We start from the raw sequence: 112,527 nt of genomic DNA, 5'->3' as shown, positions 1-112,527 counted from the left end.
AGCGGACCGGGCGGCCTGGCGCACCGCCCGGCCGCCCGCCTCAGCCGCGCCGGGCGATCTCCGACTTCATCCCGTCCAGACCGACCAGGACGGGCAGCCCGCTGACCGTGACGGCGTTGCCGTGGCCGAGCTGGTGGATGTCGAAGACCGCCTGCACGGCGGTCGTGAAGCCCTGGACGTCGAGGGTCTGGTTGACCGCGCGCTTGGCCATCCGCAGCGCGAAGGCGTCCTTGGCCGCGATGCCCAGGGCCAGCTCCCGGACCTCCGCGTCCAGGTCGCCGACCGGGACGACCCGGTTCACCATGCCGATCCGCAGCGCCTCGTCGGCCTTGATCGAACGTCCGGTGAAGAGGATCTCCTTGGCCAGCCGGGGGCCGAGCTCCCAGGTGTGGCCGTGGTACTCCACTCCCCCGATCCCCATGGCCACGACCGGATCGGAGAACTTCGCGTCGTCCGCGGCCACGATCAGGTCGCACGGCCAGGCCAGCAGCAGCCCGCCCGCGATGCAGGCGCCCTGCACCGCCGCGATCGACGGCTTCGGCACGTTCCGCCAGCGCAGCGAGTACCCCAGGTACTGCTCGGCCTCGGTCGCGTAGATCTCGTTCACCGTGAACGTGCGGGGCGCCAGCGGATCCCCGGTCCTGAGGTCGTGGCCCGAGGAGAAGTGCTTGCCGTTGCCGCGCAGCACGATCACCTTGACCCCGGGATCGGCCGCCGCCCGCTGCCACAGGCCGTCCAGGGCGTGCAGCAGATCGGGGTTCTGGGCGTTGGCGACCTCCGGGCGGTTCAGGCTGATCGTGGCGATGCCGTCCGCGACGTCGTACAGCACCAGATCCTTGTCGGTGTTGCTCACAGCTCCTCCTGTCACAGGCCGAGCAGGTCGGCGAGATGGGTTCGGTGCCGCCCGCAGTCCCCGAACAGCAGCTCGGAGGTCTTGGCGCGCTTGAGGTAGTAGTGCGTGGGGTGCTCCCAGGTGAAGCCGATCCCGCCGTGCACCTGGAGGCTGCACTCGACGGCCTCGGTGCACATCCGCGAGCACCAGCCCTTGGCGATGCTGGCGAGGATCTCCAGCTCGGGATCGTCCTCGTCGAGGGCCTCGGCCGCGCCACGGGCGGCGGCACGGCCGGACTCGACGTCGAGGAGGACCTCGGCGAGCTGGTGCTTGACGCTCTGGAAGGAGCCGATCGGCCGGCCGAACTGCGTGCGGACCTTCGCGTAGGCGACGGCGGCCTCGAGCGCGGCCTCGGCCGCTCCGACCTGTTCGCAGGCGAGCAGGGCCGCGGCCGCGCAGCGGAGCCGACGGGCGCCGCCGGTCCCGGTCAGCGGCAGGGCCTCCGCCCCGTCGAAGGACACGTCGGCGAGCCTGCGGGTCGGATCGAGCACCGGCCCCGGGACGACCGTGACGCCCGCCGCCCCGGTCTCCAGGAAGTACAGCTCGCCGGAGTCCGCCTCCACGACCAGGACGTCGGCGCCCGCGGCACCGACGACATGCCGGACCTCGCCGGTCAGGGCGCCGTCCGACCAGCGGACCCCGAGGTCCGCCCGGCCGCGCACCGGGGGAAGGCCGGGGGCGACCGCGCCCAGGCGTGCGCCCGAGGCCAGGTCCCCGGCGAGCTTCTCGTCGACGGTCTCGGCGTGCGTCACCGCGTCGAGGGCGAGCACGGTCTGCAGGAGCGGCCCCGCGTACAGGGCGCGGCCGCACTCCTCGAAGACGACGGCCAGCTCGCGGAAGCCCGCACCGGATCCGCCGAATCGTTCCGGAGCGCCGAGCCCGGCGAGCCCCAGCCCACCGGAGAGCAGCGTCCACAGCCCGGGATCGAAGCCCTCGGGACGGTCCTCGGCGTCGGCGGGACCGCCGCCCCGCTCGGTGAGCACGGCCCGGACGGACTCGCGCAGCGTCTTCAGGTCGTCGTCGGTGCTGTCGGCCATCTCAGGGCTCCTTCGGCAGGCCGAGGACCCGCTCGGCCAGGATGTTCTTGATCACCTCGGTGGTCCCCCCGGCGATCGTGCTGCACCGGGCCCGCAGATAGGCCTGGGCCGGGCTCGTCGGCTCGGGATCCAGTCCGTCGAGCCCGGCCAGCCCGAGCGCGGTCGCGGGCAGGGACTGGCTGAGCCTGCTCCAGGCGAGCTTGATCAGCGACTGCTCCGGTCCCGGCGCCCCGCCCGCCTCGGCCAGCGCCAGGCTGTTCTCGCCCATCATCGCCAGGACCCTCGCCTGCGTGTAGCGGGTGGCGACCTCGTCCCTGCCGCGGTGGTCGAGCGCGGCGGGCCCGCCCCTGCGGTGCCGGGCGACCAGCCCCGCGGCCTCGCTCTCCAGCAGGGAGGCGACCGTGATCACCCCGGCGCGTTCGTGGGCGAGGGTCGTCATGGTGACGGTCCAGCCCGCGTTCTCCGGCCCGATCAGGCAGGACACCGGCACCCGGACGTCGTGGAAGAACATCTCCGCGAAGTCGGCCTCGCCGGTGATCTGCACGACCGGGCGCCGTTCGATCCCGGGCAGGTCGAGCGGGACGGCCAGCGCGGAGATGCCCTTGTGCCGGGGAACCGTGCCGTCGGTGCGGACCAGGAGCTGGCAGTGGCTGGCCTCCATCCCCTGGGACGTCCACACCTTCTGGCCGTTCAGCACGTAGAAGTCGCCGTCCCGGACGGCCGCCATGCGCAGGCCGGCCAGGTCGGAGCCCGCCTCGGGCTCGCTGAACCCCTGGCACCACAGCTCGGAGCCGTCGAGGATGCGCGGCAGCGACGCCTTCTGACCGGGCGTCCCCCACGCCATGAGCGTCGGCCCGACGTTGCTCACCCCGAGCACTCCGGCGATGCCGGGCGCTCCGCGTTCGGCGAGCAGGAGGTCGCAGGCCACCCGGTCGGCGACGCCCAGGCCGCGGCCCCCGTACTCGGCGGGCCAGTGGGGCGCGGCCCAGCCGGCGGCCGCGAGCCGGTGCTGCCAGTCGAGCCGGGCGGCGTGCGACCTGTCGCTCCCCCGGTCCCGCTCGAACTGCGCGAGGGCCTGGTCGAGGAAGCGCGACAGTTCCTGGGCGGGCGGTGAGGCGGCGATCCGCCGTGCGGCCGAGGTCTTCGTCATGTCGACGGCGCCTCGATGACCAGGGCGGCGCCCATGCCGCCGCCGGCGCACAGGGAGGCGACTCCCCTCCCTCCGCCGCGCCGTCGCAGCTCGTGGACCAGGCTCACGACCATCCTCGCGCCGGTGGCGGCGATGGGGTGGCCGAGGCTGCAGCCGCTGCCGACCGGGTTGACGTCGGCGGGGTCGAGCTTGAGCAGCTTGGCCGCCGCCGCGGCGACGGACGCGAACGCCTCGTTGATCTCGAACACGTCGACGTCCGCGACCGACAGGCCCAGGCGGTCGAGCGCCTCGGGGATCGCCCGGACGGGCGCCAGCCCCGTCACCCGGGGATCGACGGCCACGGTCGACCAGCCGCGCACGAACGCCAGCGGCGCCAGCCCCTGTGCCTCCGCCCGTTCGGCGGACATGAGGACGACCGCCGCGGCGCCGTCGTTGACGCCGGCGGAGTTGCCCGGGGTGATGGCGAACCCGTCGATCTCGGGGTGCAGGGGACGCAGCGAGGCCAGCTTCTCCAGGCTGGTGGAGCGGCGCGGATGCTCGTCGACGTCGAAGACCGCGTGGCTGCCGTCCCCGCGGACCACGTTCAGCGGGACGATCTCGTCGCGGAACCAGCCGAGGTCTCCGGCGTTCACCGCCCGCACATGGGAGGTGTAGGCCCAGCCGTCCAGCTCCTCCCGGGACAGGCCGGCCTCGACGGCGGCGTTCCAGCCGACCGTGATGCTCATGTCGTCGTTCGGGGCACCGTGGCGGCTCTCGTGGGACGGCGGGATCCAGCCGTCGGACCACTCGCCCGTCCCCGGGGTGCGGAACGCCGAGCGCGGCGCGGTCGAGGTCGAGTGCGCCCCTCCCGCGACGATCACCTCCTGTGCTCCGGAGGCGATGCTCGCGGCGGCGACCGCGACGGCGCTGAGCCCCGACGCGCAGTGCCGGTTGACGGCCAGGCCTGGGACCTGATCGAGCCCGGCGGCCAGGGCGGCGTGACGGGCGATGTCGCCGCCGCCGTACATCGACTCGCCGAGGACGACGTCGTCGACGCCGCCGGGGCCGAGCCCGGTCCGGTTCAGCGACTCGACGATGATCGCGCGGGCGAGGTCGAAGGCGGTGGTCTCGGTCAGGCTCCCCTTGAACGAGGTGCCGATCGCAGTGCGGCAGGCGGACACCAGGACGGCGTCGGACATGCGTGCTCCCATGGACGTGGGGGGTCAGGTGGGTCGGGGCAGCCCGAGGGCGTGCTGGGCGATGATGTCCCGCTGGATCTCGCTGGTTCCGGCGTAGATCGTGGTTCCCTTGGCGTGCCGGACGGCGTACTCGAACCCGCCGTCGCGCAAAGCGGTCGGCTCGTCTCTCGACCGGAGGGCGTCGGGCCCGGTCAGCTCGAGCACCGCGGCGGCCTGGCGTTCCAGGCGCTCGGTGCTGAACAGCTTCGCCATCGAGCCCTTGCCGCGCACCTCGAGCCCCTCGGAGCCGAGCCACGCGCCGCGCCGCTGGAGGAGGAGCGAGACCTCGATCTCGGTGCGGATTCTGCCGATCCGCTCGGTCACCGCGGGATCCTCGATCCGGTGGCGGCCGTCCGGGCCGGTGGTCTCCTGAGCCCAGGCGAGGAGGTCTGTGAGCAGCCGCTGCTGTTCGCCGACGAACCCGCCGGAGTGCTCGCGGGCCAGGGCGGCGCCCATCACCTTCCAGCCGCCGTCGACCTCGCCGATGCGCAGGTCGTCGCCGACGCGCACGTCGTTGTAGAAGGTGATGTTGGTGCGTTCCCCCGACAGGGTCCGGACCGCCTGGATCTCCACGCCCGGCTGGTTCATCGGCACGAGGAAGGTCGTCAGGCCGCGGTGCTTGGGTGCCTCGGGGTCGGTGCGGGCCAGCAGGAAGACGTAGTCGGCGATGTGGGCGTTGGTGGTGAACATCTTCGAGCCGGTGATCGTCCAGCCGTCGCCGTCCCGGACGGCCCTGGTGGCCGCGGCGGCCGCGTCGGAGCCGTTCTCCGGCTCGGTGAAACCGAGCGCGATCACGATCTCGGCGGCCAGGGCGCGCGGGATGATCAGTTCCTTCAGCCCGGGCTCGCCCAGCAGGGCGATGACCTGGGCCACCATCATCGTCGTGCCGATGCCGTAGGTCGGGGCGTTACGGCGCTGGAGTTCCTCGTTGTGGGCGAGGAGCTCCAGCGGGGATCGCCCCTGGCCGCCCAGCTCGATCGGCCAGCCGAGGGCGAGCCAGCCGCGCTCGCTGACGGCCTTGGAGAAACGGGGATGGTGGTTGACGCCGCTGCGGTGGCACTCCTGGAGGAGCTCCTCGGTCAGCACCTCGTCGAGGAAGGCGCGGGTCTCCGCCCGCAGGCGTTCGCTGCGCTCGCCCAGGCCGAAGTCCATCAGGGCGCCCCGTCCGCGCGGCCGGTGACGGCGCGGAAGCTCGCCGCGGGTTCCTCCAGCACGGCCGCCCAGCCGCGGGCGCGGCGGAAGTACAGCTGGATCGGGTACTCGAGCATGAAGCCGTAACCTCCGTGGAAGTGCAGCGCGTCGTAGGTGACGTCGCGTGCGGTGTCGGCGGCGAAGCCGAGCGCCATCGCGGCGAGCTCGGCGAACCTGCCGGGGTCGGCGTCGGCGGCCCAGGCCGCCTCGCGGGCGAGCAGCTCCAGGCCGTCGACCTCGCAGGCCCGGTCGGCCAGGCGGTGGGCGACCGACTGGAACGCCCCGACCGGCTGGCCGAACGCCCTGCGCTCCTTCACGTAGGCGACGCCGATCTCCAGCGCGGCAGAGGCCAGGCCGGACAGCGCGGCGGCGGTGAGCACCCGCCACTCGTCGAGCGCGTGCCGGAACAGCCCGACGGCCTCCGGCCCCTCGAGGACGACCGGGTCGCCGTCGCTGAGGGCCACGTCGGCCAGCGGCAGCGACGCAAGGTTCCTGACCAGCTCCGCCCGGCCCGCGAGCGGGACCAGCAGGAGGCGGTCGCCGTCCAGCACGAGCGCCTGGTCGGCGACCGCGCCCGCCGGGACGAGCCCGGCCGTTCCCCCCGACGGGGGCCGGACGGCGATCGTGACCAGGCTCTCTCCGGCGAGCACGGCCTCCAGCGCCGCCTCCGGGCACGCTCCGGGAAGCCGCGCGAGCAGCCGGGCCGCGACCTGCGCCTCGACGAGCGGCGCCGGGGCCAGGCACCGGCCGTGCCGCTCGGCGACCAGCGCCAGGTCCAGCAGGGAGGCCGCACCGCCCTCGTCCTCGGCGGACACCGCCATGTCGACCGCGCCGGTCTCCACCAGCCGGTTCCAGAGCGAGGGCTGGTGTCCGATCGGCTCGGCCGCACGCACCGTCTCCGGTGTCACCAGATCGCCGTACAGGTCGGAGAAAGCCTCCGTCAGCTGCTGCTGATCTCCACTCGGTCTCAGGTCCACGGGACAGATCCTGACAGAGGATCCATTGACTGACAATAGCCTTACCCGACTAGGGTAAGGCAATTACCAATCGAGTGTGGAGGCATGCGGTGCGGATCGACGGCAACAGTGTGATCGTGACCGGCGGAGCGGGCGGTCTGGGCGAGGCGACGGTGCGGCGGCTGCACTCCGGGGGCGCCCACGTGGTGGTCGCCGACGTGGCCGACGAGCGCTCGGCCGCGCTCGTCAAGGAACTCGGCGAGCGGGCCCGCCATGTCCACACCGACGCGTCGTCGTCCGAGGACGTGCTCGCGGCGATCGCCGCCGCCCAGGACATGGGGCCGCTGCGGGCCGTGGTGACCGCCCACGCCGGCCCCGCGATCGGCGGGCGCCTCGTCGGCAAGGACGGATCACCCCTGGAGCTCGACGGCTTCCGGACGACCCTGGAGTCCTACCTGACCAGCACCTACAACGTGATGCGCCTGGCGGCCGCGGCCATGGCGGCCTCCGAGCCGGAGGGCGACAGCGGCCGGGGCGTCATCATCACCACCGCGAGCATCGCCGCGTTCGAGGGCCAGATCGGCCAGCTCCCCTACGCCGCGGCCAAGGGCGGCGTCACCGCCATGACCCTGGTCGCCGCCCGCGACCTGGCCGTGCGCGCCATCCGGGTCCTGACCATCGCGCCGGGCACCTTCTTCACCCCCGCCTTCGGCATGACCGAGGAGGAGGCGACCACCAGGTTCGGCGCCGCGATCCCCCACCCCCCGCGCATGGGACGCCCCGCGGAGTACGCCCGCCTCGTCGAGTCGATGATCGACAACGACTACCTCAACGGCGAGACCGTCCGCCTCGACGCCGCCCTCCGCTTCCCGCCGAAGTAGGCGCCGGCCCCGGCCGGGAACCTACCGGCCGGGGTCCGCGGGCGCGCCGACGAGGCCGCCCACGCAGAACTCCAGGAGATGGTCGCTGACCAGGACTCCGCCGGCGAACTCGGCGCCCAGGGCGTGCATGCTGGCGGCGCCCATGACCGTCTGCAGCGTGACGATCGTCAGGATCTCGGGATCGAGGTCGCCGCGGTACACGCCGTTGGCGACGCCGCGCAGCACCAGGTCACGGATCAGCTGCTGCAACGGGGTCAGGACCCGTGCGAAGTCGGCCGGACGGGTCTCGGCGAGCTGGAGGTTGTAGATGACCAGCGCCCTGTTCAGCCCGGTGCCGATGTCCTCTCCCGGCTTGCCGTAGAGCTTCTCCAGCAGGACGCGGAGCCGGGTGCGGTCGTCATCGATCAGCTCGATCTCGGCCCGCCAGGCCTCGGTGCTCTCCATGATGATCTCTTCGAACAGGGCGAGGAGCAGATCGTCCTTGCTGCCGAAGTGCTGGTAGAGGGCGCGAAGCGAGGTCTTGGCGCGTTCGACCAGCTCCTGGGCGGTGAAGTCGGCGCGGCCGGTCTCACTCAGCAGTTCCGTGGCCGACTTCAGCAGCAGCCGTGACCGCGTCTCGGCCTTCGCCCTGGCCGCACGCAGCGACCGTTCGACCGAGCGCTCCCGCCAGGTCCCCGTCTCCGCCGTCACGTCGTCGCCGTCCACCGAACCGCCGTTCACGTCGTGCCTCCGTTGCCCGCGGCCCGTGGAAACGCGTCCACGGCCATTGCGGAATGGGTTTCCGCACCGTCGGGAAGTGTACTCCGAAACTGCGATAAGGACGTTACCGCTGGATTGCGCCGTCGCGTGTCCGCACCATCTCCGACCTGTTGACCTTGGTGGCGGCCGTCCGGGGGATCCGGTCGATCAGTTCGACGGTCTTGGGGACCTTGTAGGCGGCCAGCCGCTCCCTGGCGAAGGCGACGACCTCGGCCTCGGTGATCGCGGCCGGGCCCGGCGCCGGTTCGACGACCGCGTGGACGCGTCTGCCCCACCGCTCGTCGGCCAGCCCGATGACGACCACGTCGGCGATGCCGGGATGCTCGATGAGGGCGCTCTCGACCTCGGCGGGGAACACGTTGGCCCCACCCGTGATGATCATGTCGACCCGACGGTCGGCGATGTAGAGGAAGCCGTCCTCGTCGAGGTGGCCGATGTCGCCGCCCGAGCCGTAACCGTCCTCGGTGACGGGCAGCATCGCGGCGCCGCCCCGGTAGCTGTAGCTGCCGGTCATCGGCGACCGCAGGTAGACGTCCCCCAGTTCTCCGGTGGGCACGTCCTCAAGGCCGGCGTCGAGGATCCTGATCTCGGTGCCGCGGAACCCGCGGCCGACGCTGCCGGGATGCTCCAGCCACTCATCGCCGCGCAGGGCGGTCAGCCCCAGGTTCTCCGTCATGCCGTAGGCCATGACGATCCGCTCGGGCGAGAGCAGCCCGAACCAGGTGCGCAGCAGCGCTGGCGGCATGACCGCCGCGCCCTGGAGGATCCACCGGACACCCGACAGGTCCCGCTTCTCCGCGCCCTCGACGGCCGCGACGCGCTGGAGCATCGCGGGCGTCGCGGTGAAGGTCGTGATCCCGTGCCGTTCGATCACGTCGAGGACCAGCACCGCGTCGAACCGCGCCAGCACCACCAGCCGGTCCCCGCCGAGGAGGGAGTTCAGGGTCGCGAACCCGTTGGTGTGGTACATCGGCCCCGGAACCAGGACGACCTGCGGACGGGCGACCGGCTCCCAGTGTTCGAGGAACGGCCTGGACAGCTCGGGCGACCACACCGCGGGACGCTCGTTGATGATCACTTTCGGGGTGCCGGTGGCTCCGCTGCTGCAGATGCCGCTGTGCTGCGGCGGCACCCGGTCCTCGACCGGGCCGCTCTCCTGGGCGCCGGCGAGCGCCCGGAACTCCGCCAGCCGGCCCGCGTCGATGACGACGGCGGCGTCGATCGCGGCGAGGACCCGTTCCCGCTCCCAGCCGGGCAGGTCCCACCGGACCGGGACGGGCACCGCCCCCGCCTTCCAGGCGCCGAGCGCGGCGAGGACGAGGTCCACCGAGTTGGGCACCGCCAGCGCGATCCGGTCGCCGACGCACGTTCCACTGGCATCGAACGCCCGGCACCACCGGTTGGCCGCCTCGTCCAGCTCCCGCCAGGTCAGGCTCTGGAAGCCGCCGCCGTGGTCCACGACGACCAGGGAGCAGGCGTCCGGGTCCTCCTCGGCGAGCCGCCGCAGGCGTGCGCCGAACGACGGCTCCGCCGCCGCGCTCATGCCCGCGCCTTCGGCGGGATGACGGTCCGGGCGGCCAGCGGGCCCTCGGCGGCCGCGCGCATCGAGATCCGGGGGACGACCACCCGCGGATCGAGCGCGTCGAGGAACCCCACGACGCCCGCGACGTCCTCGGGCTGGATGGCGTGCATCTCGAACGCGACGTCCTGGAGCATCGGCGTCTCGACGGGCGCGGGGATCAGCACGTTGACGTTGATCCCGTCGCGCTCCAGCTCGGCGGCGAGCGACTCGGCGAAGGCGTTCATCCCGGCCTTGGACGCCGAGTAGGCCGACCGGCCCTTCATCCCGCTCTCGCTGGACGAGGAGGAGATCAGCACGATCCGCCCGCCCGCCCGCATCTTCGGCAGCACCCCCTGGACGGTCACGAGGGTCGAGCGCAGGTTCGCCCGGATCACGGCGTCGAAGTCCTCGAGCCGCTCCTTGCGCACGAAGGTCCCGGCCAGTGTCCCGGCGGCGTGCACCAGCAGGTCCACCCGTTCGACGGCCTCGACGACCCGGGCGAATCCGCCGGGATCGGCCGCGTCGGCGGCGACCCACCGGGCCCCGATCCTTTTCGCGGCGGCGCGCAGCGGACCCTCGGTCCTCGCGGTCAGGACCACGTCGTAGCCGCAGGCCACGAGCACCTCGGCGCAGGCGAGGCCGATGCCGCCGCTCCCCCCGGTGACGACGGCCGTCCGGGAAGGTTCTTCCAGCTCAGCAGGGTTCACGTTCTTCTCGTTTCGGTGGGACGGGCAGCAGGGAGGGCAGGCCGGTGCGGACGACCTTGCCCATGGCGTTGCGCGGCAGCGCGGCGACGGTCGCCCATCGCTCGGGCACCTTGTAGCGGGCGAGCTGGGTGGAGCAGACGCCGCGCAGCTCCTCCAGGGAGGTGGCCGCCGGGTCCAGTTCGACCAGGCAGCCGACGCGCTCGCCGAGCCGGTCGTCGGGGACGCCGAACACGACGGCGCCGGTGACCCCCGGCTGGGCGAGCAGGATCCGTTCGATCTCGGCCGGGTAGACGTTGGCGCCGCCCCGGACGATGACGAGCTTGCGGCGGTCGACGACCCGGAGCCAGCCGTCGTCGTCGACGGAGCCCAGATCACCGGTCCGCAGCGGGCCCGGCGGCCAGGGTTCGACGGCGCCGCCGCTCCAGACGCCCAGCGGCGGCCGCCAGCGCCCGGCCCAGGGACCGTCCGGCCGCGCGGAGACGCACAGTTCCCCCACCCGGCCGGGCGGCAGGGCCTCCCCCGCGTCGTCGAGGGCCCGGACGAGCAGATGACCGAGGACGAGGCCGCTGGCCGGGGCGGCGTGCCGGTCGCCGACCGGATCGATCGCCACGACCGTCGGGGCCTCGGTCAGCCCGTAGGTGGTCCGCGGGACGAGCCCGTAAGCGTCGGCGAAGGCCGTACGGACCTCCTCGGGGCAGTCGGCGCCGCCGCTCCACACCTCGCGCAGGCAGGCGAGCCCGGGAAGCCTCCTGCGGGCCAGATCCCTGAGCTGGGCGGCGACCCCGTTCCAGTGGGTCACGCCGTGGTCGCCGATCCACTCCGCGACGCCTTCGGCGTCCCTGCGGTCCATGAGCACGCACACGCCGCCGGCGCGGGCCGTCAGCAGGGTGGTGAGGACCATCATGTTGAGGATCGTCAGCGGCAGGCAGTCGCCCTTGCGCAGCTCCGGACCCCAGCCTCGGGTGGTGACCAGGACCTCGCCGGGCAGCAGGAGGTTGTGCTGGCTGTGCACGATACCGCGGGGCAGCCCGGTCGTCCCGCTGGTGTAGGCGATGGCGGCGGGGGCGTGCACGTCGACGTCCACGGCGGGGGGCCGCCCGGCGGCCGCTACCAGGGAGCGCCACAGCGGCAGGGCGACGGCCCGCCACCGGTCGCCGAGCTCGGCCGCGACGCCGGGAAGGGCGATGACGATCGAGGGGGCGCCGTCCTCCAGCAGCCGCCGCTTCTCCGGGACGGCCAGCGCCTCGCCGACGCCCGTCCAGATCGCGCCGAGCCGCATCGCCCCGTGGAAGGCGATGACGATGTCCAGATCGTTCGGCAGGCACACCGCGACCCGGTCTCCCGGGCCGACGCCCAGTTCGGAGAACGCGGCCGCGGCCCGGTCGGCGGCGGCGTCCAGCTCGGCGTAGGTGAGCTCACCCGACCTGCCGACGACCGCGACGGCACCCGGCCGCTCGGACAGGGCGCGGTCCAGGACACCGGCGATACCGGGCCGTCCGGTGCCTGTGACGGTGGCGTCAGCCTCGGAGCCGGTCAGGGACACGGCGCCTCCTCTTCTCTCGTCGGGGATGAGATCTTGGCCATATGGAGCCCGACGCCCATGTCAGGCACCGCTATCCTTGGTGCATGTCAGTGGAGAAGACCGACGGCACCGTCCAGCACCGGCCGTCGATGTCGGGCGGCGCCCCCGCGCGCGAACGCGCCCTGCGCAAGCAGGGGCGCGACACGATGCGCCGGCTTCTCGACGCGGGCCGGACGGCCTTCAGCGAGATGAGCTACCACCAGGTCCGGGTCGCCGACGTCGTCAAGATCGCTAAAACGTCGCACGGCACCTTCTACCTCTACTTCTCCAACAAGGAAGACCTGTTCAAGGCCCTGGCCAGGGACGCCATGCACGACGTGGAGGAGCTGGCCGAGCGCTTCCCGATGGTGCTGCCCTCCCCCGCCGGGCACGCGGCGCTGCGCTCCTGGATCCAGGAGTACGGCGACCTGTACGCGACCCACTCCGCCGTGATCCGGCTCCTGACCCAGCCCGACACCGTCGGCGAGGATCTGTGGACCGACGGCATCGACATCCTGGGAAAGCTCAGCAAGGCCATGACCACGGCGATGGCGGACGCGGGACGCGACGCGCACTCCGCGGAGCTGACCGCGCTGTCGTGCCTGATGATGATCGAGCGCATGAACTTCGTGCAGTCCCTGCGTCATCTCATCACCCTCGAACGGGACGAGGTGACGGACAAGCTGACCGACATCACCTTCGCCGCCTTCCTGTCCACCCCGATGCGCTGACGGCCGTCAGGCGGGCATGATCTGCCCGCCGTCGACGCACCACCAGCCGCAGACCCAGCTCGGCGACCTTCCGATCCCGATAACCTCATCGAAATTGTGACCGGTGTCCACATGCATCACCGGAAACGGAACCGGCGCCGGAGCGAACGCCTTCTCCGCCAGGCGCAGCATCACGATGCAGTCCTTACCACCAGAGAACAGCTCGCAGCACACGCCCGGGGCCTTTACGAAGTAAGGTTGATTCTGTGAGAACAGAACGCTTGACCCTCCGACCCCTGCGGCGCGAAGACCTCGACGCGCTGCGCGCCCACTGGTCCCGTGCCGAGGTCAAGGCCTACCTCTTCGACGGCCTGGCCCCCACCGAAGAACAGCTCGAAGCCGCTCTCACGGCCAGCGACGCCTCCTTCGCCGCCCACGGACACGGCCTGTGGACCCTCCGCGAATCAGCGACCGGTCCCCTCATCGGCACAGCAGGCATCCGCCTCCACGACGAGATCGACGCGTGGGAACTCATCTACAGCCTCGACCCCACCGCCTGGGGCAAGGGCTACGCCACCGAGGCTGCACGCGCCGTCCTGGCCACGACCCCGATCCGCGTCATCGCCGAGATCGACGAGGCCAACCACGCGTCGATCTCCGTCATCACCCGCCTGGGCATGGAGCCCTTCGAAACCGTCCAGGGCGAACTCGGCCCCATGATCCGCTTCGCGACCCCCTGAGAACCACGAAAGCCACACCCCTGGCCTTGGAGATCCGGTCCGCGGTCAAGGATGATGGCGGTTGTGGAGCGGGCGACTCAGATGGCCGGGCTCTCTTCGGGGCCGATGGAGTACCGGTTGGAGAGCCGCGGTCCGCGTGCGGTGCTGATGTTGCACGGCGGCCATATGCGGGCCGGACTCCCGCTGGGCGAGGAGGCGTTCGCCGAAGCGGGCTACACGATCTTGGCACCGTCGCGGCCGGGTTACGGACGAACCCCCGCGCTTCTGGGAGGCTGTCCTCCCGAGCGCTGCGCCGACATGGTCGCAGAGCTGTGCGATGTGCTCGGGCTCAGACGGCTCGCCGCCGTGGTGGGGCAGTCGGCGGGAGGTCCCCCGGCGGTGTCGTTGGCCGCCCGTCATCCGATCCTGGTGCAGCGGCTCATCCTGCAGAGCGCGGTCGGGCCTGTGCCCTGGCCCGACCGCCGCACCCGGTGGGGTGGCGGCGTGGTCTTTCATCCCCGGATCGAGGCGGTCACCTGGTCGCTCCTGCACGCGATGACCCGCCAGGCGCCCCGCCTCGCCCTGCGACTGCTGCTGCCCGAACTCACCTGCAGGCCCGTGACCGAGCTGTTGGCCGACCTCGACACCTCCGGACGCGCGTCCCTGCTCGACCTGTTCTCGCGGATGCGGTCGAGCGCCGGCTTCCTCAACGATCTCCGTGTTCTCGCGGCCCCGGACCGCTGCGCACGCACGGCCGCCGACGCTTCCCTGGCCGTCCAGCCCGCCCTGGTGATCGCCGCACCCAGCGACGGGTCGGTCTCCTACGCCCACGCCGAAGCCCTCACCGCGAGCCTTCCCAACGCGAGGTCGATCGACAGCCGCGCCCTCAGCCACATGATCTGGCTGGGAGCGGACTATCCCGACATAGCCGCCGCCATGCTCCGATTCCTGGCGCTGAGGCCAGGGCCGGATGTGGAGCTGGGCGGGGCGGGTGGCCGGGCGTAGCTTGGGGTGGGCGTCGAGGTGAGGGCGGATGTGGGCTCGGCGGGACGGGCGGGGGGCCCATCCGGATGATGTGCTTCCTGTTCCCGCCGGCGTTGCTGCCGTTGGGCGGGAAGGGCATCCGCGAGCTGCTGGGGACGCCGATGGCCCCCACGCCCGGGGTGGGAGACCTGACGGCCCGGTTCCTGACGCAGCTCGCGGAGAACGTCGACCACTACAGCCCGGCGGAGGGGGCACGGCTGGCGACGGCCGCCCTCGAGGTTCTGGCGACGCGGATGGCACGCGAGCTGGACATCACCGGATGGGGGACGTCCGAGAAGCGCAGGCACGCGTTGCTCACCACCGTCCAGGGGTTCGTCCTTCAGCGGCTGGGAGATCCCCGGCTGGGTCCCGCGGAGGTCGCGGCCGCGCACCACATGTCGCTGCGGTCGCTGCACCAGCTCTTCCACGACCACGGGCTTCGGTGGCGGGGTGGATCAGGAGCCGCCGCATGGAGGCGTGCCGCCGCGACCTGGCGGATCCGGCGCTCGCCGATCGGCCGGTCGCCGCCATCGGGGCGAGGTGGGGCTTCACCAGCCCGGCCGACTTCAGCCGGGCCTTCCGCGCCGCGCACGCGATGACGCCCGCGGAGTGCCGCGAATCCGCACGCAATGCCAAGGGTCCTGCGCGGACGCGCAACGACGGCGCGGGCGTCCGTGACGACGCTGGGCTCCATGGAAGACAGACGCACAGACCGGCCGTCCTCCGCGCGGCGCGCGAGGACGGCTCCGATGATGAGACTCAGGCTTTCGGAGGTGACGTCCTCGCTGACCGCCGTCGTCCTCGTGGTGTCGGCGGCCGTCGGGGCGGCGCCGGCCGGAGCCGCGGCGTGTCCTGGCCCATCGGTGTTCAGAGTCCTCAACACCGACGACTCCGGGCCCGACAGCCTTCGCCGGGCGATCCTGGACGCGAACGCCAACTCCCTGGCCCCGGCCGTCTGCCCCGCGGACGCGATCGAGTTCGACCTTCCGACCACGGGTCCCCTGGGGCCCGGCCCGTTCTCGATCACGCTGGAGTCCGACCTGCCGGAGATCACCGATCCGGTGAACGTCCGCGGATACACGCAACCGGGAGCCGCCGCCGCGACCGCGACCTCGCCCGCGTGGATCCAGATCTGGATCCACGCGTCCGACGCCACGAACGGACTCGTCGTCAACACGTACGGCTCGTCGATCAGCGGCCTTCTGATCGGCAAGGCCGGCGACGACGGGATCAAGGTAATCGGTGACGGCAACCGGGTGCGAGGCAACTACATCGGAACCCACCAGCCGATCACCTCCCCCACCAACCCGCTGCCCGCGCCGTCGTTCGTCCAGGGCACGTCGGGCGACGGGATCGATGTCACCGGTGATGGAAACGAGATCGGCAGCGAGATCGCCCAGGACCGCAACGTCATCGCGGGGAGCGGCCTGCTCAGCGGCGACAAGGCCTACGGCGTCAAGATCGCCGGCAGTGACAACCAGGTCCAGGGCGACATCATCGGAACCGACCCGACCGGCTCGGAGAAGTCCAGCGGGCACCGCGGCGGCGGCGTGAACGTCGTGAGCGGCGAAAAGAACAGGATCGGCGGGTCCCTCGAAGGCGCCGGCAACCTCATCTCCTCCAACGGAGGTCCGGCGATCCTCCTCCAGGGCTCGGCGACCAGGACGGTGGTCCTGGGCAACAAGATCGGTGCCGGCAGCACCGGCTCGGACGACTTCGGCAACACCAAGGGCGTGGTGATCGAGGCGGGCTCGACCGGGAACGCCATCGGCAGCACGGCGGACCTCGGCGGCAACCAGATCGCCAACACCGTCACCGGCCCCGGCGTCGACCTGGCCGGCGACGGGAACCTCGTCACGCACAACACGATCGGCACCGACGCCGGGCAGACGATCCCGTTGGAGAACTTCGGCGGCGTCCATGTCACCGGCAGCCTGAACATCGTCGGCGGAGACGCGGAACACGCCGGCAACGTGATCTCCGGCAACAGGTTCTACGGGATCTCGATCGACGATGAGTCCGACCCCAGGAAGGGGGTCGGGAACGTCGTGTGGGGCAACCACATCGGTACCGACGCGACGGGCACGGTCGATCTCGGCAACGCCGCGAACCTCGGCGTCGGCGGTGACGGCGTTCAGATCCTCGGCGGGGACGCCACACAGGTCGGCGGCGCCGGCAGGGCCGGTTTCAGGCCCAACGTGATCGCCGACAACGACGGCGCCGGTGTCGCCGTCGACAGCGGCGTGCTCAACGCCGTCGTGCGGAACAGCATCCATGACAACGGCGGTCTCGGCATTGACCTGAGCCGCGACGGCGCGGTGCTGCCCAACGACGACCACGACTCCGACGCCGGTCCCAACGGCCTTCAGAACTATCCGCTGGTCACCGGAATCACGAACTCGCTGGGCGTCTCGAGCGTCGGCTGGGACACCGCGAGCTTCCGCGAGGACCCCTCCGCGTCGGAGACGACCGAGATCGACTTCTTCGCGAGCGACACCTGCGATCCCTCGGGCAACGGCGAGGGCCAAACCCTCATCGGCACGGCCCTCCTCGGCGCCGGCACCCTCCCCGGCACCGGCAGCACGATCATGACCCAACGCGTGAAACCCGGCCACTACGTCACGCTCACGGCCACCTCCGGCAACGGCGTCCCCCGAGTCGCCGGCCGCACCTCAGAGTTCTCCCCCTGCTTCAAATTCCAGCCCTAGCCCGCCCTCAGACGCGGGAGGCGTGCCCCCCGGGGAGTCGGGGGCACGCCTGGGTGGGTGGGGTCAGGGGCGGGTGATGGTGAAGGTGGAGCCGGGCTGGGTGATGATGTCGCCGTCCGCTGAGTTCGTGATGGTGACGTTGGTGAGGGTCGCGCTGCCGCGGGCTCCGCTCATCGCGAGGATGCCGGCGCCGTTGTTGGACTTGTCGATCCTCACGTTGGTGACCTTGACGTTCGGCATGCTGCCGCCGCCGGTCTTGAACTGGATGCCGTCGTAAGTCGAGTCGTAGATGTCGGTGTCGCGGATGGTGACGCCCACGATGTCGACCGTCGAGGCGAACAGGGTGATCGCGCCGAACTCCTGGTCCTCGCCCCAGAACACGCCGCCGCCGCGGTAGATCGCGTTGTTGGCGATCAGCGTCGTGCCCGAGAAGGGCAGCGGGTCGTGGTCGGTCGCGAGCATGATGCCCGGGTAGTTCATGGTGTCGTAGATCAGGTTGTTCTCGATCGTGTTGCCGTAGCCCCCGTAGACGGCGATGCCGTTGGCCCGCCACGGGAGCTGGACGGTGTTGTTCACGAAGTGGTTGTCGTGGGCGATGTCGACGGACGGGTCCTTGACGTACCGGTTGGCCCAGACCGCCAGGGCGTCGTCCCCCGTGGTGCGGAAGGAGGAGTTGAACACCTTGGAGTTGCGGGTGCCGTTGCTGAAGTTGATGCCGTCGGCGTAGGTGTCGCGGATGCGCATCCCGCTGAACTCCAGGCCGTCGGCCGGACCCCACAGCGCGGGGATGTTGTCGTAGTCGCGGCCGACCCAGACGCCCACGTTGGCGTGCTCGATCCACACGTTGCTGATCTTCGTGTTCTTGCCGAACCTGCCGTTGAGGCCGACGCCGCCCTCGGCGTTGCCGTCACCGCCGCGGATGCGGCCCGAGCCGAAGATGGCGATGTCGGAGATCTGGGTGTTGTCGTCGATGTCGAAGCCGAAGTTGCCCTCGTGCGGGTGGTTGATGCCGCCCACGGCGTCCTGCGGCTGGGTGAGCGTGGAGAGCTGGGAGTACCACATTCCCGCGCCCTTGATCGTGACGTTGCTGATGCCCACCTGGTTGAACTGGCCGCGGTTCAGCGGGTCGTCGGTGAGGATCTTCTTCTCCTGGCGCCACTGGCCCGCCGGGATCCACACGCAGGAGATGGTGCCGTTCTGGTCGGCGGTCACCGCGGCCTGGATGGCGGCGGTGTCGTCGTTGCCGTCGTCGGGGACCGCGCCGTAGGCCGTGATCGAGGTGCATTCGGCGGGCTTGGCGGCCGCGGGCGCGACCTGCTCGAGGTCGATGGTGTCGACGATGTAGAAGGAGGCGGTGTCGGAGGCGTCTCGCTGGAGGCGGAACCTGGTGCCCGCCGGGTAGCTCTGCGCGAGCAGGGCGTGGGCCTCGTCGAACAGGCGCCGGGCGTCGGGCTGGGGGCTGTTGGTCAGGGCCTCGGGGCCGTCGGTGTCGCCGTAGAGCCAGCTGTGCTTCGAGGAGAGGTTCAGCTTCTGGGCGAAGGTGCCGTTGATGTAGAGGCTGAGGGTGGCATCGATGCCGCCGCCGTTGGGGGCGTCGGGGATGGAGTTGCGGACCACGATCGAGTTGGTCGGGTTCGCGGAGGTGAACTCGACGAACTGGCCGGTCGAGCCGAGCCGCACGGACTGCCGGCCCGAGGACTCGGTCGCGAAGTTGGTGTGGCCGAAGGTGCGCAGCGGGTCGGCGGTCAGCAGGGTGCCCTGGTAGGTGCCCGCCTCGGCCTCGTAGGACGTCCACGGGACCGCGGCGCCGCGGCCGACCACGATCGACTGGGTGAAGGTGTTGTTGGACTCGTTGGTCTCGGTCAGCACGCCGGTGGCGTCGGCCGTCGCGGTGACGTTCGCGCCTCCGCTCGTGGCCGTCCAGGTTCCGCTGATGGGGACCGTGACCGTCGCGCCCGCGGCGATCGCCGGGGTGGCGCCGTTGAGGGTGGTGCCGCCCACCGTGACGCGGGTGACCGAGGCCGAGCCGGTCGCGGTGATGCCGCGGTTCTTGACCGTGACCGTGAAGGAGACGGCCGCGCCGACCGCCGGGTTCGACGGGCCGGCGGTGATGCCGAGGACCTGGAGGTCGGGGCCCGGGGCCTCGGTGACGACCAGCGGAGCGCCGTCGAAGGCGTTGTTCAGCTCGTTCAGCTCGATGATCTGGTCGGTCTCGTCGACCCTGGCCGAGAGCGGGTAGGTGCCCGCGCTCCTGGCGGGGACGGCGAGCGTGACGGTCGAGGACGCTCCCGCGGCGAGAGCTCCGACGGCGGCGGTGCCGACCTTGGTGCCGCCCAGGGTGAAGGCGACGCCGGAGGCCGGTGACGCCGCGGTGCCGCTGTTCTGGACGGTCGCCCGGAGTGTGACGGCGTCGGTCTCGATCGGCGCGGCCGGGGTGAAGGAGGCGGCGGTGACCGTGAGGTCGGGGGTCGGGGCGGGGACGCCGATGACCTGGAACTCGGCGACCTGGCCGGCTCCCGCACCGGAGTTACTGGTGATCTTGAGCTGGACCTCGGAGGAGCGGCCGGTCAGCGGGATCTCCACCGCGTTGCCGCCGCTGGACGGGCTGAAGCTCCTGAGCGCGGGAGCGGCCAGGCTGGTGAAGGAGCCGGAGCCGTTGCGGCCGAGGACCTCGATGGTCTGGGTGCGCGGCCCCCACGCGGCGTCGGGGTTGAGCTTCACCACGACCTTGCTGAGATCGGCCTGGAGGCGCAGGTTCACCGTGAGGGTGTTGGGGTATCCGCCGCCGCCCTCCCAGTAGGTGGCCGTGCTGTCGTCGTTGGCGTTGGTCGCGACGAAGTTCTGGGTGACGCCCGACGCGGTGATCGGCTTGCCCGAGGCGAGGTTCGATCCGCCCGTCACGGTGCCGTTGCGGGTGACGGTGTTGCTCCCGTCGGAGGTGTTGCCGGCGGCGTCGCGCGCCTTGACCTGGTAGGAGAGGGTGACCGTCTCGGGCTGGACGTCGGTGTAGGTCAGGACGTTGCCCGCCGTGCTCCCCCGCAGGGTGCCGTTGGCGTAGACGTCGTAGGCCGTCACGCCGACGGCGTCGGCGGAGGCCTTCCAGGTGAGCCTGATCTGACCGGCGGCGGGCTGGGTGTAGGCGAGGTCGCCGGGGACCGTGGGCGGGGTGTGGTCGGTGGTGTCGCCCGCGCGGGTGACGGCGTTGCTCCCGTCGGAGGTGTTGCCCGCGGCGTCACGCGCCTTGACCTGGTAGGAGACGGAGGCGCTGGTCGGCTGGGTGTCGGTGTAGGTGAGGACGTACCCGGCGACGGACGCGCGCAGGGTGCCGTTGGCGTAGACGTCGTAGGCCGTCACGCCGACGGTGTCGGCGGAGGCCGTCCAGGTGAGCCTGACCTGACCGGGGGTCGTCTCGGTGTAGGCCAGACTTCCGGGCGCGGTCGGCGGGGTGCCGTCGACGGGGCCGCCGGGACCGTAGACCTCGAGCTCGGAGAGCTGACCCGCGGGCCAGCCGTTGTTGGCGCTGATGGCGACGCGGAGGTAGCGCGTCGTGGTCGCCGTGAAGTCGACCGTCACGGTGTTGGCGGTCGCCGGGTTGAAGCTGTAGCCGGCCGACGGCAGCAGGTCGGAGAAGCCCGAACCGCTCGTGCTCCCCTGGACGGTCAGCGTCTGCGTCCTGGTCTCCCATCCCGGCGGCAGCTTCAGCACGGCGCGGTTCACCGCGACCACGCCGCCGAGGTCGACCTGGATCCACTGCGGCAGGGCGTTGTTCGCGCTCTCCCAGTAGGTCGCCTGGTTCCCGTCACCGGCGTTGGAGGCCGGCAGCCCGCCCGAGGTGCTGCCCGCGGAGAAGGTCCTGCCCTGGGCCAGGTTGGTCCCGTCGGGCGTCGTTCCCGCCCCGTGGATCTCCAGTTCCGACAGCTGGGCGGCGGCCCATCCGGTGTTCGCCGTCACGTTCACCCGCACGTACCGCACGTTCGCGGCGGTGAAGTCGATGGTCACGACGTTGTTCGAGGCGGGGTTGAAGGAGTAGCCCGCCGATCCGGCGAGGGTGCTGAACGCGGTGCCGTTGGTGCTCCCCTGCACCGAGAGCGTCTGCGTCCTGGCCTCCCATCCGGCGGGAAGCCTCAGCACCACCTGGTCGACGCTCGCCGACGAACCGAGGTCGACCTGGACCCACTGCGGCAGGGTCGTCCCGGAGCTCTCCCAGTAGGTGCCCTGGTTGCCGTCGTCGACGTTGCCCGGGCCGTAGGGATTGTTCGAGCTGCTGGCGGTGGCCGTCTTCCCCAGCGCGAGATCGGGTCCTCCGGCCGCACCGGCCGGGGCCGCCGGGACGACCGAGGCGAGTGCCCCGGCCAGTCCCATCATCGCCGTCACGGCGAGAAGTCTCATTCGCCTGCGCTTGCTACGCATCGCGTTCCGCTGCCTCTCTGGTTCGGCGACCACGGAACCCGCGGCCGCCCCACGGGGGGTGGATGGCATGTGTCCCTGGGAGGCAGGACGCAGCCCGAACCCTAATGAACCGGACAACGCGACGCAAGAGCCAGACAGATCAAAGCAAGAAACATGTACATAGATCGCAAAAATCGAGAATCAGGCTTCGAGTGCCGCCAGTTCCTCCGCGGCGCGGGAGAGGTCCTCGGCGGCGATCGTGCACGCCGTCAGATGGGCGCTCACGGCTTCGGCGAACCAGGCGGGGAACGCGGCGTCGGCCGCCGACGCCAGGGCGCGAAGGCGCCGCGCGCATCCGGAGACGGCGGCCGCGTCGGCGGACAGGGTCGCGGCGTGCGCCGTCAGCGGGTCGGTCGGCACAGGCGGCTCCTCAGGAGTGCGGCAGCGGGACGGCGGCGTCACGGCGCAGGCGCTGGCCCGCACCGGTCCAGCACAGCAGCGGACGGGCCCCGTGGAGCCCGAGGTCGCGCAGGTGGCGGGCCATCGGATGGTCGCCGGGTCCCGCGGCCAGCCGAGCCCTCGGCGCGGGATGCGCCGTGACCCGGCCGTCGGCGTGCAGGCAGGACCGCAGCGTCGTGCCGCCGGAACCGGAGTAGAGGACGGTGCCGGCGGCCCTGCCCGGCACTCCGGGACCGAGCGCGCCGGTCAGCCCGAGAACGCCCTCCACCGAGAGCCTGACCGAGGCCCCGCCGAGTCCGAGGCTGGCCTCCGCGGTGAAGGTGGGCTCCTCCCACAGGTGCCGGTGGGCGTCCCCGGCACAGACGGTGCTCACCACGACGTCCAGGGGCAGCAGCCCGGTGCGCCGCAGCCCCGGCGGGCGCAGCAGGTCGCGCCAGACTCCGACCGGCCGATTCCGCCAGGGGTCGTGCACGAGGAGGGCGAGCGTCACCTCCTGGTGGTCGCCGAGGGTGCCGCCGCGATGGTCGACGGCGCGCAGCACCGCCAGAACGCGGTGACCGGCCCGCACCGCCTCGCCCCGTCCCTCGGCCGCGAGCAGATCCTCCGCGGCGGCGGGATCGGCGGCGAACCAGGCCGTGAACGTCGTGGCGTCGGGCGTGCCCGCGGGCAGGTCGACGTTCCCTCCGGGTGTCGCGTGCGCGTAGGTCGGGACGGTCAGGAAGGGGAAGCCCGCCGGTGCGGCCGCGTGGTCGCGCAGCGCGTAGACCTGACGCCGGACGACGGGTCCCGCGTAGGAGGCGAGCCGCTCCTCGATGTGGGCGCGGGCCTCGGGCAGGTCGTGGGTCAGGTTGGCGGTGTACTGCTCGAGGCTGTGGCAGGCGGGGAAGACGTGGGTGGGATCGGTGTAGTCCACGACGTACCAGCCGGGATGCAGGTCGAAGCAGTTCCCGGCGCCCTGGCCGTCCAGGCTGGGGATGATGTCGTGCTGGTTGGTGACGCTCGCGACCCAGGTCTCCGGCGAGGCGGGCTTCTTGAAGTCGACGGGCGAGCCGATGGCGATCACATGGGTGAGGCGGTGGCGGGCGGCGAAGGCGGCGTCCTGGGCGAGGCTCATGACGGCGGCGCCGCCCGCGCTGTGCCCGACGAGCGCGAGCTCGGCGCCCTCGGGAAGTCCGTAGTCCGCGACGGCCTTGGCCAGCGACCGGCTGTAGGGGCCGCCGTCCAGGACCGTGCTGCTGAACGCTCCGAGCAGGTCGCCGGGCGAATCGGTCTGCGGATCGCCCATCCGCATGCCGGGCGCGAGCAGAACGTGCCGCTCCACCCCGTCGGGCCCGAGGACGGTCTCCAGGACCGCGCGCCCGGTCGGCCGGATCACCAGCAGATCGCCGAGGAACCCCAGCAGCGAGGCCCGGGTGCTGAGCCCGGCCTCCTCCCCCGGTTCGGGCTCGGTGCGCACCGCCGCTCCCCGGCCGGAGTCGAGCCTGGCGATGGCCCGGTTGCTGAGCCCGGTGAGGGGATCGGCGGTGGCGGTGCCCATGCCGCTCGCGATCAGCCAGGCCGTGTGGTCGTTAAGCGGGTTCTGGTCGAGGAGGGCGCGCAGCGCGAGGATCTCTCCGAAGATCGGCGCCATGGCGCTGAGCGTGCGGGCCATGCCCCGGTCCCTGACGAGTTCGCGCAGCGCCCGGGCGGAGCCGAGGGCGCTGTCGGCGGCCACCGCGTCCTGGAGGGCGCTGAGCAGCGGATCCGCGGCCAGTTCCGGGTTGCGCAGGGTCACCGCGGCGATCCTCAGGCGCAGGGAGGTCGTCATGACGGCGATCGGGAGGGAGCCGGCGTTGACGAGTCCGCCGAGCTTGGCGCCGACGGCCCCGAGCGCTCCTCCGGTCAGTGCCCAGCCGAGCCCCGCCCGGTCGGTGAGCGCGCCGAGCAGCGCCCGGTGGGCGCGGAGCCCGGGGCCGGGCGTGCGGCGCAGCGAGGCGGTGAGCGCCGGATCGGTGAGGGCGGCCGTAGCGTGAGCGGAGGCGGTGCGCAGCACATGGGCGATCTCGGCGAGTTCGCGGGCGGCCGCCAGCAGGGCGGCCGGATCGTCGCGCTGTTCGGTCACGGGCGCAGCGCCCCCCGCCAGGTCATGCTGACGAACCGGGGCCGCGGGTCCTCGGGGGTGTTGCGCGCCACGACGTCGGCGAGGGTCCTGGTCGAGGCGATGGTGCGCAGGCCCAGCCCGGTGAAGGTGGCCTCGTTGAGCACCCGCGGCGCCAGCAGCGGGTTGGTGAGGGCCTGGGAGAAGGCGTCGATGGCGATGATCTTCGTGAGGAGCGGCGGGAGGACCGCCTTCGGCGACCCCGGTTCCTCCGCGAACAACCCCACGTACAGCTCCAGGTCGTCGACGTCACCGTAGAGACCGGCGATCGCCTCGCGGACGCGGGGACGCCCCGACACCTGGCCGAAGCTCCCCGCCCGGGGAAATCCGCAGTGTGCCCGGTAGTCGTTGTAGGAGGCGAGCCCGAGCGCGCGGCCGTCGGCGATGGAGGAGACCTCGACCGGGCGCAGTGCCGGATCGGTGTTGAACAGGCCGATCCGGCCCGCGCGCTGCTCGGAGGCGTCCTCGAAGAGCCGGCCCAGGCCCGGCTCGGGGATGAGGTCACCGCCGAAGAGGGTCTGGGCCAGCGGCAGCTCGCGGTCGCCGACGCTCAGCGCCGACGGGACGAGGCCGTGCCACCGGTAGACCAGGTTGAACTCGACCGAAGCCCAGTTCTGCCGGTGCCAGGGAGCCGCGGCCAGCGCCCGGCTGATGCGGGGATCGAGCAGGAACCTGAAGTGGTAGGGCGTGATGTGGTTGATGTACTCCTCGACGACGAGCCGGATCACCTCGACGATCACGATGTTCCTGGCCGTCTGGAACAGCCGCTCGTCGTCCCAGGAGGGGTTCTGCCCGGCCAGCAGCCGGGCGAGGCGGTTGTGCTCGCGCAGGAACAGCACGGTCATCATGGTGAAGCCGACCTGGACGTTGCCGCGGTCGCCCCCGATGGCGAACAGGGTGTCGCGGCGTCCGGGCGGGAGCGTCTCCATCCGGACGGCGCTCAGCGCGGCGAACTCCGCCTTGGTCTCGCCCTTCTCGCACAGGTAGGGAGGGAACTCACCGCCGTTGATGATCTGGCTCTTGAGCAGGCCTCCCTCGTGGGCCCGGATCGCGGAGGAGGCGGCGGCGTCGAGGCCGTAGAGCGGGTTGAGGTCGATCTCGTGGTTGGAGGTGCTGCGGCGGGGGTCGCGGGGCTCACGGGACTCACCGCGCAGGAAGCCGTCGGTGAACCACTGGGCGAAGTAGGCGAACAGGACCGTCGAGCGGGGGCAGGGGTCCATCGGCCCCTCCCGGGTGAACAGGTCGGCGGCGCGCTCGACGGTGGGCCTGCCGCTGTCCTGGTCGGGCACGGGCGGCAGATGGCGCCCCGCGTAGGTGCGGTCGGTCAGCGACGTCCAGGACGTGTAGGGGGCGAGGGTGCTGAGCGGTTCGGGGCGGGCCGGCATCTCGCGGACCGCCTGGTCGATCAGGAGGGCGTTGAGCCGCCTGCGGACCGGCGGCGAGGTCTCGACCAGCCGCCACAGCGGCCTGGCGCGGGTGAGGGCGAGGAAGCGCAGCCTGTTGACGGCACCGTCGGAGGCGATGTTCCGCGCGCTGCGGGGCTGCTCGGAGACCGGGAAGCGCACGTCAGGCCCCTTTCCTGGGGTCGGAGTCCAGCCGGAGGACGAGCCGGTCGGGGAAGATCCCACGATCCCGTAGCACCTCGCCCTCGGCGCGGAGTCCCGGCCGGAGCAGGAGGCGGCGGGCGGTCTCGGCGATGACGACGCGGCCCGCGTCGACGCCGAGACAGGTGTGCGGGCCGTGGCCGAAGTGCAGGCGGGTGTGGTCGGGGCGGTCGAGACGGAACTCCGCGGGATCGGCGACCACCGTCTCGTCGAACATCGCCGAGGCGACCGCCGCCAGGACCAGCCGGCCGCCGGGGATCGTCCCGCCGCTCGCCAGGACGTGGTCGTGCGCCGCGTACCGGACGATCATCTTGAGGAAGGGGTCGAAGCGCAGGGCCTCCCAGACGTAGGGGTCGAACCTGTCCGGGTCGGCGGCGGCGAGGGCGGCCTCGGCGTGGAGCTCCGGGCGTTCGAGGAGACGGCACACGAGATGGGTCAGCGAGCCCGCGGCGTTCTCGACGAAGCCGAGCAGCAGCCCGGCGACGTTGATCGCCAGACGCTCGTCGTCGAAGCCGAGCTCCTCCGGCAGGCGGGTGCGCACGAGCCTGCCGAGCACGTCGGAGCCGTCAGGGCCGGCCCGCCGTGCGGCCACGAGCTCCCGCAGGTAGGCCATCATCTCGGCGCCGGCCTCGACCGAGGCGGCGTGGACCTCCGGATCGCCCGCGAAGTTCGCGGTCACGTCGGTCATGACGGCCCGCGACCAGCGCGACAGGGTCGTCTCGTCGGGGCCGGGGAAGCCGAAGTACCGGGCGCAGACCTTCAGGGGGACGCCGCGGAACAGCGCCCCGACGGCCTCCAGGTCGCCGTCCGCGGCGTCGAGCGCCTCGTCGGCGAGCTCCCCGGTCAGGGCGCGCAGCGCGGGCACGTCCTCGGGTGCGAGCATCACCTGCATGAGGCCCTTCTCCCGGCGGGCCATCGGAGTGCCGTCGCGGGTCAGCATGTTCGGTCCGCCGAGCGCGGCCTCCATGGCGGGGACGTAGGCGCTGACCGGGAACGAACCGGGCCGCGACAGGACCTCGGTGACGTCGTCATAGCAGGTGACCAGCGTGAAGGCGGGGGTGACGAGCACGGGACGGTCCCTGCGCAGCTCGGCGAACAGGGCCCGCCAGTCGGTGCGCAGCCATCCGGTCAGCCGGGCGAGGGCCGCGGCGGGATCGGGGAGGGCGTCGTATTCGGCGAGGTAGGTGGCTGTCTGCATGCGGCGAACCTCCCGGAGCGGTGACCGGACAGATCCAGAACGTAGTCAGACCGCCGGGCGACCGACAAGAGGATGGCGACGATGAGTAGCCGAATCAGTTCTTTCGGTGAGAATTTCGTCTCTGTGGCGCCACTGCCGCCCGTCCCGTCCCTTGCGTTCAATGGAGACTCGACCTCTCCTCTGGAGGTGTCTTGCCCGACGCCGACGGCAAGGGGACCGTGCCGGTCTCCGCCACCCGCCGCCACGCCTATCTGCTCGTCCTCGTCGTCGCGCCGCCGATCGTCCTGGCCGCCGGGGCCGTGGTCGCCTGGGGGCGCGGGGTGGGGCCGCTGGACGTGACGCTCGCGCTGGTCATGTACACCATCAGCATCTTCGGCATCAGCGTCGGCTACCACCGGATGCTGACCCACCGCTCGTTCCGGTGCGTCCGGCCGGTGCGGATCGCCCTGGCGCTCTGCGGCGGCCTGGCGTTGCAGGGTCCGGCGTCGCTGTGGGTCGCCGAGCACCGCCGCCATCACAAGTACGCCGACCGTCCCGGTGACCCGCATTCGCCGTGGGCCTTCGGCGACGGGCGGCGGGCCCTGCTGAGGGGGCTGCTGCACGCGCAGATCGGCTGGTTCTACACCGCCCGGCGCCGCTCCAGCCGCGCCCACTGGGTACCCGACCTGCTCGCCGACCGCGACATCCGCCGGCTCGACGCCGCCTATCCGCTGGTCGTGGCGGCGTCGTTCCTGCTTCCCGCCGCCGCGGGCGGCCTCCTGTCATGGTCGTGGCACGGGTTCTGGTCGGCGCTGTTCTGGGCGGGCCTGGTCAGGTACGCCCTCGTCCACCACGCCACCTGGTCGGTGAACTCGATCGCCCACAGCTTCGGCGACCGCGCCTACGCCACCCGCGACCGCTCCACCGACGTCCGCTGGGTGGCGATGCTGACCTTCGGCGAAGGCTGGCACAACTGGCACCACGCCGAGCCGACCTGCGCCCGTCACGGGGCCCTCACCGGCCAGATCGACGCGAGCGCCGCCCTGATCCGCGCCCTGGAGCGCCTCGGCTGGGCCCACGACGTCCGCTGGCCCGACCCCGCCCGCCTCGCCGCCCGCAGGCTCCCTCCGCCCGCGAGCTGATCACGGCCTAGGCTCTCCCGGCGGACTCGTCGTGGAAGCCGATCTCGCGGTGGGTGCCGTCGCACAGCGGCTTCGCGGCGGAGTGGCCGCAACGGCACAGGGTCGTCCGGTTGCGGGTCTCCAACGGTCTTCCGTCGGACCTGCGCACCGGTACTCCTCCGGTCACCCACAGCGCGCTGGCCAGGCCGTTCTCCTCCTCGAGGATCGAGACGGCCCGCGGGAGGTCGGCCTCGACGCTCTCCCCGCCGCGCTCCAGGGCGTAGCTGTAGGAGCCCGAGGGGCAGTGATCGATGCGTCCCATGATGTTCGAGCGCACGTCGGGATCGGCGGTGTCGTCGAGCATCTCGGCGATCGGTCGCCTCCTGCCCACGCAGAAGGCGGCGTGGATGCACAGCTCGCCGACCCGCTGGGCCGAGATGCCCGTCCCGTCGTGGACGTGCCGGGCCTCCCGGTACGGGGTGACGATGGCGTTCTCGGTTCCGTCGAATCCGGCGAAGGCGTGCGTCCCGTCGCAGAACGGCTTCGATCCCGAACGGCCGCAGCGGCACAGCGCGTAGGTCTCCTCGACCGGCAGGTCCTCACTGGTCCGCCAGGTCAGGGCGTCGTCGAACTCCGAGACAATCTTGATCTTGCGGCGGAGCGGCAGGCCCCCGCGCACGAGGTAGGGACCGTCGGGGAGCACGTCGATCCGCTGGCCCTCTCCCCCGCCCCAGCCGCGGTCCTCGGGGGCGACGTAGTCGAAGGTGGGGCCCGCCGTCATGCCCTCGCCGTCGGGCATCTCCATCAGGGTGATGGCCTGGGCCTTCAGCGTGTACATCGTGGCCGTCGCGACGGCAAGCAGCCGGGGGCTCCCGTCGAACGCCCGGTCCAGCAGGTACAGGACGGTGCAGTAGGTGCGGTTGAACTCCTCCCTGGCGGCCCGGATCGGTTCACCGGGCGGATGGTCCGACAGACGGGCGCCACGCCGCATCGGGCGCACACCGCCGAGGTCGACGTGGACCGGTTCGCCGGTCGGCCCCGACATCGGGGTGTCTCCGCGCCGGAAACGGCGGCCCGCCTTGAGCTCCATGAAGCGGTAGTAGTGCGCGACCTCCTCCCGATCGGGGTGGTGCACGTCGCGGTCTCCGTCCCAGACCTCGGCTCCGAGCAGGCCTTCGCCCTGTTCGACGATCTCCTCCAGCGCCGTCAGCGCCGACGCCAGGTCCGTGACCGCCACCAGCCGGCCCGCGGTGTTCCGGAAGTGCCCGCCGTGCACCTGACGCGCCGGATCTCCGGAGAACACCTCCTTCTCGCCGAGCCGGGCGCACAGCGCGCGCAGCCCGTCCTCGATGGCGGCGTAGAACTGGCCGATCGTCGTGTACCGGTCGGCCTGCGGCGGCGCGTCGTGCGGAGCGGGCCGCTCGAGCCGCAGGAACAGGCCGAGGGCCTCGGGTCCGAACGGGAGCAGCGACAGTTCGAGGGAGGGGTCGCCGTGCGGCAGCCCGCGGGGATGTGGCGGCAGCATCCGGGGACTGTCGAGCCTCGGCCGCCCGCCGACCGCGTTGAGCAGGTTCGCGACGAGCGCCATGTGCAGCATCTCCTCGACGAAGACCCCGGCCACCACCTCGGCCGCCTCGGGATTGCGTCCGGGATCCAGCGAGTACAGCGCGCAGAGGTAGGGCGGCAGGGTCGCGTGCTCCAGCTCGATCGCCCACTGCAGGTGCTCGCGGAGGTCGTCGAGCGTGGTGATCCCCGCCATGACGGAGCGGTTCACTCCTCTCCCTCCGTTGGGCGGTGTCCGCCGTTCACTTCCTCGACGGCCCCGAGGAGGCCGCGGAGCCCGATCTCGTAGGCCTGCTCCTCGACCGGGTCGAAGAGCCACTCCGAGACGGGGCGGCCGATGAGCTCCTCCGCCCGGCTCGCCTCGGCCGTCCTCAGTTCCATCACGACCTCCGTCTCGAGGTCGAACCCGTTGCCGTCATCACCTATCGGCATGGCGTGCCTCCTTCATCGCTCGGTTCTCATGACCGGGCACCCGGCCCGGTTGTGACGGATCGGCGGAAAGTCGTCCCCACCGTCACGGCGCGGGAAGCCGGCCTGTCTTCGTCGACGAGGGACCAGCGATCGAAAGGAGTGAAGTGATGCGACCGACCGAAGCCGGATCCGTCCCGGACGGACGCGCGGCGGAGATCGCCGCGAGGATCCGGCGGCTGGGCGAAGGGCGTGGAGGCATCCTGATCATCGAGGGGATGCCGGAGACGGGGAAGAGCCGTCTGGCCGGTGAGGCGAGGGCTCTCGCGGAGTCCGCCGGGATCCGCGTCCTCAGCGGGGCGGGCGAACGGGTGCGGCGGACCGTCCCGTTCGGCGCGCTGCGGCGGGCTCTGGAGTCGGGGACGGGATCCGTCGCGGACGCGGGGATCGTCCGGACGCTGTCCGAGTCCGCCGACCAGCGATTCTGGCTGTTCCCCGCGCTGGGCGACCAGCTGCGGCGGGCGTCGCTCGAAGCACCGCTGCTCGTCATCGTCGACGAGCTCCAGTGGTGCGACACCGGCACGCTGCTCGCGCTCCGCGCCCTCGCTCCCCGGCTGTCCTCGGACGCGATCCTCTGGCTGATCGTCGTCCGTGCCGGGGTCCCCGGCCCCGCGGTGAGGGCCACGGTCGGCCATCTGGCCCGCTCATCCATGTTCTCCGCCAACCACCACGGAAAAGGAAGACCAACATGAAGTTCACGCACAGCACCTCCCGCCGCCTGCGTCTCGGCGGACTCGTCACCGGCCTCACGCTGGTCACGGCGTCCCTGTCCATGTCCGCGACGGCCGCCGACGCCGGGAGCAAGCCCGGTGTGAAGCCCACCATCGTGCTCGTGCACGGAGCCTGGGCCGACACCTCCGGCTGGAACGACGTCATCGAGGGCCTGCGCCGGGACGGCTACCCGGCCGTCGCGTTCGCCAACCCGCTGCGCGGCCTCGAGGGAGACGCCGCCTACCTCGACGCGACCATCGCCGGAATCGAGGGTCCGATCGTGCTCGTCGGGCACTCCTACGGCGGTTCCGTCATCACCGAGACCTCGCCCGACCCCGACGTGAAGGCGCTCGTCTACGTCTCGGCGTTCCTCCCCGAGCAGGGCGAGAGCGCCTTCGGAATCTCCGGCCGCTTCCCCGGAAGCCTGATCACCCCCGAGGCGATCAGGGTCGTCCCGCTGCCCTCCGGCGACGCCGACATCTACCTCCAGCCCGCTTCGCTCGGCCCGATCTTCGGCCTGCCCGCGTCCACCGCCCGGCTCCTCAGCGCGACCCAGCGGCCCGTGACCCAGGGCGCGCTGGGCGGCGCCCTCACGGGCACCCCGGCGTGGAAGCGCCTGCCCACCTGGACCCTGATCTCCAAGACCGACAAGGCGATCCCGCTCGAGGCCCAGCGCTTCATGACGGCACGCGCCCACTCCCGCACCGTCGAACTGAACGCCGGGCACGCCGCGTTCCTCACCCACCCGGGCGCCGTCACCGCCGTCATCGAGAGGGCCGCCGCCACCCGCTGAACCGCCTGAAAAAGCCGCAGCCCGCGCATCCCGGAAGGGACGCGCGGGCTCTGCTTTCGGCCGTGCTCAGCCGGTCTCCTCGCGGACGGCCACCGGACGGCACCGACCGAACCTGGCGTTGTGCGCCGCCTCCCGGGTCCGGCCACGCGGGCGTACCCGCGACGGCGCCATCGGAGACGGCGCGTCCGGAGTGATGAGCATCAGGCCGGGAACCTCCGCCCAGCCGACCAGGACCATGAGCTCCACCAGGTGCGGAGCCATCGACACCAGCTCCAGCCTGCGATCCTGGAGCATCAGCCGGCAGGCGACGGCCAGGAGGGCGCGCAGCCCGGCGAGGTCGATGAACTCCAGCTTCCCCAGATCGACCCGGACGTCCCCGGAACAGCCCTCGGCCATGGAGTTCAGCGCGGTGGCGAACAGATCCCCCGTGACGGGCTCCACCCGTCCCGCCACCCGCAGCGACCCGTACGCGAACTCCCCGTCGAGCCGGAGGTAGGCGGTGCGCACCCGCACGGAGGCCGTCCCCGCCCTAGTGGTCACGGCAGGACCACGGAGCAGGGAGCGGACCCCGTCACCCTGGTCCTGCCGCCGGACCTCGCGCCCGGTCCGGAAACGGCCCGCGCCAGAGCCGGTGTGCGCGGCCCGCGCACGGAGGTGCGGGAGGTCCGCTCCGAGCCCTCCTCGGCGGAGCGGGCCATGTCCGCGGCGAGGATCTCCTCCAACCGGGCCAGGTCGCCGGAGCGCGCGGCGGCGACGAACGCCTCCAGCAGCCGGCGCCGCTCGGCCGACGGCACCCGGGTGCGGCGCCCGGAGAGCAGGTGCTTGCGCGCCCTGCTGACGAGCTGGCGGGCCGCAGCCTCGCTGAGCCGGATGATCTCGGCGATCCGGGCGTAGGGGTAGTCGAAGGCCTCACGGAGGATGTAGGCGGCGCGTTCGCCCGGTGACAGCCGCTCCAGCATGAGGAGCATCGCGGACTCCAGGTCCTCGCCGCGCTCGGCGCCGAGATGCGGGTCGGGGCTGGTGCCGACCGTCTCGAGCAGCCACGGGCTGGTCGAGGTCTCGCGGCGGACGCGCGCCGACTGGACGGTGTTGAGGGCCAGCCGCGTGACGGCCGTGGCGAGGTAGGCGGCCGGGTTCTCCACCGCGGCACGGTCGCAAGCCTGCCAGCGCAGCCAGACGTCCTGCACCAGGTCCTCGGCCTCGGACGCGCTCCGCACCCTGCGGTAGGCGATGCCGAACAGGCGCGACTGCACCTCGCCGAAGATCATCGCGGCGCCGTCCAGGTCTTGGGATCCACCGTCTCTGCTGGTCACTGTGCCACTTCCTGTCTCGATCGGAGCGTCGGAGCCGGAGGAACGGTTCAACGAACGCGACATCTCCGGCAAGACCCGACTCTCCCTGGAAGGGCACCCCGGTCGAATCAGGGAGGGCCCTGGTACCGGTCCCTAGGCGGACCCCGGGGACACACCGGCCGACCCGGGCCGGCCCGGGCCCGCGCCCCGGGTCCGCACGCGGTGTGAAGGGGTGTGCGCGGTCGCGCAGCGACACGCGGCGGCCGTTCACCGACCTTGCCGCACAGACGCACCACACCGCGAGGAGGTACCACTTATGTCGACCCATCGCCGAGCGTTCCGGCGCCGGCATCGACCTCACGGCGGGCACCTGCTGAGAACGATCTTCAGGCGCTAGGGTTTCGGATGCCACGAAAAGGAGGAGAAAGCATGACATTCGCAACCCGGACCGCCGCCGTCGCCGGAACCGCCCTGGCCGCATCGGCGCTCGTCCTGTCGGTCCCCGGATCCGCCAGTGCGGGCGGCTACGGCTGCTCGGGCGGCCTGGTGAAGACCTACGCCGTCAAGTCGAAATGGAACACCCTGAGCCACGTCAGGGTCTACTACAACGCGAAGTCGGGCTGGAACTGCGCCGTCAACGTCAAGACGAGGTATTACGCGCAGTTCAAGCACAAGACGTCCATCCGGCTCAACAACGAGCTGTTCTACGACGAGAAGCCCCACAAGGGCAGCGTCGACTCCGACAGCGGCAAGTTCAAGCTCTACGCCGGCCCTGTGAGGGTCAAGGGACGCCACCTCTGCATCACCGTCGTCGCCGACACCTGGTACTACGACGAGCACGCCCATCTCTACAAGGGCCACATCCTCTGCGGCTGACGCCCCTCAGGGCGCGGGGGTGCGCGCGGTGTCCTCCCAGAGGAAGCCGTCGGGGTCGGTGAACGGACCGGCGGCGGAACCGACCGTGATCCGGTGGGAGCCGGACCCCTCGGCGGGGACGCCCGCGTCCTTGGCGAGGGCCTTGCGCTTGTAGAGGCCCAGGGTGACGGCGCCCTGGCCTCCGGCGAACTGGACGTACTTGCTGCCGAAGCTCTTGTCCACGGTGAGCCCGCAGTCGACGTAGTACCGCTTGGTGGCGGCGACGTCGTCGACGCCGAGCAGGAGGACCACGGAGTCGAACTCCTTCGCGGCCGGGGCGGAGTCCTTCCTGCCGGACGTCGCGATCTTCCAGATCGTCCCGTCCGGGGCCCGGAGGGTGCCGCCCACACCCCACAGCGACTTGGCGACCGGCTTGATCACCGTGCCGCCGGCCGCGATCCCGGCATCGAACAGGGCGCGGACGTTCCCCGGCTGGGAGGCGGTGAGCGAGAGCGTGAAGCCGCGGAATCCGCTGGTCGGCTCCTCGGAGGCCCGCAGCCTGACCCGCTCGCCCAGGCCCAGGGCGTCATGGAAACGGGCAGCGGCCTCGACGTCGGCGGCTTCGATGGTGACATGCTCGATGAAGGTCATACGAACACGCTAGAAGCCGCCCGGCCGCCGGCGCTTCTTCAATCCTGACCGGTCGGCGTGGCGCGCGGGGCCGAGTCCAGTTCGCGGGCGGCGGTCAGGACGGGCAACCAGGCGTGGAGGAACTCGGCCAGGGCGTGGGGAAGGCGGACGGCGGCGGTGAGGATCACCGGTGAGGGCGCCGATGGCGGCCAAGGTCGCGGTGGTCATGGCCTCAAGGCTGCCGGCTCCGGCGTCCGAACGCATTCGCCGGGCGGGCATCGGCAAGAGCACGCTCCACAAGGCGGTGTCAGGAGAGAGCTTTCCGCGGTGGGCACGGTCGAGGCGGTGCTGCGAGCCTGCGGCGTCCGGAAGGCCGAGTCGGCCGCCTGGCAGCAGGCGCACCGCCGGGCCTGGGCGGAGCGGACGGAATCCGCCGACGCCGCTCCCACCGGGGAGACCGGTTCCGGGACGGGCGACGCGTGGCTGACGGCGGCGGCCGCCCGCGGGCTCGTCCCGCTGCCCTGCGTCGGCGAGGACGAACCCGCACCGGTCGCGCAGATCCGGAGCGGAAGGCCCCGATCCCGGTCCTGCTCAGCCTCGCCTCCTACGGGGCGAGCCGCCGGCCGAGTGGCTCGTCCGCGCGGTCGCGGAGGCCTACGACCGGATCGACGGACGGCTCGTGCGGTCGTGGCCGACCGCTGACCTGGCTGAGGACCGGGGCGACGCCGGTGCCGCCCTCCGTTGAGGACGCCGAGCGGTGGAAGGCGACCTACCCGGTCGTCCGGGACGGCTTCATCGACCAGCTGTGACCCGGCCCCGAGGCCGAGGCGGGCCTACCGCGCCGTTCTGGTGGCCACCCTGGAGCGGCTCGTCAGGGCCTCGGCCGGGCGGTGACCCGGCCGGGGCCGTGGCCTGGGCCTCAGGGCAGGAGGGACAGGGCGTCGAGATCGAGGGCGTGGTGGGCGTGCCTAGTGATCATGGTGCAGAACATGTCGTCGCCCCGGGCGGTGCGCTCGACGAGGGTGGAGGCGCCGATGCCCATGATGACGCCGTGGAAGGCGTAGCGTCGGTAGGCGTCCCAGCAGTCGTCCCAGGACACGGAGACGCCGCGTGCGGTGAGGCCGGAGTGGTGACGCCGGACGAGCGCCTCCTCGTGGTCGCGCCTGGCCTGGACGGGCAGGCTGGAGCCGAGGAAGTAGGCGAGGTCGCCGCCGCCGGGGCCGAACGCGCAGGTCTGCCAGTCCAGGATGACCGGGCGTGCGCCGCCGAACAGCAGGTTGTCGGCGCGGAAGTCGCCGTGCGCGAGGGTGGAGGCCGCCGCCTCCTGGACGAGGTAGTTCCCGAGAGACGGCAGGAACCGCTCGATCAGCTCGATGACCTGCGGTTCCAGCCGTGACGCGTAGCGTGCCTTGAACTCGTCGTACAGGACGGTCACCATCGCGGCGGTGAAGGCGGAGGCCTCGGCGTCGTTCCGGTTCAGCCAGGGCAGGGCGGCGAGATCCGGGTCGTTCCAGCCGGTCGCGTGCAGGACGGCCATCTCGTCGACGGCCGCGGCGGCCTCCTCCGGGGTGATGCCGGCGATCTGGTCGCCGGGTTCGGCGGGGGCGAGATCGTCGAGCAGGACCACGTACCGGTCGTCTTCGGCGTCGTAGGCGGAGAAGTAGCAGGCGGGCACGCTGGCGTCGAGGGTGCCGGCGATCTGGGCGTAGAAGCTCGCCTCGACCTCGTAGGTGCGGACGGCCTTCGCGGCGGCGCGGCTGGCCTCGGCGGCCGCGGGGATCTTGGCGATGATCGTCGCGGCGAGGGGGGCCGGACGGTCGTAGGTCAGGTGCAGGCGCAGGCTGTCGGACACCTGGCCCGTGCCGACCGGCCGGGCCGTGACGGCGGTGATCTCGGCGCCGTCCAGGTGCGGGGCGAGAACGTCGGTGAGCCATTCGGCGGTGAGGTCCGCGGCCACGGTGATCGCTTTGCTCATCGGCCGGCCTCGGCCGCGAGGTGGGACCAGCCGTGCTCGCGCCAGCCGGGCGGCTGATGCCATTCGGTCCAGCCGTGCCCGACCCGGCCGTCTTCGGCCTCGAAGCGGCACAGGGCGCGCGGGAAGTGCGCGGGGCGTCCGTCCGGCGAGACGACGGCGACCGGCGCGAACGCCACCGGGACGGCCTTCATCGCAGCGCCGGGCACCCGCAGATCCGACGATTCGGGCAGGTCTTCGGCGGTGAAGCGGGTCTCGGCGGTGAAGCCGTCGCGGTGCTCGATCCGTCCGCCGGGCGGCACGGTGAACGACGGCCACGGGATCGCGAAACCGAGGTTGGCCTGCATCCCGTGGAACGACGTGCCGTCATCGAGCCGCCCGGACGACCACAGCCACGAGACCGACCACCAGTCGCGCTCGCCCCAGCTGTGATCGCGCTCCCCCGACGCCGTGACGGCGATGGTCTCCTCGCCGATCGTCACCGTCCCGGACACGGTGCACGGGATCTCGTAGCGGGAGATGTCCTTGTAGGGGTAGACGCCGTCGATGGTGTCCCACCGCAGGTCGAACCCTAGATGGATCTTCTCGGCGCCGGAGGTGTCGCCGTAGGCGGCGGTGGCGTCCTCCAGAACGACCGCCCGGCCGTCCAGGGCGACGGTCGCGGAACCGAACGGAAGGTCGATGCTCTGCGTCGCGTCATAGCCGTCGGCGTGGACACCGGTGCTCCCCGGCCCGGGCAGCGGCGCGTCGTTGTCGACCAGGATCACGAGCGGACGGCCGGTCCCGGTGACGCACGCCCAGTACCAGGCCCTCCCCCAACGGGGATAGAGCCCGAGCCGGACGTACCCGGCGAGCGAGCCGTCCGCCGTCGCGAAGTCGAAGTAGTAGGACTCGTTCCACAGCCGTTCGGGACCGGGCTCGTGCAGCCCTTCGTCCTCGGGCGTCAGCCGCCAGGTGCCGTGATCGATGATGTGGACCATGGGGTGCTCCTCCGGGGGTGGGAGAGGCCGTCGGGATGGCACCTGATCATGCTATGGACACCGGTGTCCGCGCCAGGCCGCCGCCCGGACGGCTTCAGGGGCGGTCCCGGCCGGAATCCGCGCGCTCGATCGCCAGTTCGTCGAGCCTGCGCAGAACACCGGTGACGATGCCGAAAGCGGTCGCGGGGCGGTTCTCGAGGATCTCTTCGGCCCTGGAGAGGGTCCGGCGGAGCTCGGCGACGGTGGCGATGGTCGTCGTGTTCCCCGGCTCGGAGAGCAGGTCCTCGAGCAGGAGCCCGGCCTCGTTGAGGAGGTCTCGTGCGGCTCCGGTCAAGGTCCCGGCCGTCGGTACGGGACGCCGGGAGGGCCGGGCCCGTTCCAGGATGAGCGCCTCGACCACCGCCAGGGTGCAGGACCAGGACGGTTCGGTGTCCTCGGAAGCGCCGCCGCTCCACAGGCCCCGGAGCGGTCCGTCCTCGTGACGCCGTCTCCCGAGGCGTTCCCAGTAGGCGTCGGTGGCGCCGTCCTCGGTGTCGAGTCCGAGGCCGGCGAGGGTGAGAGCGTTCTTCAGCAGAAGCGGGAGCGTGTCGGGCACCGGCATCTTCAGGAGCGGACCGGGACCCGCGGCTTCGGCTCCGTCCAGGCGAACGGTCTCCGGTCCTGAAGCCTCGCGGGTGTCCCTGTCGTCGATCTCCTTGAGAACTCGATGGAGGCGCCGTCCTTCGGCCCCTGCTCCGCTGATCTTCTGGTCCGCGATGAGAAGGGACATGACGAACAGGCTGCTGTGGTGGGAGTCCCTGCCGTCCGCCGATCTCCAGGGCACCTCTTCGACCGGCCACCGGGCCGTTCCCAGGGTGCCGACGGTCCGCCAGTACTGCGCGACGAGTTCCCAGCGAAGCCGGAAGGCCATGGCGAGACGCTGCTCCTCTTCGGTCAGCAGCCCGAGGAGGGTGACCTCCGTGTGGAACAGCTCGCTCAGGGCCTCCATCACGGTGACGGTGGCGGGCAGAAGCGGAGCCGGGGCCGCGAGTCCCATGGGCTGTGGCGCGGCCGGGTCGCCCATGTCGACCGGTGGGGCGTTCTCGCAGACCCCCCATGACCAGCCGGTCTCGAACAGATCGCCGGGGCCGGGCGGCTCGAACGAGATTCCGAAGGCCAGCTCTTCGAGTGCCGCACGCACCCGCTCCAGGGCGGTGTTGAGTTCGGCCACCGTCCGGCGCTGCGAGCGGCCGTCGTCCAGCTGCCGGAGCAGGTGCGTTCCCGCCTCCGAGTCGGCCTGATAGGTGCGGACCACGAAGCTTCGGAGCAGGCTCACCATCGCGGCGGTGAGGCGGTCGTGCGCCAGCCGCTCGAGGTGCTCGGACTTTCGAGCGAGCACGGCGCTTCGCGTGCCCGGGGTCCGGCGGAGGTGGGCGAGGGTTCGGAGGCAGAGCGAAAGGGCCGCGGCATGGTCTTCGACCGTCTCCAGAGCCCTCTGCTCCGGAGTCGGAGGCTCTCCGGGAGTGGAGCTGGCCAGCCGCGCCCCCGCCGGGAAGACGGGCCCGGAGGTGTCGAGCCATCGTTCGAAGTGCTCGACGAGGAGATCGGCGAGGAGGACTCCGACGTCGGTCCGTTCTCCCAGGGGCTCGAAGGCCTCGACGACGACCGGCGGGTAGACGTCCTGCCGGAACATGTCGGCGATGCTGAGCACGATGAGCAGGTGGCGCGCCTCTTCGCCCGAACCCATCCGGGTCGGCGGCAGCCAGCGCCCGTACCGTGTCGAGGCCCGGACGGTCGACCGCAGAATGTCGATCAGGGCCGGCTCCGGCCGCTCCCACCAGCGTTCCGGCGGCGTCTCTCCGGTCCTCGGCGCGGCGGGTCCCGGCTCGCGGGGATCGCGGGACGCGAGACCGAGTTCCTTGAGCACCGCGACGGGCACGGCCGCGAACGCGGGCGCCAGCCGACGGCTCTGAGCCCCTGCGGCGGGCGCGAAGGCCTCGACGTCTCCCGCCCCGCCCTGCCGCGCGGCGGTGAACGCGGAGACCTCCTCGATGACGGACAGAGCCCCGGACCTGCGGATGGTCCGCAGCAGAACCTCCCGGGTCCCCTCGACGAAGTCGTAGGCGGCGGGCCCCGTCCCCGCGGTGCGCAGCAGGCCGCTGATGAAGATCTCGCCCAGATGGGACGGCCGTGAGCCCGGCGCCGTCGACCGCTGGATCAGCCGCATCACCGGCAGGTCGAGGTTGACCGCGGCCAGATGCCCGGCCAGGGCGAAGGCCTCGGGCGAGGCTCCCGCCCGGAAGGCCCGGACCCGCTCCAGGGGGTCGTCCGGAGCGCTGGTCTCAGGGGCACGGCCGAGGGGCCGTCCCGGCGTCGCGTGAACGGCCATGACCTCGATTCCGTCCGCGGCCGTCCCCGCCACGAGCCGTCCCCAGTTCGCCAGCCAGAGCGGGGCGATCTCCAGGATCGGGACGGCGACGCCTCCTTCCGCCGCTCCGCCGAGCCTTCGCAGGCGGTGGTTCGGCAGCCCGGGCAGGCCCGCGCCGAGCCGGACCGGGACGGGCTTGACCGCGGTCCGCTCCCACATCCGTTCCGGAAACGGCTGGAGGACGGCGAGCGGGCCCCGGCTTCCCAGAAGGGCGAGGGCGTCGGCCATCGCCACGCCGCGCCAGCGCGGCCCGACGCAGTCGCTGAGCACGAGCACGGCCTGGCGTCCCGCCGGGTCCAGCAGCCCGCGGACGTCCTGGAGCCGTCCCTTCCTGGCCGTCCTGACGCCGACGCGCTCCTCCTCACTCCCCAGGTAGCGCACCCGGACGTCCCGGAAGGCCCCGGTGCGTTCGAGGAGCCGGGTCAGTTCGCCCGCGAGCTCGTTCCACAGCGCCATGGAGGCGCCGTCGTCGATCAGCAGGACCAGGCGCAGCCACCTTTCCGGGGCCGGCCGCAGCACCGGCACGAGGATCTTCTGTTCGGCGATCAGGGCGACGGTCGCCTGCTCGTCGACCGTGCTGTCGCGGGGCGAGTTCACCAGGCGGCGCAGCGAACTCAGCGACCGCATGAGGTCGAGGCTCCCCGGCAGGGCCCGTCCCACCGGAATCCGGACGGCCGCGCTCTCGGTCGACGGCCGCGGGGGGCGCCGCTGCGGCCGCGGCCGGGGCGGTTCGCGGAAGGCGGGCAGCGCGAGGTGCCCGTCCGGCGGCCGCACCGGCCGGACCCTCGCGAGCCCGGCCGACAGCAGACGGCGTGCGACGTTCCGCGCGGGCGGCGCGGGCGGATCCGCCGCGGGCCCTGGGGCGGAGATCTGGATCGCGAGCCAGAGGGCGTCGGCCAGCTCCTCCGGGCCGGGGTTCAGCCCGGCCGTCTCCAGCGCCCGCAGCAGGGCCGCGTCGGCCCTCACAGCTCGGCGGTGTTCTGGAGCTGCTGGAAGAGCTGTTCGGCGAGCTTGGTCCTGGCGGGGCCTTCGGTCGCACCGATGTTGAGGGAGATGTAGAGGGCGTTGAGGAGCTGGTCGGTGGCCAGGTCGCGTTCCTTCTGGAGGTCGAGGAAGCGGCGGATGAGAGCCTGGCTGTCCCGTGCCCCGTCCGGGCCGAGACGGTGGGCGACGATCCTGGCGAGCCGCTCGGGACCCGGCGGCTCGAGGTGGAGCTGGATGCAGCGCCGCAGGAACGCCGGAGGGAACTCCCTCTCGTTGTTGCTGGTCAGGACGACCAGGGGGAACGCCGCGCACTGGACCCTGCCGGAACGGACCGACGCGGTCTCGCCCGGGTCCGCGGTGGCGACCGTCACCTCGGGCTGGATCCTGGCTATGCGCTGGAGCTCGGGGATCTCGTAGTAGCCCTCCTCGAAGACCGTGAGCAGGTCGTTGGGGAAGTCCATGTCGCTCTTGTCGAGTTCGTCGACGAGCAGGACGCGGGGCCGTTCCGACGGCAGGAGCGCGGTGCCGAGGGGTCCGAGCGTCAGATAGTCGCCGATGTCCGTCCGCGTCTCGGGAAGGTTGACGTCCTGCAGCCTGCTCAGGGCGTCGTACCGGTAGAGACCGTCGGAGAGCACCGACCTGCTGGTGATCGGCCAGCGCAGCACCGGGCCCAGTTCGAGCTCGTGGGCGACGGCGAGGGAGAGACTTGACTTCCCGACGCCCGGTTTGCCGGTGACCAGCAGCGGGCGCCGCAGGAACAGCGCCGCGTTGATGATCTCGAGGGTCTCGGGAGCGGTCTCGTAGCTGACGGCCCGTTCCAGGTCGGCGGCCTTCCAGGCGAGGGACGCCGCGGCCCTCGGCTCGACGGGACCGTCGAAGGCGCGCCAGGCCGGCGGCGGCGGGAGCCGGTCGATCCCGTTGTGCGGCTCCCGCGTGCCGCGGAAGACCAGCCACTCAGGCATGGACAAGGTCAGGCCTCCTGATCGGGACTACGTAGATCATGGACAGAGGTCATCGGCAGGCGATCGGGATCGTCCACGAGGAAGGCGATGCTCCGTCCGCAGTGCTCGCCGGGCGCGAGGTCGGCCTCGATCCGCAGCGACAGCACGAGACGGGGCAGCGCCCGCAGGTTCTCGCCCGTCAGCAGCGGCTCGACGGCCGACCGGAACCGGTGGCCGGGGCAGGTGTCCGCGGAGTGGTCGGTGCAGGCGGCGCGCCGCCAGATGACCACGGGGACCCCCGCGTTGAACGCGGCGTCGACCGCGTTCCTGCGGGTGGCGGACATGTCGCTGGCCAGGGCCAGGACGACGCGGTCCTTCCGGTTGAGGAACCACTGGTAGGTCGACTTGACGTTCGGCCGCTCCTCGCGGCAGTCGATCCAGCCCAGCTCCACGGCCCCGGTGGCGTTCTGCTGCTGGAGCCTGCTCCACCGTTCCCGCCACAGGGGGCGCACGCCCTTCGGCCGGTCCTGGCTGCGGACCACGACCGGGTACTGCGTGCCGAGGGGCGCGTAGGCGTGGCCCAGATGCCAGGACTCGACGGGCTCGGACAGCAGCGGTCTCGGCAGGACGAACGCGATGGTGATGTCGTGCGGGGCCGCCGTCTGCTCGTCCAGGTGCGGGCCCAGGAGGTCGCCGAGGCCGGACCTGATCTGGGAGAGGGTCCTGGGGACGTCACCGGCGTGTTTCATGACGGGGGTGCGGCCGTCGGAGTGGCACAGCCAGACGGCGACGCGGTACCGGCGCGGTCCGCCGGTGCTCGGGCTCAGCCAGACCTCCAGGGATGGGCGGTCGTCCGGCGGAGGTTCTTTTCTCCGCCACTTCGTCCAGGTCTCGGCCTTGCCGATCCGGGCGGCGACCGTGGAGGCCAGCGACTCCAGCCGCCGTGCCGGATGCGGCGGAGCTGAGTCGGCGAGCAGACCCAGCAGCGCCAGCAGCGCGGGCATGCCGTCCTGGCGGGACACCGTGTCGGAGACCGCGCCGACCAGATCGGCGAGGTCCCTCAGCCTGCCGTGGGGGCGGGGCCCGAGATCACCGACCGCCGCCCGGTAGAGGCCCTCGGCGTCGGCCGGGTCGGGGAGGATCCGGCACAGCGCCCGCAGCTCGTCCTCCTCTTCGGCGCGCAGGAGCGCGGCCAGCGGGAACGAGCGATGGATGTGGGAGGGGAGGGCCCGCCACGACGGATCGTCCGGGAGCCCGGGGAACAGGCGCGTGAACGCGTGGACGGGCACGACCAGGCCGCCGAGCACGCGCCTGTCGTTCCTGCTCGTCTTGGCCACTCCGCACACCCGGCCCGTCGCCAGGTCCAGGACGGGGCCGCCGGAGGTCCCCCGCGGGATCTCGTCGCCCTTCACGCGGTGGAATCCCTCGAGCGGACCGACGTACTCCAGCGCCACCGGCGCGAGGGCCGCCGGCGAGCTGTAGATGGTCTGGAAGCCCACGGCGTGCAGCGCCGCGCCCGCCGCGGGTTCCCGGTCGGCCAGCGGGGCGCAGTCGTGCCCGGCGGGCGGATCGTCGAGCCGGACGAGCGCCAGATCGGGATGCGGCCACACGTCACCGCCCGGCCGGTTCGGCGCCGAGGCGATCACGGTCGCAGGGTACTCGGCCCCGTTCCAGCGGATCCGCACCCGGCTCTGGACCTCGTCGGCGCCCGATCCGCGCCCGACCACGTGCGCGCACGTCAGCACGTGGCCCGGCGCGACGAAGAACCCGCTGCCACCGCGGACCCGGGCCTTCTCCTGCACGACCTCGACGGTGATCTCGGCGAGCTGCTCGGGACGGAACACGACCTCAGCCCTCGCGCTCCGGTGGACCGGCCACGCCGTCCACCTCGCCCTGCCCGTGCCGCTCGCCCGCCATGCTCACATGATGACCGACGGCGCCGATCTTTGGCCCTCCTTTCGCCGCAACCTCCTCAGGCGGGGCCCTCGGTGGTGGTGTCGATGTCGTGGTCCACCGCGATCGCGGCGCCCACCTCCATGGACTGGGGAACAGGCTGGAGATGACGCCGAACAGTCCGACGCTCCTGCGGGCCGGCGTCATTTCCTGACCGGTTCGGAGCCGGTCCGCTTGACGACCTTGTCGCCGGGGCGCAGGGAGTCCCAGAGGGAACCCTTGACACGGATCTTCCTTGCCTTGCCGTCCGGAAGGGCGATCTCGACGTAGTGGTAGAGATTCGACCCGTCGGGCATGTTGCGGGACTTGGCGGTGACGACGCCCTCCCATGCCTCGTTCTTGCGCACTCGACGTGACCAGAACATTTCCTTCACCTGCCTTGGATGTCGTTCGCTCACTACCTGTCACCAAGGCTAGGTCGCGGAGACCGGCCGGGCGTCGCCCGCACGTCGGGGCTTTCGGATGCGACTTCAGGCTGAGGGGCGGGGGTGAACGAGACCAAGGTCGTAGGCCATGACGACGGCCTGGACGCGGTCCCTGACGCCGAGCTTGCGCAGGACCGCGGACACATGGGCCTTCACGGTCGCCTCGGAGAGGTCGAGGTGGCCGGCGATCTCGGCGTTGGAGGCGGCCTTCGCGACCAGGGTGAGCACGGCCGGCTCGCGGGCTGTCAGGTCGGCGAGGCGCTCGGGGCGGGCCGGTTCGCTCGGCTGGACGGCCACGAAACGGTCGAGGAGCCTGCGGGTCACGCTCGGGGCCAGGAGGGCCTCGCCGCTGGCCACCACCCTGACGGCGTCGGCCAGCTCCGCCGGGCGCACGTCCTTGAGCAGGAAGCCGCTCGCGCCCGCCCGCAGCGCGGCGTACAGGGGTTCGTCGAGGTCGAAGGTGGTTCAGGATGACGACCTTCGGGGCGCCGGCCCCGTCGTCATGGACGTCGACGGTCAGTTCGGTACCGGTCGCGATGAGGGTGACCTCGACACTGCGGGCGCGGGCATGGCGCAGCGTGTTCGTGAGTGATTCCTGCACGATCCGGTAGGCGGCCGAACCGGTTCCCGGCGGCACAGCCTGCCGTCCAGGCCCTCGGTGCGCACCGTCACGCGCAGTCCCGCGGCGGTCAGCGGCGCGGTGAGGGCCCGTTCCTCCAGGACGACGCGGCGTGCCTCGGCCTGGCGGCGGGCCGAACGCGCCCTGCCCAGTGCTCCCCAGCTCCAGGCCGGCAGAGCGGCGGCCAGTCACAGCAGGCCGAGGGTCAGCCGCCCGTCCAACCAGGGCAGGACGCTCGCCGAGGCCACCGCGCCCGCCAGGCCCCACAGGGACTCGCGGGCCGGGCGGATCCAGGCGAAGGTGCTGACCACGACCAGCGCGATGCCCAGCCCCGCCTCCGGCTACAGCAGCTGGATCCCCGCTCCGGCCAGCAGGACGATCGCGCTCGCCGGGCCGGGGTCACAGGAGGCGGCAGTAGAGGGCGTCGGGGGTGCCGGGGCGTGACCAGGCGGTGGTGAAGGCGATGCCCGCGGCGTACTCGTTCGCGTCGCACTGGGCCTTGTAGTAACCGGAGGCGTAGTCGCCGCCCTCGCCGGTGCCCGGGCGGGTGTCGCCGCGGTCGTCCCAGAGCGTGCGGCCGGTGCCCGCCAGGGGGAGGCGGGCCGGTGCGCACAGGACGGCCGAGAGGCGGACGCCCCGGACGCTGTAGCCGATCATGAACTGGCCGGCGGGGCACTGGTACTTGGTGTAGCCGGAGGCCCAGTCGGTGGTGGAGTTCTGGCCGGTGATCCTCGTCGTGGCACCGGACTGCCAGAGGCCGGCGACCGTGGCGTCGGTGCACAGGGCGCCCTGGCCTCGCTGGCTGATGCCGATGAGGCGCTGGTCGTCGGGGCAGGTGAGCTTGCGGGCGCCGCTGTCCCAGTCTCCGGCGGCGCGCAGGGAGGCGTTGGCGTCGGTGTGCTGGGCGCGCAGCATCGACCAGGTGCGGGGGGCGGGGATCTGGCCGGTGCGGCCGGTCGCGGCGATCAGACGCCGCCAGTGCGGGCCGCGCCAGTCGTCGGCCTGGTCGACGGTGCGGGCCCCGCCCGCGGTGTCGTAGCGGACGAGGCCCCACTGGTTGCCCTGGTCGCCCGAGTGGAAGCCGACGATCGGCCAGTAGGCGAAGTCGAGGTCGTTGTCGATCAGGAAGTCGACGGTGTCGGCGAACCAGGTCCGGTCGGCGCCGGTCGCGTCCTTGCCGACGCCGAACTCGCTGATCCAGACGGGCGCGGTGTAGTGCCGGTCGGCTTCGGTGACGTAGCCGGCGGTGTCGCGCATGACGGTGAACAGGTCGGCGCGGCTGAGATCGCGGTAACGGGCGTCGGTCGTCTCCCCCACGCCCGTCGCTCCACTGTGCCGGGGTCCGGTGTAGCCGTAGAAGTGGGCGGCATAGACGACCTTGTGCGATCTGACCAGGGTGTGCGACAGCGTGCGGACGGGTTTGAGCGCCGGGCGGTCGTGCCAGAATCCGTCGACGGGGAGGCCCGCCCAGTTGATGCCCTCGATCATGATGAGCAGGTCGGGGTTGGCGTCCCTGAGGATGCGGTCCCCAGCGAGCTGGGCGGCCGCGGCCCAGTCGTGGGCGTCGCCCAGGCCCCAGTTCGGGTCGTCCCAGACGTCGCGCCGGACCTCGTTGCGCAGGTCCGCGCCGACGACACGGGTGTTGCCCCGGTAGCGGGCGGCCATGAAGGCCCAGTCGTCCAGCCACCGCTGCACGGTCTGGCCGCTGTTCCAGCGCTCGTTGCCGTCGACGCCGCAGCACCACCGGCTGGTCGTGCTGTGGTTGTTGAGGATGACGCCCAGCCCCGCGGCGCTGAGCGCGTTCACCGCCTCGTCGAACACGGCCAGCGGGCGCAGGCCGTTCAGCGCCGGGTTGGCGGTCAGGCCCGTGACGGGCCGCTCGTCGCGGATCATCTCGTCGGAGAACGGCAGCCGGACGCTGTTGAGCCCGAGCGCCTTGAAGTCGCTGATGATCCGCGCCATCGGCACCCGGTCGAGGCCGAGCGGCGCCCGGTGCGAGACCTCCCCCGCGTGGTTGTTCGCCGGATCCTCGTCCGAGCCGCTGCCCGTCCAGGTGCCGCTGGCGCCGTGCCAGTTGCCCGACCGGAGCCTGAGCCGGTCGCCGGCGGCGTCCACGATGTAGCGGCCGCGCGTGCTCAGCGGGCCGGTCCAGGTCGCGGCCTCCGCCGCGGCGGTTCGGACCTCGGGAGCCGCCCTCGCGGGAGTGACGGTCAGGATGGCCAGGAGGAGGACGGCAACGGTGGCGAGGCGCATGATCATGTCCTTTGTGACGGCTGTCACACACCATAGGCAGAATGATCCACAAAAGTGAATAATCTTCAGTGAGTGGGGATCACCGCCACCGGGCAGTGGGCGTGGTGCAGGACGCCGTGGCCGACGGAGCCGAGCAGGGCACCGGTGAGCGGGCCGCGTCCGTGGGAGCCCACGACGAGGAGGTCAGCGCCCGCCGAAACCTCGGTCAGCACGGCGACGGGCTGCCCGGTGGACAGTTCCTCGACGACCTTGACGTCGTCGTTCATCTCCCTCCACGGCGCCATCAGGTCGGCCAGGCGGTCGAGCGGGTCGATGAAGCCCTGCTCATCCCTGACCAGCGGCGCGATGGCGTCGGAGACCTCCCAGACATGGATCGCCCGTACCTGCGCGCCGCGCGCCCTGGCCGCGGCGAAGGCGAAGGTCAGGGCGGCCTTCGGGTTGTGGTCGAGGGCCACTCCGACGACGACCTCGCCCCGTGCCGGGGCGGTGCCGCCGCGGACCACGATGACGGGACGGGCAAGGTGCCCGGCCAGCCGCAGGCTGGTCGAGCCGAGCAGCAAATCGGCGAAGGCACCGTGGCCGCGCCTGCCCAGTACCAGCTCGGTTCCCTGCGGGGCGAGGTCGGCGAGGGTGCGGATCAGGTCGCCGCGGACGTTCTCGATGGTCACCTCCAGCCCCGGACGGCCCTCCGCCGCAAGACTCCTCGCCTCCTCGAGGGCCTGGCCGGACTGAGCGGCCCTGGCCTCGGTGAACTCCGCCGAAGGGACGTCGGGCAGGCCGAAGACCCACGGCTGCTCGACATGCACGATGCGCAGGGACCGTCCATGGCGGACGGCCTCGTCGGCGGCCCACACGACGGCGGCGCCCGCGGCCGCCGAGCCGTCGGTGCCGACGATCACTGTCTCTGTCCTGTTCATGCGCCGAGCCTGCTCCTCGCGGCGGCCGGGCGGCAGATCCGGAGGTCACGCCCGAAAAGGACCAAGGTCCCCCCGCCGGAGGCCGCACAGCCCCTGCCGGATCGCCGGCGGCCGGACGAGGCTGGCGGTGAACCAGGAGGCAGCTCATGCGACTCACCACCGACCCCCGCCGTGTCGTCGTCGGCGTCGACGGATCCCCCAACTCCTACGCCGCGCTCGCCCGCGCCGCCCGCGAGGCCGAGCGACGCCGGGCACGGCTGGAGGTCTACCTGGCCTCTCCCGCCGCGGCGAACCCGGTGGGCCGGTTCGCCGCCTGGCTGCGGCTCCGCGGGAGCGTGGCCGAACGGCTGCCGGCCGCGCAGCACGTCACGACCCGTCTGCACGTCGTGTCCGGCGATCCGGTGACCGTCCTGGTCGAGGCCGCCCGGAACGCCGAGCTTCTCGTGGTCGGCGCGGGCTCCTGCTCCGGGTCCGGCGGGCCGCTCAGCGGGGCCGTCGTGCCCCGGCTGGTCTCCGGCGCCCCCTGCGAGATCGTCATCTGCTCCGGGCGGGCCGTTTCCGGCGACCGCGGGTGATCGTCGATGCGTTCAGGAGCGGTGGAGGGGGACCCGCCACGTGAGGATGGTCCCGCCGCCCTCGCGGCCGGCGGTGGCGAAGGTCCCGCCCAGGGCCTCGGCCCGGTCGGCCATGTTGCGCAGGCCGCTGCGGCGGCCCCCCTCGGGGATGCCTCGGCCGTCGTCCTCGATGCGCAGGACGACGGCGTCGGTGACGTCCACGGCGACGTCGACGCGCCGGGCGCCCGAGTGCCGGACGATGTTCGACAGCGCCTCGGTGACGACGGCGAGCAGATGCTCGGTGATCCCCTTGCCGACCGCGGTGTCGAGGAGCCCGTCGAGCCGTACGGAGGGGGCGAAGCCGAGCACTCCGGCGGCGTTGTCGACGATGGTGTGGATCCTGCTGCGCAGGCTCTCCTCGTCGGGCACGGCCTGGAGGGCGAAGATCGTCGAGCGGATCTGGCGGATGGTGTCGTCCAGGTCGTCGACGCTGCGCTGGATCCGGCGGGCGACGTCGGGTTTGTCGGTGAGCTTGACCGCGCTCATGAGCTGCATGGCCGTCGCGAACAGCCGCTGGATGATCGTGTCGTGCAGGTCCTTGGCGATGCGGTCACGGTCCTCGAGCAGGAACAGCCGTTCGGCGTCGCGGCGGCGTTCGGCCAGCTCCAGGGCCAGTGAGGCCTGGGCGGCGAACGGACCCAGCAGCCGCACGGCCGTCTCGTTGAACCGGGGCCGTCCGGGGAGGTTCATGACGGCCAGGACGCCCCGCACGGCGTGCTCGGTACCCAGCGGGACGATCAGGGCGGGCCCGATCTCGGCCCTATCGGTGATCCCCGCCCCGACGCCCGCGGCCCCTGCGTCGGGGAGCAGCAGCGGTTCCCCGGTCCGGTAGACGGCGCCGCCGAGGGTCCGGTCCAGGGGCAGCCGCAGGCCGGTCAGGCCGTCGCCGCCGCTTCCGGAGACGACCTCGATCACGAACTCGCCGGTTCTCTCGTCGCAGATCGACACGGTGGCCAGGTCGGCGTCGCAGATGGCGCGGGCCCTGTCGGCGACCAGGCTCATCACATCGTCGGGCGGGCTGCCGGACAGCAGCGCGGTGGAGACCTCCGAGGTCGCCTGGCGTGAGCGCTCACGGCGGCGGCTCTCCTCATACAGCCGGGCGTTCTCGATCGCGACGCCCGCCGCGGTGGCCAGGGCGATGACGACGGCCTGGTCCTCCTCGTCGAACTCCCCTCCCCCGGCCTTCTCGGTGAGGTAGAGGTTGCCGAAGACCTCCTCGCGGACCCGGATCGGGACTCCGAGGAAGCGCTTCATCGGCGGATGGTCGGCCGGAAACCCGACCGACTCGGGATGCGCGGCGAGGTCGCCGAGGCGCAGGGGACGCGGCTCCTTGATCAGCAGTCCGAGGATGCCGTGCCCGTGCGGCCAGTGCCCGATCCGGGCGATCTGCTCGTCGGTGACGCCGGACGTCACGAACTGGACGAGGTGCTCGCCGTCGTCGCCGATCACTCCCAGAGCGCCGTAGCGGGCGTCGACCAGGGTGGTCGCGGCCTCGGTGATCCGGCGCAGGACGGTCTCGAGATCGAGATCGCTGCCGATCGAGACGACGGCCTCCAGCAGGGCGTGCGTGCGGTCCCTGGCCGACCGGACCAGCTGGGGCAGGATCAGCCGGTGGTGGTCGTCCTCGCTCATCCCCCATGTGTACCGCCCGGTGGCGGCGGCGTCCAACGGAGGGGACCTTGGTCCTGTTCCGGGCGGGCCCTTCGCACTTGGCGTCCCGCCACGGTGCCGGGATACGTTGTTGCCAGAGGCTTTTCGGAAGGGTGGAGCCGATGGGTGCCGGTCCGGTCCGTGTCTTCCTCGTCGATGATCACGAGGTCGTCCGCAAGGGCGTCGCGGCGCTCCTGGAGTCCGAGGGGGACATCGAGATCGTCGGGGAGGCCGGAACGGTCGCCCAGGCCCTCGCCCGGATCCCCGCCGCGCTCCCGGACGTCGCCGTGCTCGACGTGCGGCTGCCCGACGGCACGGGCGTCGAGGTCTGCCGGGAGATCCGTTCCCGTCTCCCCGAGGTCAGCTGCCTGATGCTCACTTCCTTCTCCGACGAGGAGGCCCTGTTCGAGGCCGTCATGGCCGGGGCTTCCGGCTATGTGCTCAAGCAGATCCACGGTTCCGATCTGGTCGGAGCGGTACGCACCGTCGCCGCCGGGCAGTCGCTGCTGGATCCGCGCTCCACGGCGCAGATGCTGCACCGCATCCGCGAGCGCGAGAACCGCAAGGATCCCCTGGCCGCGCTGACCGCCCAGGAGCGGACGATCCTCGAGTTGATCGGCGAGGGCCTGACCAACCGGCAGATCGGCGAGCGGATGTTCCTGGCCGAGAAGACGGTCAAGAACTACGTCTCCGGGCTGTTCGCCAAGCTCGCGATGAGCCGCCGGACCCAGGCCGCGGCCTTCGCCGCCCAGCTGAAGGCCGCCTCCGCCGGCCGCCGCGACGGAGACTGAGCCCGTTCTCACCCCTCCCCCGGCCACGTCCAGCCGGTGATCTCCGGAGCGTCCTCGCCGTGCTCGCGGGTGTGGGCGCGCAGCCGCAGGCGTTCGTCGGCCATCTTCTGGCGCAGGTGCGAGGCCCTGACCGCGAGGCCGGGGACGCGGTCGATGACGTCCATGACGAGGTGGAAGCGGTCGAGGTCGTTGAGCATGACCATGTCGAACGGGGTCGTGGTGGTGCCTTCCTCCTTGTAGCCGCGCACGTGCAGGTCGGCGTGGCCATTCCTGCGGTAGGTGAGGCGGTGGATGAGCCACGGGTAGCCGTGGAAGGCGAAGATCACCGGCTTGCCGGTGGTGAACAGGGCGTCGTAGTCACGGTCGGTGAGGCCGTGGGGGTGCTCGGTGTCGGGCATCAGCCGCATCAGGTCGACGACGTTGACCACCCGGACCTTCAGATCCGGGAGTTCGCGGCGGAGGAGGTCGACGGCGGCGAGGGTCTCCAGGGTGGGGACGTCTCCGGCGCAGGCCATGACGACGTCGGGTTCGGCGCCCTGGTCGCTGCTGGCGAAGTCCCAGATGCCGATGCCGCGGGTGCAGTGGGCGACGGCCTGGTCCATGGTCAGCCAGGCGGGGGCGGGCTGCTTGCCCGCGACGACCACGTTGACGTAGTCGCGCGAGCGCAGGCAGTGGTCCATGACCGACAGGAGGGTGTTGGCGTCCGGCGGCAGGTAGACCCGGACGACCTCGGCCTTCTTGTTGACCACGACGTCCAGGAAGCCGGGGTCCTGGTGGGTGAAGCCGTTGTGGTCCTGCCGCCACACGTGCGAGGACAGCAGATAGGTGAGCGAGGCGATCGGCCGCCGCCAGGGGATGCCGCGGGTGACCTTCAGCCACTTGGCGTGCTGGTTGAACATCGCGTCCACGATGTGGACGAACGCCTCGTAGGTGGTGAAGAGGCCGTGCCGTCCGGTGAGCAGGTAGCCCTCCAGCCAGCCCTGGCACAGATGCTCGCTCAGCACCTCCATGACGCGGCCGCGCGGCGCCAGGTGCTCGTCGCCGGGGAGGATCTCGCCCGCCCAGACACGGTCGGTGACCTCGAAGACGTCCGAAAGCCGGTTGGAGGCCACCTCGTCCGGGCCCATGACCCGGAACGTCCTGGGGTTTCCGGTGATGACGTCCCGCAGCATCCCGCCCAGGACGCGGGTGGCCTCGGCGGACGTCGCGCCGGGGGAGGCGACCTCGACGGCGTACCGCCTGAAGTCGGGCAGGTCGAGTTCCTTCAGCAGGAGGCCGCCGTTGGCGTGCGGGCTCGCGCTCATCCGCCGGTCCCCCGCGGGTACCTGCTCCCGGAGGGCCGCGACGGGGCGTCCCTGGTCGTCGAAGAGCTCTTCGGGACGGTAGGAGCGCAGCCACTCCTCCAACTGGGCGAGATGTTCGGGGTTGTCGCGGACTCCGGAGAGCGGCACCTGGTGGGCCCGCCACGTTCCCTCGACGGGCACCCCGTCGACCTCGCGCGGGCCCGTCCAGCCCTTCGGGGTCCGCAGGATGATCATCGGCCAGGCGGCGCGTCCGGTGGAGCCGCCCTCACGGGCCGCGGCCTGGATCCTGGCGATCTCCGAGACGGCCTCGTCCAGGGTGGCGGCCATCTTCTCGTGCATGGTCATCGGATCGTCGCCGCTGACGACGTAGGGCTTGTGACCGTAGCCCTCCAGCAGGCTGACCAGCTCGGCCTCGGGGATCCTGGCCAGAACCGTCGGGTTCGCGATCTTGTACCCGTTGAGGTGCAGGATCGGCAGCACCGCGCCGTCCCTGACCGGATCCACGAACTTGGTCGAGTGCCAGCTCGTCGCGAGCGGTCCGGTCTCCGCCTCGCCGTCGCCGACGATGCACGCGACGACCAGATCGGGATTGTCGAACGCCGCACCATAGGCATGGGCGAGGGAGTAGCCGAGCTCACCGCCCTCGTGGATCGAGCCGGGCGTCTCCGGCGCGACGTGCGAGGGGATGCCGCCGGGAGTGGAGAACTGTCGGAACAGCCGGGCCATCCCCCGCTCGTCCTGGGACACACCCGGATAGACCTCGCTGTAGGTGCCGTCCAGCCAGGCGCCCGCGACCGCGGCCGGGCCGCCATGCCCAGGGCCCATCACATAGATCAGGTTCAGGTCGCGCTCACGGATGATCCGGTTCAGATGGGCGTAGCAGAAGGTCAGGCCGGGCGAGGTTCCCCAGTGGCCCAGCAGGCGCGGCTTGATGTGGCCGGGGCGCAGCGGCTCGCGCAGCAGCGGATTGCCCGACAGGTAGATCTGGCCGGCGGACAAGTAGTTCGCCGCCCGCCACCAGGCGTCGACGAGCTTCAGGTCGGTCATGGTTCCTCACTTGTCGGAAGATCGGCGTCGCCCTGGTCGGGTCGTCCCCTCAGCACAGCAGCGGGCCGCGATCGGGCGGCAGGGCCCAAGGTCCGTCTCCCCCCGGCGAAAGACCGGAAGGAGGGGACTTTGGGCCCTGCCCCGTGCGGGCGGATCGAACCGAGGATGGGCTCATGCACATCGACGCCCAGGGTCTGGAGATCCTCGACCGCGAGGAATGCCTCCGGCTGCTGGCCACCGTCCCGCTCGGGCGGGTGGTCTTCACCGACAAGGCGCTGCCGGCGATCCAGCCCGTCATCTTCGGCCTGGACGACGACCGGATCGTCCTGCGCACCAGCCCCGGCGCCAAGCTCGCCCTGGCCACCCGGGGCTCCGTCGTGGCCTTCGAGGCCGACTCCTTCGATCCCGGCACCAGGGCCGGCTGGTCGGTCACCCTCATCGGTGAGGCCCGCCCGATCACCGACCCCGCCGCCCTGGCCCGCGCCGCGCGGCTGGCCATCGACACCTGGACGCCCGGCCCCCGCGACCACTATGTCGAGATCACCGGGCGCATCGTGTCCGGCCGCCGTATCGTCGGCGCCCTCTGTAGCTGAGAGACAAGCCCCGCACCGGAGTTCGCATCTGGCGGCCTATCTCCCCTGGCCGGCCGTCCCTAGGTTGATCGGGGACGAACACGCCCTCCCGACGGTGCCCACTCTTGGAGCCCCCTGTGAACAGAGCGCGGCGGAACGGTGCGGCCGGAATTCTCGCGGTGTCGGCGCTCGGACTCCTGTTCGCCGGTCCGGCACAGGCCCGGGAGCAGGTGCCCTGCGGCGACGTCCCCGCGCTCAGGGCCGCCATCCGGCAGGCGAACGCCACCGACGGCACGGTCGTCCTCGCGCCGGGATGCGCCTACCGGCTGACGACGCCCGACAGCGGCGAGGACGGGCTGCCGCCGATCACCGGGGACGTCCGGATCTCCTCGGCGAACGCCGTCCTGACCCGCATCTCCGGCCCGCCCTTCCGGATCCTGCACGTGACCGGGGGCGGAACGCTGACCCTGGAGCGCACGACGATCAGCGGCGGCCTGGCGAGCGGCGGCGGCGCCCTGCTCAGTGAGGGCGGCACGGTCACCCTGGTCGACGTCACCGTCGAGAAGAGCCGGGCGACGGGCCAGGGCGGCGGCATCGACAACGCGACCGGCACCCTGACCATGCGCGGAGGATTCCTGCGCGCCAACGTCTCGGCGAACAACGGCGGCGGCGTCGAGAACAGGGCCGCGGGCGCGACCACCCTCATCGGAGTGTCGATCACCGGCAACACCGGCGGCGGCTGGGGCGGCGGCGTCGGCAATGACGGGAACTCGGCGCTCAGCCTGGTCAGCAGCACGGTCAGCGGCAACCGGGCCGCGCGCGGCGGCGGCCTGAGCACGACCGGCAGCGCGGTCACCGTGCTCAGCAGCCGCATCACCGACAACGTGGCCGCCACCCAGCAGGGCGGGGGCGGCATCTACGGTCCCGGCGGCAGGATCGAGCTGTTCTGGGCCGGGATCACCGGCAACGCCCCCGACAACTGCGCGCCCGCGGGCGGCATCGCCGGATGCGCGAACTGATCATCGCGCCCGGGGCTCAGTTGACGACGTCCACCTGGCGGAGGCGCAGGGTGCTGAGGTAGGCCGCCAGGATGAGGAGGCCGACGTAGACGTCGTTCTCGAACCAGCCGAAGACGGTCTGCTGGTGCGGTTCGAAGGTCTGGGGATAGACGAACACGCTGATGAGGAGCATCACGGCGAGGAAGATCTGGACCGTCCAGCGCGCCCAGCGGCGGGCGTCCGGCGACAGGGCCGTCATCGCGAACGCCACCCCGTAGAAGAGCCAGGTGAGCGGCGACCGGACGGTGAAGTCCGGGCTCTCCAGGCCGGAGGCCCAGGCGTAGACGGTGTGCGTGACGGAGAGGGTGAAGGCGGAGGCGAGGACCAGGAAGATCTGGCGCGAGCCGGTGGCCTGGCGGCGGGCGGGGGCGGTGAGGGTCATGGCGGTTCCTGTTCTGGATCGTCGGTGCCGATGAGCCGAGTCTCGATCACCGCCGGCCTGGCGGACACCCACAGCGCACCCACACGGCCGCCACATCCGTTGTTCTACGATCTCGGGCATGACCTCCGCTGACCTGGGCGCGTTCGCCGCGCACCTCCGCCGCCTCCGCCAGGCGGCGGCGCTCAGCCAGGAGGAGCTCGCCGAGCGCGCGGGGCTGACCGCCAAGGCGATCGGCGCGCTGGAACGCGGCGAGCGGCGGCGTCCGTACCCCAACACCGTCCGGGCGCTCGCGGAGGCGCTGGGCCTGGACGAGCAGGACCGCGGGGTGCTGGCCTCGGCGGCACAGGGCAGGCCCGTCCCCGCTCCGCCGCCCGGACGCCTCTCGCTTCCGCTGCCCCCGACCCCGATCCTGGGCCGGGACAGGGAGCTCGCCGAGGTCGTCGCGCTCCTCCGGTCCGGGCCCGCACGCCTGGTCACGCTGACCGGACCCGGCGGAGTGGGCAAGACCCGGCTGGCGTGGGAGGTGGCCGCGGCGCTGCGCGGTGACGGAGGAGCCGAACCGGTGGCGGTGGAGCTGGCCTCGGTGCCCTCCGCCGACCTGGTGCCGCAGACCGTCGCCAGGGCGATCGGGCTCCGGGCCGTCACCGGCGACCTCGCGGACGCGGTCGCGGCGTTCCTCGGCGACCGCGAGCAAGTACTCGTCCTGGACAACCTCGAACATCTGCTGGAGATCGCCCCGGACGTCGCCGGTCTCCTCGGCCGCTGCCCGGGGCTGGTCATCCTGGCCACGAGCCGGGCCGCACTGCGCATCCGCGCCGAGCAGGAGTACCCCCTCGCCCCGCTGGGCCTGCCCCAGGGCGAGGAGGTGAACGCGATCACCTGGTCGGCCGCCGCGCAGCTGTTCGCCGACCGGGCCCGGGCGGTCGCACCCGATTTCGTGATCGACCAGCGCAACGCCCCGGCGGTCGCGGCGATCTGCAGGCAGCTGGACGGGCTGCCGCTCGCGCTGGAGCTGGCCGCCTCCCATGTCCGTTATCTTCCACCGGCCCAGCTCCTCACCCGGCTGGACGCGGCACTGGGCTCGGCCCGTCTGCGCGACCTCCCGGCCCGGCAGCGCACGATGGGCGCGACCCTGGACTGGAGCTACCAGCTCCTCACGGGCGCGGAGCAGACCCTGCTGCGGGCCCTGTCGGTCCTGCGGGGCGGCTTCGACCTCGACGCCGTCGAGGCGATCACGAGCGCTCCCGTGCTGTCCGCGCTCGACGGCCTGGTCGAACAGTCCCTGGTGTCGCCGGCCGATCCCGTCGGACTCGGCTCACCGGCCCGCTTCCGGCTCCTCGAGCCGGTCCGCCTCTATGCCGCAGCGCTGGTGGACGCCGACGAGGCCGCCGATCTGTCCGAGCGGCGCACCCGGCACTACGTCGCGATCTGCCGGGACGCCCGCGCCGGGCTGCGCGGCCCCGGCCAGGGCACATGGCTGGACCGGCTGGAGGGGGCGCACGCGAATCTCCGTGCGACGCTCCGCGCCCTGATCGGCTCGGGCGACCTCTCGGCCGCCGCGCGTCTCGGCGGGGACACCTGGCTGTACTGGGCGCTCCGCGGCCATGCCGGGGAGGGGCTGCTCTGGTGGGAGCAGGTTCTGGACCTGGCCGGCGCGGAGGGCCTCGACCGTCACGGCCGGGCCTCGGCCCGCGTCGCCCTGGCGGGCCTGCGGCTGGCGACCGGCGACATCGGCGCGGTCAGGGCCCTGGCGGAGACGGCCGTCGCGGAGGCGCGGGAGACCACCGACCGGGACCTCCTGGCCGATGCCCTGATCCTGTGGTGCATGGGATCGGTCTTCGCGGGCGACCTGCCCGAGGCGGCGGCCCGGATCGGGGAACTGCGGTCACTGGCCCACGCGACGGGCGACCCGTGGGCGGTGGCGCACGCCCGCATCGTCGAGGCGCAGCTCCTCCTGCTCCAGGGCGATCTCGGCGCGAGCGGCGCCGCGCTCGACGCCGCTCCCACCGCCACGGGCCCGTTCACCTTGGCCACGATCCTGAACATGCGGGCCACCCTGGCGCTCCAGCTCGACGACGCCCCCGCGGCCCTCCGCCATCTGACCGACGCCGTCCGCCTGGCCGCCGATGTCGGGACGACCTGGCCCCTGGTCTACTCACTGTCCGCGCTCGCCGGAGTCGCCGCCCGCCACGGAGACCCGGAACTCGCGGTCTCGCTGTTCGCCTCCGCCGCGGCGACCGCTGAGACGACCCTGTTGAAGGTGTCCTTCCGTCCCGACGCCGACGCAGCGGACGCCCAGCTGGACGCCCTGCGCCGACGTCTGCCGGAGGAGCGTTTCCACCGCGCCTGGCAGCGGGGCGCCGCCCTCCGCGTCGACGAGCTCCTCGAACTGATCCCCCGGATCAGCGCCCGTCCCTGACCCGGCCGACGTACCGCCGGTAGGCCCGGGCCCCCCAGGTCCGCAGCAGCACCCGCACCGGCACCGGCAGGGCTCCGAGCATCTCCTTGCGCTCCCCGGGCGTCGCGTCCTCCATGATCATGCCGAACATGATCGGCAGCTGGGCCTTGGTCATCTTGGCGACCCCGGCCTGTCCGAGCGCCTCCCACTCCTCCCGGCTGAGGCACCGCGCCGCCAGCGGCAGGATGACCCGTTCCTCCTCGTCGAGGTGCTCGACCAGAACGGCCGCCAGCCGATCGGTGAGGGCCGCCAGCTCCTCGCCCGCCGCCGGGCGGCTCTCTGCCTCCCACCGTCCGAGCGCCGTCTCGATCTGTGAGATCAGGGATCCGACCTCCCCGTGCTGGTCCTCCATCCGCGCGATCAGGGCGGCGGACGGCGCGGCCCGCTCGAGGAGCAGCGGCCACAGCATCTCGTCCTCCCCGCCGTGGTGCAGGTGCAGCCCGATGAGCACCAGCCGCAGGTGCTCCGTGACGACGGCGGCGCGGCGCAGCTCCCCCGCCGGGACGCCCCGCACGAGCTCCCCCGCCAGCCGAAGCTCGCGCCTGAAGGCCCGATGCACCACGACCATGTCGTGCACGTCGATGACCGATGACCTGTTCTCCGTGGTGATGTCCATGGCTCAAGCGTCGGCGTCCGAGCACGGCGCGAGAACCCACAGAGCCACCCCAGTAGGCCCACACTTCACCACCTGACGATCACCACTCGCCCCTTACCCGCCAGTTCTGAACTTTGACATAAATAGAAAAGTCGATCTATGCACGTTCTCTTACAATTCCCCCTTTCCGCCGATGCTGTCAATTTAGTATTGACCCGGCGGGCACAATTGCTTTACCTTTGCCGCGAACGCGTTCCTCTCGAGAGGCAGGAATGCCGCGCCAAGCCAGGAACGGCATTTCGCATCCCACCCCCGAAATCTCGTTTGCACGTGTCCAAGGAGGACCCGCATGAAGCCCCGCATCATGCTCACCAGCCTCGCCACCGCGGTCGCGACCGTCGGACTGGCCTCGGCCCCCGCCCACGCCGCCCCCGGAACGGTCGACGGCGCGCTCACCGCGCTCGGCTTCTCCTGCACCTTCACCGCCGCCACCAGCGACACCCCGCCCAGCTCGCTGACCGTCGACCGCACCACCGTCGTCCCGACCTGCGGCGGCGGCATCAGCCTGACCCTCGCCAACTCCCCGACCATCACCTTCGACGACACCGCCGGCACCGCCTCGTCCGCCCGGATCGACGTGATCGGCGGCGCGCTCGGCATCTCCTGCACCTACCGCGTCACCAACGCCACCGTCACCCGGGACGGAACGACCCGCACCTACACCGGCGGGCCGTTCTCCGCGTCCAAGGTCTCCGGCCTCTTCCTGTGCCCGGCCACCACGACGGTCGACACCGCCTCCTTCACCTTCCACTGACGATCGTGACACCGGGCGGGACCCCCTCGGGGCCCCGCCCGGCCCCGAGGCGTTGACGAGAACTCCAATAAAGCAGCATTCGACCGACCCGTTTTGTCTCGAATGTTCGAACCGGCGGGTAGGGCCGCGACTTCATGGGTCTCGCTTCCCATCGAAGCCCGGAGAGTGCAAGCTATGCGGGTGCACAGCAGCCCTCGGGCCGTGCCGTGCGTCAAGATCCACCCCGAACAATCGAGGAATCGCATGCCGGAGCCTTTCCAAGCTTTCGCGGATACGCCCACAGAACTGCCCCCCTCCTTTCTGGAAGGGTTCATCCGCCCCAAGCTGGAAGCTCTCGCGGTCGAGGTCGTCACGGCGATCCGCGAACAGGTTCCCGAGCTGAGCGGAATGCTCGACGACGAAGGCACCGCCTACGCCCTCAAGGGCTTCACCGATTTCTTCGACGAGTTCATCGACGGAAGGTTCGTCAGCCTGCCGCCCGTCCAGGGAACGGCCCGCCAGACCCACCGGGCGTTCGTGACGCGGGCCTTCCTGCAGGGACACACCCTCACCGGGCTGCTGGCCGCCTACCAGGTCGGCGCACGCATCGTCTGGGGCCGGTTGTCCCTCGCAGGGAGAGAGGCCGGAGTCGCGCCCGACGAGCTGTACGTCCTGGCCAGGATCCTGTTCGACCGCCTGGAGGACGTCTCGACCGCCTCCGTGAAGATCTTCGAGCAGCTGAGGAACGAGCCCGCCAACCTGTTCAAGGAGCGGCGCCTGCACCTCGCGAAGGTCCTCGTCAAGGAGGCGGCCCACGACGGGCACACCCTGCGGGACCTGGCGGCGGAGGCCTCGTGGCACCTTCCCGAGCAGGTGGCCTGCGTCGCGCTCGGCGACCGGTTCAGCCACGAGACGCACCGCCCCATCGGCCTGGACCAGGACGTCCTGTGCGACTTCGAACGCGCCGACCCGTTCATGCTCGTCCCGTCGCCGGATCTTCCGGGCAGGACCGCGATGCTGCGCCGCGCCTTCAACGGGATCGTCCACGCGCTCGGCCCCGTCGTCCCCCTCGCGGAGGCGACCCTCTCCCTGCGGCTGGCCCGGCGCGCCCTCACGCTGGTCGACGGCGGCCTGCTGACGGCCGAAGGGGGCGCCGTCCGGTGCGACGACCACCTCGCCACCCTGCACCTGTTCGGCGACGAGGCCTGCGCGACGCTGCTCATGGACAGATCCCTGGCCGCGTTCGACGGGATCTCGGCCAGCCGCCGCACCCCCCTGCTGGAAACCCTCCTGACCTGGCTGAACAGCGGCTCGTCGCTGCCGGAGATCGCCGAACGCCTCCAGATCCACCCGCAGACCGTCCGCTACCGCATGCGCCAGCTCGAGAGCCTCTTCGACACCGACCTCAACGACCCCCGCTGGCGCATCGACATGCAGCTCGCCCTGCGCACCTGGGCCCTCTACCGCGTCCGCGCCCAGCACCCGCAACCCGAGCCGTAGAAGCCCGGCCGGAACGTCCGCCCGCAAGGCGTTCCGTGGCCACGGGGCTTCCCGCATGATGGTCGAAACCATCGCATTCGGGGGGCATCGTGCTGGTAGAGGTCGTGACCCAGCTGGTCGTCGAGGTGATGGCTGCCGCCGGAGGCCGTCTCGCGATCGGACTGCGCTCCCGGCTGCGACGGAACCGGCCGGACCAGCCCGTCGAGGGGTTCCTGGTCGCCACCGCTATCGAAATCGGCGTTCCCGTTGCCCGTCGGCGAGCGGTTCTCCTCGGCCTTCCTGCGGTGGGCCGACGGAGAGATCTCCTTCGTCCGCGGCGACGGATCAGGGTGAGGGGGCCGGAGGGATGTTGAAGTTGACGCGGAACAGGTTGGTGGGGTCGTAGCGGGACTTCAGGTGGGTCAGGCGGGCGTGGTCGGAAGGGGTGAAAGCGGAGGCCACCTGGGTGGGCGTGGTGTTCTCGGGGCCCGCGAAGTTGAGGTTGACGGCTCCGGTGGACCAGGGGTGGAGGCGGGCCAGGAAGGTGTCGCGGGCGTGGAGCGTGCCGGGGTCGGGGACCGCGCCCGTGTAGAGGGAGTAGGCGGCGTCACGGCCGCCCACGCAGTTGGGGACGCGCGGCCGGCGGGCGTAGGCACCGCCGAAGTGGCGCAGTTCGGTGACGAAGGCCGAGCCCGGGCCCGCCCCGGAGATGATCTCTTCGACGGCGTCCGGGGTGAGCTCGCGCAGCAGGAGGTTCCGGTCGTGGGAGGCGTAGGGCTCCGCGACGGGCTCGTGGTGGATGGTGCCGACCTCGGCGTAGGGCATCGTCCGGACGGTGTCCAGCAGGGCCGGGGCCAGCGAGCGCAGGGGCCGGACCAGCCGTTCGCCCTCGGCCGGACCGCCGCTGTGAGCGACCCGGACGTGCACGACGAACCGGCCGCGCAACGGCTCCGGCACGCCGGGAAGGTCCGGGTTCTGGGCGAACAGCACGGAGGAGGCCATCTCCTCGGGCACCCCGCGGCTCCATTCCGCGTAGCCGTGCAGCACCTCGGTGATCGACTCGCCGGGGAAGTACAGGCCGCCGCCGTACAGCTCGGAGACCGGGAACAGGTCGATCAGCATGGACGTGACCAGGCCGAAGTTGTCCTTGCCTCCGCGCACCGCCCAGAACAGGTCGGGCTCTGACTCCGCCGTCACCGTGCGGAGCCGCCCGTCCGCGGTCACCAGCCGCAGCTCCCGCACATGATCGGCGGCGAAGCCGAACCTCCTGCCGAGCAGTCCCGCACCACCGCCGACCGTGTAACCGACCGCGCCGACGTTCGGGCTCGACCCGTTCAGCGGCGCCAGACCATGCCCGGCCGTCAGCTCCAGAACCCGCTCCCAGCGGGCCCCTGCCTCGACCCGCGCGGTCCCGGAGGCGGCGTCGACGGTCACGCCGTCCATCCGCCGAGTGTTGATCAGCACGGCGTCGTCGGCGGAGACCGAGGGCCCGTGCCCCGTGGCGAGGACGCCGATGGCCCGCCCCCGGTCCGCCGCCAGCCGCACCGCGTCCACCACATCCTGCTCGCCGGCCGCGCCGACGACGACCGCGGGCCGGGACTCCACGGCCCGGTTCAGCCCCAGCCGCTCCTCGTCGTAGCCGCTCTCCCCTGGCCGGACGACCGGCCCCCTGTTCGCTTTCACCCGACCAAGGTAGGCGCACCGCGCTCCACGGGTCTTGAACGAATCGGCCTTCCGCGGTCAGCCGAACCTGGCACTCAAGCGATATGACCCTCCGCACAGCCTCCATAGAGTCCGACACATGGCGAACAGTCCACGTGTGACGGGTCAAGGCTCGCGCCGCCCTCGGGAACGCCCGGCGATCCCGGGGCCGGATCACCAGCCCCGGCCCGGCGACCCGGTGAACGCGGCCCTGTTCGAGACGCTCCTGTCCCGGCTCCCCGAGGACATACCGGCCACGGACCGTGATCTGATCAGGCGAGCGTTCGCGTGCGCCGACCGCTGGCACAAGGGGCAGCGTCGCAAGCGCGGCGACCCCTACCTCACCCATCCCGTCACCGTCGCGGCGAGCGTCATCGACCCCCGCCTCGACCGCTCCCTCGTCTGCGCCGCGCTCCTGCACGACGTCATCGACGACATCGGCCGCGACGCCACCCTCGTCGAACGGCTCACCGAACTTGACCGCATGATCGGCCCGGACGTCGAAGGCGGCGCCGACGACCGCGCCTTCACCCTGAAGCTCCTCGACCGCCTGCACAACATGCGCACGTTGCAGCATCATGGACCTCGCGCCGGGAATGCTTAACCTGGCCCTCGTCCAAGGGCCCCGGAGACGGCGCCCGCGGGATCGTGCGGCCTCAGAAGATGAGGAACCCACTGTCGATTCCGCTACCCCGGCTGCGTTGGCGGCTTGCGCGCGGGAAGACTGTCGACGAGCTGGAACAGAAGCATGGCCTCCAGCTCCGCGGTGCGGTTACGGATTCCGGTTCGGGCTTTCTCGAAGTCGAAGGCGACCTGCAGCCTGGCGCTGATCTGCTCGTCGCCCTGGCCGAAGCCGATACGCGTCACGCTCACGCGATTGTGCGTGGCCACGAGATAGATCGAGCCGTCGATGAAGCCCTCGTTGAAGGCCGCAGGGAAGTCGAAGACCTGCTGGTTCAGGGCGGCGAGGCCCTCACCCGGCAACTTGACGAAGTCCAGGCTGATCTCGGTTTCGATGAGCGTCGGCCCGCCGGGACCGGGCCGGAAGGTCGCAGGGTCGTACTCGTCGTCCGCGGAGAAGGGCGCGAGCGGTATCTCGATGCTCCACGTTCCGGCGACAGGGTGCTCGAGATCCGCCCGGTAGTACCGGATCACGCCGGTGAGCGGCCGGAGGAAGGCGTCGGTCAGCTCGAACATGGGGGGAGTCTGCCAGGCGGGCTCCAAACCCGTCATCAACCGGGGAACGCCCGTGCGGGATCCTTCTTCCGGGAGACGGCGATGAGGCCCTCGCAGCAGCCTTCGGTCATCTCCAGGAGGCCGACGACGCGTTTGGTGCCGGGGACGAGGGCCCAGGAGGTCACCCAGCCCTCCTTCTGCCCGACGGTGCGCTGCCGCCAGACGCCCTTCGCGGAGCGGTGGAGGAGGTGGAGGTGGAAGTCCGGGCCGTACCAGGAGGTGACGTAGGCCATGGCCCAGATGCCGCCGGAGCCGTCCGGGATGAAACCGTGGATGCTCCGCCCCTGGGCCTGCTTCGGCTTCTCCGTGCGCCAGCGCCTGCCGTCCCAGATCAGTACATAGGTGGAGATCGCGGGATGCCCCTTGACCGTACGCTCGGACGTGAGCCCGACGACGATCTTGTTGCCGGCTCCGGAGCCTCCGGCGGTCAGCGCGGTTCCGCGTGTGCCCTTGGGGAGCGGGATCGTCCGGGAGCGCCACCGTCCCCCCTGCCACTGCCGCAGCTTGGGCACGGCACCGGAAACGACGGACCACAGCCCGCCGCGCGCCCGGAACGCACCACCTGACGGCCCCTTGCGGCCGACCCGGCGAGCCCAGGAACGACCGTCATAGTGCCAGGAGACATAAGCCGCCGGACGCCCGGAGGCATCGTGCTCCCGGCCCCACGCCCAGACATCAGAGCGACCGCGCGTCAGCAGCCCCTCGATCCGGGTGCGGTCGAAGACCCGGGCCCTCCGCCAAGCCCGGCCGTCCCAGCGGATCACCTGTGACGACGAGCCCTCGACGACGCCGGAGCTCGCGTCCGACAGTCCGACGCTGGTGGCCGCCCACACATTGGCCGGACCCGAGGCGTCCTCCACCAGCTCGAGGTTCACCCCCGCCAGCCCCGACGGCAGCTTCGACGAACGCCAGGCCCTGCCGTCCCACCGGTAGGCGAGCGGCTCCCGTCCCTCTCCCAGAGTTCTCGTCCAGAAGGAGAAACCCGAGCGGGCACCGGTCATCACCAGCCCCGCCGGTGTCGCCCGCACCCCCTTGACGGTCCTGAAGAACGAACCGGCGGCCGCATCCGCCGGAACGGGAACCAGCGCACCGACGAGCACGACCGCAGCGAACAGCTTCACGAGACCCCACAGGACACCTACGGATGATCCGCCCATCATGCCTCAGATGAAGAGGCCCCCCGGCCGGGCGTCGAAAGCCGGCCGAAGGGGTGGGTGCGGGACCGTCCTGGGTCAGGCCGCGGGGGTGAGGGAGGCTTGGAGGCGGGGCATCAGGTCGAGGAGGTCCTCGTACCAGCAGCCGATCTCGTGGCCGCCGCCGACGCAGTACGTGCCCCAGTCGGCACCGTTGCCGTAGTTCTCGTAGTGGACGGGGATGCCGAGGGAGTCGAGCTTGGCCTTCATGTGGACCGAGGCGCTCTCGATCAGCCACTCGCGGACGTCGTGGACGCCGCCGTCGCCGTTGCCGATGTAGATGTGGATGCCCATCCCGCTCAGCTTGGCGGCGTTGGCGACGGGGTCGGCCTTGTTCCAGCGCCAGTCGGCGTTGAGCACCGGGTAGGGCGAGCCGAAGAGGGCGTCGCTGTCGACGCCGGGGGCGTAGGCGTTGCCGTCGCAGGCGACGGTCCCGGAGCTGGAGGCGCAGATGGCGCCGGTGACGTTGGTGAGGGACGCGACGACGACCAGGCGCAGTGACATCTGGTTCGCGCCCAGTTCCAGGTCACCCGACAGGGAGCCGACCTGGCTGAACAGGTCGGGGTGCCGCTGGGCGTAGTGGAAGGCGCCGAAGCCGCCCATCGAGATGCCGGCGATCGCGCGGGCCTGCTTGGTGGCGATCGTCCGGAGGTTGGCGTCGATGAAGGGGATCACCTGGTTGATGTGGAAGTTCTCCCAGTTCGCGGCGCCCGCGGCGGTGTTCTGGTTGACCCAGTTGGCGTACCAGCCGCGGTTGCCGCCGTCCGGCACGACCTTGATGATGCCCTCGGCGTCGGCGAGTGCCGCGTTGCCGTAGAACGCGGAGGACGGGTCGTCGGGCGAGCCGTGCAGGAAGTACAGCACCGGATAGCGCTTGGTGGGATGGGCCGCGTAGTCGGACGGCAGCATGATCCGGATGTTCTGCTCGCCGGCGACCTGCGGCGTCGTCACCGTGATCACGAAGTTGGTGTCGGTGTTGGTGGACGCCGTGCTGGCCGCGCTGCTGACCTGGGTGAGACCGAACTGGTCGGTCAGCGCCGGCCGCTGCGCGGCATGGGCGGGCGCGACCGGCATCAGCAGAGCGGCCGCGGCCAGCACCCCGAGAAGTCGCTTGAAGGGACGGGACACGCGTGGGGAGGCGGACGAACGCGTCCTCATGAGAGCTCCTCTCATAGACAAGCTGGTATTTCCACCGGGTGGGCAGGGTCCTCCGCAGCCCTGCGCGGCTGCGGAGGACCGGTCGGTGTCACGGCATGGACGGGCCGGGGCCGTTGACGTGGTTCCAGGTCGACCATTCGGTCGGGCTGGTCTGCCAGCGGTGGTAGACGCCGGCGCTGCTGGTGCCGAAGATCTCCATGCGGCCGTCGAGGTTGTTGGACGCGGTGACGCTCGTGCCGCCGCCGCCGAAGTTCTCCCAGGCCGAGTAGGGCGCGTTCTGGCCGGTCTGCCAGATGTGCTCGGCGGTCTGGCCGTTCATCGCGAACACCTCGACCCGCCCGTTGGTCGTGCGGGTGCTGGAGAGCTTGGCATCGGCCGGTCCGCCGCCGGTTCCGGTCCAGGCCGACCACTCGGTCAGGCTGGTCTGCCAGCGGTGGAACACGCCGTTGGAGTTCGACGCGAAGACCTCGAGCCGTCCATCGGAGTTGTGGTTGACGGTGACCTCCTTGCCTCCGTCACCGAAGTCCTCCCAGGCCGACCAGCCGCCGTTGACGGCCGTCTGGAACAGGTGCTTGAACGTCGAGTCCGACAGCGCGAAGACCTCGAGACGGCCGTCGGTCGCGGCCTCCATCGCCAGCCGCGAGTTGCCGGGACCACCGGTGCCCTCCCAGCCCGACCACGTCGCCTGGCCGTTCTGCCATCTGTGGAAGACGCCGTTGGGGTTGGAGGCGAAGACCTCGATCCGGCCGTCGGCGTTGTTGCCCGCCGCGACCCGGTAGCCGCCAGTCCCGAAGTTCGCCCAGGACGACCAGCCCGCGTTCGGCGCGGTCTGCCAGATGTGGTCGAACGTCGTGGCCGAGAGGGCGAACAGCTCCAGGCGGCCGTCGGGGTTGGGGGCGATGGCCAGCTGGGCGTTGGTCGGCCCGCCGAGATTCTCCCACGCCGACCAGCCGCCGTTGACCTCCGTCTGCCACGCGTGCGAGACGCCGTTCGCGCCCGCGGCGAACACCTCCAGGCGGCCGTCGGCCGACCGTCCGGACACCACACGTCCCGACACGTACGGGTGCTTCACCGCGGGCGGGGCCGTGTCGTCGATGATGTTGTCGTAGCGCAGCGCCTTGTAGTCGCCGTTGGGGTGGCCGTCGAGATAGGCGTTGTTGATGTTCGCGTGCAGGTACCGCACGGGCGTGGAGCCGAAGCTGTAGTAGGAGAATCCGCCCTGGTCGTCGTCCCACTTGTGGAAGAGGAAGACATGGTCGTAGAAGGAGTTGAGGACGTCGCCCGCCCGTAGCTGGCTCCGCGGGATCTCTGTCGCGTAGTTGGGGATCAGGCTGGTCCCCGGGCTGCCGTCGAGATGCCACGCCATCGAGACGTAGCCGGAGCAGTCCCGGCGGTAGTTCTTGTCTCCGCCGGGTCCGGGCGACCATCCGCCCTGGTCGTACGGCCCGGGCTGCTGATCCACCCAGATCTGGGCCCGCGCGATCACCTCGGTGCGCGTGATCGGACCGCCGAGCGCGGAGTCCGCCACGGCCGGCGCACTCGAGATGAGCTCAACCCCGGCGAAGGCAACCAGCCCCGCGAAAAGGATGGAAAATACCTTTCGAAAGAACGAATCCTTGCCAGATCTCACTGCAGTTCCCACTTTTCAACGGCATGGCGACCCAACCGAGTCGCCGATGACACTCCATGCCGCGGTTCACGGAGTGCCGAATGGACGGGGAAAGCCGATCTCAGGTGCGCCCTTGAAGCGATCGTGCGAACCCAGTCAAACAGACATGACTGTTTATTAGCAAGAGATTCTCTGCGTTGAGGTCTGCCCGGATCCACGCCACATCCCCCCACGCTGGAACAGACGCCGTCTCTCCGATGAACGTGAACGCACCTCACCTGGAACTCGGGCCCCCGTCGAAGGACGCGCCATCCACCTCAAGATGATCAAACGCCAGATGTTCGGACGCGCCGGATGCCCCTGCTGCGTCAATGAGTCCTGCTGACCGCGGCAAGATAGCCTGCGACTCGCCTTACGAGCGACGCAGAACGGCGGCCCCGACCATGTCTGATCCCACCAAGTTCACCGACGACGGTGCAGCTCCCCGCCGGTCGCCGAACCGTCTGCGGTTGCGTCGCGGTCCGGGAAGAACACGGCCCGGACTGGCTCGACTTTTATCTTCCGCTCGGCGCCCTGGCGCGCACCGAACCCAGGATCAGCGACGGCTTCCCCTTCGACGATGACAGCGGTGAACCATCCCTCACCTGGCGCCATCCGCTCGATGAGTGGCTGGCCACGATCGCCAGCACTATCCACAAGAAGATCGACGGAAACCCGCCTGCAGAACGCTGGGCCGGATACCTCATGCTCAGTGACGGAATCCTTCGCTACACACCAGCCAACAAGTGACCCCGAATGTGCCCCTGGAAGCCGCATCCATCACGAAATATGGCGAGATCCCACTGCTCGTCCTTGAAATCAGCGGCGTGTGCCGAACAGCCGGCTGGAATATTGAGGCGGCTCAGTGCTCGGCGACGATGTCGCTCGATCGCGCCTGGTCGATGAGCCGGTCGAGTGCGCGGGTCAGGGTGACGATGTGGTCCGGATGCGCGGCAAGATCATCGATACCGACCGAGGGCCACGATCGCGCGCAGCTCGACTGAGATCTGGTCGGCGACGAACAGCAGGCGCAGCCGTCCGGCGAGCAGGTTGCCCCCGACGTCGTCCCAGAACACGGCGGGATCGTATCCGCCCAGTGCACCTTGGTAGATCTCCTCGGGGGTGGTGCCGTCACGTCGGCAGGTGTCCTCAAAGAACCGGCGGAGCAGCTGGGCGGACCAGTAGCGCGATCCGTTGGCGGCGTAGTCGAGCATCTGCGCCACGACCTCGCGCCGGGACCGAGTGTCGGCGGCCCTCTTCACCTCCACCAGGGTGGGCACCGCATCAGCGTCGACGAACAGGTGGTCCAGGCTGAAGGCGGCACCGCTCAGCTCGCTCGCCGGAATGCCGATCTCCCTTCCCACCAGCACCAGCCGTCGCGCCGAACCGTCTCTCAACGTCCCGAAATCCAGGAGCCGAGGGCGGAACGCGAGCGTCTTCTGGAATTCCTCTTCGGACTCGTAGGGCAGCTCGGTCATCTCATGCAGTTCCTGAAGTACCGGTCCTTCACTTCGATGAAGAGCTGCGGATACACAGGCTTCAAGCCGGCCGGTATCGCCGCAGCTGCGCGACACCGTCGCCAAGCTCAAGAAGACCATTGCCCACCAGAACACCGCTCCGCGAGCTCAGACAACTCGTGACGCTGAAATCGTCAAAGAACACGACGCGGCCATGAGAACAAGCCTTGCATCCGGTACCTGGGTACAGGCTTACCGTGATGTGTGGCCGCCACCGGGGCGGCCGAGGAGGAGCTGGTCATGCCTGGTTCTGATCTGCCGATCATGTGCACGCTGACGCCGAACAAGATGGTCGACCGGCTGATGGACTTCGAGGCCCTGTTCGCCGAGCACCTGACCATCCTGGAGCGGGAGCCTCTGCTGCTGCGGCTGACGTTCGCCGTCGACGATAGCCAGGAGGAGAAGGTGCGGGAGCTGTTCGCGGCCGAGCAGCAGTGCTGCGCGTTCCTCACCTTCACCTACGACCGCACAGGGGACGGCCTGGTGGTGTCGATCGCGGCGCCGGAGGAGGCAGCGCCGACGCTGGACGGATTCCAGACGCTCGCTGAGCGCAACACCCCGCCTGCGGTCGTCGCGGACGGCTGGACCGGATGAGCGGATACGACGGGCTCCGGAGCAGCCAGCTCGCCGACGCCGCCGGCGTCAACCTCCAGACGCTGCGCTACTACGAACGCCGCGGCCTGCTCGCCGAACCCGGCCGGACGCTGGGCGGCCACCGCCTGTACCCCGCCGAGGCCGTCACGGTCCTGCGGGTGATCAAGGCCGCGCAGCGACTCGGGTTCACCCTGGACGAGGTCGCCGACCTGCTGGAGACCGCCACTCACCAGCACGGCCAGACCGACACGGCACTCGCCGAGCGGGCGAAGCTGAAACTGATCGAGGTCGAGGAACGCATCAACGACCTCACCGTGATCAAAACGGCGTTGCAGCAGACCGTCGAGGCGGGCTGCTCGGACCTCATGGAATGCGCGCAGGCGCAGTGCTGCCCACTGCCGTTCGTCGAGCTCGCCCACCCCGACCGGACCACCGCGGAGGGATCATGACGTCCTCGAAAACCGGCACAGGCCTGGGCCTGATGGCCGCCGTGGCGTGCGTGGCCTGCTGCGCTCTGCCGATCCTCGTCACCGCCGGGATCCTGTCCGGCGGAGGCGCAGTGCTCCTGGCCGACAAGATGCCCTTGATCGCGGGCGTCCTGGCCGCTGCGGCGGCAGGAGTGTTCGCGTTCGCGGCCTGGAGACGCTCGCACCGGACAAGCTGCGCGAAGACCACCGAGACCGGAGGCGGCTGCGGCGGGCAGAGCGGCTGCGGATGCGCCACCACCCCAGTCTGACCAGCGGCGAGGGGCCGATAGGTTACCGATCATGAGGGTCGCCGGATCCCTCGCTTGGGGCATGGTCATGGACGGGTTCAAGCTCGACCGATGGGACGTCACCGGAGCCGTCATCTGCCTGATCGGCGTCCTTGTCATCATGGACGCGCCCCGCACCTGATCCACGAGCCCCAGGCCCGAAGCCGGTCCTCGGCGGTCAGCAGGCCTAACACGCAGATGGGCGGCCTCCACCACGGACTGCCCATCTGCGCCTGCCAGCGGTTACCGGTCCAACAACCTGATCTCGGGCTGCGGGTGGACCGTCGCGAAAGCAGGCGTCCCTGCGCCGACGTACGCACCGGTGAGCCTCCCCATCGCCGGCCTCGGCCAACAGCGTGTGGATTGCCTGAATCGTTGCCGTCTCGGGGTTCTCGATGCTCATGGGCGCGCCCCCGGTGGAGCTCGCTAGGGATCGGACGTTCTGTCGCACCGCCGCCGACAAGACGCGGCCAGAGCATGAACAGATGAACTTGTGAGGGAAGAGCCACTACTCGATGGTGATTTCCGGCCCACCGGCATTCGACCATCCCGACGAGGCCTCGGCGAAGTTGTCGGCCAGGAGAAAGCCTCCTCAGGGTCGAACGAGTCGATGAGCTCCTGAGCAGTGGTCATCACGCGCCACAACGACCAGCATGGAGGCAGATGTACTTGGCAGGGAACGGAAGTCTCTAGCGAACGCGGGGCGCTTCATTGCTCTACTCCTCCGGGCTGCCGATCGGCGATCTGGTGCAGCTTCTGTAGATGTCGAGGAGCTCTCCGTCCTCGCCCTGGTCGAGCAGGCGGCTCTGGCAGAAGTAGACGGCGAGGACGGGGCCGGCGATCACCCTGTAGGGCGCGTTCGAGCCTCCGGTATCTCTGCATCGGACGGCGGTGAGGGTGGTCTGCACATGGAAGCCCAGCAAGCAGTTCACGGTGGTGGTGGCAGCGGCCGGAGTCGCGAAGGCCACGACGCCCGCAGCGGCCGCGACGGACAGGGCGATGACGATGTTCGCGAGACGTCTCATATGGTCTCTCCTCATCTCGATGCACTGCTGCGGGCGAACCAGACATTGCTCTCGACGCCCCTGAGCGGGTACGCCATGCGCCTCAGTATGAGAACCACACATCGTGACGAAAAGTAGCGGCACCGCTACGTTTTGGCTCATCGGGCGTGAGAAGCCACCTCGTGCAGTTCTTCCCAGGACAGCCCCGCCATGCGCAGGTTTGGATCGCACGCCCTTCGATGTGTCCCGTCACCAAGGGTGAGCGTTCCTCCTGATAGTGGACTCAGGTTCCAGAGCGGCAGCGGTCGTGCTCCCTGCGTTCTCTCGGTGAGGTGCTGCCCAGCCGGGAGTGCCGGCGGTGGTGCGCACCTTGGGGCGACCTCACACTCGAGGACCGCGTTAAGGACTCGGACGCGCCGTTTGTCGGCACTCGTCCCGACCGCGTCACGCGGGATCGGGTGGCCTCGAGCCGGGCCGTCTCGAGGTCCAGGAAGCGGTACTGGGCGCCGTTTCCGCTGTGACAGGACCGCGGTCATGTCCGCGGACTCGCTACGGCTGCTCGTGAACGGTGTGCAGGTCGTCTCGATCCTCGACAGCGAACTCACCGTGGGCGGCATCGGACTGGCCGTCGCAGTCGACTCCCCCGGCAACCGGTCGATCTCCTTCGGCGGGCTCAGCGTCTGGCACCCGGCGACCTGACCACGCGAATGTCGCGGCCCGACGGTCCTGTTGGCTTGCGGCCCAGGGCGCGGCGGAGCGGACGGGACGGAGAGCGGCGCTCTCGGTCGGACGCCCCGTCCCACAGACAGGCGATTCCTACGGACAGCGTTGACCATCGGGCTCGCCGCACCACTTGAAAATCTCTTTTCCTGCGAGCCGAATGGGGCTACCTTCGAAGTCAGGTGTGCCGGGAAGTCTGGTCGGCGGTCTTGTCCCCGACCCGGAAGGCCTCCCATGGCCATCGCGATTCTTCTCGTACTGCTCGGGCTGCCGCTGCTCACCTACGCCGCCGACCAGCTCGTTCTCGGCTCCGCCCGTACCGCCAGGAAGACGGGCGTCTCCGCCGTCACCGTCGGAATCCTGGTGATCGGGCTCGGCACGAGCGCCCCCGAACTCCTCGTGTCGGGCTCGGCCGCCGCCGGCGGACAGAGCGCCTTGGCCGTGGCGAACCTGGTGGGATCCAACGTCGTCAACCTGACGCTGATCCTCGGCCTGTCCGGAATCCTCGCCCCGGTCCTGGTGCGCTCCTCGGTGCTCCGACGCGAGGCGCCCCTGTCGGTCGGCGCGGTCGCGGTGTTCGGGATCCTGCTCCTGACCGGGCTCGGCGTCGTCGCGGGCCTGATCCTCACCGTGCTCCTGGCGGCCTCGCTCTTCTGGATGCTGCGCACCGCCCATTCCCAGCCGGTCGACGTCCTGGCCGCAGAGACGGAGGAGTTCCTGGACGCCTCCTCCGGCCACCGGACGCACATCGAGATCATCCGGGCGGCGCTGGGCCTGGTCGGAACGCTGGCCGGTGCTCAGCTCCTCGTCGAGGGCGGTGTGGATCTCGCCACCCGGTTCGGGTTGTCACAGCAGTTCATCGGATTCACCCTGGTCGCGTTCGGGACCTCGCTCCCCGAACTGGTCACCAGCCTGCAGGCACAGCGGCGCGGAGAAGCCGACCTCCTGGTCGGCAACCTGCTCGGCAGCAACCTGATCAACAGCCTCGCCGGCGGAGCCATCGTCGCCTTCGCCTCCCCCTCCGTCCCCACCCCGACGGCCGTCCCGGTCGCCACCGTGATGATCGGAGTCAGCGCCCTGGCCTGGGCGCTCCTCACCCGCGGCCACCGCCTCACCCGCCCCGAAGCGACCGCCCTGACCGGCATCTACCTCCTGGCCCTTCCCCTCTTCATCTGAACGCCCGCCACCGCGGCAGGACCCGACGCGACCTGGTGCGTCACTCGGGCCACAGGAGCGGACACTCGGTGGCGTCGTGCCTGATCGACCACGCTCCGCGGCCACCTGCATGCTGGAGGAATGCGACCCGACGAGCGCGAAGAGACCTCCGACGCTGCGATGGTGCAGGCGCGGCTGAAGCATGTCTCTTGGATCGGAGGCGGTAGCGGCGCGGGCAAGTCGACCATCGCCCGCCGCCTCGCTGCCGAGCACGGCCTGCACGTGTACTCGACCGATTGGGTGAACCGAACTCCGGAGACGATGTTCGAGACCTTCCACTGGTTCCACGGCGAAGGCTTCGCCCTGATCGTCGAATTTTCGAGGAGACCGAACGCCTCGAACTGAGCGCCATCAAGATCGACACAACCACCGGCGAAGACGAACTGGCCAGCCGGGTGACACGAGCGTTCGGGCTCTGAGCCGGGACGGAACGGCGCGCAGAGCGGAAGTCGGTGGTCAGTCGTGGGTGTCGGCGCGATGGCGCCAGTAGGCGAGGTTGCGGTGGGCGATCTGGGTGTCCGGGTGGTGAGGGCCCAGGAGCCGGAGCAGGTCGGCCAGAAGGGCCTCGGTCGAGGTGGCCGCGCCCTGCGGATCTCCGGTGGATCCCTGGGACCACACCAGTTCCATGCGGAGGGCCAGCGTGGCCGGGTGATCGGGGCCGAGGAGGCGCAGCTGATCGGCGAGGAGCGCGTTCAGCCCTGCTGCAACGCCCGCACGGTCGCCGGTCTCACCGCGCCAGCGTAGGAAGTTGTGCCGGGTGGCCAAGGTGTAGAAGTGGTCCGGGCCCAGGATCGCCTCAGCATCGGCGAGGAGGGCCTCGAAGTCTCGCGCCGCGGGCTCGGGAGATCCCGCGAGCCCTCGCCAGGTCGCCAGGTCTCCGCGGGTGGCCAGGGTGTGGCGATGGTGGGGGCCCATGACGCGGACCGTGTCCGGAAGCAGGTCGGCGAACGTCCGCGCAGCCCCGGATGCGTCGCCGGATGCTCCGCGCCATGTGGCCAGGTCAGCACGGGCGATCAGAGTGTGGGGATGGTCGGGGCCCATCACGAGGGTGACGTCGGCGAGGATTCCGGTGAGCTGCTCGGCCGCGCCCTCGGCGTCGCCTCCGGCGCCGCGCCAGGATGCCAGGTTGTGCCGGAGGGCGAGTGTGTCGGGATGGGCCGGTCCGAGGAGTCTGCGGCTCATGGTGTGGAGCCGGTTGAGTGCCTGGATGGCGGCGTCGACCTGGCCGGTGCTGCCGAGGCTGGCGGCGGCGTGGAACAGGACCGGGTGCGCTTGCCCGTTCCAGGTCCACAGGGCGGTGCCGGTGGTCCGGTGAAGTGCCGCGGCGTTGGGGCGCAGGACGGGGCCGAGGCCGTCGGGGCCGAACTCCAGCCATTCCTCCGTGAGCGCGTCGGCAGCGGCGTGCGCCGTGGACGTCAGGGAGGTCTGTGACTCGCGGGTGGCGCGCTGGATCAGGCGGTGCACTCGCACCTCCCGGCCGGAGTCACCCGGCTCGTGGCTGATCAGGCCGAAGCGATGCAGGACCCTCAGCGCGTCCCTGGCCTCATCGTCGGTGACCGGCTGGCGGTGGTGGGCGTCGCGGCGTGCGGCCAGAAATCTACGGGCGGCGGCCGAGCAGAGGACCATCTCGGGGATGCCATGCGGATCAAGGACGCTCACCAGGTCCAGCAGCGGCCGCGCCAGTCCGGCGGGGCGTGCCCGGTCGGCGCGCTCGATGGACAGCGCCCACGTCGCCGCGAGGAGGTGATGGTGATCGTCGGGCAAGACGTCGTCTTCGGGGAGGACATCGGCCAGGGTCCGTCTGCGATCGGTGAGGCGCTCCCGGTAGGCGGCGCAGTCCAGGCCCGCGTCGATCAGATAGGCGGCCGCCTGGGCCAACGCCAGGGGCAGCATGCCGAGCTCGGCGGCCAGGGCATCGAGCTGTTCCGGCGGATCGTCCGGGCCGAGTTTGGCTCGCAGGTAGGTACGGGCCTCGGCGGGAGCGAACAAGGTCACGTCGACCTGGTGCCGTCCCCGGGTCAGCAGCGCTGCATCGCGCCGACGGGTCGTCACGACCACTTCGCCCCTGGCGGACGGCCACAGCCCTCGCATGTCGGCGGGGTCCTGGAGGTCGTCGAGGACGACCAACCACCTTCCCGTCCGCTCTGCCCAGCCCATGAACGACCGCGCGGACGTCTCGGGATCGCCCGGATCGGAGGCCAGCCCGACCGCCGCCGCGGCCTGCGCGTACGCCGCGACGATCCGCGGACGAGAGGTGGCGGCGACCCAGACGAGCACATCGACCAGCTCCGCCTGCCACAGCCTCCGGGCGTGAGCCGCCGCGAGCTGTGTCTTGCCCACTCCGCCCATTCCCGTGAGGACCTGGCACCTCCCGCCTCCACCAGGGGCGACCGCGTCCAGCCCACCGATCCCGGCACGCTCCTGGAAACAGTCCGCCGCCTGGGGAATCGATCCGACCACAGAACGCGCCGGGGTGGGAGCCACCCGCCGCAGCAGCTCGTCGACGCCGTCCTGGAGCCGCTCGGCGGCGAGGGACCGCGCGAGCTCTGCCAGGCCGGTTCGGGCAGCCACGTGCCGCAACGCCTCGGTGAACGCCGAGTACAGTTCCTCGGCCAGCCACTCCTGTTCGATCCCGACGGTGTCGAAGAACGGTCTTCCCGCACGGTCATTCGCGACCGTTGCCGCCAGCCACGCCACCTGCGCCGACACCGCCGCCCGCAACCCGTCCCCGACGCCGGAACCGACCTCGGCCTCCGCCACGGGACCGCCTCGGAAGCACAGCTCCAGGCCGTCCCTGAGGCGCGGCCGATCATCTGGTGCCACCTGCTCCAAGACCACAGCCACGGCGGCCGAGCACGCCGTGCCCAGCAGCCGTTCTTCCTCCGATCCGCGGATCAAGCCCAGCAATCCGTCTCCGAGCACGCCCACCAGCCATCCGCCGACCGGATCTCCGAACGGCAGCCCCATCGAAGTCCCCCTCCGCTCCTCTTCCCGCAGGTTAGACCGGGCTCATCCGCAGCGCCTGACCGAAGCGCGGAAGGTTATCGGTCGAGCGAACCTACGGTCGCGTTCCCTTCGGGCAGCAAAACCCGATGGCTAAAGGGCGTTTCCGAGCCCGTCGGGGCCTTCGTTCACAGCGCTGCGGGGATCCTCCGCCGCCGCTCATAGGCGGACGGCCGAGACGGCCAGGGTCGTGAAGGGCATGGTGAAGCTGCCGCCCAGGGCGTCGATGGCGTCGCCGACGGGCCGCAGGATCTCGGCCAGCCGGTCGGGGGCGAGCCGCGTGAGGCCGCCGGTGGTGGGCAGGAACGCCAGCCACTGGTCGCGGGTGTAGCCCCGTTCCCAGTCGAACCGCCACTGCTCGGGGGCCTCGTAGCGTGCCGTCTCGCGGATCTGGTCGGCGAACTTCTCGTAGAGGCCCTGGTGGAGGCCGACGGGGCGGCGGGCGGGCTGGGCGCTGAAGGGAGAGTCGGGCACCGCTCGGCGGTAGGCGGCGGCGAAGGGCTCGGCCACCTCGGTGGGCGGCTCGTACACATGGCCGAAGATCGCCAGCCGTCCGCCGGGGCGCAGGACGTCCGCCGCCTTCGCCGCGCCGACTGCTGGATCGACCCAGTGCCAGGACTGGGCGGCGATGACCGTGTCGAACGTCCGGCCGTTCGGCTGCCAGGCTTCGAAGGTCGCGGTCTCGACCCGCAGGCCTCGGGCGCGGGCGAAGTCGGCCATCCGGGTGTCGGGCTCGACGCCGAGCACGGAGCGGCCGGCGGACTCGAGCTGGCGGGCGGCGATGCCCGTGCCGCATCCGACGTCCAGCACGTCGGGGCCGCCGGCGAGCCTGGCGATCAGGGCTTCGGGGTAGCCGGGACGCGCCCGGTCGTAGCTCTGGGCGTCCGCGCCGAACGATTCGGCCATCCGCCTGGCCTGATGAGGCTGCTCCGAGGGGTGAATGGGCATGTGCCCACTTTAATGGGCAGGCGCCCACTCGACAACGCGCATGAGAGGATCGGGGGGTGCCGACGGGAGTACACCTTCGCGACGCGCGGAGGCGGCTGTTCGACGCCGCCGAACGCGTCCTTCTGCGGGACGGGCCGAACGCGCTGACCAGCCGGGCCGTCACCGACGAAGCGGGCTGCGCCAAGGGCGTCCTGCACCGGCACTTCACCGACTTCGACGCCTTCCTGGTCGACCTCGTCCTCGAGCGGGCCGCCCACCTCGAGACACAGGCCGACGCCCTGCGCCGCGCCGCCGGCACCGGCACGGTCGCCGGGAACCTCACCGGAGCCCTGACCGCCTTGTTCGGCCCGGTCCCGGTGGCGATCATCCCCCTCATCACCTTCCGCGACGAGCTGCGCGCCCGCCTGCGCGAGGCCAGGCCGGGAGGCGGGATCACGATCCTGGCCGAGGCGACGAAGGCCGTCGCTGCGTACCTTTCCGACGAACGAGCCCTCGGCCGCCTGGCGGCCGACGTCGACCTTGAGGCACTGACGCTCTCCCTGGTCGGCGGCGGCCACCTGCTGTTCGCCGACCGCGACCCCGGCACCCCCGCTCCTGAGGCCATCGAAAGGTTCGTCACCTCGACCATCGCCCACGCGCTCCCCGGCTAGGTGGACGAGGCCGCGCAGGCGGAGACGTGGAACCGCGCCGATTGCCACGCGGCCCGGCGGATCCTCGCGTGGCCTGCACACGGCGCACCTGGCTCACGGTCCGAGACGGCCGTCCGCGACGGAGCAGTGGGCGCCGGTCCCCTGGTGCAGGGCGGGTCCCTGGGAGGGAGAGCCGCCAGGATGAGGATCTTGGGTCGGTCGCGCGGTCATGCAGGAGGACGGGGCAGGAGTCTCGTCCTCGGCTGAGCGGCGTGGAATCGGGCCAGTGCCGTGGGCGTCACCTCGGTGTCGACCAGATTGAGGGCATCGAGGTCGTAGCGTTCCAGCAATGGGACGACCGTGTCACCGACCGGTGTACCGCTCAGGGTCAGTGAGCCGATGTGGGTGACGCCCTCAAGGAGTTCAGCCAGATCGTCGTCGGCGGCGGACGTGAGACGGACGGTCAGACGATCGAGCCTCGCCGGCAGTCTCGGCGAGCCCGCGAGTCCGGCAGCGCTGAGACTCACCTCGGACAGGGACGTAGGAAAGGCTCCATCGAGCCACAGGTCCCCTCCCCCGCTGCTGAGATCGATGCGATTCAGCCGGGGAGCGATGTCGCTCAGCGTTCCCAGGGCCCATGGACGCGGCGGAAGGCATGTGACCGTCAACCCGGTGAGGGCGCCGAGCCGTCCACCCGCGGCACCGGCATGGAAGTTGCCCGGCTCGTCGAGGTACAGCCGCAGGTTCCGCAGTCGCGGGAATCGCACGAACGCCGACAAGGCTTCGGAACCGAGAGCGCACCTCCGATGTTCGAAGACCTCGACGTTCGGCATGTCCGGCACCGCCGCCAGCAGGTCAGCGTCGAACTCGTCGGTCATCAGAGTGAACGACCACACCCGATCGGAGACGGTCGCCCCATGGTCGAGGTCGGAGCGGCCCCAGCATTCGGAACGCACGTGAACGCTGTACCTGCCGCCCTCATGCCCGGGCGGCAACGCGGGCCCCAGAACATGAAAGGGCGGCGCCCCCTCCTCTGAGTGGTACAGCCGAGAGTCGTCCCTCGTGAAGCGCCCACAGCACACGACCTCGACGACCGTGGCCGTGCCCGTCTCACCGACCACCGCGAGATTCACCCATTCGGGAACGTGGTGGTCACGCCACAACTCCGCCAGGACGGTCTCCGCGTCGCACCTGCTCAGGCCCATGGCCCTGCGCCGGGAACCGTCCTGCGGAAACCTCACCTCACCGGGCCTCGGCGCATGCCCGTCATACGACTGGTTCAGCCGGACACGGAACAGCAACGGCTCCGGCAGATCCTCCGAGACCAGCGTCCGGGCGAACTCCCACGCTGCCCGCGAGGACGCGGCGAACCGCTCGGCGAACACCTCTCGATCCACCCGGCCAACCTATCGTCCGGGTCTTCCCCTCGACCCGGCAGAGCCTGCGGGCGTCACAGTGGCGATGATGATGCGGCGGTGCCCCTCACCGCCCAGCAGCCGCCGGACGTCGTCGCGGTGCAGACCTTCGCCGCCCAGATGACCTTCGAGGTCGGCAGGACGGCTCATGTCCCCTCAGCGGTCTGGGCGGCGCCGAACCTCTGCGCTGTCCGTTCCATCGCGTCCATGCACTGCTGGAGGGCGAAGGCGGGGTTGATCTCGAGGGCCTGGGTGGCCTCCTCGTAGATGAGGATGTGCCCGGCGGGGAAGAAATAGGCCTCTCCCGCGGTCGCGACGTCGTCGGGGAGTCCGGTTCCCGGGTAGGTCGCCCGGATGGTGCCGGTGAAGATGTAACCGTAGTGCGGGCACATGCACAGCCCGCCGGGCATTCCGCCGATCTTGTACAGCTCCGTGCAGTCGCGTGGTCCGTCCACCGTGGTGAAGCCGACTTCCATGTCACCCCACTGGACGGAACGGAAACCCTCACCGGCGGCCGGCCAGCGACCTCCTCCACCAGGCGGCAGATCCTGCGGACGTGCGTGCGGCATACGTACTCCCGTCTCCGAGAACGAAAAGTCGGCGATCTTCTTGCAGACGACGGCGCCACCGTAGTGCGGCGAGGAGCGGCAGGCCAGACCGAAGTGGCACTCCAGCATCTGGGGGACGCCGTGCATCCACCCGTTCCCGAGGGCTTCCCCGCCGGAGGGCACGGGCGGTCCGCCGGGACGGTCACCGTCGATGCGGCCGTCCTGCACCAACCGATGCGCTTCACCCACAGGACAGAAGCCCAGTGCCCCCATGACGTCGTCCGGCGGCCGGTGCTGCGGCAGGCGGCCGCCCGAAGGCGTCACCAGAGACGTACACCGGTCGATGCGGGAGATCTCCGACCCGCTCAGCCGTCGTGCGGACGAAGGCCGTGACTCCGTCGACGGGGATGCCGCAGTCGTCACGGCCGATCGGGTCGTTGATCGGCGGCGCGGCGAGGTCATCCTCCGCCGTCAGCGGCCTGCCGTGCCAGGAGGCCAGGGGCTTCGCTCTTCCTCACACCGACAGGACCGTGGCCACCGCCCCGCGACGCGCCTTCGCGCTGGCGGTGCTCGTTGTCAGTGAGCGCGATCATCGCGAGGGGCCGAAGAAGCCCTGCGGTGCCGTCCACTGCCGCGCACCGCTCACCCGTGTCATGACGGGGCAGGAGCGGCCGATTCTGCGTCCAGGCAGGGACCCGCCTAGGCGATCCCCCGGCAGACCGGCGATCCGGTCGAGGGGTCGTGCTGCTGCCAAGCCGCTGGATGTCCGTCGCCCTTCCGGGGAGCCGCCTGCCACGGTCTGCCCGGCGTGTGCGGGTGGTCAGTTCCTGGTCGCCGTGCGGTGGGCCCGTTCTCGGGTGACCTCGTTCCAGGGGCTCCAGGCGAACCAGCGGGGGATGGCCGTGGTGAGGCGGGGTGGGCCGGTGACATCGATCCGGCCCTCCTCGGTGGCCTCGGCCCAGGTGCGGTAGCCCTGGAAGACATCGGCGAGATCGGCGGTGGTCGAGGTGACGATGGCGTCGCTGTCGAAGCCGGGGTGCTGGTGGCACACCGACACCTCGCCCCGGTCCAGCACCAGCCAGATCGTCTGCGGCATCGGCGCGGTGTGCCGGAACTCCAGCACCGTGCGGGCGGCCGGCAGCGCCTCGGGCCTGACCCGGCGGTGCATCCACCACATGAGAGTGGTGGGCGGCACGTCGTGGGGGCGTAGTTCCTCGAAGAGATACTCGATCGCCCACCGCGACATCGCGTCGATGACCCGCTCCAGGTCCTTCCCCGCAGCGGTGAGGTGGTACTGGTTGCCGCGCCCGGCCGGTGAAGGCCAGGTCTCGACCACCCCGTGCTTCTCGAGGTGGCGAAGGCGCTGGACGAGAAGCGAGCGGGAGATGCCGGGCATGGCCCTCGCGATGTCGTTGAACCGGGTGTTGCCGAGCACCATCTCCCGGATGATCAACGGCGTCCATCGGTCCGCGACGACCTCGGCAGCCAACTGGACGGGGCAGTAATCACCATAGTCGGGCACAGACACCATCGTGACAGGAGCCCGACAAGGTCGGTAGTTCTGAATCTGGACCGGCCAGGTCCCGATCGTGGACTAGCTAGGGCATGCGCGCTCGTCGGACGCTGATCACATGACGACGACGACAGATTCCCGGAAGACCGCCGACCTCGAACAGCGGGCCGCTGATGTCGGCCCCACGCTCGCCGGACACGCCGCCCGGCACGACGCAGAAGGCAGCTTCCCGACCGAGGCCTACGACGCCCTCCGCGACGCCGGTCTGCTCAAGGCGGGCGTGCCCGTCGAACTCGGCGGCGACGGAGCCACCATCACCGAACTGACCGCTCTGCAACGCCGACTCGCCCACCACTGCGGTTCGGCCGCGCTCGCCAGCTCCATGCATCAGCACGTCGTCGCGTTCACCGCATGGCGGTACCGTCGCGGCCTGCCCGGCGCCGAAGCCACGCTGCGCCGCGTCGCGGAGGAGGGCATCCTGCTCGTCTCGACCGGCGGCGGCGACTACACCCACCCACGCGGCAAAGCGGACAAGGTCGAGGGGGGCTACCGCGTCACCGGCCGCAAGCGGTTCGCCAGCCAGTCCGGCCACGGCACCGTGATCGCGACCATGTTCACCTACGACGACCCCGAGCAGGGAAGGCGCGTGCTCAACGTCGCGGTCCCGATCTCCTCGCCGGGCGTCACCGTGGCCGACAACTGGGACACCCTCGGAATGCGCGGCACCGCCAGCAACGACATCCTGATCGAGGACGTGTTCGTCCCCGACGAGCGGGTGCTCGCCAACCGCCCCTACGGAGTCGTCGACCCCCCGCTGCAGGTCATCTCGGAGATCGCGTTCCCGATCATCTCGGGCGTCTACCTCGGCGTCGCCGAAGCGGCCTACCAAGCCGCACTCGCCGCCGCCGCGTCCAAGGCCGACAACGTGCTCGTGCAACGCAACCTCGGCCTCATGCGCCACAAACTACGCATCGCCTCATGGGCGCTCGACGGCGCCCTGTCCACCGTCGGCGACGACCCCACCCCCTCCCCCGAGACCTACCTCGCGGTCATGTCGGCGAAAGCCGAGATCGCCGAGGCGGGCACCGAAGTCTGCGACCTGGCCATGGACCTCGCCGGCGGCGCGTCCTTCTTCAAGGGCTCCGTGATCGAACGCTGCTACCGCGACATCCGCGCCGCCAAGTTCCACCCCCTCACCCCCGAGAACACCCTGATCGAAACCGGCCGCCACGCCCTCGGAATCAAAGGCCTGCTCCGCTGAGAGCCCACGACGACTCGGAGAAACACGGCGACGTGCCGCGACGCCCGGCGCAAACGCCATGCCGGGCGTAAGCGGCTGGACTCTGTTGACCGGCCTGTCCTGGCCGCCGCCCTGACCCAGGGCGGCCCCTCCAGATTTCCCCGGGCTCGAACCGGCTTCCCTGCCCGGTCAGGGCCGCGAGTCAACGGTTCCGAGGACCTTCGTCCCTCCCTGTGCCCCGTGCGCGGGGGTCTTGTTCTGTGCTCTCACGTGAATGGTGAAGGCCTCGATGGCGTCGATGAGCGCCTCGAAGCGGAAGGAGTGGTACAGGTCGAAGGCATGGTTGCCGCCGCGCAGTTCGGCGTAGACGACCGGGGCGGCCGAGGTCGCGCGGAGCTGATCGGCGAAATCACGGGCGTCGCTCACGGGGACGAGCGGGTCCAGGTCGCCGTGGGCGATGAGGAACGGTGGTGCGTCCGCGGTGATGTGGGCGAGAGGGGAGGACGAGGGTTCGCCGCTGAAGTAGGGGCCGTACCAGCCGTTCAGATAGATGGCGCCGGTGACGGAGGTGTCGGCGCCCTCGAAGCCCGGCTGGTAGGCGGGGTCGTTCTGGGTGAGGGCGGCGAGTGCCGCCATGTGGCCGCCGGCTGAGCTGCCCGCGACGAACAGTGTCGAGGGGTCGGCGCCGTAGTCGTGGGCGTGCTCGCGGATCCAGGCGATGACCTTCTTGAGGTCGATCAGGTGGTCGGGATGCTGGGCCTGGGGCCGCAGCCGGTAGTTGGCGCTGATGCACACCCAGCCCTGGCTCGCGAGGTGGTAGAGCAGGGGAAGTGACTGGCTGTTCTTGTGGCCGCCGTCATAGTGGCCGCCGTGCAGGTGGATCATGACGGGCGCGCCTTGCGGGCGTGAGCGGTGGTGGTAGAGGTCGAGCAGGTTGCGGCGGCCCGCGTTGCCGTAGGACAGGTCGGCCACCCGCCGGACGTCCGGGCGGCGCTTGAGGATGGGCAGGAACAGGATGCGGGCCAGCGGGGGCCGGCGCCGCAGCCCCGCGGCGAGGTCGGCATCGAGGGCGGACCGCCATCCGGCACCCAGCCCGTCGTCCAGGGCCCGGATGATCCGGGCCCGGTCCTTGACGGCCCGGCGGGCGATGACGGCGAGCCCGGGAACGGTCACTGCGGCCAGAACGACGATCGCCCAGCCGCCCGCCGAGTCGATATCGCCTTGGGCGAATGCCAGCGCCGTCGGGAGCAGCAGCAGCCAGAAGAAGGCCGCGCAAGGCAGTTCGTTGACGGCCAGACCGAAGTAGTAGCTCGGACGGCCGAGCGGCCGCTCGAACGGCACCGGCCGCAACGCGAACAGCGTGCCGATCGCGACGAGCGCCACAGGGATGAGATAGCCGATGGGCATGAAAGCCTCCCAACTTCACATGGTGTGAACTTCATAAAGTACACACCATGTGAAGTTTTGGCTAGGCTGTCGGCATGGCCGCCATCGAGACTCCGCAGAACGCACGCAGCCGCCACACCTCCCAAGCACTGCTCAAGGCCGCCCGGGAGCTGATCGAGCAGCAGGGCCCGGCGGCGGCCACGATGGCGGCGGTGGCCGAACGCGCCGGAGTCTCCCGGCGGGCCGTCTACCTGCATTTCTCCTCGCGCAGCGACCTTCTGGCAGCATTGTTCGACTACCTCAACGAGGTCGAGGACCGTGACGCCGCCTTCCGGCCCCTTTGGGAGGCGGCGGACGGGATCGCGGCGCTGGACGCGCGCGCCCAGATGGCGGCCGACTTCCTTCCACGGATCATGCCGACCGCCCGCGCCATCCAGCAGGCGACCCACCACGACCCGGACGCCGCCCAGCACTGGGAGCTGGCCACCGCCTCCCGCTACGACGGTTGCCGGCGAGCCATCGAACTGCTGGCCGACGAGAACCGGCTGGCCCCGCAGTGGACGATCCAGACAGGAGCGGACATGCTCCTCGCGCTCAGCTCCTTCGACGTGATCGACCTACTCCTCAACGAGCGTCAATGGACCCGCCGACAACTCGCCGACCACCTCTCGGCGCTCTACCGGCGGGTCTTCCTCGCCTGAGAACCTGAGCTTCCCCCGTTCGACGGCCAGGTCCGGTGAGATGGGGCGGTCGATCGGGCGATGAGGTGACGTATGGAGCCCGTGGTGCCTGTGAAAGGCTGTCACGAGGTACACAGGCCCAGGACTCTCTGGCAGGTGATCGTAGCGCCCAGGTTGATGGGGTCGATCGCCTCTGGGGCCTCGTCGTCGCCGACGATCCGAGAGCCGGAGGCGTGTCCCACGGCGCCGTGGTCGTTGTCGCCCCAGCACCGGACCCCGCCGGCGGTGGTGACCGCGCAGGTGTGCTGCTGACCGCCGGTGACGGCGACGATGGAGTCTCCGTCGAGGTCGACGATCGGGAAGCTCGCCGGTGACTCGTCGTCTCCAACGATGTCGCTCGAGTTAAAACCCAGGACCAGGCCGAGCGCGCCATCCGACCCTCGTCCCCAGCACCGCACGTCGCTGACGACACCGGACAGCACCGCGCAGGTGTGGTCGGTGCCGGCTCCGGCCTGGATGACATCCCGGGCCGGCTCGTCGATCCCGCGCAGATCCACATGGCCGGTGTCAGGAGGCAGGACGAAGTCGCCGTTGCTGCCGGTCGCTCCCGTGTCGCCCCTGCCCCAGCAGCGCAGCTTGCCGTTGTCGAGTTTGGCGCAGGTGTGGCTGTCGCCTGCGGTGAGCCTGACCGCCTTCATCGCGCCCAGGTCGACGGCTGCCGGGGTCTCGCCGGATTCGTCGCCGATGTCGTCGGTGAGGTCGGGGGAGCCGAGCTGGCCGTAGGAGTTGTCGCCCCAGCAGAACACGTTGCCGTTGTCCATCAATGCGCAGGTGTGCGAGAGGCCGGCCGCGATCGACCGTGCGCTGCGCCCGGTTCCCAGGTCGACGATGCCCGCGTCGGCCGGTGTCTCGCCGAGGTCGTCGCCGATGTCGAATTCGTTGCCGTAGCCGAGTTCGCCGTTGCGGTTCTCGCCCCAGCACATGACCTTGTCCCGGTCGGTGATGACACACGTGTGGTCGCCGCCCGCGGCGATGGCCTTGGCGGTGCGGTTCGCGCCGAGGTAGACCCGGGTCGTCGCGGGGGCCTCGTAGTCGCCGATCGCAGCGTTGTTCACATCCTGGGCACCGGAACCCAGGATGCCGTAGACGTTCTGACCCCAGCAGGCGACCTCGCCGTCGACGAGAATGACGCACGTGTGGTAGGCGCCGGCCGATACTCTCGACGCGGCCGTACCGTTGAGGTAGACGGCGTCGGCCGATGCCGGTGTCTCATTGTCGCCGATGACGTCCTTGGAGACGGTGCCGTTGTCGCCGTGGCCGAGCTGGCCCAGAGCGTTGTCGCCCCAGCAACGCACCGCCCCGTCGTCGTCGACCAGGCACGTGTGATAGGCACCCGAGTCGATGCGATCGGCGATCGACGGCGGGGAGGGCACCTGGGTGAAGGTCGGGATGGGCACTGCCGTGTCGGCCAGCGACACCGTTGCCGGGGCGAACCAGGCACAGAAGGCCGCCATCAGCGCGAGAGCCGCGATGAGCGGCACCACCGCCCCTCGTCCGCTACGTCGATCGATCGTCACGAGCTGCTCCCTGCCCTTGATGGGGACCGCCGGCGGGGCGGTCGTTGGATGATGCCGTTGGTCCTGGTGCTCGGTGCGGTACTCACCTGTGTGCGTCTGTCGCGCATCGGTCGTGTGGAAGCGTTGCCGGCCGCCTTTTGGTGACGCCGACCTGGAGCTCCGGACGGGCGTGAGGGTTTCTGCCGGGCGGCGGGCGGCGGGCGGCGCCAAGACGTTCCATGTTCCTTCTCCACTTGTCGATGTACCGAGGATCGGCCGTGCAGGTGCTCACACTCCAGGTCAGATGGTGGCCAATCGCTGTCCAATCACGGGCCGCCGTCGGACAGAGGAACCGGCTCAGCGACCCCGATCAGGCTGAGGAGGCCGCTTCCCTTCTCAGGGAGAGCTGCAGGATCGCCTCGGAGTCCCATCCCGGCGCCGGTCTTCAAGCAGCGCTCTTCCGGGGCCGGTGGGCCGGCCATCGCAGCGCGCACGCGGAGGCGGCCGACGCCCTGGCCTGGGGCGTTCAGGCCGCCCACCAGCTGTTTCGGGCGCAGCTCCGCAGATCACACCAGCAGAGCCGGTTGCGCACGGCCGGAGACCTCCACGTCAGGGCCGCCTGGCACCAGCTCGCCTGCTCTCCGCCCCGGTGGCCGGGGCGACCGTGGCTCTGGAACGCGGCCGGGCCCTGATGCTCTCGGAGGCCCTGAAGGCCCGCGATGCCCGGCTCGACCGCCTCGCCTCCGGCCCGCACCATGCCCTCGCCACGCGCTACCGCGCGACGATGGCCCGCATCACCGCCCTGACCGGGGCGGCACCCGACCTGTGACCGCGCCTCGGGCCGAGACATCCTTTCCGGGTCGTCATCCTGGTGGAACGGGCGACGAGGTGGTCGATCTCTGTCAGATCTTGGAGTGGGGGCGGGCCTGCCGGAGCCAGCGGGTGAGGCGGGAGGGGGCCTTGTCTTGCGCCGGTGGCAGGGTGGATGCGGGAGCGGAGGGGGCCGGGGCCGTCATCAGAGGTGGAGCGGGGCTGAAGCGCACGGGCAAGGCGGTGAGAGCGCGGTGGAAGGGGCCGGGGTGCCAGGTGAGGTCCGCTTCGGGAACGGCCGGTTCGAGGTCGGGGAGCCGGTCGAGGAGCTTGTCGATGGCGCATGAGGCCATGACGCGCGCGTGGTTCTTGGCCGGGCAGCCGTGCGGGCCCGCGCTGAAGGCCAGGTGGGAGCGGTTACCGGCCCGCTGGTCTGCCGGTTTGGTGGGGTCGGCGTTGACGGCGGCGAAGGAGATGATGACCGGCTGGTGGGCGGGCATGGTGTGGCCGTCACGTTCGACGGCGTGCTCGGGGTAGGAGACGGCGAGATTGGGGACGGGCGGTTCGGCCCACAGGACCTCGTCGATGGCGTCCTCGACGGACAGGCTGCCGGTGGACAGGCCCTCGGCGAAGCGCGTGTTCGACAGCAGGTGCCGCAGGGTGTTGCCGATGAGGTTGCAGACGGTGGCGGCGCCCATCCCCATGAGCAGGCCGATCTGCTCGGCCAGTTCCTCGTCGCTCAGCCGGGCCGGGTGGGTGATCATCCAGGACATGACGTCCGAGCCGGGCTCCGCCCGTTTGAGCGCGACCAGGTCCTTGCAGGCCTGGGCGAACATCGCGACGCCCTGCTCGGCCTCGGTGAGATCGGCGAGCATCCGCGCCGAGCGCAGGAACCGGTCACCCAGTTCGGGCGGGCAGCCGAAGAGCCGCGTGAAGACCATGACGGGGAGCCGGGAGGCGTACTGGGCGCACAGGTCCGCCTCGCCCTGCCCGCAGAAGCGGTCGATGAGGACGTCGGCGCTGAGTTCCACGACCTGACGCAAGGCGTGGACGTCGACTCGATCGAAGCTGTCGGTGATGGTCTTGCGGAACCGGGCATGGGTGGCGCCGTCGCTGTAGTACGCGCTGGCCCGGTATCCCATGATCGACAGTAGGGGGTGGTCGGCGGGGACGGTCTTCTGCCAGGTGCGCGGGTCCCTGCGGAAGGTCTCGGGTTCTCGCAGGATGTCCAGAGCCGCGTCGTAGCCGAGGACGATGGTGGCGCGCACCCCCGGCGCGAGTTCGACCGGAGCGAAGCTGCCGAAACGCTCCCGGAGCGTCGCGTAGACGCCTCGCGGGTCCGCCGTGAATCCGGCGCCGTACAGTTTCGCGGCTTCCTCTTCAAGCTCGTGGGCCACTTCTCTACCTCCCTGAGGCTCAGACCGCAACGCCGTGCCGGCCGGTCGCCGCCGCGACCTTCGATCAATGGCCACGCCGTCCAGCCGGACAGGCCAAACCGGAGACGCCATGAACGACGCCTCCGGGGAGAACGGTAGATCCGGCCGGTTCGGCCCGCTTGCGCCCACGCGCAAGAAGTTGTTGCCAAGATCACTGGTTCCGGGAGCCGAGGGAATCGCAGGCACGACCCGATGCCTTTACAAAGTCAGGTTCTGCCCGGGGCCGCCGAGGGTCTGGCTGGGTTCTCGTCGCGACCGGGGCGCTGGGGATCATCAGCACCGGCAACGACCTGATCATTCCCGGGGCGATCGGATTCCTCGTCGACCGCGTGAAGGCCGGTATCGCGGACCTCGCCACGGTCCTGACGGTCACGGTCGTCACGGCGCACTCGGCGGTCCTCGGGCACCGCGCTGACGATCGTTCTCGCCACCCGCGTCTACCACTCCCTCCTCACCGGGCGCACCGCGGTCGTCGTCGCGCACCGCCTCTCCCAGACGGCGACCCGCGACCGGATCATGGTGATGGCGCACGGCTGGACCATCGAGACCGTCACCCACGAAGACCTGCTCGACGCCGTGAGTCCCCTTCGGCGGTGAAACCGGGTGCGGCGGCCGACGCGGTCGTGTGGAGTCGGTCCTAGTCGGAGAGGCGGCGGGTGAGAGTCGGGGGTTCGCGGCCGGCCAGGAGCCAGGCGGTGGTGTAGGCGAGGAGGGGAAGGGTCAGGAGGGTCATCGGGTAGGCGGGAGAGATGCGGGTGAAGACGCCCAGGTCTTGGCGGTAGACCGCGCCGAGGGCGAGGGTCGCGCCCAGGGTGCCGAGCGTGGCGCCGAGGAGGGCGAGGGCGGCGGCGGTCGTCGCGGTGAGGGTGCGCCTGATTCTGGAGTTCGCACCGGTCGCGGCCAGGGTGCTGAGATCGGCCTCGGCCTCGCTGCGGATGAGGCCGACCGTCATGGCGAGGATGCCGAGGGCCAGCAGGCAGCCGATGGCGGTCGCGCCGGCGCGGACGGAGCCGAGGCTCTGCTGGGAGTCGCGGACTTCGATGTTCAGTCCGGTGTCGGCGGCGATCTTGCGGGCCTCGGCGATCTGCGGTCCGGTGAGCGGCTTTTTCGCCGAGATCAGCCAGCCCGCGGGGAGTGTCCGCCATCGACGGCGTTCGAGGGTGTTCGCGGTGAGGAGGGTCGTCGGCAGGGAGGTGTAGGCGGGCATCGGGACCCGGGCGGTCGCGACCTCTTCGAAATCCTTTCCCCTGCTGTAGGGAGGCAGCACCAGCTTCCCGTGGCCTCCGGTGATGACATCGGCCGTCGGGGGAACGACTGTCCGGACGCCCAGTGCCGCCAGGAGTCCGGGGCTCACGACGTAGGTGGGGACGTCGCGCGTCTGGTCGCTCCCCTGGGGAACGCCGAGGGTGATGGCCCTCTGGGTTCCCGCCGCCGGTGCCTCACGGCCCAGGCGTTCCGCGGCGGGATCGTAGGCCATCGTCAGCGGGATCAGTGTCGCTTCCGGCAGGTCGCCGGCCATCAGGTTCACCCGGTCCGTCAGGGCCGTGAGCTCCTGGGAGGTGTGCCGGGGGATGTCCTGGGGGTGGGGGCCATCGGGCTCGGTGAATCTGACGAGGAGCTGCCGGGCGTCGAGGTTGCCGGTGGCCGGGGTGGTCTGGGCGCCCGTCGCGATGATGACGGTGGCGACGGGGATGCCCAGGGCGAGGCTGATCGCGGCGACCGCGGCGGCGGAGCGGGCCCGGTGCCGGGACAGGTCGCGCAGGGCCAGGCGCATCCCGATGGGTGTGCTCCTCCCGGCCGCCGCCAGGGCACTGACGGCGAGCGGAGCGGCGAACATGATGGCCAGCGCGGTCGCGACGGTGCCCGTGATCACGAGCGTCGGATCGGTCTTCTGGCCGAGGGCGAGGCAGCCGATTCCGGCGGTCAGCAGTCCTGCCGACAGGAGCGCCGGTCTGTGCGCGGGGCGGGGTGCGGGGGGACGTCCGGACAGCGCGGTGGCGACGGGCAGCCGGGAGACCGCGCGGGCGGGCCACCAGGCGGCGACCGCCGCCATGAACACCGTGAGCGCGGCGAGCATGGCGATCAGCGGCCAGGGCAGCGCGAGCGGGTCGATCCGATGATGGACGCGCGGTTCCATCACCGGTGCGAGCGGAAGCCAGAGCGCGACTCCGGCCACGGTCCCGAGGAGAGCGGCGAGGCCGCCGACGAGCAGGCCGTTGGCCGAGACCACCAGCCTGATCTGGCGGGAGGTGCCGCCGATCGCGCCGAACATCCCGAGCTGGACCAGCCTCCGCTGGGCGAGCACGGCGAACCCGGCGGCCGCCACGAAGGAGACCAGCAGCAGGAGGATCGTGGCCGCGCCGAGGACCAGGGTCGTGACGACGGCCTTCTCAGACGGCCCTGTCGGCAAATCCTCGCGGTCGAGGCTGATCCCCGCGGGGATGAGGCGCCTGATCTCGTCGTCGCCCGAGTAGAGCACCGACACCGCCTGCGGGGTGATCGTCCCGGGCGGGACCAGGACGAACTCGTCGCCCAGATCCGCGGGGTTCTCCGCGATGCCGATGATCGTGCGTGACGTGCCGTCCAGGCCGATCGTGCCGCCGAGGCGGAGGCCGAGCAGCTCGGCCGTCCCGTCGGTGACCGCCGCTTCGGAGGGGCCGGACGGGGCCCGGCCCCGATGGATCGACAGGATCGGGCCGGTGTGGAAGCCGCGAAGGTTCTGGGCCCGGTACTCGATGGGCGTGGCGTAGCCGGGTGCGGAGGCGAAGGCCTGCTCGATCACGTCGGCTGTCTTCATCCCCGAGTGCAGCGCGGTGACGGCGGCCGTCGCCGTCGCCGCGTCGGGCACGGTGAACTTGACGCGGTGCTCGGCCGTTCCGAGATGTGCGCTGCCCGGGGGCGGGGCGTTGTAGAGGGCCGTCCCCCCGCATACCGCGAGGGTGACGGCCGTGGTCAGCAGCATCGTCACCAGGATCTGCGAGCGCCAGTCCCGGCGCAGAAGCCGCCACGACCAGCGCACCACGGCGCGCCGGGCGGGCAGGCCTCCGTCCGCGCGGCGGGAGCGCGGTGTGCGAAGAGCGGTCATCGCGGCGGCTCCGCATCGGCGATGAGCAGGGATTCCGGGCCGGCCGCCGGGGAGGTGTGGTCCACCGCGACACCGTCACGGACGAAGACCACCCGGTCGGCCCAGGCGGCGAGCTGGGCGTCGTGGGTCGCCATCACGGCGGCGGCACCGCCCTTGCACGCCTTGCGGAGCAGGCGCAGAACCCCCTCCCCCGCCTTGGTGTCCAGCGCTCCGCTGGGCTCGTCGGCCAGCAGCAGCCGCCGGTCGCCGATGAGGGCCCGTCCGATCGCGACGCGCTGACGCTGCCCGCCCGACAGCTCGTCCGGGAAGCTGCCCGCACGGTCGGCCAGGTCCATCTCCTCCAGCACCTGCCGGGCGACGGCCGAGGCCTTGCGCGCCTTCATCCCGTCCAGCTCCAGCGGGAGCGAGATGTTCTCGCTCGCGGTGAGGCCGGGCAGGAGGTTGTAGTCCTGGAAGACGTAGCCGATGCGACGGCGGCGCAGCCGGGCCCGCTCGTCGGCGGGCAGGCCGGTCAGCGAGACCCCTTCGATGAGCACCTCTCCGCTGGACGGCTGCTCCAGGCTCCCGGCGATCGTCAGCAGGGTGGACTTGCCCGAGCCGCTCGGGCCCATGACGGCGACCATCTCTCCGGCCCGCACGATCAGATCGAGCCCGACGAGGGCGCGGACCTCCGAGGCCCCTGATCCGTACACCTTGGTCACATCGCGTAGTTCGAGGATCGCGGTCATCCGGCCGACCTCGCCGTCCTGCGCACCGGTGCGGCGGCGGTGGCCGTCGCGGGAGGGAGGTCACGGATCCTGGCCTCGGCGACGTCCAGCCAGCGCACGGACGCCTCCAGCCGGAACAGTTCCGCGTCCACGACGAGGAGGAGCTCGAAGTCGTCCTCCGCCGCGTTCTCCTTGAGCCGGGCGTAGCCGCTCATCGTCTGGATGAGCTGCCGCCGGTGCGCCTGGACGATCGATCCGACGTCGACGCCGGGGAGGCGCACGGCGACCAGTACCTTGATCAGCAGCTCGTCGCGGGGTGGCGCGCTGTCGGCGGGCGGCGTCGTCAGCCACGCCGTCAGCTCGGCGCTTCCCTTGTCCGTGATCTGGTAGGTCTTCTGCGGGCCGGGTGCTTCGCCGTCATCGGACTCCACCAGTCCGTCCCGTTCCAGCCGTTGCACGGTGGTGTACACCTGCCCGACGTTGAGCGGCCACACCTCTCCGGTCCGGGCCTCGAACTCCTGCCGCAGCTGAAGCCCGTATTTGGGGCCCTCGCTCAACAGTGCCAGCAACGCGTGCCTCACACTCACGACGTCCCGCCTTCCTGGAGAATACTCGGTATAATACTGAGTATTCTCTAGGGTTCAAGGCCTTGCTCTCCGGGCGCCGACGGTGGCAGGGCGAGGAGGAAGCTCGTGCCTCCCTCCTCTCGCGTCCGGACCGTCACGGTGCCGCCGTGGGTTTCCGCGATCTGTCGGACGATCGCCAGGCCCAGTCCGCTCCCCGTGAGCGAGCGGGCCTCTGGTGAGCGGTAGAACCGGTCGAAGATGTAGGGCAGGTCGGTCGCCGCGATGCCGGGGCCCTGGTCGGTGACGCGGAGTGTTCCGTGCCCGTCGACGCGCACGGTGACGCCGCCCCCGGGAGGGCTCCACTTCACGGCGTTGTCCACGAGATTGGCGACCGCCCGCTCCAGCGCGTCGGGATCGCCGTGGACGAGGCATTCGGCGAGATCCGTGCTGATGTCCAGGCGCGGTGTCCTGGCGGCGGCCCGGGCGGCCACCCGTTCGGCGAGGAGGTCCAGCCGGATGTCCTCGGTGTGGGTGTCGTCGTCGCCGTAGCGTTCCAGGTCGATCAGGTCGCCCACCAGCGCCATGAGCTGCCGGGTCTGCTCGCGTGCGGCGGTGACCAGGGCCGGTGCCTGGGGATCTCGTACTCCCAGACCCTCGTCGAGCAGTTCCAGGTTGGTGTTGAGGCTGGTCAGCGGGGTGCGCAGCTCGTGTGAGGCGTCGGCGATCAGCCGTCGCTGGGCGCTGACGGAGGCGTCGAGCGCCGCGGTCATCGAGGCGAAGGCGCGGGCCAGGCGGCCGATCTCGTCCCGGCCCCTGACCTCGATGCTCGCGCCCAGATCCTGGGTCGCGGTGATGTGCTCCACCGTCTCCGTCAGCCGGTGAACGGGGCGCAGCACCCGCCCTGCCGCGAGCCGGGCGACCAGCGCGGCGGCCAGGCCCCCGCCGAGGGTGATCAGCACGAGCAGCAGCATCAGCCGGCCGAGCGGGGCACCGACCACGGACGTCGGGGTGGCGGCGCGGACCAGGGCGCCCTCGCCGTCGGGCAGGGGCGCCGTGTAGACGCGGTATCGGACGCCGCCGTACTCGGTGTCCTGGAAGTACGGAGGCAGGAGACCGGTCGCGACCTGCACGTCCTTGGCCGTGATGTCGATGAACTCGGGACTGGGTCCGGCGCTCACCTCTGGGACGATCAACTGCAGTTTCGTGGACCCGACGTCGAGCGGCTGGCCGTCGAAGAAGGGCGGCGGGGTGGCTCCCACGGCCCGGGACTTGTCCTTGACCTGCCGGATCGTGTTCTCGGCGTCGGCGACGACCGCGACCAGGGTGGCGTCGTGCTGCCGGCTCAGTTGGGCGTCCAGCGAGGGGTAGAGCACGAGGGAGGCGAGCACGAGCGCGGCCAGCACCACCGCGCCGCCGGCCAGCGCCACCCGGTTGCGCAGGCTCACCCCTCCTCCCGCAGGACGTAGCCCAGTCCCCGGACGGTCTGCACCAGCCGAGGCTCGCCGCCGGACTCGAGCTTCGACCGCAGATAGCTCACGTACACCCACAAGGCGTTGGACGAGGTCCCGAAGTCGTATCCCCAGACGGAATCGAGGATCAGGGTACGGCTCAGCACCCGCTCGGGATTGCGCAGGAACAGCTCGAGCAGCGCGTACTCGGTGCGGGTCAGCTCGAGTCGCCGCTCTCCGCGCCGCGCCCTGCACGCCGCGGTGTCCAGGACGACGTCGGCGTAGGTGAGGGTCTCCCGGGCCGCGCCGCTGCGTCGCAGCAGGGCGCGCAACCTGGCCCTCAGCTCGTCCAGCGCGAACGGCTTCACCAGGTAGTCGTCGGCACCCGCGTCCAGGCCCGCGACCCGGTCGGAGACCAGGTCGCGGGCCGTGAGCATGAGGATGGGGGTGGCGTCACCGCTGCCGCGCAGGGCCCGGCAGACCTCCAGGCCGTTGGGCTCGGGCATCAGGATGTCCAGCACGACGGCGTCCTGACGGGTTCTGGCCAGTTCTTCCAGAGCCGTCCTGCCGTCGGGCGCGACCGACACCTCGTAGCCGTCCCGGGTCAGGGCGTGCGCCAGCGAACTGCGCACCGCCGCGTCATCGTCGACCACCAGCACCCGCATCCCCACAGGGTGCCCTAGCTCTTGTAAGGCTCGGGTGAGACGGGTTTGGGCGGGTCCGGCTTCTCGGACTCGCTCAGCCTCGTCTTCACCTTCCGCAGAGCGTCCTCCAGCCGCTGGGCCGTGAGACCCAGCTTCTTCGCGATCGCGGCGAACCTCGGGTCGGAGGGAGAGTTCCCGTGGTCGCGGCTGAGCCCGTCCAGGTCGGCGACCAGCGCCACCGCCTTGTCATACGCGATGCCGAGTTCCTCCGCGAGGGCCTTCGCGACGACCTCGGGACCGATCCGAGGCCCCTGCTCCTTCTTCCCACCCGGCTTCCCCGGGCCCTTCCCGCCGTGCGGTCCCGACCGGACGAACACCTCCTTGATCAGCTTCGAGGCCTCGGCCGGGGAGATCCCCAGCGCGCCGGCGAGCTTGGCGACGATGGCGGGATCGGCCGGCGACCTGCGCTTGTCGCTGAGCGCGACCTTGACGTCCCGAAGCGCTCTCTCGAGTGCTGCCTCGCTGACGCCGTAGCGCTTGGCGAGTTCGGCCACCCAGCCGTCGCCCTTCCCCTTGTCCTGCTTGTCCTTGGGGGCAGAAGAACCGGGCCCGGGCTTCTTGCCGCCCTCATCGCCTTCGGCCACCGCCGCGACCGAGACTCCCACCACCATCGTGAGCGCCAGCCCGGCGGCCGCCACACCTGTCTTCCGTCTCATCTGCATCTCCTGACCAGGACCGACCACTTCGGCCCGACGCCCCCAGCACAACAGCCCTCCCTCTGACCCACCGTCGGCGAACCTTAGAACCGCCATAGAGCCCGGTCTCCTTCAGGAAGGCCGGCCGAACCTCGCGTCGGGCCTCGTCGATGACGTGGGCGAACGAGACGCAGCCCCTGCGGGCGGCGGTCCCCGGTCGGCCGGGGCGTCTTCACTCCTGCACGATCGCTCCGTACGGTCAGATCGTCCTCCTACGCCGGGCACAGGAAGACCCGGGCAACTCATCGTCGGCCAGGGCCACATCACAGCCTCCGGCAGAACCCGGGACGGTTCGGAGCGGGGCGCCGCCGGGGGTGGAGGTGACCTGGTCCGGCCGTTTGTGGGCGGGTGGGCGGGGTGGGGCGTCCAACCCGGTATGGACTGGGTGATTCCTGGGTTCGATCAGGTTCGGGAGCTGGGTTCCGGGGCCATGGGGCGGGTCGTGCTGGCTCGTGACAGGGCGACGGGTGAGCTGGTCGCGGTCAAATATCTGGCGGGGCGGTTGGAGGCCGACCAGCGGTTCCGCAGGGCGTTCCGGAGTGAGGCGGCGCTGCTGTCGCGGGTCAGGTCGCCGCATGTGGTGCGGTTGCGGGGTTATGTCGAGGGCGGTTCCGAGGGGGCCGCGATCCTCATGGACTTCGTTCCGGGGATCGCGTTGAACGACCTTCTGGTCGCGACGGGTCCGATGGCGCCGGAGGCGGCCCTGACGGTTCTCAAGGGTTCGCTGCTCGGCTTGGCCGCGGCGCACGGGCTGGGGGTCGTGCACCGCGACTACAAGCCGGGGAACGTCCTGGTCACCGAGCAGGGGTTGTCGACCCTTGTGGACTTCGGTATCGCGAGCCGGTTCGGCGAACGCGCCGGGCGGTCGGGCACGCCGTCGTACATGCCGCCCGAGCAGTGGGGCGGGGAGGAGGCCACCCCCGCCGGTGACGTCTACGCCGCCACGGCCGTGTTCTTCGAGTGTCTGACCGGCGGTCCGCCGTTCCGGGCGGGGAATCTGAGCGAGCTCGAGCAGCTCCACCGCATGGCGCCGATTCCGTACGAGAGGGTGCCGGAGCCCGTCCGGCGGCTGGTCTATGACGGGCTGGCCAAGGACCCGGCCCTGCGGCCGCCGGGAGCGTCGGCGTTCGTGACCGGGCTGGAGCGGATGGCCGAGGCGGGTTACGGACCGCGCTGGGAGGAGCGCGGCGCCGCCGCCCTGGCCGCGCTGGCCAGCACCTTGCCCGCCGCGGCCCTGGCCCACGGCGGGCTGCCCGCACAGACCGCAGGAGGTTCGGGGATGCCAGCGGGCGGCGGCCTGGCGGTCAAGGTCGCCGCGGTGGTGATCGCGGCGCTCGCGGTGGCGGGGGGAACCAGCTACCTCGTGCTGGCCTCCGACGACAAGCCCGCCCGGCCCGCCGCGCAGGCGGGCACCCAGACCCCTCCCTCTCCTCTCCCCTCCGTGTCGACGGCCGTCCCCACGGTCACGGCCACCGCGCCCACCACCGGCCCGACCGAGACTCCCCTCACGCCGCAGCCGACACCGACCATCTCCGGGCAGGTCCCCCCGGTCAGCCCGACGACGAGCGCGCAGCCCATCTCGTGCACCAAGGAGAGTGCCTCCCACGACTTCGGCGAGGTCGAGGTCGGCTCCAGCGAGGCCTACTCCTTCGCCTTCAAATGGCTGTCGTGCGATGACGAGAAGAGCCTGGAGGTCAAGGGTGACCAGGCCTTCACCGCCGCCCTCACCGCCTGCCCCGCGACCGGTGCCAGCGGCCCCTGCTCGGTCACCGTCACCTTCACCGCCGAGGAGCCCGGCACCTACGAGGCCGACGTCGTCATTCCCGACGACGCGGGCGATCCGACCAACATCACCTTCCACGTGACCGCCACCGCCACCTCTCCCGGCACACCCAGCGCGACCCCCACGACCAGCGAACCCACCCCCGAGGAACCGACGGACGAGCCGACGCCGGAAGAGTCCACCGACGATCCCGAACCCGACCCGACCCCCTGACCCCCGTCCGCAAGACACGTGGTCGACGGCGGGCTCAGGTCGGGGCGCTGGGCTGGAAGAGCTCGATGAGGTTGCCGGCCGGGTCTTCGAGGAGGACCTGGCTGCCGCCCGGTCCGGTGACCAGGTCGCTGCGGAAGGTCAGGTCCGCGGCCTTCAGGCGGGCCACCTCGTCTTCCAGGTTCTCGACGATCAGGTGGATGCGGTTGCGGCCCGGGGTGTCGGCGTCGGCGGGGGTGGCCCTGGCGCCGGAGCTCATCGGTCCCGAGAGCAGGAGGCGCAGGGGGCCGCGGACGACGTCGGCGAAGGCGGGCGCCGCGGTGAAGTTGAGGGTGAAGCCCAGGTGGGTGGTGTAGAAGTCGATGTTCTTCTGGACGTCGTCGACGATGTAGCGGACGCTGGCGTAGGTCATGGCGACTCCTGTGCGAGGACGGGCAGCAGGTGGCGGATACGGGTGTCGATGGTCGTCACCGTCCGGCGGAAGGCCTGCCGGAGGTCGTCGGCCTGGGTCGGGTCGGCCAGGCTCCAGTGGACCTGGCGCGCGTCGTCGAAGGCCGGGCAGGCCTCGCGCGCCTTGTCGCACAGGGTGATCACGTGGTCGAAGCCGTGGCCGAGCTTGGTGTCGAGGTGGCGGGGACGCTGGGCGCCGATGTCGAGACCGCGGCTGCGCAGGATCTGGATCGCGCCGGGGTGGATCTCGGGTTTGGGACGGGTGCCCGCGCTCGACACCTCGATGCGGTCGTCGGTGCGGTGGCGGAGCAGCGCTTCGGCGATCGGTGAACGGGCGCTGTTGCCCGTGCACACGAAGAGCACCTTGCGGCGGGACGGGACCAGGGGCCGCGGCTCACGGCCGAGCGACGGATGCAGTGCGTCGCCGACGCCGCCGATGCCTTCGGCGCAACGGTCGAGGTCCAGGTGGTAGTAGCTGTCGCGGGCGTCGAAGCTGCTGCGCTGGGCGGTGACGAGGCCGCCCTGGCGAAGGAGCCGCAGATGGTAGGAGACCAGGTTCTGCGGTTCGCCGGTCAGCTTCACAAGCTCGCGGACGCGGAGATCTCCGCCCGCGAGCCCGGTCAGCAGGCGCCAGCGCAGCGGGTGCGCGGCCAGGCGCACGAACTCCGGCACGCCTTGACGTGGTGACGGCATGCGTACCACGATACATCAAACCCATTTGATGTATTGGAGGCGGCGATGGTCTCCCCTCCGGAGCTCGCGCGCCGGCTGGGAACCGGGGACGCGGTGGTGATCGGCCTCGGATCGATGATCGGCGCAGGAGTGTTCGCGGCGTTCGGCCCCGCGGCGCGGGTCGCCGGGTCGGGCCTGCTGGCCGGGCTGGCGGTCGCGGCGGTGATCGCGTACTGCAACGCGATCGCTTCGGCGCAGCTGGCGGCGGTGCATCCGGTCTCGGGCGGCACCTACATCTATGGTCGTGAACGGCTCGGGCACTGGTGGGGTTTCACCGCCGGATGGGGCTTCGTGGTGGGCAAGACCGCCTCGTGCGCGGCCATGGCGCTGACCTTCGCCGCGTATGCCGTTCCCGGACCCTGGTGGGCTCGGCGTGCGGCCGCCGTCGCCGCCGTGTCGGGACTGACCGCGCTCAACTACCGCGGCGTGGCCAAGACCGTTCTGCTCACCCGGGCGCTCGTGACCGCGAGCCTGCTGTCGCTGGGCGTCGTCGTGGTGGGCATCGCCGTAGGAGGCGACGCCGGCTCGGCGGACCTCGGCGACTGGACGTCCGGCGGCCTCCACGGGATTCTCCAGGCCTCGGGACTGCTCTTCTTCGCCTTCGCCGGTTACGCCCGCATCGCCACCATGGGCGAGGAGGTCCGCGCCCCCGAGCGGACGATCCCGCGCGCGATCCCGATCGCCCTCTTCCTCACCGTGGCCGTCTATCTCGTGGTGGGGGTCGCCTCGCTTCTGGCCGCGGGACCGGAACGGCTCGCCGCCTCCGACGCCCCGCTGACCACGGCCGTCGAGGCCGCCGGCGCGGGCGTCCTGGCTCCGGTGGTGCGTGCCGGGGCCGCGCTGGCGGCACTGGGCGCCCTGCTGGGACTGATCGCGGGCATCGGGCGCACCGTTCTGGCCATGGCCCGCCACCGCGACCTGCCCCGGCGTCTCGCCGCGGTCCATCCGCGCTTCCGGGTGCCCCACCACGCCGAGGTCGCCCTCGCGGTCGTGGTCTCCGTGCTCGTGGTCACTGGCGACCTGCGGGGCGTGATCGGTTTCTCCTCGTTCGGCGTCCTCATCTACTACGCCGTCGCCAACGCTGCGGCCTTCACCCAGCCCGCCGCCGAACGCCGCTGGCCGCGCGCCCTCAACGTGCTCGGCCTTCTGGGCTGCCTGACTCTGATCGTCACGCTGCCCTGGCAGTCCGTCGCGGCGGGCGTGGCCATGTTCTCCCTCGGGCTGGCCGGCCGCCTGCTGGTGCGGTCAACGGCAAACTCGACCGGCGACGCGGGCCAGGGTCCTCCAGCCGAGGGCCGCGACGGCCAGGACGCGGGCACTGCCGATACCGGTCCGCCCGATGAGACGGGCCGGTGAAAGTGCTCCGGGGCGACGTCGAGGTGGTGGGCGAGGCGGCCGACGGCGCCGCCGAGCTGGAACTCGTCCGGGAGTGCTGCCCGAATCATCCTCGCTTACGCGTCTGGCCTCGTCGTCCCCGCACGTAGCCCCGGCGGCTCCGCCCGGCCGGTCCATCGTTTCGTTCCACGGCCCTGGGAGTTCGAGGATCTCGGACGCTCCGGTCGTTCGCGGCACGGTTGACGGGCCGATCTGGTCGCTGTCACTGTCCCCGCATGGGCTCGGGGGAACGCGTTCGCTACCAGACCTCCTTCACGGACTCCGCTCGCTGGGACGGGTTCGTGTTCCGTCCCGGCGACATCGTGATCAGCACCCCGGCGAAGTGCGGCACGACCTGGCTGCAGATGATCTGCGCCCTGGAGATCTTCAAGACCGCGACGTTCGACCGGCCGCTCGACCGGATCTCACCGTGGCTGGACGTCCTGCTGCGCCCGCTCCCCGCAGTGCTGTCCGACCTCGAGGCACAGGCGCACCGGCGGTTCATCAAGACCCATACGCCCCTCGACGGATTGCCCTTCGACGACCGGGTCACCTACCTGTGCGCAAGCCGGGACCCCCGGGACGTGGCCGTGTCCCTGGAAAGCCACGCCGGCAACACCGACCGGACCGTGTCCCTCGCCTTGCGCGAGGACGCCATGGGCGCCGCGGTCCTCGCCGAGCTGCTGGCCACCGCTCCGTCCCCGCCGAGCGGGACCTCGCGCGAACGCTTCTGGTCCTGGGTCCACCCGGCCGCGCCCGGGAAGTCCGTGTCCGACCTGGAGATCATGCTCCACCATCTGGACACGTTCTGGCAGGTGCGTGACCGGCCCAACATCGTGCTGCTGCGCTACGAGGACCTCCTTGACGACCTCGAAGGCCAGATGCGTTACATAGCCGCCCGGCTCGGGATCACCATCACCGAGACGGCCTGGCCGGACCTGGTCCAGGCCGCCACCTTCGCTGCCATGAAGGGCCGAGCCCGCGAGCTCGCGCCCGAAGCCAGCCACGACGGCTTCTACCGCGACCACGACCGGTTCTTCCACAGCGGATCAACAGGCCAGTGGCGGCGGGTCCTCGGCGAGCAGGAGCTTCCCCGCTACGCCAGCCGAGTCGCCGAATGCGCGCCAGCCGATCTCGCCGCGTGGATCCACCGGCCCGCGCTGCCGACGGCAGGCGACCTCTGACGGCGTGGTGCGGGTTCGGCGTACCAGCCGAGAACGTAGCCGGCATCGGCCTCGGACACCCCGGTGACCGCCTGCTCCACCAGCTCGGGTCCGGCCTCGGCGAGCACGGCCGTCACCGTGACGTGCAGCCGGACCACCCCCTTCAGCGCCGCTTCGAGCTCGTCCGGCTTCGCATGGGTGCCGGCCACGACCTCCACTCCGCGGGAAAGTGGCCGGCCGTTCGGGCGGGGGCTGGGGTCACGGGTTGGCGGGGGGTGCGGTGAAGGTGCAGGGGAGGCGCTTCAGGCCGTTGATGAAGCCGGACTGGAGCCGGTCGGGGGCGGCGGAGGCCTTGATGTCGGGGAGGCGGGTGAAGAGCTCCCGGTACATGACGGTGATCTCGCGGCGGGCGAGGTTGGCGCCCAGGCAGTAGTGCGGGCCGGGGCCTCCGAAGGCGATGTGGGGGTTGGGGGAACGGGTGATGTCGAAGGCCTCGGGGTCGGTGAAGACCGTTTCGTCGCGGTTGGCGGAGGGGTAGAAGAGGCTGACGCGATCGCCCTTGCGGAACTGGTGGCCGTTGAGGACGTAGTCCTGGGTGAGGTTGCGGCGCATGAAGATGACGGGGCTGCTGTAGCGGAGGATCTCCTCGACGGCGCCGGGGATGCGGCCGTCGAAGTCGGACAGAAGGAGGGCCCGCTGGTCGGGATGGTCGGTCAGGAGCTTCAGGCCGTGGGCGATGGCGTTGCGGGTGGTCTCGTTGCCCGCGACGACCAGCAGGAGGAAGAAGGCGCCGAACTCCTGGGGGGTGAGCCGCTCGCCGTCGACGTTGGCGTTGACCAGGGCGGAGGTCAGGTCGTCCTTGGGGTTCTTGACGCGGTCGCGGCCGAGGCGGGAGGCGAGGCGGTGCAGGCGCCAGCCGGCCAGGGCCATCGTGCCGAGGGAACGTGCCATCGCCAGGGTGCCGACCTTGGCGACGCCTGAGCTGTAGTCGGGGTTGATCCCGGTGTACTCGGGGTCGGAGTAGCCGACGGTGATGTTGGTGAGGGCGACCACCCGGGCGTGGTGCGAGGCGGGGATGCCCAACATGTCGCAGATGACCTCGACCGGCAGCCGGACGGCGACCTTCTCGACGAAGTCCCCCGGGCCCGAGGCGATCAGCTCGTCGACGATGCGGCGGGCGCGGCCGGCGATGTCGTCCTCGGCCTTGGAGAGCATCCGCGGGGTGAAGGCGCGGGAGACGATCCTGCGGATGGCCGCGTGCCGGGGGTCGTCCATGTCGATCATGGAGCGGAAGTAGCGCTCCAGATAGCGCGGCAGGTCGGTGGGCGCGGTGGCGCTCGGCTCGCTGCTGAAGATCGCGGGGTTGCGGCTGGCCTCGGCGACGTCGGCGTGGCGGACGAGAGCGTAGGAGCCGGGGCTCTGCCCGACCAGGGGCATCTTCGGCAGCTGGTTGAAGCTCAGGCCGGGCTGCGCGCGCAGCGCGGCGAACGCCTGGTAGCGCTCCTCCAGCGGACGCGACCAGAACCTGAGGTCGGTCAGATCGATGTCGGCGAGGGCGGGGCCGCCCTGCTCGATGTGGTCTGCGGTCACCGTGATCGCCCTCTCGACTCAATTCTGGTGTGGTTTCACACCAGAATTCTTCTGTCCACGATGGTGATGTTCGGGGCAAACGTCAAGAGGCAGATGTACGGCACAATCAGCGGGGTGACCCGAACCCAGCGCACCTATCGCGGCATCCCCGCCGAGGAGCGCCGCGCCCTGCGCCGCGCGGCGCTGCTGGAAGCGGGGCTGGAGCTGCTCGGAACGACCGGCTGGCAGTCCGCGACGGTCCGCGCGGTCTGCACGCTCGCCGGCCTCAACGACCGGTACTTCTACGAGAACTTCACCGACCGGGACGCCCTGCTGCTCGCGGTCGTCGACGACCAGGCCGCCCAGGGCACCTCCGCCATCCTCGACGCCGCAGCGCACGCCCCCCGCGAGATCGCCGAGATCGCCCGCGCCAGCACCTCGGCCACCCTCGACTTCCTCACCGAGGATCCGCGCCGCGCCCACATCCTCGGCCACGAGTTCCCCGCCCACCCCCTGCTCCAGCAGCGCCGAGGAGAGATCATCCGCACTCTCTCCGGGTTCTTCACCGCCCAGACCCGCGACCTCGTCGGCGACGCCACCCTCTCCGACACCGACCTGTCGCTCACCGCCTTCACCCTCACCGCCGGGCTGTGGGACCTCACCGCGGCCTGGCTGCGCGGTGACGTCCCCATCAGCCGCGACCACCTCGCCGACTACACCGTCGCCCTCCTGCTGACGACCGCCGATCTGGCCGCCCCCCTCCACCGCCGCCTGACCTAGAGCGTTTTCGTCATGTGGACGCTGTTGGGATCGGGCTGGTAGTCGGCGAAGGGGGCGCAGTAGGTGAAGCCGAAGCGCTCGTAGAGGCGGCGGGCGGGGAGGAAGAAGTCGGCGGATCCGGTCTCGAGGCTCAGGCGGGTGAAGCCCCGGGCGGTGGCCTCGGTGATGATGTGCTCGAGCAGCAGGGAGGCTATGCCGCTCCGCTTGAGCTTCGAGGTGGTGCGCATCGATTTCAGCTCGGCGTGGAACGGATCCAGTTCCTTGATCGCGCCCACGCCGACGACCGCGTCGCCGTCCCGGACCGACCAGACGGTGACGCCGGGCTTGCGCAGATCCTCGAGGTCGAGGGCATGGGCGCTCTCCCGGGGCGTGATCGAGCGCATCTCCTGGACGTGCTCGTCGAGCAGCTCGATGATCCGCGGGCCGGACAGGTCGTCGACAACGATCTCCATGCTGCTCCCCCACAGGCGCCCGGCCCCACCGGGTCCGCTGCGCCCCATAGCCCTATTTCCGTTCCCCTCAAGCATGGCATTCGGTCGATGCGAGAGGGAGACCGGTCGCCCGCCTCTTCTCTGAGAACGCGCCGGCTTCACAGACTTCGCACCCGGGGGGAATCGAGGGCTCTCCATCAAGGTCATATCGCGGTCGGTGGTGGATATCTACCCTTTGAGGCATGAACCTGTTGAAAGCCGCCGCCGTGTTCATCGCCATCGGCGTCCTAGCCCCCACTTCAGGATTCACCACTGTCGCCTTCGCGACCCCGAAGCCCACGTTCAAGATCACGCGGGTCTACCACGACTCGCCCGGCACGGACCGGGGCGGCGCCGCCAGCCTCAACGCCGAACGGATCGTGATCAGGAACGCGAGCAAGAAGACCCGCAATCTCAGGGGCTGGAGCGTGCGCGACAGCTCGGGTGACCGGTACACCTTCCCCAGCACGTCCGTCGGGCCGGGCAAGAGTGTCACGCTCCATACCGGGCGGGGCGGCAACTCGCCGGGCCACCGCTACTGGGGCCGCACCTGGTACGCCTGGAAGAACAGCGGGGACACCGCCACCTTGAGGAACACCTCGGGGAAGCGCGTCGACTCCTGTAAGGCCTCCGGCAGCCGGAACTGGGCCTCCTGCTGACCTCATCCGACGGCCCGGGCCGTCAGATCCAGCCCTGCTGCCAGGCGTGGTGGGCGGCGGCGTGCCGGGTCGGCGCCGCGAGCTTGGTCATGGCGGCCGAGAGGTAGTTGCGGACCGTGCCCGGGGCCAGGTGCACCTGGGCGGCGATCTCGTTGACCGACGCTCCCGTGCGCGCGGCGCGCAGGACCTCGAGTTCCCGCTCGGTCAGCGGGCAGTCGTCCTCCGTGAGGGCGGAGGCGGCGATGTCGGGGTCGACGTAGCGGCGGCCCGCGGCGACATCGCGGATGATCTCGGCCAGCCGGGAGGCGGGGGTCGTCTTGGGCACGAAGCCCCGGACGCCCGCGGACAGGGCCCGGCGCAGGACCGCGGGACGGGCGTGCCGGGTGACCAGGATGATCTGGGTGGGGAGCCCGGACCGGATCTCCCCGGCGGCGTGCAGCCCGTCGGTGGGGGGCATCTCCAGGTCGAGCACGGCGATGTCGGGACGGTGCTCGCGGGCGAGACGGACCGCCTCGGTGGCGGTGGCGGCCTCGGCGACCACTTCGAGGTCCTCTTCCAGCGCCAGGAGGGCGGCCAGGGCGCTGCGGAGGAGCTCCTCGTCGTCGGCGATCAGCAGCCGGATCACGGCCCCTCCCCCACGGGCAGGGAGGCGGTGACCTCGAAGCGTTCGCCGTCGTGCTCCCAGACCAGATCGCCTCCGGCGGCGCGCAGGCGCTCGGCGAGGGTGCCCAGGCCCGTCCCGGAGGAGGCCTCGGGGGCGAGCGCGCCGTCGTTGCCCACCCGCAGGCGCACGACGCCGCCGGTCACCCGGTAGCCGACCTCGGCGTTGCGCGCCCGGCTGTGCCGCAGGACGTTCGTGGTCGCCTCACGCATCACCAGGCCCAGCAGATGACGGGCGGTGTCGCCGACGACGGCGGGGTCCAGGTCGGTCCGGGCGTCGATGCCGGCCGAGGCCAGCACCCGGGTCGCGTTCGCGATCTCCTCGTCGAGCGTGGTGCGCCGGTAGCCCTGGACGACCGCGCGGGTGTCGCGGAGCGCGTCGGTGGCCAGCTTCTGCACCTCCCACATCTCGGCGGCGGCCCGTTCGGGATCCGCGTGGGCGAGCCGGGCCGCGAGCTCCCCCTTCAACGCGATCACCTGGAGATGGTGGCCCTGGATGTCGTGCAGATCGGCGGCGAACCTGAGCCGCTCGTCCTTGATCGCCAGTTCGGCCGACAGGCGGCGCGCGTTGTCCAGCCGTCCCGCGACGTCCCAGGCCCACAGCGGGCCGAGCATCGCCCAGACGACGAAGGCGAACAGCCCCGGCGGGAACAGGACGGCGTAGACCAGTGCCCCGTCCCCGCTCGCCAGGCTGACCGCGCCACCGGGAAGGGCCGCGAGGACCGTCGCTCCGACGATCAGCCGTCGCCGGGACCGGGGGTCGAGGTAGGTCGCCATGACGGCCGTCATCATCGCGGGGGCCAGCGGCCAGAGGCCGTAGTTGCGCAGGGCCAGCGGGCAGACCGCGAGGACGAGGGCGGCGAGCGCTCCCGCGGCGGGCCAGCCGGCGGGCGGCCGGGGCCGGGCGGATCGGGCGCCGGCCGTGAGGCGGGTGTTGAGCAGCACCACGACCGCGGCCACCTCGACGATCATCGCTGCGACGCTGAAGAGCCGCGGCCCGATCGGCACGTCGCCGTCCAGGACCCATTCGGCGGTGAACAGGATCAGGATGCCCGCGTTCGTCCCCGGCACCGCCCACCAGGTGTAGCGGCGGAAGCCCGCGAGTCCCGTCCCGCCCTCGTTGCCCACGCCGCCATTGTTCCAGCCGAGGGCCGTCCGGTCGGGTGTCATTCGTCCGGTATCCGCATGACAGATGTCATGCGGGCCCGTGGTGGTCCGGCACTACTGGCGATCGCGGCGTTCCCGCAGGCTGAGGGCGTCATCAGGACACCGGAACGGAAGGAACGGCCATGCACGCTCAGGAGGAGATCGCCCGCACACGCCACGGCGGCGGCTGGGGGCACTTCGCGCGGCACTACATGGAGATGGTCATCGCGATGGCGGTGGGGATGCTGGTCCTCGGCGCGGCCGTCGGCCTGGTGGGAGGCGGGTTCGACGCGGACCGGCGGCCGGAGGCGGCGTCCCTGACGATGGTGGCCGAGATGTCCGCCGGGATGCTGATGTGGATGCGGATCCGCGGGCACCGGTGGGCCGGTGCGCTGGAGATGTGCGGGGCGATGGCCGCTCCCCTGCTGGTCCTGTTCCCGCTGCTGTGGCTGGACGTCATCGGCGCGGAGTCGATGATCATGCTCGAGCATCTGGTCATGCTGCCGCTGATGCTCGTCGTGATGCTCCGCCGCCGCGGCGAGTACGGATTCCGTCAGGAGGTCTCGCCGTCATGACCGGACACGCACACGGAGCGGGCGCCCTGCTGCACCGCTGGCCCACGGTCGTGGCGCTCGCCGTCTCCGCGCTCATCTCGGCGGGCGGGCTCGGGGACGTCGCCGACGCGGTCGACGGGTTCGGGCAGCTCCTGCTCCTGCTTCCGCTCGAGTACCTGATCCTCAACCAGATCGGACGGCGGGCCGCCTCCTGGCCCGTGGTCGGAGCGCTGACGGCGGTGACGTTCACGGTCGGCCTGCTGGACAGGGTCCCCCTGGCCACCGTCATCGCCGCCGCCGCGCTGGTCATGCTGGTCGTGGGCGCCGTCACCGGAACCCCGGACGGGCGGCGGGCCTTCGGCGTCCAGGCCGCGGGAATGCTCGGATTCGGCGCCGTCGCACTGGCGGGCCTGGCGGTGGACCCCGACCTGGGCCGCTACCTGATCGCGGCCGGCTGGCTCCTGCACGGAGTCTGGGACGCCGTGCACCTGAGGCTCGGCAGGGTCGTCTCCCGCTCCTACGCGGAGGCCTGCGGCGTCGTCGACGTCGCGGTCGCGGCGATGCTCCTCTTCCTCCTCTAGCCGGAGGTGACGACAATCGGGAGGACGGCGACACGGTGAGGGAGACGGCGATGACCGACGCGGAGTTCTGGCAGGACGTCGAGCGGCATCTGGTGCGGTACGGCGGGGCGTTCGTGCCCGCCGTCATCGAGAGGGCCTCCGGGGCGTTCGTCCATGACGCCGGCGGGCGGGCGATCCTGGATTTCACCTCCGGGCAGATGAGCGCGATCCTCGGGCACGGCCATCCCGAGGTCGTGGCGACCGTCCGGGAGTCGGTGGCCTCGCTCGACCACCTGTTCAGCGGCATGCTGAGCCGTCCGGTCGTCGATCTGGCCCGGATGCTCGCCGAGGCGACGCCCGCGCCGCTGGAGAAGTCGCTGCTGCTGACGACCGGCGCGGAGTCCAACGAGGCCGCCCTGAAGATGGCCAAGCTGTACACCGGCAACTACGAGATCGTCAGCTTCAGCAACTCCTGGCACGGGATGACGTCCGGCGCCGCGGCCGCGACCTACAGCGCGGGCCGTCGCGGCTACGGTCCCCCGGTCCCCGGCAACATCGCCATCCCCCCGCCGAACGCCTACCGGACCCGCTTCCTGGACGGCGGCCGGCACGACTGGCGGAGCGAACTCGACCACGCCTTCGAGCTGGTCGACCGGCAGTCGGCGGGGAGTCTCGCCGCCTGCCTGGTCGAGCCGATCATCAGCTCGGGAGGCCTCATCGAACTGCCGACCAGCTATCTGGCCGCGCTCAAGGCCAAATGCGTCGAACGCGGCATGCTGCTGATCCTGGACGAGGCCCAGACCGCGCTCGGCCGGACGGGAGAGATGTTCGCCTTCGAACGCGACGGCGTCGTCCCCGACATCCTCACCCTCTCCAAGACCCTCGGGGCGGGGCTGCCGCTCGCCGCCGTGGTGACCAGCGCCGAGATCGAGGAGCGCTGCCACGAGCTCGGCTACCTGTTCTTCACCACGCATGTCTCCGATCCACTGCCGGCCGCCGTCGGCCGAACCGTCCTGACGGTCATCCAGCGTGAACGCCTCGACCGGCGGGCCGGGGTTCTCGGGAAGAGGCTCCGGTCGGGTCTGCTCGCCCTCCAGGAGCGGCACGCGTGCGTGGGCGACGTCCGGGGGCGCGGCCTGCTCCAGGGCATCGAGCTCGTCCTGGACCGGGAGACCAAGGCTCCGGCCGACGATCTCGGCCGCCGGGTCACCGCCGAGTGCCTGAGCCTGGGCCTGCACATGAACATCGTCCAGCTCCCCGGGATGGGCGGGGTCTTCCGCATCGCCCCGCCGCTGACCGTCACGCCCGAGGAGCTGGATCTCGGCCTGGAGATCCTCGACACCGCGCTGACCAGGGCGGCCCGCGAAGCCGATCTTGCCGTGAACGCCGGTCAGGTGCCGGGCGCGGGCGGCCGGTAGAGCGAGGCGTAGACGATGAGGTTCTCGGTGTAGTGCCCGGTCGCGGCGTCGAACGTCCCGCCGCAGGTGATGAGGCGCAGGGCGGAGTAGCGGGCCGGGCCGTAGACCTCGGAGCCGGGGAAGTCGGACTTGGTGACGTTCTTGATGGTGTGGATGCGGAAGACCGGCGCGGTGCCGTCCCTGCGCGTGACCGTGATGAGCTGGCCGGGTCTCAGCTCACCGAGCCGGTAGAAGACGCCCTTGTCCCGCTCGGAGTCGACATGCCCGGCGATCACGGCCGAGCCGCGTTCGCCGGGGGTGGGACCGTCGCGGAACCAGCCGGCCCGGTCGGCCTTGCTCAGCGCCGGCACCTCGAGCGCGCCCTCGGGCGTGAGGGACAGCGGCAGCAGCGTGGTCGACACCCCGATCCGGGGGATGCTGAGCCGGACCGGCGGCGACGCCCGCATCGGCGGGACGCGCGCGGACTCCGGGTCGTCGTAGTTCGGGACGGTCAGGACGGGCTCCGCGGGCCGGGGCGGAGCCTTGACCGCCATGCCCCTGAAGAACACCAGCACCCCGACGACCACGAGCCCGAGCAGGGCCGCGTTGCCGAGCGGACCCCGATGACGTCCCATCGCGCGTCAGGACCCCGACGCACGGCGCCGGCGGGCGACCACCAGCACGACGCCCAGGGCCGCGAGGCCCGCCCCCGCCGCGGCCAGGCCGAGGTTCGGCCCCTCGAAGGCGCCTCCGCCGCCGGTCGCGACCCCTCCATGCGGGCGGTGCCGCCTGGCCGGACCCTTGGTGCAGAGGATCCCGTCATCCTGGACCGCGCAGTCGCGTCCCACTCCAGGGCAGGTCAGGGCGCTCTCGGAGCCGTAGCAGTACGCGGCCGCGTAGCTCTCCGCCTCCGACAGGTCGTCGCAGGTGACGGACTTGTAGGTCGCCGCGCAGCTGGCGTTGCCCAGCGGCAGCCCGGCGGCCGCGGAGGCCGCCGACCCGGGCAGCATCAGCCCCAGGGCTCCGATCACGAATGCGGCGAACGCCGCGAACCTCACCCGCATGAACCGACCCTCCGTAGTCGAACGATCACCCAATGCGAAGAGGACTACCCACCAGAAACCCCATTCAATCGGTCGGGGGGGAAACGGGGCACATATCGGGAATCCATTGTCCTGCCCGCCGGATGACGTCAGGATGTTCGGATGCGGATCATCGCCCGAGGTCTGATCCTTCTCGTCGCCTATGCCGTCGTCGGCCTGATAGCCACCTTCCTCACCAAGGACCTCGGCGACCAGCGCGGCCTGAGCCTCGTCCTCGCCCTGGTCTTCGCGACCGTGCTGTCACTGATCACGACCCTGCTCGGCTGGGGGCTGCAACGGCAGCTCGACCAGATCGAGGGACGCCATCTCCAGGACTGGTGGGAGTCGGTACGGGCCCTCGGGACCGCGTTGCGGAACAGGACCCGGCGGCGCAGCGGGCATCTGCTGATCCCGCTGCTGGCCGTGACCCTGATCGTCCAGATCGGCGGGCTCGGCGTCTACCTCGCGACCCTGTCGGCGGTGCGGAAGGACGACGGCTGCACCGGACGGAGCGTCAAGATCCTCATCGCGGCGTCGCAGGGCAAGGACACCGTGCTCGCGAAGCGCGCCGACAAGTACAACAAGGGACGGAAGATCGGCGACCTCTGCGGTCACGTCGACATCGTCTCTTCCAACTCGGGCAAGGCCGTCCAGGCGCTGGCCGGCGGCTGGAGCACCGCCGACGGTCCGCGGCCCGACGTGTGGAGCCCGGTCTCCTCCGTCTGGCTCACCCTCTATCGCCAGCAGGTCTCCGGACGCGACGAGCCGGGACCCGTTCCCGACGGTGAGCAGCCCTCGATCGTGAAGAGCCCGCTCGCCATCGCCATGCCCGAACCCATGGGCCGGGCGCTCGGCTGGCCGGACAAGCGGATCGGCTGGAAGGACATCGCCGCCCTGGCCCGTGACCGGCGCGGCTGGGGCGCCCACGGCCACCCCGAGTGGGGGCCGTTCCGGCTCGGCAAGACCAATCCGAACTTCTCCACCTCGGGGCTCAACGCCACCCTCGGCACCTACTTCGCCGCCACCGGCAACACCTCCGACATGACGGTCGCCGACATCGGCCGCCCGGAGGTCCAGGAGTTCGTGAAGACCGTCGAACGCTCGGTCGTCCACTACGGCGACGTGTCCGCCACCTTCATGGAGAACCTGTACCGGGCCGACCAGCGCGGCCAGGCCCTGGGCTACCTCTCCGCCATCGCCGCCGAGGAGCGGTCGATCACCGACTACAACCTGGGCAATCCGACCGGCGACCCCAAGGACTACGGCAAGAAACCGCCGCCGCGCACCAAGCTGGTCGCCATCTATCCGGAGGAGGGAACCTACGACTCCGACCACCCCTACGTCCAGCTCGCCTGGATGGACGCCGACAAGAAGAGGGTGGCCGCCGACTTCCTCACCTATCTCCACTCCCCCGAGTCGCAGGCCTTCCTCCAGAAGAACGGCTACCGCGACTACCAGGGACGCCCCGGGCCGATCGCGACCCTGGAGAACGGGATCCCGCCGGACTCCCGGGTCACTCCGCTGAACCAGTTCAGCCCCGGCGTCGTCAAGGCCGTCCTGGAGAGCTGGACGCGCCTGCGCAAACGCGCCAACGTGCTGCTCATCATCGACAAGTCCGGCTCCATGGACACGATGGTCGCCGGGACGGGCAAGAGCCGCCTGAAGCTCGCCAAGGACGCCGCCGTCAAGGCCATCGGCCAGTTCGGCCCGGACGACCGGGTCGGGTTGTGGTCGTTCTCCTCCGGGCTCGACGGCGACCGCGACTACCGGCGGCTCGTCGTCCCGGGACCGATCTCGTCCACCGGCGGCGAGCTCCGCAAGCAGATCAACGCGCTCACGTCGGGCGGCCAGACCGGCCTCTACGACACGGTGGCGGCGGCCTTCGACGAGATGCGCTCGAACCAGACCGCCGACGCGATCAACGCCATCGTCGTCCTCACCGACGGCAGGAACGAGCGCAACCCGCCGGGGCTCAGTCTTGAGAACCTCCTGGTCGGTCTCGACAAGCCCCGGGAGAAGTCCGTCCGGGTCTTCACGGTCGGCTACGGCGAGGAGGCCGACCAGCCCGTCCTCGACAAGATCGCCGAGGTCACCGAGGCCCGCTCCTACGACGCTCGCAAAGCGGGCCAGATCGACGACATCTTCGCCCAGGTCATCTCCAACTTCTGAGCCCTCGTCAGTTCTTGACGGAGCCTGCCATGAGTCCGCCGATGAACCAGCGGCCGAGGGTGATGTAGACGATGAGGGTGGGGAGGGAGGCGATGAGTGCTCCGGCCATGGAGGCGGCGTAGTCGGGTGATTGTGCTCCGGCGAGGGCGTTGAGGGCGATGGTGATGGGTCCGTTGCGGGTGTTGGACAGGAAGA

Annotated in this window: 103 protein-coding genes and 3 pseudogenes; 40 read left to right on the top strand and 66 right to left on the bottom strand. The window is 71.2% G+C overall.

The window, feature by feature from the left end:
• Positions 1 to 40 precede the first annotated feature (40 nt).
• The 6 genes from ABD785_RS23560 to ABD785_RS23535 are packed head-to-tail and all read right to left on the bottom strand — an operon-like array spanning position 41 to position 6,464.
• Positions 41 to 853 (bottom strand): enoyl-CoA hydratase, encoded by an 813-nt coding sequence (locus ABD785_RS23560; protein ID WP_344832011.1) that lies wholly within the window; start codon positions 851 to 853, stop codon positions 41 to 43.
• 11 nt (positions 854 to 864) lie between these two features.
• A complete protein-coding gene (locus ABD785_RS23555; protein WP_344832008.1) occupies positions 865 to 1,929 on the bottom strand; it encodes an acyl-CoA dehydrogenase family protein in 1,065 nt (354 codons plus the stop codon).
• A gap of 1 nt (position 1,930) precedes the next feature.
• Entirely contained in the window at positions 1,931 to 3,079 is a 1,149-nt protein-coding gene (locus ABD785_RS23550; RefSeq protein WP_344832005.1) for an acyl-CoA dehydrogenase family protein, read from the bottom strand.
• Complete coding sequence (locus ABD785_RS23545; RefSeq protein ID WP_344832002.1) at positions 3,076 to 4,257, bottom strand: thiolase family protein; 1,182 nt, start codon at positions 4,255 to 4,257, stop codon at positions 3,076 to 3,078. Before ABD785_RS23545 ends, ABD785_RS23550 begins: the two co-directional genes overlap by 4 nt.
• Positions 4,258 to 4,281: 24 nt before the next feature.
• A complete protein-coding gene (locus tag ABD785_RS23540) occupies positions 4,282 to 5,448 on the bottom strand; it encodes an acyl-CoA dehydrogenase family protein (RefSeq protein WP_344831999.1) in 1,167 nt (388 codons plus the stop codon).
• A complete protein-coding gene (locus ABD785_RS23535) occupies positions 5,448 to 6,464 on the bottom strand; it encodes an acyl-CoA dehydrogenase family protein (RefSeq protein WP_344831994.1) in 1,017 nt (338 codons plus the stop codon). Before ABD785_RS23535 ends, ABD785_RS23540 begins: the two co-directional genes overlap by 1 nt.
• Positions 6,465 to 6,553: 89 nt before the next feature.
• Between ABD785_RS23535 and ABD785_RS23530 the strand changes: the two genes are divergently transcribed.
• Positions 6,554 to 7,324, top strand: a complete 771-nt coding sequence (locus tag ABD785_RS23530) for an SDR family NAD(P)-dependent oxidoreductase (RefSeq protein ID WP_344831989.1) — start codon at positions 6,554 to 6,556, stop codon at positions 7,322 to 7,324.
• Between the two features lie 21 nt (positions 7,325 to 7,345).
• Here the strand turns inward: ABD785_RS23530 and ABD785_RS23525 are convergent, their stop codons facing one another.
• The 4 genes from ABD785_RS23525 to ABD785_RS23510 form a co-directional block, all read right to left on the bottom strand.
• Complete coding sequence (locus ABD785_RS23525; protein ID WP_344831986.1) at positions 7,346 to 8,044, bottom strand: TetR/AcrR family transcriptional regulator; 699 nt, start codon at positions 8,042 to 8,044, stop codon at positions 7,346 to 7,348.
• A 103-nt stretch (positions 8,045 to 8,147) separates the two neighbouring features.
• A complete protein-coding gene (locus ABD785_RS23520) occupies positions 8,148 to 9,626 on the bottom strand; it encodes a class I adenylate-forming enzyme family protein (protein ID WP_344831983.1) in 1,479 nt (492 codons plus the stop codon).
• Entirely contained in the window at positions 9,623 to 10,351 is a 729-nt protein-coding gene (locus ABD785_RS23515; RefSeq protein WP_344831981.1) for an SDR family NAD(P)-dependent oxidoreductase, read from the bottom strand. The genes ABD785_RS23520 and ABD785_RS23515 overlap by 4 nt, the downstream gene beginning before the upstream one ends.
• On the bottom strand, positions 10,338 to 11,894 hold the full coding sequence (locus ABD785_RS23510) for a class I adenylate-forming enzyme family protein (protein ID WP_344831978.1): 1,557 nt from the start codon (positions 11,892 to 11,894) through the stop codon (positions 10,338 to 10,340). Before ABD785_RS23510 ends, ABD785_RS23515 begins: the two co-directional genes overlap by 14 nt.
• 83 nt (positions 11,895 to 11,977) lie before the next feature.
• Here ABD785_RS23510 and ABD785_RS23505 point away from each other — a divergent pair, with 83 nt between their 5' ends.
• Positions 11,978 to 12,643 (top strand): TetR/AcrR family transcriptional regulator, encoded by a 666-nt coding sequence (locus ABD785_RS23505; protein ID WP_344831977.1) that lies wholly within the window; start codon positions 11,978 to 11,980, stop codon positions 12,641 to 12,643.
• 37 nt (positions 12,644 to 12,680) lie between these two features.
• On the opposite strand, the pseudogene ABD785_RS23500 reads toward ABD785_RS23505, so the two are convergent.
• A pseudogene (locus ABD785_RS23500) lies at positions 12,681 to 12,844 on the bottom strand (phosphoadenosine phosphosulfate reductase domain-containing protein); the annotation flags it as partial.
• Between the two features lie 59 nt (positions 12,845 to 12,903).
• Between ABD785_RS23500 and ABD785_RS23495 the strand changes: the two are divergent.
• From ABD785_RS23495 to ABD785_RS41370, 4 genes are all read left to right on the top strand, one after another.
• Complete coding sequence (locus tag ABD785_RS23495; protein WP_344831974.1) at positions 12,904 to 13,362, top strand: GNAT family N-acetyltransferase; 459 nt, start codon at positions 12,904 to 12,906, stop codon at positions 13,360 to 13,362.
• 51 nt (positions 13,363 to 13,413) lie between these two features.
• Complete coding sequence (locus ABD785_RS23490; protein WP_344831972.1) at positions 13,414 to 14,346, top strand: alpha/beta fold hydrolase; 933 nt, start codon at positions 13,414 to 13,416, stop codon at positions 14,344 to 14,346.
• Positions 14,347 to 14,411: 65 nt separating this feature from the next.
• Positions 14,412 to 14,963 carry a helix-turn-helix domain-containing protein gene (locus ABD785_RS23485; RefSeq protein ID WP_344831970.1) on the top strand — a complete coding sequence of 184 codons (552 nt, stop codon included), beginning with the start codon at positions 14,412 to 14,414 and terminating at the stop codon, positions 14,961 to 14,963.
• The gene (locus tag ABD785_RS41370) at positions 14,855 to 15,610 is read left to right on the top strand and encodes a hypothetical protein (RefSeq protein ID WP_425547813.1); all 756 of its coding nucleotides are present in this window, start codon (positions 14,855 to 14,857) and stop codon (positions 15,608 to 15,610) included. The genes ABD785_RS23485 and ABD785_RS41370 overlap by 109 nt, the downstream gene beginning before the upstream one ends.
• Before the next feature lie 1,525 nt (positions 15,611 to 17,135).
• Here the strand turns inward: ABD785_RS41370 and ABD785_RS23475 are convergent.
• The 5 genes from ABD785_RS23475 to ABD785_RS23455 form a co-directional block, all read right to left on the bottom strand.
• Positions 17,136 to 21,461, bottom strand: a complete 4,326-nt coding sequence (locus ABD785_RS23475; protein WP_344831966.1) for a galactose-binding domain-containing protein — start codon at positions 21,459 to 21,461, stop codon at positions 17,136 to 17,138.
• A gap of 201 nt (positions 21,462 to 21,662) precedes the next feature.
• On the bottom strand, positions 21,663 to 21,881 hold the full coding sequence (locus ABD785_RS23470) for a hypothetical protein (protein ID WP_344831965.1): 219 nt from the start codon (positions 21,879 to 21,881) through the stop codon (positions 21,663 to 21,665).
• Between the two features lie 10 nt (positions 21,882 to 21,891).
• Complete coding sequence (locus ABD785_RS23465) at positions 21,892 to 24,021, bottom strand: alpha/beta hydrolase family protein (RefSeq protein ID WP_344831963.1); 2,130 nt, start codon at positions 24,019 to 24,021, stop codon at positions 21,892 to 21,894.
• Complete coding sequence (locus ABD785_RS23460) at positions 24,018 to 25,622, bottom strand: peroxidase family protein (RefSeq protein WP_344831961.1); 1,605 nt, start codon at positions 25,620 to 25,622, stop codon at positions 24,018 to 24,020. Before ABD785_RS23460 ends, ABD785_RS23465 begins: the two co-directional genes overlap by 4 nt.
• Before the next feature lies 1 nt (position 25,623).
• On the bottom strand, positions 25,624 to 26,859 hold the full coding sequence (locus ABD785_RS23455) for a cytochrome P450 (RefSeq protein WP_344831959.1): 1,236 nt from the start codon (positions 26,857 to 26,859) through the stop codon (positions 25,624 to 25,626).
• Between the two features lie 191 nt (positions 26,860 to 27,050).
• On the opposite strand from ABD785_RS23455, the gene ABD785_RS23450 reads away from it, so the two are divergent.
• Complete coding sequence (locus ABD785_RS23450; RefSeq protein WP_344831957.1) at positions 27,051 to 27,980, top strand: acyl-CoA desaturase; 930 nt, start codon at positions 27,051 to 27,053, stop codon at positions 27,978 to 27,980.
• A gap of 7 nt (positions 27,981 to 27,987) precedes the next feature.
• On the opposite strand, the gene ABD785_RS23445 is transcribed toward ABD785_RS23450, so the two are convergent.
• Together ABD785_RS23445 and ABD785_RS23440 are read right to left on the bottom strand one after the other, a co-directional pair.
• Complete coding sequence (locus ABD785_RS23445; protein ID WP_344831954.1) at positions 27,988 to 29,733, bottom strand: ferritin-like domain-containing protein; 1,746 nt, start codon at positions 29,731 to 29,733, stop codon at positions 27,988 to 27,990.
• A complete protein-coding gene (locus tag ABD785_RS23440) occupies positions 29,730 to 29,954 on the bottom strand; it encodes a hypothetical protein (protein ID WP_344831952.1) in 225 nt (74 codons plus the stop codon). The genes ABD785_RS23445 and ABD785_RS23440 overlap by 4 nt, the downstream gene beginning before the upstream one ends.
• 146 nt (positions 29,955 to 30,100) lie before the next feature.
• On the opposite strand from ABD785_RS23440, the gene ABD785_RS23435 reads away from it, so the two are divergent.
• Positions 30,101 to 30,682, top strand: coding sequence for an ATP-binding protein (locus ABD785_RS23435; protein ID WP_344831951.1), 582 nt, complete (start codon positions 30,101 to 30,103; stop codon positions 30,680 to 30,682).
• Complete coding sequence (locus tag ABD785_RS23430; RefSeq protein WP_344831949.1) at positions 30,679 to 31,494, top strand: alpha/beta fold hydrolase; 816 nt, start codon at positions 30,679 to 30,681, stop codon at positions 31,492 to 31,494. The genes ABD785_RS23435 and ABD785_RS23430 overlap by 4 nt, the downstream gene beginning before the upstream one ends.
• A 66-nt stretch (positions 31,495 to 31,560) precedes the next feature.
• Here the strand turns inward: ABD785_RS23430 and ABD785_RS23425 are convergent, their stop codons facing one another.
• Positions 31,561 to 32,034 carry an STAS domain-containing protein gene (locus tag ABD785_RS23425; RefSeq protein ID WP_344831948.1) on the bottom strand — a complete coding sequence of 158 codons (474 nt, stop codon included), beginning with the start codon at positions 32,032 to 32,034 and terminating at the stop codon, positions 31,561 to 31,563.
• Complete coding sequence (locus tag ABD785_RS23420) at positions 32,031 to 32,807, bottom strand: sigma-70 family RNA polymerase sigma factor (protein ID WP_344831945.1); 777 nt, start codon at positions 32,805 to 32,807, stop codon at positions 32,031 to 32,033. The genes ABD785_RS23425 and ABD785_RS23420 overlap by 4 nt, the downstream gene beginning before the upstream one ends.
• 408 nt (positions 32,808 to 33,215) lie before the next feature.
• Here ABD785_RS23420 and ABD785_RS23415 point away from each other — a divergent pair, with 408 nt between their 5' ends.
• On the top strand, positions 33,216 to 33,662 hold the full coding sequence (locus tag ABD785_RS23415; RefSeq protein WP_344831942.1) for a hypothetical protein: 447 nt from the start codon (positions 33,216 to 33,218) through the stop codon (positions 33,660 to 33,662).
• A gap of 6 nt (positions 33,663 to 33,668) precedes the next feature.
• Here ABD785_RS23415 and ABD785_RS23410 read toward each other — a convergent pair whose 3' ends face one another.
• From ABD785_RS23410 to ABD785_RS23365, 10 genes and pseudogenes are all read right to left on the bottom strand, one after another.
• The gene (locus ABD785_RS23410) at positions 33,669 to 34,292 is read right to left on the bottom strand and encodes a VOC family protein (RefSeq protein WP_344831941.1); all 624 of its coding nucleotides are present in this window, start codon (positions 34,290 to 34,292) and stop codon (positions 33,669 to 33,671) included.
• A 38-nt stretch (positions 34,293 to 34,330) separates the two neighbouring features.
• Complete coding sequence (locus ABD785_RS23405; protein WP_344831939.1) at positions 34,331 to 34,459, bottom strand: hypothetical protein; 129 nt, start codon at positions 34,457 to 34,459, stop codon at positions 34,331 to 34,333.
• Between the two features lie 731 nt (positions 34,460 to 35,190).
• The gene (locus ABD785_RS23400) at positions 35,191 to 36,246 is read right to left on the bottom strand and encodes a phosphotransferase (protein ID WP_344831936.1); all 1,056 of its coding nucleotides are present in this window, start codon (positions 36,244 to 36,246) and stop codon (positions 35,191 to 35,193) included.
• On the bottom strand, positions 36,243 to 37,223 hold the full coding sequence (locus ABD785_RS23395) for a DUF7064 domain-containing protein (RefSeq protein WP_344831933.1): 981 nt from the start codon (positions 37,221 to 37,223) through the stop codon (positions 36,243 to 36,245). The genes ABD785_RS23400 and ABD785_RS23395 overlap by 4 nt, the downstream gene beginning before the upstream one ends.
• Before the next feature lie 94 nt (positions 37,224 to 37,317).
• On the bottom strand, positions 37,318 to 40,596 hold the full coding sequence (locus tag ABD785_RS23390; protein ID WP_344831930.1) for an SCO2524 family protein: 3,279 nt from the start codon (positions 40,594 to 40,596) through the stop codon (positions 37,318 to 37,320).
• Complete coding sequence (locus ABD785_RS23385) at positions 40,593 to 41,576, bottom strand: AAA family ATPase (protein WP_344831927.1); 984 nt, start codon at positions 41,574 to 41,576, stop codon at positions 40,593 to 40,595. Before ABD785_RS23385 ends, ABD785_RS23390 begins: the two co-directional genes overlap by 4 nt.
• 8 nt (positions 41,577 to 41,584) lie before the next feature.
• Positions 41,585 to 43,399 carry a VMAP-C domain-containing protein gene (locus ABD785_RS23380; protein WP_344831924.1) on the bottom strand — a complete coding sequence of 605 codons (1,815 nt, stop codon included), beginning with the start codon at positions 43,397 to 43,399 and terminating at the stop codon, positions 41,585 to 41,587.
• Between the two features lie 252 nt (positions 43,400 to 43,651).
• Entirely contained in the window at positions 43,652 to 43,873 is a 222-nt protein-coding gene (locus tag ABD785_RS23375; RefSeq protein WP_344831921.1) for a DUF7489 domain-containing protein, read from the bottom strand.
• A 105-nt stretch (positions 43,874 to 43,978) separates the two neighbouring features.
• Complete coding sequence (locus ABD785_RS23370) at positions 43,979 to 44,326, bottom strand: response regulator transcription factor (RefSeq protein ID WP_344831918.1); 348 nt, start codon at positions 44,324 to 44,326, stop codon at positions 43,979 to 43,981.
• Positions 44,327 to 44,459: 133 nt separating this feature from the next.
• Positions 44,460 to 44,534: pseudogene (locus tag ABD785_RS23365) on the bottom strand (hypothetical protein); the annotation flags it as partial.
• A gap of 57 nt (positions 44,535 to 44,591) precedes the next feature.
• Between ABD785_RS23365 and ABD785_RS23360 the strand changes: the two are divergent.
• Positions 44,592 to 44,996: a hypothetical protein gene (locus ABD785_RS23360; RefSeq protein WP_344831915.1), complete on the top strand. Its 405-nt coding sequence runs from the start codon at positions 44,592 to 44,594 to the stop codon at positions 44,994 to 44,996.
• Here ABD785_RS23360 and ABD785_RS23355 read toward each other — a convergent pair.
• Together ABD785_RS23355 and ABD785_RS23350 are read right to left on the bottom strand one after the other, a co-directional pair.
• Entirely contained in the window at positions 44,952 to 46,805 is a 1,854-nt protein-coding gene (locus ABD785_RS23355; protein ID WP_344831913.1) for a glycoside hydrolase family 5 protein, read from the bottom strand. The genes ABD785_RS23360 and ABD785_RS23355 overlap by 45 nt on opposite strands.
• Before the next feature lie 65 nt (positions 46,806 to 46,870).
• Positions 46,871 to 47,722 (bottom strand): universal stress protein, encoded by an 852-nt coding sequence (locus ABD785_RS23350; protein ID WP_344831912.1) that lies wholly within the window; start codon positions 47,720 to 47,722, stop codon positions 46,871 to 46,873.
• A 146-nt stretch (positions 47,723 to 47,868) separates the two neighbouring features.
• On the opposite strand from ABD785_RS23350, the gene ABD785_RS23345 reads away from it, so the two are divergent.
• Positions 47,869 to 48,297 (top strand): universal stress protein, encoded by a 429-nt coding sequence (locus tag ABD785_RS23345; RefSeq protein WP_344831910.1) that lies wholly within the window; start codon positions 47,869 to 47,871, stop codon positions 48,295 to 48,297.
• 12 nt (positions 48,298 to 48,309) lie between these two features.
• Here the strand turns inward: ABD785_RS23345 and ABD785_RS23340 are convergent, their stop codons facing one another.
• On the bottom strand, positions 48,310 to 49,968 hold the full coding sequence (locus tag ABD785_RS23340) for a GAF domain-containing sensor histidine kinase (protein ID WP_344831907.1): 1,659 nt from the start codon (positions 49,966 to 49,968) through the stop codon (positions 48,310 to 48,312).
• 140 nt (positions 49,969 to 50,108) lie between these two features.
• Between ABD785_RS23340 and ABD785_RS23335 the strand changes: the two genes are divergently transcribed.
• Complete coding sequence (locus ABD785_RS23335) at positions 50,109 to 50,777, top strand: response regulator transcription factor (protein WP_344831905.1); 669 nt, start codon at positions 50,109 to 50,111, stop codon at positions 50,775 to 50,777.
• 8 nt (positions 50,778 to 50,785) lie between these two features.
• On the opposite strand, the gene ABD785_RS23330 is transcribed toward ABD785_RS23335, so the two are convergent.
• Positions 50,786 to 53,128, bottom strand: a complete 2,343-nt coding sequence (locus tag ABD785_RS23330; RefSeq protein ID WP_344831902.1) for a phosphoketolase family protein — start codon at positions 53,126 to 53,128, stop codon at positions 50,786 to 50,788.
• A 173-nt stretch (positions 53,129 to 53,301) separates the two neighbouring features.
• Here ABD785_RS23330 and ABD785_RS23325 point away from each other — a divergent pair, with 173 nt between their 5' ends.
• Both ABD785_RS23325 and ABD785_RS23320 read left to right on the top strand, forming a co-directional pair.
• Positions 53,302 to 53,721, top strand: coding sequence for a pyridoxamine 5'-phosphate oxidase family protein (locus ABD785_RS23325; protein WP_344831900.1), 420 nt, complete (start codon positions 53,302 to 53,304; stop codon positions 53,719 to 53,721).
• A 116-nt stretch (positions 53,722 to 53,837) separates the two neighbouring features.
• Entirely contained in the window at positions 53,838 to 54,719 is an 882-nt protein-coding gene (locus tag ABD785_RS23320; protein ID WP_344831899.1) for a right-handed parallel beta-helix repeat-containing protein, read from the top strand.
• A 16-nt stretch (positions 54,720 to 54,735) separates the two neighbouring features.
• Here the strand turns inward: ABD785_RS23320 and ABD785_RS23315 are convergent, their stop codons facing one another.
• Positions 54,736 to 55,140 (bottom strand): hypothetical protein, encoded by a 405-nt coding sequence (locus tag ABD785_RS23315; protein ID WP_344831897.1) that lies wholly within the window; start codon positions 55,138 to 55,140, stop codon positions 54,736 to 54,738.
• Between the two features lie 118 nt (positions 55,141 to 55,258).
• Between ABD785_RS23315 and ABD785_RS23310 the strand changes: the two genes are divergently transcribed.
• Positions 55,259 to 57,559 (top strand): ATP-binding protein, encoded by a 2,301-nt coding sequence (locus tag ABD785_RS23310; protein WP_344831896.1) that lies wholly within the window; start codon positions 55,259 to 55,261, stop codon positions 57,557 to 57,559.
• Here the strand turns inward: ABD785_RS23310 and ABD785_RS23305 are convergent.
• On the bottom strand, positions 57,543 to 58,214 hold the full coding sequence (locus tag ABD785_RS23305; protein WP_344831895.1) for a hemerythrin domain-containing protein: 672 nt from the start codon (positions 58,212 to 58,214) through the stop codon (positions 57,543 to 57,545). The genes ABD785_RS23310 and ABD785_RS23305 overlap by 17 nt on opposite strands.
• A gap of 328 nt (positions 58,215 to 58,542) precedes the next feature.
• Between ABD785_RS23305 and ABD785_RS23300 the strand changes: the two genes are divergently transcribed.
• Positions 58,543 to 59,007, top strand: a complete 465-nt coding sequence (locus ABD785_RS23300; protein ID WP_344831894.1) for a hypothetical protein — start codon at positions 58,543 to 58,545, stop codon at positions 59,005 to 59,007.
• 243 nt (positions 59,008 to 59,250) lie between these two features.
• Positions 59,251 to 60,486, top strand: coding sequence for a PucR-like N-terminal domain-containing protein (locus ABD785_RS23295; RefSeq protein WP_344831891.1), 1,236 nt, complete (start codon positions 59,251 to 59,253; stop codon positions 60,484 to 60,486).
• Positions 60,487 to 60,810: 324 nt separating this feature from the next.
• Here the strand turns inward: ABD785_RS23295 and ABD785_RS23290 are convergent, their stop codons facing one another.
• Entirely contained in the window at positions 60,811 to 62,148 is a 1,338-nt protein-coding gene (locus ABD785_RS23290) for an FAD-binding oxidoreductase (RefSeq protein ID WP_344831889.1), read from the bottom strand.
• Positions 62,149 to 62,266: 118 nt separating this feature from the next.
• Between ABD785_RS23290 and ABD785_RS23285 the strand changes: the two genes are divergently transcribed.
• A complete protein-coding gene (locus tag ABD785_RS23285; RefSeq protein WP_344831887.1) occupies positions 62,267 to 62,770 on the top strand; it encodes an HD domain-containing protein in 504 nt (167 codons plus the stop codon).
• 83 nt (positions 62,771 to 62,853) lie between these two features.
• Here ABD785_RS23285 and ABD785_RS23280 read toward each other — a convergent pair whose 3' ends face one another.
• The 4 genes from ABD785_RS23280 to ABD785_RS23265 all read right to left on the bottom strand — a co-directional run bounded on the left by ABD785_RS23280 (position 62,854) and on the right by ABD785_RS23265 (position 67,281).
• Positions 62,854 to 63,363 (bottom strand): hypothetical protein, encoded by a 510-nt coding sequence (locus tag ABD785_RS23280; RefSeq protein ID WP_344831884.1) that lies wholly within the window; start codon positions 63,361 to 63,363, stop codon positions 62,854 to 62,856.
• A 35-nt stretch (positions 63,364 to 63,398) separates the two neighbouring features.
• Positions 63,399 to 64,523 (bottom strand): hypothetical protein, encoded by a 1,125-nt coding sequence (locus ABD785_RS23275; RefSeq protein ID WP_344831881.1) that lies wholly within the window; start codon positions 64,521 to 64,523, stop codon positions 63,399 to 63,401.
• Positions 64,524 to 64,634: 111 nt separating this feature from the next.
• Positions 64,635 to 65,753 carry an alpha/beta hydrolase gene (locus ABD785_RS23270; protein ID WP_344831879.1) on the bottom strand — a complete coding sequence of 373 codons (1,119 nt, stop codon included), beginning with the start codon at positions 65,751 to 65,753 and terminating at the stop codon, positions 64,635 to 64,637.
• A gap of 88 nt (positions 65,754 to 65,841) precedes the next feature.
• Entirely contained in the window at positions 65,842 to 67,281 is a 1,440-nt protein-coding gene (locus ABD785_RS23265) for a PLL family lectin (RefSeq protein ID WP_344831876.1), read from the bottom strand.
• Between the two features lie 555 nt (positions 67,282 to 67,836).
• On the opposite strand from ABD785_RS23265, the gene ABD785_RS23260 reads away from it, so the two are divergent.
• A complete protein-coding gene (locus ABD785_RS23260; RefSeq protein WP_344831873.1) occupies positions 67,837 to 68,151 on the top strand; it encodes a hypothetical protein in 315 nt (104 codons plus the stop codon).
• Positions 68,152 to 68,360: 209 nt separating this feature from the next.
• On the opposite strand, the gene ABD785_RS23255 is transcribed toward ABD785_RS23260, so the two are convergent.
• Positions 68,361 to 68,879, bottom strand: a complete 519-nt coding sequence (locus tag ABD785_RS23255) for a hypothetical protein (RefSeq protein WP_344831870.1) — start codon at positions 68,877 to 68,879, stop codon at positions 68,361 to 68,363.
• Positions 68,880 to 69,158: 279 nt separating this feature from the next.
• Here ABD785_RS23255 and ABD785_RS23250 point away from each other — a divergent pair, with 279 nt between their 5' ends.
• Genes ABD785_RS23250 through ABD785_RS23235 form a run of 4 tightly spaced genes read left to right on the top strand, consistent with a single transcriptional unit; the run spans position 69,159 to position 70,408 of the window.
• Positions 69,159 to 69,512: a hypothetical protein gene (locus ABD785_RS23250; RefSeq protein WP_344831867.1), complete on the top strand. Its 354-nt coding sequence runs from the start codon at positions 69,159 to 69,161 to the stop codon at positions 69,510 to 69,512.
• A complete protein-coding gene (locus tag ABD785_RS23245; RefSeq protein ID WP_344831865.1) occupies positions 69,509 to 69,961 on the top strand; it encodes a MerR family transcriptional regulator in 453 nt (150 codons plus the stop codon). Before ABD785_RS23250 ends, ABD785_RS23245 begins: the two co-directional genes overlap by 4 nt.
• Positions 69,958 to 70,248 (top strand): hypothetical protein, encoded by a 291-nt coding sequence (locus tag ABD785_RS23240; protein ID WP_344831863.1) that lies wholly within the window; start codon positions 69,958 to 69,960, stop codon positions 70,246 to 70,248. Before ABD785_RS23245 ends, ABD785_RS23240 begins: the two co-directional genes overlap by 4 nt.
• Positions 70,249 to 70,279: 31 nt before the next feature.
• A complete protein-coding gene (locus ABD785_RS23235) occupies positions 70,280 to 70,408 on the top strand; it encodes a YnfA family protein (protein ID WP_425547810.1) in 129 nt (42 codons plus the stop codon).
• A 574-nt stretch (positions 70,409 to 70,982) separates the two neighbouring features.
• Here the strand turns inward: ABD785_RS23235 and ABD785_RS23230 are convergent.
• Positions 70,983 to 71,291 carry a hypothetical protein gene (locus ABD785_RS23230; protein ID WP_344831861.1) on the bottom strand — a complete coding sequence of 103 codons (309 nt, stop codon included), beginning with the start codon at positions 71,289 to 71,291 and terminating at the stop codon, positions 70,983 to 70,985.
• 513 nt (positions 71,292 to 71,804) lie between these two features.
• Between ABD785_RS23230 and ABD785_RS23225 the strand changes: the two genes are divergently transcribed.
• From ABD785_RS23225 to ABD785_RS23215, 3 genes are all read left to right on the top strand, one after another.
• Positions 71,805 to 71,969, top strand: coding sequence for a hypothetical protein (locus ABD785_RS23225; RefSeq protein WP_344831860.1), 165 nt, complete (start codon positions 71,805 to 71,807; stop codon positions 71,967 to 71,969).
• Positions 71,970 to 72,224: 255 nt separating this feature from the next.
• Entirely contained in the window at positions 72,225 to 73,166 is a 942-nt protein-coding gene (locus ABD785_RS23220) for a sodium:calcium antiporter (protein WP_344831858.1), read from the top strand.
• Between the two features lie 120 nt (positions 73,167 to 73,286).
• The gene (locus ABD785_RS23215; RefSeq protein ID WP_344831855.1) at positions 73,287 to 73,550 is read left to right on the top strand and encodes a hypothetical protein; all 264 of its coding nucleotides are present in this window, start codon (positions 73,287 to 73,289) and stop codon (positions 73,548 to 73,550) included.
• Between the two features lie 111 nt (positions 73,551 to 73,661).
• Here the strand turns inward: ABD785_RS23215 and ABD785_RS23210 are convergent, their stop codons facing one another.
• On the bottom strand, positions 73,662 to 76,172 hold the full coding sequence (locus ABD785_RS23210; protein WP_344831854.1) for a DUF7779 domain-containing protein: 2,511 nt from the start codon (positions 76,170 to 76,172) through the stop codon (positions 73,662 to 73,664).
• Positions 76,173 to 76,367: 195 nt separating this feature from the next.
• Positions 76,368 to 77,156, bottom strand: coding sequence for a class I SAM-dependent methyltransferase (locus ABD785_RS23205; RefSeq protein ID WP_344831852.1), 789 nt, complete (start codon positions 77,154 to 77,156; stop codon positions 76,368 to 76,370).
• Positions 77,157 to 77,212: 56 nt separating this feature from the next.
• On the opposite strand from ABD785_RS23205, the gene ABD785_RS23200 reads away from it, so the two are divergent.
• Entirely contained in the window at positions 77,213 to 77,806 is a 594-nt protein-coding gene (locus ABD785_RS23200) for a TetR/AcrR family transcriptional regulator (RefSeq protein ID WP_344831851.1), read from the top strand.
• A gap of 206 nt (positions 77,807 to 78,012) precedes the next feature.
• Here ABD785_RS23200 and ABD785_RS23195 read toward each other — a convergent pair whose 3' ends face one another.
• The 3 genes from ABD785_RS23195 to ABD785_RS23185 all read right to left on the bottom strand — a co-directional run bounded on the left by ABD785_RS23195 (position 78,013) and on the right by ABD785_RS23185 (position 81,270).
• Positions 78,013 to 79,170, bottom strand: a complete 1,158-nt coding sequence (locus ABD785_RS23195) for a hypothetical protein (RefSeq protein WP_344831850.1) — start codon at positions 79,168 to 79,170, stop codon at positions 78,013 to 78,015.
• 176 nt (positions 79,171 to 79,346) lie between these two features.
• Positions 79,347 to 79,997: a cupin domain-containing protein gene (locus tag ABD785_RS23190; protein WP_344831847.1), complete on the bottom strand. Its 651-nt coding sequence runs from the start codon at positions 79,995 to 79,997 to the stop codon at positions 79,347 to 79,349.
• Positions 79,998 to 80,568: 571 nt separating this feature from the next.
• Positions 80,569 to 81,270, bottom strand: coding sequence for a winged helix-turn-helix transcriptional regulator (locus ABD785_RS23185; protein WP_344831845.1), 702 nt, complete (start codon positions 81,268 to 81,270; stop codon positions 80,569 to 80,571).
• 109 nt (positions 81,271 to 81,379) lie between these two features.
• On the opposite strand from ABD785_RS23185, the gene ABD785_RS23180 reads away from it, so the two are divergent.
• Complete coding sequence (locus tag ABD785_RS23180) at positions 81,380 to 82,522, top strand: acyl-CoA dehydrogenase family protein (RefSeq protein WP_344831844.1); 1,143 nt, start codon at positions 81,380 to 81,382, stop codon at positions 82,520 to 82,522.
• Between the two features lie 168 nt (positions 82,523 to 82,690).
• Here the strand turns inward: ABD785_RS23180 and ABD785_RS23175 are convergent, their stop codons facing one another.
• Positions 82,691 to 83,908 (bottom strand): alpha/beta hydrolase, encoded by a 1,218-nt coding sequence (locus ABD785_RS23175; protein WP_344831842.1) that lies wholly within the window; start codon positions 83,906 to 83,908, stop codon positions 82,691 to 82,693.
• A gap of 74 nt (positions 83,909 to 83,982) precedes the next feature.
• Here ABD785_RS23175 and ABD785_RS23170 point away from each other — a divergent pair, with 74 nt between their 5' ends.
• On the top strand, positions 83,983 to 84,588 hold the full coding sequence (locus ABD785_RS23170; RefSeq protein ID WP_344831840.1) for a TetR/AcrR family transcriptional regulator: 606 nt from the start codon (positions 83,983 to 83,985) through the stop codon (positions 84,586 to 84,588).
• Positions 84,589 to 84,689: 101 nt separating this feature from the next.
• On the opposite strand, the gene ABD785_RS23165 is transcribed toward ABD785_RS23170, so the two are convergent.
• Positions 84,690 to 86,108 carry an RCC1 domain-containing protein gene (locus ABD785_RS23165; RefSeq protein ID WP_344831839.1) on the bottom strand — a complete coding sequence of 473 codons (1,419 nt, stop codon included), beginning with the start codon at positions 86,106 to 86,108 and terminating at the stop codon, positions 84,690 to 84,692.
• Positions 86,109 to 86,787: 679 nt separating this feature from the next.
• On the opposite strand from ABD785_RS23165, the gene ABD785_RS23160 reads away from it, so the two are divergent.
• On the top strand, positions 86,788 to 86,952 hold the full coding sequence (locus ABD785_RS23160; RefSeq protein WP_344831837.1) for a hypothetical protein: 165 nt from the start codon (positions 86,788 to 86,790) through the stop codon (positions 86,950 to 86,952).
• Between the two features lie 73 nt (positions 86,953 to 87,025).
• Here ABD785_RS23160 and ABD785_RS23155 read toward each other — a convergent pair whose 3' ends face one another.
• The 7 genes from ABD785_RS23155 to ABD785_RS23125 form a co-directional block, all read right to left on the bottom strand.
• On the bottom strand, positions 87,026 to 88,330 hold the full coding sequence (locus ABD785_RS23155; RefSeq protein WP_344831835.1) for a cytochrome P450 family protein: 1,305 nt from the start codon (positions 88,328 to 88,330) through the stop codon (positions 87,026 to 87,028).
• Positions 88,331 to 89,006: 676 nt separating this feature from the next.
• The gene (locus ABD785_RS23150) at positions 89,007 to 91,454 is read right to left on the bottom strand and encodes an FtsX-like permease family protein (protein WP_344831833.1); all 2,448 of its coding nucleotides are present in this window, start codon (positions 91,452 to 91,454) and stop codon (positions 89,007 to 89,009) included.
• Positions 91,451 to 92,182 (bottom strand): ABC transporter ATP-binding protein, encoded by a 732-nt coding sequence (locus ABD785_RS23145; RefSeq protein ID WP_344831830.1) that lies wholly within the window; start codon positions 92,180 to 92,182, stop codon positions 91,451 to 91,453. The genes ABD785_RS23150 and ABD785_RS23145 overlap by 4 nt, the downstream gene beginning before the upstream one ends.
• Entirely contained in the window at positions 92,179 to 92,748 is a 570-nt protein-coding gene (locus tag ABD785_RS23140; protein WP_344831827.1) for a PadR family transcriptional regulator, read from the bottom strand. The genes ABD785_RS23145 and ABD785_RS23140 overlap by 4 nt, the downstream gene beginning before the upstream one ends.
• Before the next feature lie 47 nt (positions 92,749 to 92,795).
• Entirely contained in the window at positions 92,796 to 94,172 is a 1,377-nt protein-coding gene (locus ABD785_RS23135) for a sensor histidine kinase (protein WP_344831824.1), read from the bottom strand.
• A complete protein-coding gene (locus tag ABD785_RS23130) occupies positions 94,169 to 94,840 on the bottom strand; it encodes a response regulator transcription factor (protein ID WP_344831821.1) in 672 nt (223 codons plus the stop codon). Before ABD785_RS23130 ends, ABD785_RS23135 begins: the two co-directional genes overlap by 4 nt.
• Before the next feature lie 14 nt (positions 94,841 to 94,854).
• Complete coding sequence (locus ABD785_RS23125) at positions 94,855 to 95,535, bottom strand: hypothetical protein (RefSeq protein WP_344831819.1); 681 nt, start codon at positions 95,533 to 95,535, stop codon at positions 94,855 to 94,857.
• Positions 95,536 to 95,950: 415 nt separating this feature from the next.
• On the opposite strand from ABD785_RS23125, the gene ABD785_RS23120 reads away from it, so the two are divergent.
• A complete protein-coding gene (locus ABD785_RS23120) occupies positions 95,951 to 97,570 on the top strand; it encodes a serine/threonine-protein kinase (RefSeq protein ID WP_344831817.1) in 1,620 nt (539 codons plus the stop codon).
• A 34-nt stretch (positions 97,571 to 97,604) separates the two neighbouring features.
• On the opposite strand, the gene ABD785_RS23115 is transcribed toward ABD785_RS23120, so the two are convergent.
• Both ABD785_RS23115 and ABD785_RS23110 read right to left on the bottom strand, forming a co-directional pair.
• The gene (locus ABD785_RS23115) at positions 97,605 to 97,979 is read right to left on the bottom strand and encodes a VOC family protein (protein WP_344831814.1); all 375 of its coding nucleotides are present in this window, start codon (positions 97,977 to 97,979) and stop codon (positions 97,605 to 97,607) included.
• Positions 97,976 to 98,710: an arsenate reductase/protein-tyrosine-phosphatase family protein gene (locus ABD785_RS23110; RefSeq protein WP_344831811.1), complete on the bottom strand. Its 735-nt coding sequence runs from the start codon at positions 98,708 to 98,710 to the stop codon at positions 97,976 to 97,978. Before ABD785_RS23110 ends, ABD785_RS23115 begins: the two co-directional genes overlap by 4 nt.
• Before the next feature lie 45 nt (positions 98,711 to 98,755).
• Here ABD785_RS23110 and ABD785_RS23105 point away from each other — a divergent pair, with 45 nt between their 5' ends.
• Positions 98,756 to 100,105, top strand: a complete 1,350-nt coding sequence (locus tag ABD785_RS23105; protein WP_344831809.1) for an APC family permease — start codon at positions 98,756 to 98,758, stop codon at positions 100,103 to 100,105.
• Between the two features lie 254 nt (positions 100,106 to 100,359).
• Entirely contained in the window at positions 100,360 to 101,307 is a 948-nt protein-coding gene (locus ABD785_RS23100; RefSeq protein ID WP_344831807.1) for a sulfotransferase domain-containing protein, read from the top strand.
• Positions 101,308 to 101,544: 237 nt separating this feature from the next.
• Here ABD785_RS23100 and ABD785_RS23095 read toward each other — a convergent pair whose 3' ends face one another.
• Positions 101,545 to 102,876, bottom strand: coding sequence for a cytochrome P450 (locus ABD785_RS23095; RefSeq protein WP_344831805.1), 1,332 nt, complete (start codon positions 102,874 to 102,876; stop codon positions 101,545 to 101,547).
• 114 nt (positions 102,877 to 102,990) lie between these two features.
• On the opposite strand from ABD785_RS23095, the gene ABD785_RS23090 reads away from it, so the two are divergent.
• Positions 102,991 to 103,635 carry a TetR/AcrR family transcriptional regulator gene (locus ABD785_RS23090; protein ID WP_344831803.1) on the top strand — a complete coding sequence of 215 codons (645 nt, stop codon included), beginning with the start codon at positions 102,991 to 102,993 and terminating at the stop codon, positions 103,633 to 103,635.
• On the opposite strand, the gene ABD785_RS23085 is transcribed toward ABD785_RS23090, so the two are convergent.
• Positions 103,632 to 104,087, bottom strand: coding sequence for a GNAT family N-acetyltransferase (locus ABD785_RS23085; RefSeq protein ID WP_344831800.1), 456 nt, complete (start codon positions 104,085 to 104,087; stop codon positions 103,632 to 103,634). The two genes, ABD785_RS23090 and ABD785_RS23085, sit on opposite strands and share 4 nt — an antisense overlap.
• A 221-nt stretch (positions 104,088 to 104,308) precedes the next feature.
• Here ABD785_RS23085 and ABD785_RS23080 point away from each other — a divergent pair, with 221 nt between their 5' ends.
• Complete coding sequence (locus ABD785_RS23080) at positions 104,309 to 104,764, top strand: lamin tail domain-containing protein (protein ID WP_344831798.1); 456 nt, start codon at positions 104,309 to 104,311, stop codon at positions 104,762 to 104,764.
• Positions 104,765 to 104,786: 22 nt separating this feature from the next.
• Here ABD785_RS23080 and ABD785_RS23075 read toward each other — a convergent pair whose 3' ends face one another.
• Positions 104,787 to 105,389, bottom strand: coding sequence for a response regulator (locus tag ABD785_RS23075; RefSeq protein ID WP_344831795.1), 603 nt, complete (start codon positions 105,387 to 105,389; stop codon positions 104,787 to 104,789).
• Positions 105,386 to 106,594 carry a sensor histidine kinase gene (locus ABD785_RS23070; RefSeq protein WP_344831792.1) on the bottom strand — a complete coding sequence of 403 codons (1,209 nt, stop codon included), beginning with the start codon at positions 106,592 to 106,594 and terminating at the stop codon, positions 105,386 to 105,388. Before ABD785_RS23070 ends, ABD785_RS23075 begins: the two co-directional genes overlap by 4 nt.
• A 119-nt stretch (positions 106,595 to 106,713) precedes the next feature.
• On the opposite strand from ABD785_RS23070, the gene ABD785_RS23065 reads away from it, so the two are divergent.
• Genes ABD785_RS23065 through ABD785_RS23055 form a run of 3 tightly spaced genes read left to right on the top strand, consistent with a single transcriptional unit; the run spans position 106,714 to position 109,102 of the window.
• Positions 106,714 to 107,145 (top strand): hypothetical protein, encoded by a 432-nt coding sequence (locus ABD785_RS23065; protein WP_344831790.1) that lies wholly within the window; start codon positions 106,714 to 106,716, stop codon positions 107,143 to 107,145.
• Positions 107,142 to 107,705, top strand: coding sequence for a hypothetical protein (locus ABD785_RS23060; RefSeq protein WP_344831788.1), 564 nt, complete (start codon positions 107,142 to 107,144; stop codon positions 107,703 to 107,705). The genes ABD785_RS23065 and ABD785_RS23060 overlap by 4 nt, the downstream gene beginning before the upstream one ends.
• 50 nt (positions 107,706 to 107,755) lie before the next feature.
• Positions 107,756 to 109,102 carry an aspartate aminotransferase family protein gene (locus ABD785_RS23055; RefSeq protein WP_344831785.1) on the top strand — a complete coding sequence of 449 codons (1,347 nt, stop codon included), beginning with the start codon at positions 107,756 to 107,758 and terminating at the stop codon, positions 109,100 to 109,102.
• On the opposite strand, the gene ABD785_RS23050 is transcribed toward ABD785_RS23055, so the two are convergent.
• Positions 109,075 to 109,716, bottom strand: a complete 642-nt coding sequence (locus tag ABD785_RS23050; protein WP_344831783.1) for a class F sortase — start codon at positions 109,714 to 109,716, stop codon at positions 109,075 to 109,077. The two genes, ABD785_RS23055 and ABD785_RS23050, sit on opposite strands and share 28 nt — an antisense overlap.
• 6 nt (positions 109,717 to 109,722) lie before the next feature.
• A complete protein-coding gene (locus ABD785_RS23045; protein ID WP_344831781.1) occupies positions 109,723 to 110,145 on the bottom strand; it encodes a hypothetical protein in 423 nt (140 codons plus the stop codon).
• Positions 110,146 to 110,286: 141 nt separating this feature from the next.
• Here ABD785_RS23045 and ABD785_RS23040 point away from each other — a divergent pair, with 141 nt between their 5' ends.
• On the top strand, positions 110,287 to 112,332 hold the full coding sequence (locus ABD785_RS23040; RefSeq protein WP_344831779.1) for a substrate-binding and VWA domain-containing protein: 2,046 nt from the start codon (positions 110,287 to 110,289) through the stop codon (positions 112,330 to 112,332).
• Between the two features lie 7 nt (positions 112,333 to 112,339).
• Here the strand turns inward: ABD785_RS23040 and ABD785_RS23035 are convergent.
• Positions 112,340 to 112,527, bottom strand: a pseudogene (locus tag ABD785_RS23035) (carbohydrate ABC transporter permease); the annotation flags it as partial.

It is taken from the genome of Actinocorallia longicatena (assembly GCF_039534125.1).
GTDB classification, from domain to species: Bacteria; Actinomycetota; Actinomycetes; order Streptosporangiales; family Streptosporangiaceae; genus Actinocorallia; species Actinocorallia longicatena.
Note: the sequence above shows the minus strand (reverse complement) of the source record. Positions and strands in the feature narration are given on the sequence as shown.

Excerpts from the sequence above, each read along its gene's own strand:
- ABD785_RS23555 (WP_344832008.1), bottom strand. The coding sequence starts at position 1,929 with ATGGCCGACAGCACCGACGACGACCTGAAGACGCTGCGCGAGTCCGTC.
- ABD785_RS23550 (WP_344832005.1), bottom strand. The coding sequence starts at position 3,079 with ATGACGAAGACCTCGGCCGCACGGCGGATCGCCGCCTCACCGCCCGCC.
- ABD785_RS23545 (WP_344832002.1), bottom strand. The coding sequence starts at position 4,257 with ATGTCCGACGCCGTCCTGGTGTCCGCCTGCCGCACTGCGATCGGCACC.
- ABD785_RS23540 (WP_344831999.1), bottom strand. The coding sequence starts at position 5,448 with ATGGACTTCGGCCTGGGCGAGCGCAGCGAACGCCTGCGGGCGGAGACC.
- ABD785_RS23520 (WP_344831983.1), bottom strand. The coding sequence starts at position 9,626 with ATGAGCGCGGCGGCGGAGCCGTCGTTCGGCGCACGCCTGCGGCGGCTC.
- ABD785_RS23505 (WP_344831977.1), top strand. The coding sequence starts at position 11,978 with ATGTCAGTGGAGAAGACCGACGGCACCGTCCAGCACCGGCCGTCGATG.
- ABD785_RS23490 (WP_344831972.1), top strand. The coding sequence starts at position 13,414 with ATGATGGCGGTTGTGGAGCGGGCGACTCAGATGGCCGGGCTCTCTTCG.
- ABD785_RS23485 (WP_344831970.1), top strand. The coding sequence starts at position 14,412 with ATGATGTGCTTCCTGTTCCCGCCGGCGTTGCTGCCGTTGGGCGGGAAG.
- ABD785_RS23475 (WP_344831966.1), bottom strand. The coding sequence starts at position 21,461 with ATGAGACTTCTCGCCGTGACGGCGATGATGGGACTGGCCGGGGCACTC.
- ABD785_RS23455 (WP_344831959.1), bottom strand. The coding sequence starts at position 26,859 with ATGCAGACAGCCACCTACCTCGCCGAATACGACGCCCTCCCCGATCCC.
- ABD785_RS23440 (WP_344831952.1), bottom strand. The coding sequence starts at position 29,954 with ATGCCGATAGGTGATGACGGCAACGGGTTCGACCTCGAGACGGAGGTC.
- ABD785_RS23435 (WP_344831951.1), top strand. The coding sequence starts at position 30,101 with ATGCGACCGACCGAAGCCGGATCCGTCCCGGACGGACGCGCGGCGGAG.
- ABD785_RS23430 (WP_344831949.1), top strand. The coding sequence starts at position 30,679 with ATGAAGTTCACGCACAGCACCTCCCGCCGCCTGCGTCTCGGCGGACTC.
- ABD785_RS23415 (WP_344831942.1), top strand. The coding sequence starts at position 33,216 with ATGACATTCGCAACCCGGACCGCCGCCGTCGCCGGAACCGCCCTGGCC.
- ABD785_RS23410 (WP_344831941.1), bottom strand. The coding sequence starts at position 34,292 with ATGACCTTCATCGAGCATGTCACCATCGAAGCCGCCGACGTCGAGGCC.
- ABD785_RS23400 (WP_344831936.1), bottom strand. The coding sequence starts at position 36,246 with ATGAGCAAAGCGATCACCGTGGCCGCGGACCTCACCGCCGAATGGCTC.
- ABD785_RS23395 (WP_344831933.1), bottom strand. The coding sequence starts at position 37,223 with ATGGTCCACATCATCGATCACGGCACCTGGCGGCTGACGCCCGAGGAC.
- ABD785_RS23385 (WP_344831927.1), bottom strand. The coding sequence starts at position 41,576 with ATGCCTGAGTGGCTGGTCTTCCGCGGCACGCGGGAGCCGCACAACGGG.
- ABD785_RS23375 (WP_344831921.1), bottom strand. The coding sequence starts at position 43,873 with ATGTTCTGGTCACGTCGAGTGCGCAAGAACGAGGCATGGGAGGGCGTC.
- ABD785_RS23355 (WP_344831913.1), bottom strand. The coding sequence starts at position 46,805 with ATGCGCCTCGCCACCGTTGCCGTCCTCCTCCTGGCCATCCTGACCGTC.
- ABD785_RS23350 (WP_344831912.1), bottom strand. The coding sequence starts at position 47,722 with ATGAACAGGACAGAGACAGTGATCGTCGGCACCGACGGCTCGGCGGCC.
- ABD785_RS23345 (WP_344831910.1), top strand. The coding sequence starts at position 47,869 with ATGCGACTCACCACCGACCCCCGCCGTGTCGTCGTCGGCGTCGACGGA.
- ABD785_RS23340 (WP_344831907.1), bottom strand. The coding sequence starts at position 49,968 with ATGAGCGAGGACGACCACCACCGGCTGATCCTGCCCCAGCTGGTCCGG.
- ABD785_RS23335 (WP_344831905.1), top strand. The coding sequence starts at position 50,109 with ATGGGTGCCGGTCCGGTCCGTGTCTTCCTCGTCGATGATCACGAGGTC.
- ABD785_RS23330 (WP_344831902.1), bottom strand. The coding sequence starts at position 53,128 with ATGACCGACCTGAAGCTCGTCGACGCCTGGTGGCGGGCGGCGAACTAC.
- ABD785_RS23325 (WP_344831900.1), top strand. The coding sequence starts at position 53,302 with ATGCACATCGACGCCCAGGGTCTGGAGATCCTCGACCGCGAGGAATGC.
- ABD785_RS23315 (WP_344831897.1), bottom strand. The coding sequence starts at position 55,140 with ATGACCCTCACCGCCCCCGCCCGCCGCCAGGCCACCGGCTCGCGCCAG.
- ABD785_RS23310 (WP_344831896.1), top strand. The coding sequence starts at position 55,259 with ATGACCTCCGCTGACCTGGGCGCGTTCGCCGCGCACCTCCGCCGCCTC.
- ABD785_RS23305 (WP_344831895.1), bottom strand. The coding sequence starts at position 58,214 with ATGGACATCACCACGGAGAACAGGTCATCGGTCATCGACGTGCACGAC.
- ABD785_RS23300 (WP_344831894.1), top strand. The coding sequence starts at position 58,543 with ATGAAGCCCCGCATCATGCTCACCAGCCTCGCCACCGCGGTCGCGACC.
- ABD785_RS23295 (WP_344831891.1), top strand. The coding sequence starts at position 59,251 with ATGCCGGAGCCTTTCCAAGCTTTCGCGGATACGCCCACAGAACTGCCC.
- ABD785_RS23285 (WP_344831887.1), top strand. The coding sequence starts at position 62,267 with ATGGCGAACAGTCCACGTGTGACGGGTCAAGGCTCGCGCCGCCCTCGG.
- ABD785_RS23280 (WP_344831884.1), bottom strand. The coding sequence starts at position 63,363 with ATGTTCGAGCTGACCGACGCCTTCCTCCGGCCGCTCACCGGCGTGATC.
- ABD785_RS23270 (WP_344831879.1), bottom strand. The coding sequence starts at position 65,753 with ATGAGGACGCGTTCGTCCGCCTCCCCACGCGTGTCCCGTCCCTTCAAG.
- ABD785_RS23255 (WP_344831870.1), bottom strand. The coding sequence starts at position 68,879 with ATGACCGAGCTGCCCTACGAGTCCGAAGAGGAATTCCAGAAGACGCTC.
- ABD785_RS23250 (WP_344831867.1), top strand. The coding sequence starts at position 69,159 with ATGCCTGGTTCTGATCTGCCGATCATGTGCACGCTGACGCCGAACAAG.
- ABD785_RS23245 (WP_344831865.1), top strand. The coding sequence starts at position 69,509 with ATGAGCGGATACGACGGGCTCCGGAGCAGCCAGCTCGCCGACGCCGCC.
- ABD785_RS23240 (WP_344831863.1), top strand. The coding sequence starts at position 69,958 with ATGACGTCCTCGAAAACCGGCACAGGCCTGGGCCTGATGGCCGCCGTG.
- ABD785_RS23235 (WP_425547810.1), top strand. The coding sequence starts at position 70,280 with ATGAGGGTCGCCGGATCCCTCGCTTGGGGCATGGTCATGGACGGGTTC.
- ABD785_RS23230 (WP_344831861.1), bottom strand. The coding sequence starts at position 71,291 with ATGAGACGTCTCGCGAACATCGTCATCGCCCTGTCCGTCGCGGCCGCT.
- ABD785_RS23225 (WP_344831860.1), top strand. The coding sequence starts at position 71,805 with ATGTCCGCGGACTCGCTACGGCTGCTCGTGAACGGTGTGCAGGTCGTC.
- ABD785_RS23220 (WP_344831858.1), top strand. The coding sequence starts at position 72,225 with ATGGCCATCGCGATTCTTCTCGTACTGCTCGGGCTGCCGCTGCTCACC.
- ABD785_RS23215 (WP_344831855.1), top strand. The coding sequence starts at position 73,287 with ATGCGACCCGACGAGCGCGAAGAGACCTCCGACGCTGCGATGGTGCAG.
- ABD785_RS23210 (WP_344831854.1), bottom strand. The coding sequence starts at position 76,172 with ATGGGGCTGCCGTTCGGAGATCCGGTCGGCGGATGGCTGGTGGGCGTG.
- ABD785_RS23205 (WP_344831852.1), bottom strand. The coding sequence starts at position 77,156 with ATGCCCATTCACCCCTCGGAGCAGCCTCATCAGGCCAGGCGGATGGCC.
- ABD785_RS23180 (WP_344831844.1), top strand. The coding sequence starts at position 81,380 with ATGACGACGACGACAGATTCCCGGAAGACCGCCGACCTCGAACAGCGG.
- ABD785_RS23175 (WP_344831842.1), bottom strand. The coding sequence starts at position 83,908 with ATGCCCATCGGCTATCTCATCCCTGTGGCGCTCGTCGCGATCGGCACG.
- ABD785_RS23170 (WP_344831840.1), top strand. The coding sequence starts at position 83,983 with ATGGCCGCCATCGAGACTCCGCAGAACGCACGCAGCCGCCACACCTCC.
- ABD785_RS23150 (WP_344831833.1), bottom strand. The coding sequence starts at position 91,454 with ATGACCGCTCTTCGCACACCGCGCTCCCGCCGCGCGGACGGAGGCCTG.
- ABD785_RS23145 (WP_344831830.1), bottom strand. The coding sequence starts at position 92,182 with ATGACCGCGATCCTCGAACTACGCGATGTGACCAAGGTGTACGGATCA.
- ABD785_RS23130 (WP_344831821.1), bottom strand. The coding sequence starts at position 94,840 with ATGCGGGTGCTGGTGGTCGACGATGACGCGGCGGTGCGCAGTTCGCTG.
- ABD785_RS23125 (WP_344831819.1), bottom strand. The coding sequence starts at position 95,535 with ATGAGACGGAAGACAGGTGTGGCGGCCGCCGGGCTGGCGCTCACGATG.
- ABD785_RS23120 (WP_344831817.1), top strand. The coding sequence starts at position 95,951 with ATGGACTGGGTGATTCCTGGGTTCGATCAGGTTCGGGAGCTGGGTTCC.
- ABD785_RS23115 (WP_344831814.1), bottom strand. The coding sequence starts at position 97,979 with ATGACCTACGCCAGCGTCCGCTACATCGTCGACGACGTCCAGAAGAAC.
- ABD785_RS23110 (WP_344831811.1), bottom strand. The coding sequence starts at position 98,710 with ATGCCGTCACCACGTCAAGGCGTGCCGGAGTTCGTGCGCCTGGCCGCG.
- ABD785_RS23105 (WP_344831809.1), top strand. The coding sequence starts at position 98,756 with ATGGTCTCCCCTCCGGAGCTCGCGCGCCGGCTGGGAACCGGGGACGCG.
- ABD785_RS23100 (WP_344831807.1), top strand. The coding sequence starts at position 100,360 with ATGGGCTCGGGGGAACGCGTTCGCTACCAGACCTCCTTCACGGACTCC.
- ABD785_RS23085 (WP_344831800.1), bottom strand. The coding sequence starts at position 104,087 with ATGGAGATCGTTGTCGACGACCTGTCCGGCCCGCGGATCATCGAGCTG.
- ABD785_RS23080 (WP_344831798.1), top strand. The coding sequence starts at position 104,309 with ATGAACCTGTTGAAAGCCGCCGCCGTGTTCATCGCCATCGGCGTCCTA.
- ABD785_RS23070 (WP_344831792.1), bottom strand. The coding sequence starts at position 106,594 with ATGACACCCGACCGGACGGCCCTCGGCTGGAACAATGGCGGCGTGGGC.
- ABD785_RS23065 (WP_344831790.1), top strand. The coding sequence starts at position 106,714 with ATGCACGCTCAGGAGGAGATCGCCCGCACACGCCACGGCGGCGGCTGG.
- ABD785_RS23060 (WP_344831788.1), top strand. The coding sequence starts at position 107,142 with ATGACCGGACACGCACACGGAGCGGGCGCCCTGCTGCACCGCTGGCCC.
- ABD785_RS23055 (WP_344831785.1), top strand. The coding sequence starts at position 107,756 with ATGACCGACGCGGAGTTCTGGCAGGACGTCGAGCGGCATCTGGTGCGG.
- ABD785_RS23050 (WP_344831783.1), bottom strand. The coding sequence starts at position 109,716 with ATGGGACGTCATCGGGGTCCGCTCGGCAACGCGGCCCTGCTCGGGCTC.
- ABD785_RS23045 (WP_344831781.1), bottom strand. The coding sequence starts at position 110,145 with ATGCGGGTGAGGTTCGCGGCGTTCGCCGCATTCGTGATCGGAGCCCTG.
- ABD785_RS23040 (WP_344831779.1), top strand. The coding sequence starts at position 110,287 with ATGCGGATCATCGCCCGAGGTCTGATCCTTCTCGTCGCCTATGCCGTC.